The sequence below is a fragment of the Devosia submarina genome (assembly GCF_003056345.1).
In the GTDB taxonomy this organism is placed as follows: Bacteria; Pseudomonadota; Alphaproteobacteria; order Rhizobiales; family Devosiaceae; genus Devosia; species Devosia submarina.
The window spans coordinates 1-115343 of sequence record NZ_PYWB01000001.1 but is presented as its reverse complement, the minus strand read 5'-3'; the positions used below and the strand labels follow the sequence as shown (position 1 = coordinate 115343).

Genomic DNA, 115343 nt, shown 5'->3' with positions numbered 1-115343 from the left:
ATGCCGCCCCTGCCCACAGCGCTAAGGTTCTTGCCGGGATTGAAGCTGAAGCTGCCTGACAAGCCGATGCTGCCTGCTCGCTTGCCTTTGTAGAGCGCTCCATGCGCCTGACAGGCGTCCTCGATCACGGCAATGTTGGCCTGACGTGCGATAGACATGATGGGATCCATATCAGCCATAAGGCCGTAGAGATGCACAGGCATGATGGCCTTGGTTTTGGGGGTAATCGCGTCTGCTAACCCCGCCGGATCGAGATTAAAGGTAAGAGGATCGATATCCACAAAGACTGGTCGAGCGCCGGTCGCGCAGATCGCCGCTGTGGTTGCGACGAAGCCGAAGGGGCTTGTGATGACTTCATCGCCTGGCCCCACCTTGGCTCCGAGCAAGGACAAGTGCAGCGCGCTGCTGCCGCTGTTGACAGCTATGGCGTGGCCGACATTGCAGTATTCGGCAAAGCCTTGCTCGAATGCGCTGACATCAGGTCCTCCCAAATACTCGCCAGATGCGAGGACACGAAGGGCAGCAGCGTCAATAGCGGGCTGTATAGATTTGTACTGCGTTTGAAGATCAACCAGCGGGATCACGGCAGTTTACCCCCGAAAGAGCGTTCAACGACGTGATCACGCTTCATAGGCGATCGGCCCTCATCCGCGTGGAAAGTTGCCGCTCCTTGGCCCGACAATAAGCCCATTGCACTATCACCTCTACCCAAATGAAATTTCTCTACTAGCCGCTTTTTGAGTACCCATTGAAATAGTTATTTGGATATACAACACCTTGCCTAATAACACCAAAATTACGATACCTTTAGATTGATGCTTAGGGCAGTTAAACACTCGTCTTATGATGGCAAATTTATCCAATTACTGCGGGCACATTTGATTTAAACACGACGGCAGCGGCCCATAGCATCGACGATGATTAGTCTCGTGAGTTCGACGAGCTTTGTGATCCGAAAGATGCTTGGTCTTGAAGTAGTCGACACAGGCTAATGTACGACTGACAATCATGCTGCCCAATGGACAGCGGCCAGCTTGAAGCGCCAGGTAATCTTTGGCGGAACATGCTTGAGACGCAGGGTTAATCCGCGGCTTTCCAGGTCGCGCCGCAGGCGCATCATGGCCCCGATACCATGGAGATCGACCACCTCCAGCGCACCAAGGTCAAGAGTGACAGGCCCACGGGCATCTAGAGCTTCATTGAAGGCGGCACGCAGCACCTGCATGGTTCCGGCGCCTGCAGTACCACGCAGACAGATCGCCAGATCGCCGTTGGATTTTTGAAGATCGACCACAAGCCCGCTCAAATGCTTCCGCCGGAAGCATTGATCAAGCCGCAGCAATAAGGCGAGCGGCAGTACGTTGCAGAGGGTAAGGCGCACAAGATCGAGCCCGTCTCGGCAATAACGGCGCGCAAGGTGGGGCTCTTGCAGAATGCGCCACAACCATTCCATACCACACCGCTGAAAGCTCGAGGGAGCTCGCCTGACCGTGCCCGTCAGGAAGTTTAATGCGGCTCCAAAATGGGTGCGAACCGGAACCGTAAGGCGATCAGCGTTGTGCAGGAGCCAAGCCTGTCCCCGTTCAGCTCCAAGGGCCAGAATCAGGATGTCAGGATTTGCTTCGTTGATCTGGTCAATCCATTCGGATCGACTCATTGCCTCGACAGATCCAAAGCCAGGATCTATTGCCCCAACGCACAGCACAGATTGGGAGCCTAGATCGTTGATCTTGGCGCGAGCGCGTTCTGCCACCCCTGTGTCGCCTCCGAAGAAGAACACGCGCAGCGGCCGCCCAATATTAGTTGCAGACCGCGCGCACAGGTGATTCAGGATGTCAGCCCCCGAGGTTCGGGGCATCTTTCCCAGGCCAAGAAGCCGGCAAAGAATCACCACAGCCACTCCATCAACTGTGCACAAGTCACTGGCCAGCAACGACTTGCGAAAGGTGTGGCTATGTTGGCTGGCCACGAGGAAATTAGCATTGACCGTCGAAAGAAGTAGTCTCCGACGCGCACTAGCTGCCTCATCTATGTTGTGAAGAACCGATCGCAAGTCAATGGAGTCTAGCGGGATTCCCAAGACTCCGAAAGTTCTACTGCTATCGTGCCAATACATGGTATTCTCCTCGGCAGCTTTAGCCAGGAGAAGATCAAGAACCCGCCAGTTCTGCAGCTTACCAAATCGATCTAGCCAATAATTAACCCCTAGATCGGGGGAGCTATTTGCCCAAACGGCGGTGACTAATAGCAATGATTTAGAGCAGACAGATCATTTTGAGGGGAGAGATCTAGGATGCGAAACGTTAGCGTAGGCAAAATCAATACGACATTTTTTTCTAACCCGCGTCGGGATAGAAGTCGGACGTTGCTGTTCGTCCTTGAGGACGAGGGCGTTCCGGATCGGCTCCGTTTCGCAATCGAGCGCGACCTGCCCATGGTCACAATAGAAGAGTGCGATGGTTTGGGGACCATCGCTAATTCCTACAGGGACACCATAGCGCTGGTTGTGATTTCGCCATCACATGTTGCCGAAATGGAGGCGCGTGCATCCGAAATCCTGCGCTTTCACCCATTGGCCAGGGTCGCAGTCATGACAAACGACTCAACCATAGAATCTCACATGGCTCAGCAGCTCCAGACATCCACCGTGATCAATGGTGTGCTGCCGATGCAGATGAAGCTCGATGTTCTGACCCCTATCTTGGCGTTGCTAATGCGGGGCGGCGAATATTATCCACGCCTTCTCGTCCAGCCGGCGCCAACATCTATTCCGGAGGTTCGGCCCGCGCCGGAGCCGGCTAAGGCCGGACCAAATCATTTGAGCTTTTTGACCAAGCGCGAGCACCAAATTCTTGCTCTGGTCGCACGGGGATTGCAGAACAAGTCGATAGCGTCGGATCTCAGGCTGTCCGAGCACACGGTGAAGATTCATCTTCACAACATCATCACCAAGCTTGGTACGCACAACCGTACGGAAGCGGCAGCCGTGTTCCGCGACAGCGGAGGGGCGGCTCAGGCAAGAGTAACGCCGATGAGTGCCGCTAATTAGCCTATAGGGTGGCGTCAGCGCAGACGCCGGCCTGGTGCGCTTTTATGCTGCCCAGAAGCGTCGTGGATACTCACGCTCGTTTTAGCCTTTCCGATGTATGGCGCGTAGCCTCGCTGCCCCGATAAAACGGGTGCAGGGAGGCGACGTAATTATCGACATCTAAATGGCAGTGAAGGGCAGATCCCCATGCTAGAGATAGCCCATTGGTAGCAAGATGCCGTTCTATGTCGAACCGGCTCTTTGAGGGCGAGCGTCTACGACTGCGCTGACCGGTGAAACCTCCTTGATGACCGTATAAGGCGCCTGCAAGGGGCACCAGGGAGCAAGGATGCGCGTTCGGCTGGGCCGGCATCTTCTGGCGTGTATGCAAGAAGCCTTCTTTGCCGTACCGCGGCTGTGGCTCATCCTAGCTTGTGTCCTTGCTAGTTGGCTGACGATTGGTCTTGTTGTTTTCGCCATCTACAACTTGGCCGCGTAAACCGGCTGATTAGCGTTTTCGCAAGATTGGCCGGCAGGTGCCGGTTACCGCAAATAACCCTCAGGCACCCGGGCCCGGCTCCGCAAGAAGCCGGGCTTTGTCTTGGTGTTTGGCTTTGGTGCTTTCTAGATCAAACAGTCAGTTTGGCTATCACGAGCAAAGGCACATCCTGTCTCACCAGGGGAGGTCAAAAATGACAATCGTTCTGATCGGAGTCAGCGTACTTGCTTTGGCCTGCGCCATTTTCTGGGTAGCCCTTAACCGAGCCGACGGCGCGCATCATGGCGACACGTGCGACTCATGAGTGACCGGGCAATGTCGATGTCGGGCTCCCGAGGGGCTTTGTTTCCCCAACTGCTCAACAGCTTCGCTCGGGTGCGCGGCCAGCGTCCAGACTTCTGGAGCACAGCGGCAGAAACATGGGCGCTCACACCAAACGAGCAACGCACTTTCCCCCCTGCAACCTTTTTACCGGGCCAGCTCGATCGGATCGAAGAAACAGTTTTTGGGGACATGGAGGCGACTTTCCATGCGCTAGGTACGTGCACAAGCCATATTGTCGGATCGACGATTGCTGCTCGCTTCCGGGATGTACTGCTCTACGATGGAGTGCTCTACAAAGGATCAGCCGCATTCCACCTCGCGCGGCGAAAACGGCATTTTCCTGCGCTCAGACGCCCGCCCCGGATATCATCAGCAGCTTTGTATGACAGCTGGATTGGCCTGCGCTATTTCGGAAATTGGTTGATGGACGATTGTGAGACTTATCGGTTGGCGGAAACTATCGCCCCACCTGTCACCATCCGCCTCGAAACTTCGGGCCACAGAAAAGACTATGAAGATCGGCTGTCAATAGCTCCGTTGAGAACACAGTTCGCGCATTTCGATGAGCTTGTGCTGTTCCAGGACCTTGCCAACAATACGGGAAAGATAGCCCGTGCTGCAGATCGGCGGAAACGGCTCCTTGCTGGCATGGTTGCCCCTGAAGCTCATAGCGGCGTCTTTCTCATGCGTGGCCGAACAGGCGATCCACGTGTCCTGATGAACGAGGAGCGTCTCGCCGAACGATTGGCCGCGCGGCACGGGATCCGTATTCTTCATCCCGAAGAGCACTCGGTGGAGAGCCTGGTCAGCGCCTGCGCAGGCGCCCGTGTGCTGATCGGCGTCGAGGGTAGTCAGCTGACCCACGCATTGACTGTGATGCCGCCTGGCGGAACCATGCTGGCCTTGTTCCCGCCGGACAGAGTCACAGCCGCCATGAAGTTGATGACGGACAGGCTGGGGCTGAACTTCGCCTTGGTTATCGGCAAAGGCACGGCGGGTGGCTTCGAAATAGATCCGGCGGAAGTTGAATCTACGCTCGATCTGCTTCCATGACCTGCAATATTCGATCGGTATCGGCTCAAAAAAGCACGATCATCTAAATCAACGGTCTATTTGAAGGCCCCTGCTCCTCGCCTAATGTCACCATATCACCACCGCGCCGAGGCCGGAAACGATGTTGGAAGAATTGCGCAGGGACTATGTTCGCCACGGAAGTTCCGTAACAGATCCCGCCTTCATTTCCCTTTTAATTTTCCGATACGGAAAGTGGGCGAACAGCAGAAAGCACCACTTCATAAGGAAAGCCGCCAATTTACTTTATGGCCTTCTGAAGCTCCTCGTTCTCAACGTGACCAAGATCTGGATACCGCCCCAAACAACCATCGGAAGGGACTTCCATATCATCCATGCCGAGGGATCCCTTTCTATTCACCCCAGCACAATCATCGGCGACCGCGTCGGCGTGATGCACAACGTCACGATTGGAACGAATATGGGTTCAGGCGCTCCTGTTATTGGCAATGATGTTTTCATCGGGGTGAACTCAACCGTTCTGGGCAAGATCAGGATTGGGGACCGGGTGCGCATAGCTGCCAACACCGCCGTTACCACAGATGTGCCAGCAGATTCGGTGGCCGTCGGGTCGCCTGCAAAAATCTACCCTCGCCTGCCTGCAGGCAATTTTGCTGGGGACGCTCTTGTCAGATGAACGCTCAAGTTTCGATACCCGGCGCGGATGCGCCCATGTGGGAGCTGTTGTGGGCGAACCTGCCCCAACACGCCGACAAAACATGCCTTGTTGATCCCGACCAATCGGTAACCTATGGCGAGCTGGCGCGAGATGTAGATGTCCTCGCGGCGCGCCTCAGCCATTTAGGAGTTCGCGCCGGTGATCGGGTCCTTGTCCACTTCCGCAAGAGCATCGACGAAGTTACCGCCATGCTTGCGGTTTGGCGCCTCGGTGCGGTTGTCGTCAACGTCCATCATCAGTGGACAGCCGATCAACTCCTCTATGTTGCAGCCGATTGCCGGGCACGCGCAGCGATCATGCCCGCTTCGGTCGCTCGATCGTTGCCGGCGCTCGATCTTCCACCCACTTTAGAACATGTGGTTGTGCGCGGATCCGTTTCTGTCCAACAACCAGATGAACGGTTTTCCCAATGGGCGCCAGGCATGCAGGTTTCGGAGGCATTCTCGCCTTTCCGAGTCGAGTCAACCGCGCTGGCTGCGGTGATTTACACCTCCGGATCGACTGGAACACCCAAGGGTGTCATGCTCACCCATCGCAATATTCGTATTGGAGCACTCTCCGTTACCGAATATTTGGAGCTGAATGAGAGCGATAAGCTCCTTTCAATACTACCCTACAGCTTTGATGCTGGCCTCAATCAGCTCACAACCATGCTGCTAGTGGGCGGCACTGTTGTGCACCAGCCGGTAATTTTAGCTGCGGAGATCATAGCTTCTGCGAAACGCCACGCAGTCACCGGGATAGCGGGCGTGCCCCCGCTGTGGTCGATCATCGTGCGTTATCTGATGGACGCTCCGACTGAATTGCCCGCGTTGCGGCGCATTACAAACACGGGTGGCAAGATTTCACCGGACATACTGAGGGCTATGCCCAAGGTGTTTCCGGGCTCCAAGATATTCCTGATGTACGGGCTGACCGAGGCCTTCCGGTCCACTTACCTCGCGCCGGATAAGTTCGTGGCCAAGATGGGGTCCATCGGTCAGGCTGTGCCCTATGCAAAGGTCTTTGCCGTTCAGGCTGGGAAAGGACGAGCTAAGCCGGGGGAGCAAGGCGAGCTTGTGCATGTCGGTCCACTGATTTCCCTCGGCTATTGGGAACGCCCAGAAGAGACCGCCGCCCGCATTCGGCCCTGTCCGGAGTTGGCAGCAGAAATAGGCAATGAACCCGTCGTATGGTCAGGCGATCTCGTGGAGGTCGATGCCGATGGGGATCTTTGGTTCGTCGGCCGCATGGACACGATGATCAAGACCATGGGGTTCCGCGTTAGCCCCACTGAAGTTGAGGACGCCGCTGCTCGCACAGGCCTTATCCAGGAATGCATAGCCTTCGGCAGAGAGGATCCTGACCGGGGGCAAACCATCCACTTGGCCTGCACCATGAACAATGGCGGAGATCCCATGGCGTTGCAGGCAGCGTTTAGGCAAACAATGCCAAGCTACATGCTTCCTTCGCGCATTTTTCTTTGGCCAGGCAGCATGCCACGCATCTCCAGCGGCAAGCTCGATCGCCCGGGCGTCATCGCCGCCTGCGGCAGCGGCGACATTGCAACAGTGAACTGATCAAAGGCGCAAAAATGTACTCGACGGCATCTTTCACTACACATGACGTACTCGACTATTTGCAGAACGACCTTTCCATCGACGAGGCTTTGAAGGAAGATAGCGCCCTGTTTTCAACGGGCTTGCTGGACTCCGTCTCGATGATGAACTTGATCCTGTTCATCGAGCAACGCTCTGGCGCGGAAGTGCGGCCAGCCGATGTCACCCTCGACAATTTCGATACGCCCGCCCGGATAGTTGCCTATGCTGCAACCTTGGCCTGATCTCGATCCGCTACTTGGGCAAGCGGCAGAGCAATTTGGCACCCCCTCATATCTCTATGTCGTCGATCGCATTGGCTTGCGGCTGGCCGAGTTGGAACAGAACTTCGGTCAATGGTTCCGCTTGAGCTATGCCGTCAAAGCCAATCCCAATCCCGCCTTGCTTGCTTGGCTAAGAGGGCGGGTTCCCTATCTTGACGTTTCCTCAATAGGTGAGGTGCGCCGAGCCATAAGGGCCGGCTGGCCGGCAGCGGCGTTGAGCTTCACTGGTCCTGCCAAACGGGTCGCAGAGCTTGAGGAAGCCATAGCCGTCGGTATCGGGGAACTGGTGCTGGAAAGTGTTGCCGAGGCAGAGGCAGCAAACACAATCGCAGGTGTTGCCAGGGTTAGGCAGCGCGTTCTTGTACGGCTGGCACCAGACCACGTGCCTAAGGGCTTCGGCGACCACATGGCAGGACGACCCAGCCCTTTTGGCATTGACGTCGAGGAGGCCCTAGAGGCTCTTCCGCAAATTGCGTCGATGCAGCACCTGCACATCGTTGGCTTTCATATCTATTCAGGCACCCAGTCCCTGAAGTCTGCGGCAGTCGTCGAGAACTGGCGCATCTTCCTGGCGCAGTTTCGTCGCTTCTGTGACCTCATCGACCTTGAGCCTGAGCGTCTTGTCTTTGGCTCCGGCTTGGGCATCCCGCACCACGTGGGTGACGTTCCATTGAACACTGCGGAGGTCGCTGCTCAGATTGCTGAAGATCTCGAACAGTTTCGGCAGGAGAGCCGCTTTGCTGACACCGAATTTTTGCTTGAACTAGGCAGACACCTTGTCGGTGAAGCGGGTGTCTTTCTTGCTCGGGTCCTCAGGATCAAGCCCTCGCGAGGCGCTCAGATCGCACTTTGCGATGGAGGCATGAACGCACACCTCGCCGCAACAGGTCAGTTCGGAATGGTCCTGCGACGCAATTACATGCTTCACCGCGTGGATGGTGGCGAGCCTTGCGCGAAGTACGATTTGCACGGACCGCTTTGCACATCGATTGACAGGTTGGCAGCAGGCGCCGAATTACCAAGTCTCGCGCCCGGCGACATCATCGCAGTACATTCAAGCGGCGCCTATGGCCCCACAGCCAGTCCCATGAACTTCATTGGCCATCCCTATCCCCGGGAACTCATTGCGGAAGGGGACCGGATTTCCGACGCCACTCCCTGGACGACATAGACCGAGATAATCCTGAGGTCAGGATTGCTCCTTCTACTCCGCCGCCTCGCGCCTGTATTCGCGCGCGTCGCTGGCGGCAAGCAGCCGGCGAAGGTGGTTGCTCAGGACGCGAACGTTGGGGTCGAGCACCATGCTGTCGTGGTCGCCAGGCACGACGACCGTCTTGAGCCTGGCAACGAAGGGAGACCAGCCATTGTCTTCAAAGAACAAAGTACGCCCAGGCATGAGCCGGCGGCCATCGGACAGGCGGTACTGAATTTTCGGCTCCGGGCGGAACAGCGTTACCTCCCCGGCATAAGGGTGAACATTATAGCGCCCCAGAGCACGGCGGAATGCCGCTTCAACTGCTTCGTTGTTGAGGCGATCCGCACCCGTGGCGGCATTCATCCCTTCCTGTTTCTTGCGCTTTTCTTCGTTCCAGGCGGCGCGATTGGCAAGCCAGCGAGCAACGAAGTGGATGCCTTCACCACGCATATCCTGCAACTTCATGCTGAGGCGATCGAGCTTTGAAAGCTCCGGCTGGGTGGGCAAAGGCGTGTCCAGCAGGACGAGTTGATCGACCGCCTCACCCTGCCCTTGCAATTGCTGAGCCATTTCATAGGCAACCAGACCACCGCCAGAAAAGCCGGCAAGAAGGTACGGGCCCTCCGGTTGAATGGCGCGCATCTCCGAGATGCAGCTCGCGGCCGCTTCCTCGAAGGTTTCATGCGGCGGCGCGTCGCCATAAATGCCACGGGCCTGCAGGCCATAAACCGGCCGCTGCACGCCTATCTGCCGAGCCAATTGGCGAAGGTTGAGCACATTGCCGAACATACCCGCGCAAATGAAAAGTGGCGTAGCGCTGGTGTCCGCTGGAATATGCATCGCTACGCGGTGGACCAGCTCGCCCTGAGCTGCGCTATCGAACCGCTGTACGGCACCTTCGTCCTCTCCTCCTTCCGGCAATAGCTTGGCAAGGAGCGCGATCGTCGGCGCTTCGAAAAGGGTAGAAATAGGCAGATCTATGCCGAACTCCTTCCGGATAGAGCGGAAGAGCCTGACGGCGACCAAGGAATGACCGCCAAGATCGAAGAAATTGTCGTCGACACCAATGTGGTCGACGCCCAGCAATTCTCGCCAGAACTCGGCTATCCGCAGTTCTGTTGCGGACCTGGGAGCGACAAAAGCGCTGTCCATATCGGCCGACCGGCTGGAAACCTGCTCGGACTGCTTGGACCTAGCCGATCTTACGGAAGCGTCTCGCATGAGCTCTCGGAGATCCATCGAGCTGACAATCGGCTGAGTGGCGCCCGTGGCAAGCGCTCGCTCCAATACGGCAAGAGCTTCATGCGGCATGATGCCTTGGCGCACGCGCTTGGCCAATTGTTGAAGACCTGCCCCGCGGGACACCTTCATGTGCAGAGGTGACCAGCTAGGTGCGAGGCTATGCCCCGTTGTGAGACGTTTGAGCAGGAGGTTTTCGACGACCAGCAAAACCTTGCCATCTGGGGTTGCGATGGTGACGTCAAAGCTGGCAAAGCCGTCGCCAAAAGCAGCGCTGTCGGCTAGCCGTACCCAGCTGACAATGCTAGCTGGCAAGGCATGAAGCTGAGTGATCCGGCCGTAGGATGCCGGCGCCCAAAGGCTGTTTGAGTCGCGATAGCCGGGAATAATATCCATCGCAAATCCCGTGGCAATATCGAGAAGGCCAGGATGGGCTTTATAGCCTTGCTGAAGATCTCCAGCAAAGCTGTCGAGCAGTGCAAGGCGGGCGAAGGCCTCGTCAGTGCCATATTGCTGATTGCGCAAAACCTTCCATCGCGGGCCGAACTGCAGGTGATCTTCCTGAGCAGATTTCAGCGCCTCGCCAGCTTGGGCAACAGCGCTGCGCAAGCGGCAACGGCGTTCAATTTGGCCAATATCGATGTTTGCTGGGATTGGCCGCATCGACGCAAGCCTTGCCACGGCATGGACAGTGACAGCTTCGTTGATTTTGGCCGCTACCGTGACCTCATAGCCGTCCGCGGCGTAATCAATGCGCAGGCGCACCGAGACGCTGGTCCCTTCTGGGGCGAACATGGGGGTGCGGAATTGAAGATCCTCGATAGCAAAATTTGGAAGTTCGGCCTCGCGCATGGCTTGGCCGATTAGTTCGATATAGCCTGTGCCCGGCATCAAGGCCTCGCCAATTGCCAGCCGGTGTTCGTCGAACAGCCAATTGCCGGCGGCGCTTATGTCTGCCTCCAGCCAACGCGTTCCGTCGCCCTCGTCGATCCAGCGCTGGAAGAAGGGACCTTGCGCAGGCCGGATCAGCTTGGTTGCTTCGCTGACTTCTGCAATGCTGCGGGATGCCATGCCGATTTGGTTCCAGATACCCCAATGCACGGCAATTGTCTTGCGGTCGGCGCGCGCGGATTCGGCTTCAGCAAAGGCATTGAGAAAGGCGTTCGCAGCGACATAGTCGACCTGGCCAGCCGGAGCGATATCGCTACTGGTTGACGAGAACAGGACCAGAAGTTCAATAGGCTGATCGGCCAAGGCCTCGGCGAGCACCATTGTGCCCAACACTTTGGGAGCCAGGACGAGTTCGGCTGAATCGACCGTCTTGGCGAGAAGCGGTGCGTCATCGACCGTGCCGGCGGTGTGTAACACGCCGGTCAGACCACCCCATTTGCCCTTGATCTGGTCGATGGCGTTCTTGACCTCGAGCGGGTTGGTAACATCGCCACGGAGCACCAAAACTTCGGCGCCTTCCTGCTCCATGGCCTGGATGGCAGAGATGGCGGTGTAGCGCCGGTCGGAGGCTGGTAGAACGCGCAGGAGCGACGGCCAGAGCTCCCGCGCCGGGAGCGGAGTGCGTGCCAGAAGCGCGATCCTGGCCTTTTTCGAACAAGCAAGTTGGCGCGCGAAGGTGAGCGCAAGATCGCCCAGGCCACCGGTCAGCAGATAGATGCCGTTGTGGCGGAATAAACTATCCCGATCTTGAGGCGCAGCAAGCGGCAGGGGGACATGCGTGCGTGACCACCGGCTGGTGCCCCGCCAGGCGACGATCTCGGAACCTGGTTCGGCGGCCAGTTCCTCGCCCAAGATGTCCAGGATTGCCTGCGGGGTGCTGGTTAAGGTCTTCCCGGTTTTGCCGAAAATGGGTGGTCTGGACGTTGTTTCTGGCGCGTGGGTCTCAAGTTCCACGTCGATCAGACGCAGGGTGGTGCCTTCGAACTCGCGCGGGATAAGGAGCGACGGCCCTTCTACAGTGGCCTTCTGCGGAAAGGTCAGGCCTTCGCCGTCCACCTGCTGGGCCCCATTGGTGACCACGGTGATGTGCATCTCTGCTGGGAAACTCGCTTCGGAAAGGGCCTGCATCAGGTGGACGAGGCCGTGGAAGCCGTTTTCCTGCATGCGGTTGAAGAAGCTCGAGCCGGGGCGGAAGCCCGATTTGTGGGTTAGAAGCGTCAGGTAGACGATACGATCGGGGGTGAACTGATCTGCGGTGAGGCCGGCTGCCAGGGCGTCGTAGCCCGCGCGACCATGTTCTGGGCAGATCACATGGCTTTCAGTGTCGCGACGCGCGTATCCGTCGCCAGCAGCCACGGTCACCACGCGGTCTCCGCCCGCCCGCAATTGCGTGGCGAGGCGCTGGCCAGTGTCGCCATCGTCAAGGAAAATCAGCCAGTTGTGCTTGACTGGGCGGCCGCCTGCAACAAGGTCGGGCACCGAGCGCCTCCATACGGGGCGGTAGCCCCAGGCCTCCATGTCGTCGAGCCGCAGGAGCGGCGCCTCACCAGTAGCAACAACATGCTGGCGCTCGATAAAGAACTTCCTGTGCTGAAAGGGATAGGTCGGCAGTTGGACCTTCTGTCCTTCTGCGAGCAGGAGCTTGTCTGCTGGTACAGGGAGACCTACGGCCCAGGCTCGGGCAAGAGCGGTTAGGCAATAGAGCTGGTCATCGACCTTCTCATCGGGGTGCGGCAGGGAGTTTATGACGCGGTTGGGCTCGATATTGCCCTGTGCCTTGGCAAGGGACGAGAGCGCGCGGGAGGGGCCTACTTCGATATAAACCAGCTTCGGGTCCCCGCTCAGACCGCCGAGGCCTTGTGCGAAATGGACGGTCGAGCGGAGGTGGCGCACCCAATATTCGGGGCTCGTGGCGTCGGCAGGAGAGAGCGCGTCGCCGGTAACGTTTGAGATGATGCGCATGGACGGTGGGTTGAGGCGGAGTCCGGCTAAAAAGGCGCGGAACGGGGCCAGAATGGGCTCGAGCATGCGCGAATGGGCGGCGACGTTGATGGTGATGCGATTGGCTTCGATGCCCTTGGCTTTCAACAGTTCGCTGAAGCGGTCGAGGTGTTGGTCAGGGCCCGAGACAACGCAGAGATTGGGGGCGTTTACCGAGGCAATATCGAGCTCGGTCGGGAGCATCTGGCGCAGGGCAGCTTCGTCGACCGGGACGGAGAGCATGCCTCCTGGGGCAAGCGTTTCAAAGAGTTCGCCCCGCAGGCGGACTAGCTCTACGGCGTCACGGAAGCTGAAAACCCCAGCAATGCAGGCGGCTGCGTTCTCGCCCATGGAATGGCCGACCAGCGCCTTGGGTTTGATGCCGCGGGCGAGCCACCAGCGGGCGTTGGCGATTTCGGTGATGAGGATGGCTGGGAGCTGGATCGAGGGGCGGGAGAGGCGGGGGTCAGGGCTGGGGGCGTCTAGCCAGGCCGCGCGGAGTTCGGTGGCGGCGTTGGGGGGGAGATAGCTGATGCCTTCGTCGACGGTGCGGCGGAAATCGGGGTCGGAGCGGTAGAGATTGCGGGCCATCCCGTGGTGCTGGGCGCCCCCGCCGGGGAAGAGGAAGACGGCGCCGGTGGGGTTTTCCAGGGCCGTATGGGTGGGAATTTTCGCATCGCCTGCGAGGAGAGCCTTCACAGCATCTTTTTGATTTCTAACGGCAATCGCGGCGCGATGTTCGAAGGCTTTGCGGCCATGAAGGAGCGTGTGGGCGATGTCGGCGAGCGAGACATCGGGATTGTCGCGAATGAATTCGCCAAGGCGGGTTTGCGCAGCTTCGAGCGCCTTGCGGCTCTTGGCCGAGAGGAGGAGAAGATTGTTTTCTTCGCCCTTTTTGGCCGTTGATTGAGCAATAGGAGGCTGCTCGACGATGATGTGGGCGTTGGTGCCGCCGACGCCGAGCGAGTTGATTCCGGCACGTCGCGGGCCTAGCACATCGGGCCATTCGGTTAGCAGACTGTTAACTTCGAAGGGGCTTGAAGCGAAGTCGATGCTAGGGTTTGGCTTCTCGAACCCTAGGGTTGGCGGGATCTTGCCGTGCTTGACGGTGAGGGCTGCCTTGATGAGGCTGACGACGCCGGCCGCGGTGTCGAGATGACCGATATTGGATTTCACCGAACCGATGCGGCAGAAATTGCGCCGGTCGGTCCCCAGGCGAAAGGCTTCGGTCAGGGCCTGGATTTCGATGGGGTCACCGAGATAGGTGCCCGTGCCGTGGCATTCTACATAGCCTATGGTGTCGGGGGATATCCCGGCCAGACCCTGCGCTTCGATGGCCGCCTCGGCCTGTCCTGTGACGCTGGGTGCCAGATAGCCCGATTTGCTGCCGCCATCATTGTTGATGGCTGTGCTCTTGATGACGGCATGGATCAGATCGCCATCGGCCAAGGCGTCGGAAAGACGGCGCAGCACGACAACACCGACGCCGCTGCCGAAGACGGTTCCAGCGGCGCGGTGGTCAAAAGCGCGGCAATGGCCGTCGGGCGAAAGGATTTCGCCTTCTTGTGCGACATAGCCATGGCGATGAGGTTGCTCGATGGTGACGCCGCCAGCCAGAGCCATGTCGCACTCGCCGCTGAGCAGGCTCTGGACAGCGAGGTGAACGGCCGCCAGCGAGCTTGAACAGGCCGTTTGCACGTTGACGCTGGGGCCGCGCAGATCAAGGCTGAAGGACACGCGGGTGGACAGGAAATCCTTGTCGTTGCCGGTGTGGCGCAGGAGGAACATGCCGGTCTGGTCGACCAGTTCGCGGTCGCTGCAGACATTGAAATAGAAATAGCTGCCCATGCCGCTGGCGGCAAAGACGCCCACGGGTCCGTTTTGCCGCTCAGGCATGCGGCCGGCATCCTCAAGGGCCTCCCAGGCACATTCAAGGAAATGGCGATGCTGGGGGTCCATGATGGCAGCTTCCTTTGGGCTGAGGCCAAAGAAGTCGGGATCGAAATATTCCATGTCGCCGAGATCGGCAGTTCGCTTGACGTAATTGGACTCGCGCACGGGATCACCGGCCCGTTCAGCCGCCTGCAGCTCCTCGGCCGTGAGATCGCGGATGGATTCCACGCCCGCAACAAGATTGGACCAGAAGGCGTCGACATTGTTGGCGCCGGGCACGCGCAGCGCCATGCCGACGATTGCGATGTCGTTAGGAGAAATATGGGAGGCGTCCAGCATGTGAGAAAAACCCAATCCGGCTGATGACCTTGATCCTGGGCGTGCGGCCAGGATTTGGAGATCGGCACGCGTGATCAATTGCTTTGGCTGCCATGGTTAGCGGCTGGGTTGCCCGGCTGAAATCAATCAAACTACTGAGTGGGCGGGGCGCGGAGCTAGACCTGCGGTTGTGATTTGCCCGCCTGCGGGGATTGGTTGGCGGATCGCTGTTGGCGCGGTGCAAGGGGCGAGAGACCCCCGGATCAAGTCCGGGGGAAGGCGGCAGTGGGTGGGGTGCATCGAGGACGGGTTGTGCGACGGCGGAGGTTGAGCTGGGCAGGTCGGCCAACCTTTATTTGTACTCGATCAGTGCCGAGGGGCGGCGAGCGAGGCGGAGGAAGTGGTATTTCAGGATGCCCTGCGTCTCGGCAAATTTGGCAAGCATGAAGAAGGCTGGATCGCGCCAGTTGGGGCTCCGGGATGAACCAGACCGGATTGCCTGTCGAATAAAGGAGGCAGGATAGGCCAGTAGCAGGGCGCCGAACCAGGGGCTGACCAAGGCACCCAGAATTGCCGTTGGTGCGAGAGCGGCCCAGGCAAGGGCGCGTACGGTATTTCGCCGCCAGATGCGCCGGGGGGAGCGGCGGTGCAGAAGCGAGACTTCAGCGAAGGCATGGCCGGCGCGGACCGATCTTTGCCACCATTGGCGGAAATGGAGGATGTTGGCGTCATGGAGGGTCATTTCGCGGGGCAGCCGCCAGATCTGCCAGTTCTGTTCGCGCAGGCGCAGGCATAGTTCGGGCTCTTCGCCGGCGATCAGGCTGGAGCGGAAGCCGCCAACGGCGCGGAAGCGGTCCACCCGCACGAGGAAATCGCCGCCACATTCGAGGATGGGGCCGAGCGGGCCGTCCCATTCCCGGTCGCACATGGCGTTATAAGTTGAGTGGCTTGGGTGCTTTTCCCGCCTGCGGCCACAAACCAGGGCAATCTCGGGCTTTTCGAGCAGGATTGCCTTGGCAGCACCGATCCAGGCCGGATCGAGCGTGCAATCCCCATCGATGAACTGAACGAAATGGAGGTCGGGCCAGAGCTGCAACAGCGTTTCGACCCCCGCATTGCGGGCGCGCGCTGCTGTGAAGGGGATGGCTCGACTGAGATTGACGATTTGCGCTCCAGCCAGGGCGGCATTGGCCTGGCTGCCGTCGGTTGAACCGGAGTCGACATAAACGGTGCGGCGGACCAGGTCGCCTAATGAGGCAAGGCAATCCAGCAGGCGCGTGCCTTCGTTGCGGCCTATGACGACGATCCCGACATCAGATGCTTTCATTTGCCTGTCTCCGCGTGCGATGGGCTAGGAAGTCCCGAACCAAAAATGGCGGGTCCTGGTTGGGCTTTTGCGCAAGCCGCTGCCGAAGGAGCCAGATGGCCTGGCCGGCCATCCAAGCCAGGTCAACAGCTGCCCTGCCCCAAGGCGAATGGTGTTTTTGGAAGTATCGGTTGCGTGAGTTGAACCAATAGGCGGGGCGGCGGCCGAGTCTTGCTCCCCTGGCGCTGACGCCGGTGGCTTGCCCGCAGAGATGAACAATTCGGCTCGCTGGAACCGTCCAGCATTGCCAGCCCCTGCTTGACGCGCGGCGGCAGAAATCCAGCTCTTCGTAGTAAAGGAAATATTCTTCGTCCAAGCCGCCGATGTCCTGGAACACCTCCTGCCGAACCAGCATGGAGGCTCCCGAAATCCACTGGGCGCGGCTCGGTTCGGTGCCGAGCGGCAGGACCACGCACCAGGGCCCAAGCAGTCTCGTCAAGGGACCGAAGCGCGCTTCTCCCTCCAGCTCGCCGAGAGCTGTGGGGAAGCGGAACGAGCAGGCCTGTTTTGTGCCATCGAAATCTTCAAGCGAGCTGCCGACAATGCCCGCCTCGGGGTGCTCATCGAGGAAATTGGTCAGGGCGCCGATAGCGCCAGGGCGGACCACTGTGTCGGGATTGAGGAGCAGGACAGCCTTTGCCCTGCCCCATAGATCATTTGCCGCCTCGATGGCCCGATTGTTGCCGAAGGCGAAGCCACCATTTTCGGGCAGTTCCAAGAACGCGATGCGCTCACCCCAGCCATTCCCCGAAATAGCCGATGTAATTAGCTCGCTCGATTTATCGCCCGAGCCACCATCGACAACCATGATGCGGGCATCGGACGGCAAAGAAGGATCTGCCATGACCGATGCCAGACAATTCACGGTCAATGCGCCGGTTCGGTAGTTAACAACAACAATGGTCAAATCGTGCATATCAAACCAGTATGAGGATAGAGCCAGCACAATCAACTATTGCGCCCGATCAAGCCGCAATAGTTCTTTTGATCTCCTGGGAAGTTATTTGACCATTATTTTGGCTGTTTATGGTTTTGGGGAACAAGAGTGCAGCGAAGAATGGCCCTGTCTCTTCTGATTTCGGGACTATCGCTGCCGCTGCTTGGCTGCCAACAGGGGCCGCGGGCGGTGCTTTCCCGCGAGGAGGCTGAGGCCCTGTATCTGCAGCCGCCTGCCAGACCGGGGGGGAAGCAATCCGTCTTTCATCTGGGGCATAGTCTTGTGGGGCGGGACATGCCGGCCATGCTGGCGCAACTGGCCGGCACTGGGCATGTGTCGCAATCGCAGCTGGGCTGGGGTGCTTCGCTCAAAGCTCATTGGCACGACGAGGTCGCGGGTTTTGCCGAAGAGAACGCCCATCCGGCTGCCCGACCTGTTTTTGAAGCAATCGACAGTGGCGGCTATGACGCTGTGGTCTTTACCGAAATGGTCGAGATCAAGGACGCTATTCGCTACCAGCAAAGCGCGGATTATCTTCATCGCTGGGCGGGCCGCGCCAGGGAAGCCAATCCGAACGTTGCCCTTTATTTATATGAATCCTGGCACAACATAAACGATACTGAAGGCTGGCTTCTCCGTATCGAGCGGGACCTGGCGCGCTATTGGGAAAACGAGATCCTGCTTCCCGCAGTCCGCGCCGATGCCGGGCCCATCTACGTTATTCCGGGCGGGCAGGCGCTGGCCGCAACAATCAAGGCCGTGATGGCGCGCGGCGGGGTCGATGGCGTCTGGCGGATCGAGGATTTCTTCGCTTTAGCGGCGGATGGCTCGCAGGACACAATTCACCCCAATGATCTAGGTGCCTACGTCATCGCCCTCACCCATTATGCGGTTCTTTACCAAGCCGACCCACGCGGCCTGCCCCATGAACTCAGGCGTGCCGATGGCAGCAAGGCGATGGCTCCGGGTCCCGCGCTTGCGGAACTGATCCAGGAAGCGGTTTGGGCAAGTGTTACGGGCTACGACAAAACGGGGGTACGCGCATGAGTGCCGCAGCTAGGATAAGCAAATTGGGGCTGCTAAAAATGTGCGCCACCATGGTTGTTTCGTTGATTGTTGCTCTTCTTGAAGCGCCGTCAGCCCTTGCCCAATCAAGCTACAAACTTCAACCGGGCGACGCGATAGAAATATGGATGGCACAATATAGCGATTTGACGCGTCAGGTTACACTCGCACCTGACGGGTGGATATCGCTGCCTCTTGCCGGGGCAATGCAGGCCCAGGGCATGACGATAGAGAACCTGCAAATCGCCTTGGTGGAGCGGCTCCAACCTTTCTTCAATGACGATGTCGGGCTCAACGTATCGCTGGTTCCAAGCGAGCGAAACCAGCCCAGCATTTTTGTTGCAGGCGATGTTGAGACGCCCGGGCTCTATCAATATCGGCCCGGCATGACCGTGCTGCACGCCATAAGCGTTGCGGGTGGAATTTACCGGCCGACGATGACGCCTGCCGATCAGGATCGTTCAATGGAGATCGAGAACCTGCTTGCCAATGGCGAGAAGCGCCTGAGCGAATTGAACATCATCATCGCTCGGCTCAATGCACAAATCGCTGGGGAGACTGAATTCACGATCCCCTCCGGTGTAGAGGCTGCCGATGTTGCAAGCTTCGTAAGTCGGGAACGGGCACTTCTCGCTATGCAGAGCAATAGTGTGAGGTCACAGCAGGATGCTTTGCTGAGGATGACCGCCATCAATGAGGACTCCATCGCTGCAGTCAAGGATCAGATCAGCAGTGTCGAGCAGCGCATCGGCCTCGCCAAGGAACGAATGAGCGCAACGGCGACGCTGGTCGAGCGAGGCGTGGTGCAAGCCTCATCTGTTCGCGAAATCGAGGTGAATATCGTGGAAATGGAAGGTTCGCTCAGCCAGTTGCGAACAACCCTGGCGATGCAAAGGGCAGCCATATTGACTGAGCAAAACCGGGTCGACCTGCTGACCCAGGATTTCCAGCTCGGGCTGACGACCCAGCTGAGTGCTGTCGAGCGCGAGCGCGAAGAACTGCGTGAGGAGATGGCCAATTATCACGAAACTATGGAGCTCTACGAGCCTGCCGCGACGGCCGGACAAAGCAGACTTCGCTATGAGATCATCCGCCCAACAGAGGGCGCGAGCTTGGATGTGGATGCAACCGAGCAGACCATGATCCTGCCTGGAGACCTGATCCGGGTTTCCAGAAGCACGCTCATGCCGCAGCCCATTTTGCCTGTTCTTGAAGCGCCTTCGGCGCCCGAGGCGATATCCGGCACTTCGCCGGTGGCATCAAGCGAGCCATCCTGAAACTGGTGCCGGTCATGAAAAACGAACTCTTTCTGCTTCGCTATTATTGGAGCCTGCTGCTGCGCTATCCCTTGCGCTGGCTCGTGCCCATGCTGGCCGTGATCGCCATTGGTGGTTATGTGGTGATGCAGGAGCCGCGGAGCTATGTTTCGGTGGCGCGGGTGGCTACGCAGTCACCGCCCGTAACGGGATCGCTGGTGCAATCCACCGTGCCCAGTGAACAGCTGCAATCTCTTGAGCAACGGGTGTTCTCACGCGAGAATCTCGTGGCCTTGGCACAGAGGCTGGGCCAGTTCACGGATGGTGCCGGTCTCACCGATGCGCAGATTGCCGAGGCGATGCGGCGGCAGATCAATCTGCAGGTGACGCCGACCAACCCCAACAATCCCGCATCCAACTCTGCTCTCATGACGGTCCGCTTCGAGGCTGCGACAGCTGAAGGGGCTGCACGGGGTGCTAGCGAAGTCATCGGCATGCTGGTTGCGGGAAATCGCGACACGCGCATGCTTGAAGCGGGCGAAGTGCGGGCGTTTCTTGAGCAAGAAGTACTGAAGCGGCAACAGCAAGCCAACAACGCTAGAAGGGAGATGAACGTTTTCGTCGCGCAGAACGAAGCACTGCTGCCTAGCCGGCTCGTCATGTACACCTCGGAAGTGCAGGAATTGCAGCAGGAATTGCAGACGATTCAACTTGCCATGGCGACACTGGCCGCAGATGGACGCGTGATCGAAACGCAGCTGGCATTGGCGAGCAGATCCGCCTCCGGCGAAAATAGCCAATTGGCCGCGTTGCGGCTCGAGTTATCAAACAAGCAGACGATCTATTCCCCGAGTCACCCCGACATCATTTCACTGCGGTCACGCATCGGTACTTTGGAGGCGGCGATGGCAAGACCGGACGCTCACGAACCGGCGCCATCGCCAAGGGCCATGACGACAGACGGGATAAGTGCGGCGCTTCTGAGCGAGCGCGTTGTTGCCGTCCAGGAACAGCGGGCCGAGTATGAGGCACGCCGCGCCCGTATCAATGAGCGGCTGGTGGCACTGCGCGGCACGATTGCCGAGATGCCGGGCGTGGAATCGGAATTCTTGGCGCTGCAGCGTCGCTATACCCTAGCCGAAGAAAACCTGGCTGACATGCAGCGCCGCCTCGATACGGCCCTGGTGGGCGAGAGGCTGGAGGATGCCCAGGTCAACTCGCAGATCAGCGTGATCGACAAGCCCGATGTGCCTGTCTATCCCGCGGGAAGCGGGCGGGTGCGGTCGATGTTGATCGTGGCCGCGCTTGGTGTGGCGGCGGGGCTTGGCACTTTGCTGGGGCTCGATGTTCTTGGGGGCAAGATCAACAGCAAGCGTGCGCTCGAGCCTATTCTTGAAGGTGGCGCCTTGGTGCTTATTCCGGACTGGAAGCCGCGGCGAGCTTGGCTGGGAGGGGTGGGCCTGGTGGCGCTTGTGGCGCTGATGGAGCCCGGCGCGTCGGTGTTTTCGCTTGCTGGATTTGTGACGCTCACCGGGTGAGCGGGAGGTTTGTGATGGAAGGTTTCATGAGTGCGCTGGCTCGTGTGGAGGATCCGGTCTTGCCCGAGCCGGAAAGCCCGCCCGTTGCGAGCAGTCCTCCACACAAGGTGAGCGAGCGGGTGATTGCCCTTTCGCCGCGCAAACTGAAGGCGAAAAGAGTGGTGAGTTTTGATGGTGCAGACGAGATCACGCGCTCCTTTGATGTGTTGCGCAATACATGCATGAAGGATCTGGCGCCTCGCGTGGCGAACCGCCCCATGATCGGGGTTACCTCGCCCAGCGCGGAATCGGGGGTGTCGACGACCGCGATCAATCTGGCCTTTTCCCTGGCGCGGCTCAAAAAAGGGAACGTGCTGCTGGCCGATCTGGCGCCGGCTGACCAGGGGTGCTGGCGGCAGCTGGGGCTGGGGCGCAAGGATGTCGAGTTCTGCTCGGAGCATGACCGGATCGTGCCAATGCAGATTGCCGGCCTGACGGTGCATGGAACAAGCCTTTTGCCGGTGATCGAGGGCCGATCGGGCGCCGAGATCGAAACAGCGTTGCGCGATTGGGGCACGAGGATGCGGCGTGAGCTGGGGCCGGTCAGCATCGTGCTGGATGTGCCTCCCCTGTTGAGCGATGAGCGGGCCGCCCATTTCATGTCTGAGCTCGATTTGGTGGTTCTGGTGCTGGCGACCAGCAAATCAAGAATGGCCGATCTCGATACCTGCCGAAGCTATCTGCATGGGGCGACCAAGGTGCAATTGGTGCTCAACAAGGCCCGCAGCTATGACTTCTAGCCAAGGGGCGGTTCGGCCACATGTATGAGCGCCATTTTGGGCTGCAGACACTGCCCTTCTCGATTCTGCCCAATCCGCGCTTCCTGTATCTCGGGCGAAGCCATCAGATAGCCTATGCCATGCTCGAATATGGGTTGGTGTCACAGGCCGGCTTTACCGTGATCACAGGGGCGATCGGTTCGGGCAAGACAACCCTGGTGCAGAAGCTGGTCAATTCCGTTCCGGGCAAGCCCATTGCCCTAGGCCTTATCAGCACGACATCGATTGGGTCCGGCACGCTCATGGAATGGATCATGATGGCGTTTCGGCAACCCTTCGAGGGGCTGTCCTATCCCCGCCTGCATCGCGATTTCTCGGACTTTTTGCTGCGCATGGCCGAAAGTGGCAATCGCGTCGTGCTGGTGATTGACGAGGCGCAGAACCTGCATGCGGATCGGCTGGAAGAGTTGCGCATGTTGTCCAACCTTAATGTGGACCGCATGATGCTGCAGCTGGTGTTGGTGGGACAGCCCGAATTGCGGCAGATTCTGCGCGCGCCGCATATGCGGCAATTGTCGCAAAGGGTTTCGTCCGACTTCCACCTCGAGCCGCTCGCCCGGGCCGACGCCCTGCCCTATTTCACCCATCGCCTCGATGTGGCGGGCAGTCGGCGAAGCATTTTCACGCGCCCTGCCATGCTACAGATTTTCGATTATGCGCAGGGCACGCCGCGCTCGATCAATATCGTGGCAGACAAATGCCTGGTTTATGGATTTGGCGAGGGAGCCAACAAGGTCGGCCGAAGGATCGTGGGCCGGGTGATCAGCGATATCGAGCAATATGGCCTTTACAACCCGGCCGAAAATCCGCTGGGCGAAGCGCCGCCGGCTGCCGCCTGTATCGAGGCCTAGCGGCCGCGCACCCAATAGCCAGCCGAAAGGGGCGGCAGCTTGGTTAGAAGTGCCACCAAGGCATAAAAGGCAAAGCCCGTTGGATCGATCCGGGCGAGTTGCAACAGCCTGGCCCGGGATTTTCCTTCATTGCCCAACAATTGGGGGTAGAAGCGCATGATCTCCTGAACGCCCCTGTCCTGGCGGCGGCGCACGCGGACCAGATTACCTGCACCCTCCACCATGGGCCAGGTGAAGCCCGCCCGGACGGTTGTGCGCTCGGAAGGCGTGAAGTGGAGGCGCACAAAAGTGTCGTCGGAAATGATGGGCGGAAACTTGGCCCAGCGGGCGCGGCCGGATCGGTTCACCGCAAAGACGCCGCATCCGGCGCTACCATCGGTTACAAAGGGCAATCGGCTCCAGAAGCGCGCATAGGTGCGGGTAGCCCAACTTCGTGGCGGGGCGATCTTGAGGGTGCCGGTGGCATAGGCGGGCTCCAGGCCCGCCAGGGCGCGGGCGAGTTGATCGAGCAGTCCAGGCTCAACAATCACGTCCGCATCGATGTAAACGCGGATCTCGCCGATGGCATAGGTCTCGCCGACATTGATGGCGTTGAGCTTGTTGCCCTCCGCCAAATCGAGCACCAGAAGATCCACATTGGCCTGCTCGGCAGCATCGGCATAGCTGCGGGCGATGTCGGCTGTGCTGTCCAAACAGCCATTGGCGACGATGATCAATTGCCAAGGCGTTGGACGGGTGAAGGCGCTACTGAGTAATGCCTCGATGCAACGCCCGATGAGACCTGCCTCGTTGCTGGCCGGAACAATCACAGAAAGCATGAAGATTCCCCGCTTGCCGGTCCATTATCGGCCAGGCTCCCCGCCCAAAGAATTGCCTGAGAGCGCTGCTGGGGGAACTCAATCCAACGATTGAGCAGACTGCTTGCGGCCCAACGGTGCATCTTCAGGGGCATTTGTGGGCGAGGCCGGGAATAGTAGTTATGGGCAAATTGAAGTTCGTGCTTATCGGCGACGAATTCCTGACGCTGAAATGCGCAGAGATCCTGATCGATCGGGGTCATGAACTTTTGGCGCTGGTGTCGTCCGCGCCGAGAAGCCAGGCCTGGGCTGCACAAAACAATGTGGGGGTGATCAGCTCGCTGGCCGAACTGCCGACGCACTTTGCTCCGCACGCGATGGATTGGCTGCTCAGCATTGCCAATCTCAAGATCATCGATGCAGCGGTACTGGCCCTGCCCCGCTTTGGCAATATCAATTTCCATGATGGTTTGCTGCCGCGCTTTTCAGGGCTCAATACGCCGAGCTGGTCGTTGATCGAGGGCAGCGCTGAGCATGGGGTAACGTTTCACCTTGTGAGCGGCGGCATCGATGAAGGCGACATTCTGGGGCAGCGCAGCTTTACCCTGGCACCGGATGACACGGCGCTGACGCTCAATGCCAAGTGCATGGAAGCGGGCATCGCCTGCTTCGGGGAGCTGGTCGAGCGCCTTGAAGACGGGGTGCCGCAAGGTGTGGCCCAGGATTTGTCGCAGCGCCGGTACTACGCCAAGAAGCAGCGGCCAGATGCGCTGGGCACGCTGGATTTTTCGATAGGTGCGGAAGAGCTGTCCCGTCTGGTGCGGGCACTTTCCTTTGGGGATGGCTACAAAAACCCGTTGGTCACCCCCAAGATATGGGCTGGCGGGGAGGTCTTCTGTGTCACCGGGCTTGAAGTATCCCAGAACCGCAGCAGCGCGGCCCCTGGCACAATCCTGTTTGTTGCGAATGGGGCGGTATCCGTTGCGACGGCCGACTTGGACGTGCGGGTCACCACCAAGCGCGGTGCGGATGGGCGTCAGCTGGGCCAGATGGTTCAGGCAGGGCAGATCCTGGGGCTTGAGCCGGCTATGCGGGACGCCCTTACGGCGGTGGCACAGGGCGCGATTGCCGGAGAGGACCGGCATCGCGCAGCAATCGCGAGGGCAGTCGATATTGAACTGCCGTTTGTTGCAGAAGGGAAAGGCGGAGGGGCTGTTCAGTCGCTGCCGCTGAACCTAGCGGGCCAGAACACAGTGGAACTGGTGGCAGCGTTTTTTGCGCGGCTGACGGGGCAGGAAAGCCTGTCGCTGGCCTATGCGAATGGAAAATTCGCTGCGCTGAACCGGGAGTTCCCGGGCTATTTTCTCCCCAGTGTTCCGCTCAATCTCTCCCCGGTGGTCGATGCGCCAGTGAAAGCTGTCCTCGCCGGACTGGAGACGGCTCTGCAGAGGCTGCGCGAGAGTGCGCCGCCACTTGTGGACCTCCTTGAACGTGAGCCTGGGCTTTCCAAGCCTAAGCTCAGCATCGGCATTTGTGATGGCGGTGAGGCGCTCCCGGTAGAGGGATGTGCGGCGACGATTGCCATCAATGATGGCGGAGCGAGCCTGCTTTATGTCGATAATCGTCTTTCCACCGGGGATGCGCAGCGTCTGGCCGGTTGGCTGGAGGTGTTTGCGGAAGCAGTGGCAGCGGATGGGGATCGGGCCCTCAAGCTTGTGCCGATCCTTGCCAGCAAAGATCTGCATGAGCTGCTTTGCCAACGCAACGCAACGGGGCTGGATTACAATCGCGAAGCTTGCGTGCATCAGATGATGGAGCAACAGGTGGATCGCACGCCGGAGGCCGTTGCCCTTGCCTGTGGCGGTCGGGAGCTGAGCTATCAGCAGCTCGACAGCGCTGCCAACAAGCTGGCCTCCGTGCTGATCCAAAGGGGGGTGCAGGCAGGGACGCTGGTAGGGCTGCACCTGTCGCGCTCGATCGAGATGGTGGTGGCCGTCTTGGGCATTCACAAAGCCGGGGGCGCCTATGTGCCGCTGGACCCCGAATTTCCCGCTGACCGCATCCGCTACATGGTTGAGGACAGTGATGCCCTGCTTGTGGTCACCGACCGGCGACATGCCGGAGGGCTGTCCCTTGGCGCCGACAAGCTGGTGTTGATCGAGGATGTGCTGGCCGGGCCGGAAGCAGCGCGCCCGATAGCAAGCGTGACCGCACGCGATCTGGCTTATGTGATCTATACTTCGGGTTCGACCGGGCGCCCCAAGGGGGTGATGATCGAGCACGGCAATGTGGTCAATTTCTTTGCCGGCATGGACCAGCGCATTGCGGTTGATCCGGCGGGCGACAATGTGTGGCTGGCGGTGACCAGCTTGTCCTTCGACATTTCCGTGCTGGAGCTATGCTGGACGCTAACGCGGGGCTTCAAGGTTGTGCTCCATGTGCGTCAGGCGGCGGCTGTTCAGCGGCGCGCCTTACCGAGGCCGGTGGAGTTCGGTCTATTTTATTGGGGCAATGACGAGGGCGTCGGGCCTGCGAAATATCAGCTGCTGCTGGAAGGCGCCAAGATTGCCGACCAAAATGGCTTTAATGCCATCTGGACGCCTGAGCGGCATTTCGGTGCCTTTGGCGGGCCCTACCCTAACCCGGCCGTGACGGGGGCGGCCGTTGCCGCCGTTACCAAGAACCTTTCCATTCGCGCCGGCAGTTGCGTGCTGCCGCTGCACCATCCAGCGCGTGTCGCAGAGGAATGGGCGGTGCTGGATAATCTGAGCAATGGCCGCGTGGCGCTGTCCTTTGCATCTGGCTGGATGCCAGAAGATTTCGTTTTGCGGCCTGAGAATGCGCCGCCGAACAACAAGACGGCTCTGACGCGGGACATCGACATTGTGCGGCGGCTCTGGCGCGGTGAGAAGGTGAGCTTTCCTTCGGGCACAAGCGAAGTGGCCGTGGTGACGCAGCCGCGGCCGATCCAGAAGGAGTTGCCGATCTGGGTGACCTCGGCGGGCAATCCCGAGACGTTCCGGGAGTGCGCACGTCAGGGCGCGCACCTGTTGACCCATTTGCTGGGGCAATCGGTGGAGGAGCTGGCCGAGAAGATCGCCATCTATCGCCAGACGCTGGCCGAGCTTGGCCATGATCCCTCGCAGTTCAAGGTCACCTTGATGCTCCACACATTGCTGGGCGAGGACCGCGAAGCTGTGCGCGAGCGGGCGCGGCAGCCGATGAAGGATTATCTGCGCAGCGCAACGGCGCTGATCAAGCAATATGCCTGGGCGTTTCCGGCGTTCAAGCGACCGGAAGGCGCAACGCAAGCCATGGATGTTGATCTGCGTTCGCTGAGCGAAGAGGAGTTGGACGGCATTCTGGACTATGCCTTTTTACGCTATTTCGAGGATAGCGGCCTGTTCGGAACGGTAGAGGATGGGTGGGCGCGTATCGAGCAGCTGGCAGCTATTGGCGTTGATGAAGTTGCGTGCCTGATCGATTATGGCGTGCCGACGACCAAGGTGCTCGAAGGGCTGGAAACATTGTCTCAGCTGGTGCGGGAGGTGCGTGGCGCTGCCCCGGCAGGAACAGAGGCGGAAGGACTGGCGGCAGAGGTGCACCGGCATGGGGTTACCCATCTGCAATGCACGCCTTCGATGGCGATGATGTTTCTCTCCTCGGATGAGGATCGGGCGGCGCTGGGGCAGATCAAGCACCTGTTTATTGGCGGGGAGGCGCTGCAAGCCTCGCTGGTGCGGCAATTGCGGGCCGCGACGGGGGCCAGCATCGAGAACATGTATGGACCAACCGAGACGACGATCTGGTCATCGACGCTGCTCGTGCCGGACCAGGCGAGTGGCGTGGTGCCGATCGGCACGCCCATCGCCAATACGCAGCTTTATGTGCTGGACGGCCACGGGCAGCCCGTGCCCATGGGCATACCGGGCGAATTGTTTATCGGCGGCGATGGGGTGGCGCGGGGTTACCATAACCGGCCGGATCTCACCGAGGCGCGGTTCTTCCCCGATCCGGCGACCGGCGGGCGAATGTACCGGACAGGGGATCTGGTGAGCGTGGATCCGGATAGCGGGCAGATCAGGTTCATTGGCCGTACCGACTTCCAGGTCAAGGTGCGCGGCTATCGCATCGAGCTGGGCGAGATCGAGACGGCCATCGGGGCCTTCCCGGGGATCAAGGAAAACGTGGTGCTGGCGCGCCGGGACGATGAGGCGGATGTGCGGCTCGTGGCCTATCTGCGGCTCGTGGGGGGAACGCTGGATGAGGAGGCGTTGCGAGCGCATCTGGCCTCGGCGCTGCCGCCCTATATGGTGCCGAGCCATTTCGTGGTGATGGACGCTTTTCCCCTGACGCCCAACCTCAAAGTGGATCGCAACCAGCTGCCGGCGCCCATAGCGCAGGCTGTTTCGGCCGCGCCGGTGGAGAGTTCCGCAGAGGTGCCGGAAACGGATGCGCAGCGGGCTGTGTCCGACATCTTCAAGCGCACGCTTGGGCTGCAGCAGGTGGGCCCCAACGAGAATTTCTTTGCGCTGGGCGGGCACAGCCTTTTGGCCGTGCACATGCATCGCGAGCTCAAGGGCAGTGTTGCACCGGATTTGGCGATAACGGACATTTTCCGGTACCCGACGGTAGCGTCGCTCGCGCTGCGGATTTCGGAGGCGGGACAGCCCGATGTTCGCCTGACGGGTGCAGCGCAGCGGGCTGCGGGACGGCGCAATGCGATGGCGGCTCGATTCCAGGCCAATGGAGGCTAGCTTAGCCAAAGCGGTCGGTTTTGAACGGCTCCAGGCCATGGCGGAGGGAATGGTTCCCCGAGGCGTGGCCGTGGTTTGCCGAGATCCAGACGGGGATGTTGGGGCGCTCTTTGCCGAGGAGCGCCTTGCGATCGGCAGGGCGGTTCCGCGTCGGCAGGCGGAGTTTGCGGCTGGGCGGATGGCGGCACGCGAGGCCTTGGGGATGCTTGGGCAGCCTCCCCTTTGCATTCCCGCCGGGGCAGATCGGGCTCCGGTCTGGCCGCAGGGTTTTGCGGGCAGCATTTCGCATTGCCGGGGGGCTGTGGTGGCGGCAGCGGTGCGGGGTGGAAGCCATATCGGGATTGATGTGGAGGAGGCTGTTCCGCTCGAGGATGAGCTTTGGGATACTGTTTGCACGCCCAAGGAATTGGAATGGCTGAAGGCGCAGGGGGGGCTTTGGGCCAAGGTAATCTTCTCGGCCAAGGAGGCGGTCTACAAGGCGCAGTATTCGATCGCGGGCCGCGTGCTGGAGTTCAGCGAGGTGGAGCTTACGCTGGATCAGGCGGGGTGTTTTTCCGCGCGCGTGCTGGTCGACAGCGCTTTGGCCGTCGAGGGGCGGTTCGGGATCAGCGACGATTTCGTTCTTTCCTTCGCTAGGGCGCGAAGACTTTAGGTCAGCCCTCGCTGCACAGCCGGTTGTAGCCGCCTTGCCAGTAGACCAGGGGGCTCTGGGTGCTCTTGGCCAGGACGTTGACGACCCGGCCGATCAGGATGGCGTGGGAGTAACGCGGCAGGGCTTCTTCCAGATCGCATTCGATCACGGCCAGCGCGTCGAGCAGATAGGGGACGCGGCCTGCGCCCATTTGCCAATTGGGATCGATATAGCGGTCGATGCCCTTGACGCCGCGACGGCCAGCGAAGGTTTCGGCGATTTCCAAATGCGTTGCGGAAAGGATGTTGACCGCGAAGCGCCGGCTCGTCTGGATCAGCGGCCAGTTGGTGGATTCACGATTTAGGCTCACCAGCAGCGTGGGGGTGTCAACCGAGAGGGAGACGACGGAGGTGGCGGTGAAGCCGGATGCTTGGCTTCCCGTGCCCACTGTCACCACGCTTACGCCGGCGGCCAGATTGCGCATGGATTTCTTGAAGTCGCTGGCGACCGATGATTGCGCCTGCCTGAACTCGATTTCAGGCCAATGGCTGTCCGCACCGCCGGCTGTATCGACATCTCGTCGCATGAGTCACCCTTAATATTAGCACCAATCAGCGCGCCGAATGATGGTGGGCTGCTGTGGACAGCTTCGCAATACATCCATCGATGGTATGCGTGAGCGACTGATCTGCGATGTAGCGGCCGGGCAAATAGCTAATGGGGTTGATGGTGTCCTTGAGGACACGAAAATAGGCTGACCCTACGGCAACTACGAGCAGGTTCTCCTGTCATGATCACCCGCCCTCGGGTTCTCCCAATTGCAGTGACCTGCAATGCACGATGGGTCACCGGCCGGTCGGTCGGGGAGACCTGATTGATGCCGAATAGCTTTGCCTATGTTATGCTGTCGATCTGGCCACTCGTGGTAGTTGCATTGTTTCGGCGACTGCCGCTAGAGCGGGCATTCATCTGGACGATCCTGGGCGGCTATCTGTTCTTGCCACCCGTTGCCTATCTCGATGTGCCACTTTTTCCTCCTCTGACCAAGCACGCAATCCCCGCGCTATGCGCTTTGGTCGCTATCTGGATGCATCAGGGGCACATGCCGCGGCTGCTTCCCCATTCCATGCTTGCCAGGCTCGCCTTGACCGTCTTCATGTTCAGCGGTGTTGGAACTGTTCTGACCAACACAGACCCGCAGATCACAGGCGTGGTCTATCTGCAGCCCATGGCGATGATCGAGGTGATCATCGGCATCATCTCCCAATTTCTGGTCATCCTACCTATGCTCCTTGCGCAGGATATCCTCAGGCGCCCAGAGCATATCCGCGAAGTCATGCTTGCATTGGTGATCGCCGGGTTGCTGTATTCTGTTCCCATGTTGATAGAGGTCCGGCTCAGTCCACAAATCAACGTGTGGATCTACGGCTTTTTTCAGCATTCCTTCCAGCAGATGATCCGGTATGGCGGGTTCCGTCCGATCGTCTTTCTGGAGCACGGGCTTTGGGTGGCCTTGTTCGCCTTCATGGCCGTGGGTTCCGCTTTCACAATGCTTCGAAAAGAGGCAACGCGGCGGGCTGCGTATCTGGCTATGGCCTTATACCTCGCGCTGGTCCTGGCCCTGTGCAAGAGCGCGGGGTCGCTGCTCCTTGCGGCGTGCTTTGTGCCACTCGTGCTGTTCGTCGGCCAGCGCATGCAGATCCGGATTGCGGCCATTCTTGCTTTGATCGTGATCTCCTATCCCATGCTGCGTGGAGGAGGGTTTATTCCAACCGAAACGATCCTGAGCCAGACCACTGCAACGGACGTGGATCGTGCCCAATCCCTGGAATTTCGCCTGGTCAACGAAGACATGCTTCTGGATCGCGCAGCGGAACGACCCGTGTTCGGTTGGGGCGGTTGGGGGCGCAATCATTTGCACGATCCCGTAACGGGCAGAACCCTGACCACTGTAGACGGGCTGTGGATTGGCGCTATCGGGAGCAGCGGATGGGCGGGTTACCTGGGCTTGTTTGGTCTGTTGACCCTTCCGCTCTTCTTGCTCGCGAAACAGGCTGGATCCCTCGATCTTGGCAGGGCTGTTTACGTCGCACCGCTCGCGCTACTGCTTAGTTTCAACCTGGTCGACCTGATCCCCAATGCAACGCTGACGCCCGTCAGTTGGCTGATCGTGGGCGCCCTCTTAGGCTATGCCGGCAAGCAGGAATATACCGCCAAGACGGTGCTGGACATCGAGCGACCCGCCCAACCGGCGCCTTGGGCGAGGGAGCGACCCAGTGTCGCCTAAGCCTGATGCGACGTGTCTGTAGCGCATCGCTCCTGCGAAGGACCCTACCGATTTGGTTATATGCCGGCGCAGATACAGAACAGTAGATAGGTCGCGACGTTCGACCGAATAGGGAATGTTGTCGATAGGAGTTCCTGCCCTATTGGCCCAGTCTCTACGTGGCAATGGAGACACTACCATGATGAAGACTGGAAGCCTGTTCGCCATTTTCGTGGGCTTGATTTTGAGCTGCAATGTAGCGCTCTCGCAAGATATAGCTGGTTCCGCGGTGCTCCCTGAGGATAGTTGCGGATTTGAACCCCCTGCCGTGCGCAGTTTGCGGACAAACTCAGAGGACCCGGGTACGACACAGGCGTCTACAGAGCTCACCAATCCCAGCCTCGGCTTCGGGCTGGCTGGCATAAGTGATTACAGCCCCCAGCAGCCCTTCATCGACATCATGAAGTCCTCCCGCACCTGGGTCGGCCATACCAGCTCGGAATGGGGTGCTTGGCAGCACGAAGACTTTTTGGAGGCCGGCTATCTGGACGGCAATGGCTGGTTGAAATCCATGCCGCCCGACATTGTCGCCGTAGAGACGCTGTTCCTCACGATCATGCCGGCAGAGGGGACATGGGTGAAAGGACGATACCGGCTTAGCTATGAAGGAACCGGCCGGATTTACGTCAAGTCCATGCTCCGTGACTGGGAAGGCTCCGATGGGGAAATCTGGTTCGAAACGGAACCTGGGGGAGCACAGACAAGTGTCGCCATCACCCAAACCGATCCCGCCGGAACGGGCGACTACATCCGCAACATCTCCATTGTCAAAGAGGAGCACATTGCAGCATTCGACGCAGGAGAGGTGTTCAACCCATATTGGCTGGAGCACATACGCAATGCTCGCCTGGTGCGCTTCATGGACTGGATGGCGACAAACAATTCAACCCAGTCGGAATGGAGCGATCGTCCCAAACCGTCTGACTACACCTACAGCCTTCGTGGAGTACCGTTGGAGGTCATGGTAGCGCTCGCAAACAGGATTGGCGCTGACCCATGGTTCAACATGCCTCACCCTGCAACGGACGGGTACATGCGCTGCTTTGCTCAAGGCGTACACCAGTTGCTGCGCCCGGACCTGAAGGCCCATGTGGAATTCTCCAACGAGGTCTGGAACTGGGAATTTGAGCAAGCGCAGTGGGCAGAGGACCGCGGGATGGAGCGCTGGGGAGAGAGCGACACATATGCCCAGTTCTATGCCGTGCGTTCCCTTGAGATGGCCCGCATTTGGGATGACGTTTACGGCGCCGATGCGGACCAACGATTAGTCAAGGTCATAGCCACGCAAACGGGTTGGCTTGGCCGTGAAACCGACATTCTGGCGCCCCCGCTGTGGAACCAGGAAGATCCGGCTCAAAACAATGATCTCGCCGCCCATTTCGACGCCTATGGCGTGACCGGCTATTTTGGGTACGGTCTGGGCGACAGCAAGGAGGCGCAGGTACGGGAATGGATAGCCGAGAGCCTCAGGGACGCGCAGGGTCGGAGCGCTGCCATGGGACTGCCGGGTACGGCTCAGACCAGTTTTATGAAGGAGCACCGCTTCGATCGCGCAATTGAAATTGCCGTCCAGGACCTTAGGGACGGTAGTGTCACCGGTCAGAAGGATGGCACTCTTGCCGATTATCTGGAAAATGCCCTGCCTTACCAAATCAACATCGCGCGGACACACGATCTCGGCCTCATCATGTACGAAGGCGGCACGCATGTAGTGGGTATTGGCCATGTTGCGCATGATGAAGAGATCACCGCGTTCTTTGTCGCCCTCAACTATTCCGAACAGATGGGCGCACTCTACCGAGACCTGATGGAGGGCTGGAAGATAGCAGGCGGCACTGTTTTCAACATTTACCTTGATGTTGCTGGACCCGGAGCATGGGGAAGCTGGGGCGCACTGCGGCATCTGAACGACGCCAATCCTCGATGGGAGGCCATAACGGCGTTTAATGAAAAGCAACCTGGCTGGTGGGAAGAGCGCCCTGCAGGCACTTTCATTGGACAGCCTTAACGCCGAATGCCAGTGGCAGGGCGCTCAGGCGGGACTGCTGTTTTGCAAGTAAAAGCTTTGCAGGAGGTCCCAGCTGGCATAGGCCACCAATAGTCCGCAGGCGAGGGCAAGCAGCGTGAAGAGCAGGTCGTGCAACGGGTCCCATATCCGGTGCTTGCGGGCCAGCCAGATGAGGGAGAAATGCCCGATTGCGCCGCTGATGCCTAGCCCTACAAGAGCCCCAAAGAGTCCGGCCCATTCGCATCCCATAATCAGGGACATGGTTTGCACCGATCCCCGGAAAGCAACGACCAGGAAGAAATTACGTGAGTCACCGGCTGCAAGGGCGCCCCGGTCATAGGTCAGCCCCATCGCAAATGGCAGGCTGCCAAAGGCAACCATGACCACGATGGCTGCTGCACCCAAATAACGATCATCATAAAGAAATTTCACCATGGGCTGGCTCACCAGCATGATGAAAACCAGCAGGGCCATGACCATGCCTGTCAGGCCGAAACGCATCAGGCGCAGCTTGCGGGCACTTTGGGCGTTCGGGTCGTCCAGGTATTCCCGATAGAGCGGAACCAGAACCTTGCTGCCAATGGTGATGGACAGCACCAGCGGGGCCGCCGCGAGGAACTGGCCGACATTGTAGATGCCGAGCATTTCCAGCGAGAGATAAAAACCCAGTACCAACCGGTCGCCCTGCCCGAGCATATAGCCGAAGGCGGTGCTCAGGATGATCCACTTGCCGAAGTGGAGCATTTCGCGGGCTGCCGATGGATCTATTCGGAAGCGACTTCCCTGCCCCGGTAGCATCACGTTTGCAAGCACAAGCCGGATCACCGCTCCAAAGAGCAAGCCGATGACCAGCGCCCACACGGACGGATAAATCAAGACGCAGGCTATGGTGGAGAGGATTGTGCCGATCTGGGTGAGCAGGTCTAGCTGGACGACACGGCCGATCATCAGATGTCGTCCCGCTGTTTCAAGACGGATGGGATTGAACCCCGAAATCACCGTTGAAAGGCTGGCGACCGGAACAAGATAGAACAATGACGGCTCGGCGTAGAATACGCTCAGCGGCCAAGCCAGAGCCGTAACGACGACGAAGATAAATACCCCGCGCAGGATCTGCATGCTCCACGCGGTATCGAGGAACTCGGGGTCATCTCCCCGGCGACTTTGCGAGACCGATACGCCTATACCCACATCCGAGAGCATGGCGACGCCAATCATGAGCACCGTCACAAGGGACATCAGGCCGAAGGCTTCAGGAAACAGGAGCCTGGTGAGGACGAGATTGGAGGCGAGGCGGATGAATTGGGACAGGATGTGCCCCGCACCGGCCCATATGGAGCTGCGCAAAGCGCGCGCAAACAGGCCATGCCCCTGCAAAGCCATTCGCATTGTCTGCAATCTTGACGGCCGACCTGGTTGGATGGTGATGCGGCTGATCTGGTTCATCTGCAAACAACCATCCCGCGGTACGCCGTTATCGGGGCCGTTCGCGAGACGGACGCCTTCAGCCACAGGACGGTTGGAGCCTGACCTAGTTGCCGAGGATCGACCAAGCTGCTGAATCCGGGCTGGCGAGCATTGCCGCATTCGCGGATATTGAAAATGTTGGACACCGGTGACCTTGGAAAGGATTTATGTTGTTCCAGTCACTTAGCCATTGACCACAAGTGCGCGGAATAGGCCCTACGCTCTATTTCTGGGGGATCAGGACTAGTCCGGCGACAGCGATACGGGCGGCTTTGATCGTTAGGTAGCCATGTCCAGAGATGGGTCGGAACAAGGTGTTTGCTCTTTTCCGAAAGGCTGAGCGGGTGATGAGCGCTCTGTGAGTTTAGCTGCGATGCGATCGGCCACTCTAAGGGCATTGGCAGCGATAATCAGGCTGGGGTTGATGCCGGTGGATGTCGGCATGAAGGATGCGTCAGCCACATAAAGATTGTTGACACCATGGGCGCGGCAATCTGCGTTGAGAACGCTGGTTTGCGGGTCGTTACCGAACCGCAATGTTCCGCAGACGTGGGCGAAGTTCAGCTCAGGCTGGAAGCTTAGGAAGACGGTTTTAAGCCCTTTGAGCCCCTTTTTGATCAATCGCCGGTATTCGGCTTTGCGGGTCCGAAGCTCGCTTGACATTGTGTATTTGAACAGGATCCGCTCGGGATCGTCAGGGTCATAGAGGACTTGGTTTTCCTCATAGGGGAAGTCTTCCATGATCCCGGCGAAGATACTGGCCTGGCCAAAGATCAGGGTGCCGAGATAGGCAGGTATGCGAAGAAATGGCTTAAAAATGCGAAACCTTCGCAACAAAGAGCGATCAAAGACACTGGTTAAGTGGCCGACGATCTCACCGTAGCCGGCATTGAGGCCCATGGCCTGGAATACGCCGTAGCGTTGCGTCTTGCTAGAGTAGAAATCCCGAAGTGCCAACGCGCGAGACGGGCCCGCATCCTTGATGCTCCTCTTGGGCCAGACAGCGACCATTTCAGTGAGGTGAAACATCAAATTCCTGCCAACAAGGCCGTTGTGATTGGCAAGACCGTCTGGCCAATGATCGGATCGCGATGCTAGCAGGAGCTTGGGAGAACCGAACGCGCCTGCAGCCAGGACATAGATCCGGGCCTTGAGCCTGATCAATTGGCCGTTGCGCAGCGCCTCCACATGGGTGATCCGATTGGCGTCCGACCGTAGGGTCCTTACCGTGCACATATCGAGGATTTTCGCATTTCCGGTTCTCAAAGCCGGCTCGACGCCTGCAGAGCGGCCATCCATCTTGCATGCGCGGGGGCATTTATGGCCAAGGCAAAGCCCACAATCAGGCAGGTTTTTAACGGCGAGATGGAGATTGTAGGGGTGCAAACCCTGCCGCGTCAGGCTCTCCATCATTGCCTGATTGGCCGCATCCAGCTGGATGGATGGCAACAGCTTCGAATGGGGCTCGCAAGAGAGCGGATCGGCGCTGCCCCTCACTGAATAGATCTGTTCGGCCGCGGCGAAATAGGGAGCGAAAGCATCGTAGCTTACTGGCCAGCCACCTGTCGGATGGCGGTGTCCGCGAGTTTCGTCGATGTCATGCCGCTCGGGGCGTTCCAGGGTCGCGGCATAAAAGACGGATGACCCCCCTACTCCGGCGCCGATCGTAGCAAAGAAGGTGGATGTTTTTCCGTTGATGGTGCTTTTCAGCGGCGTTGGCCAGGAGCCATGCTGCAGGCGCGTTGCGGGATCTTCGATGTCATTTGATGGGAACTTGCCCGCGGAACTGGAACCAAGAGGCCCCTTTTCCAAAAATAGGACCGAAAAGCCTTTCTCGGCCAATTTGCGGCCCAGGGTGCCGCCGCCAATACCCGTGCCAACGACAATGACATCCCATAGCCCGCTTGTTAGGTCATCGAGCATAGCCAAACACTCATACGCGCCTCCAACTAACTAGTGCTTCCCAACCCGCTCTAGAGAGAATAGTGGCGTTCACAGCGCGACCACAGGCAGCGGTTGAAGTTTGCAGTGCATCGAATTTTGGAGACGCCGTAGGCGGCTACCCGAAAGCAACTGAGCCGATCTGCAGCTTCGATTTGCCCGAACCAAACCATGGGCAACATCAAGCGCGCCGAATGTGCCTCCATAGCCCACCACTTCCAAGTAGATCGATTTGGCTAGTGCAATTCCGTGAGCATGCACGCATCCCGAGCGCAAGCTTGAGGGGAACAATAATGTTGGAGCAGCAGCAGCTTACGGGTTAGTGCGTATCACCGACAGACAAGAAAAGGAATGTGGGCCCATAAATAGCTAAAAGCGGTGATTGCCGCGCAGTGGCTCGAACAGGCATTGGTTGGGAAGGTGTCGGGGCACCGATATTGGCAAGATCAGGGGAACGGACCATAGCTATTCCGCAACATCTAGCTCCTGTCGCCTATTTGACTGGAGAATATCCTAAGGTCTCCCATACATTCATCCAGCGAGAAGTGGAGGCACTGCGCAAGTTGGGCGTGCCTGTACAGACATTCTCGATACGACGAGCTTCTCCAAAAGATATCCCGTCGGACCAGAAGGCCGAAGAAAGCCAAACCTTTTATGTGCTTGAACATTGCAAAGAACCTAGACGATTTATTCGAGCTCATCTGACGAAGCTTGCAACCACACCGGCCGCCTATTTCAAGACACTCAAGCTTGCATGGAGTTTGCGGCAAGCTGGTATGCGATCCATGCTGTACCAGCTGTTCTACTTTGCAGAAGCAGTGGTGCTGGCCGATGAGTTGCAAAGGAGAGGGATTGCCCATCTCCACAACCACTTTGGCGATTCCAGCTGTTCGGTGGCCTTGCTCACCAGCACACTTTCGGGCATCTCATACAGCTTCACCGAACACGGACCCGCTATCTTCTTCGAAGGGAAGCACTGGCATCTCGACGAAAAGATTGCGCGCGCGCAGTTCGTTATCGCCATTAGTCACTTCTGCCGCTCGCAACTGATGCTGTTTTCCGCGGCCGAACATTGGAGCAAGATTGCAATCGTGCACTGCGGCGTGCATCCGGGCCGCTACAAGGTAGGGGCTACGTCCAAAACGACCAAGAAAGTTCTCTTTGTCGGGCGGCTAGAGCCGGTGAAAGGTGTGCTGGTGCTGCTTGAAGCAATTGCAAGGCTAAAGCAACGTCATCCGGACATGCAGCTTACTGTTGTCGGTGACGGAAGTTCGAGAGGCGCTATCGAAGCCGAGGCGCAGCGGCTGGGGCTCACCGGAATGGTTGAGTTCGTCGGCTATAAAACACAAGGCGAAGTTGCAGATCTTCTGGCAAGAACGGACATGCTGGTGCTTCCCAGCTTTGCCGAAGGCGTTCCGGTGGTGTTGATGGAGGCGATGGCGAGCGGCAAGCCGGTCATCGCGTCACGCGTGGCGGGCGTGCAGGAGCTTGTGGTGGACGGCGTTGCTGGGTTCACCGTTCCGCCGGGTGACAGAATCTCGCTTGCCGAGCGGATCGAGCGATTGTTTGCCGATACGGTCGCTCGAGAACGCATGGGACAAGCCGGCCGGCAGATGGTCGAGCAAAGCTTCAATGTCGATGTCGAGGCACGCTCACTAGCGCAATTGTTCGCTGGAGCGCAGCAGGGGGTCGGCGCCTCTGCCAAAGCGGGGCAGGCAGCGGGCCCCAACGGCAATCCCATGCGCAACAGTCAAAAGATTGCCCTCGCAGACCGGCTCGGGCAGGCACCGGGCCATACAGCGTAAACTAGGAGTGGTCAGAGAAAGCTTCGCTTTACGCGCCTGGCGAGTGCCGCGACATCACGGACTACTGCAATCCTGTCCAGCGGGCGAAGATCATGGACATCGGTGCGTGATGATCGTTGATGGCCAAGTTCTGGTGCGGCGATCCAGGTCGCTATTTGTGGATGTGCTTTGCGCAACCACGTGTAAGCGCCGTCGACGTGCATTGGTCCACCTTCAGGCGAACCTGCGGCACGTTCTGCCATGGCCTTCAAATAGGGCACAGCCAACTCAATGGCCGGTCTAGACAGCGCCAAGAAGTGCGTGCCGCTAAAGCCATCGTCTGGCCTCGCCTGCCAAAGCTGGTCAGGAATGGCGCCTCCTGGTGGCGGAAGGTGACTTAAGTGTCCGCCATAGAAAAAGCCCCACTGCTGCTTGGCTAACTTGCCCAGCGCCGCAGGAATGAGAACTTCGGCATCGCGGGAGAAATCGAGATCATCCTCCAGAATAAGAACGTCCGCGGCTCCGTCGTTCAGGGCGGATTCGAGCACTCCAAGATGGCTGAAGAAACAGCCCCGAGCTCCGATTGTTTCAAAGCCACCCGCATCATCAGGCCGGCTCGCTTGGTGGAAAGCGACTTTGCTGCCGTCTATAGGAATGCCTAAGCGGGCAAATTCGCTTGTGGCTTCCCTACGCCGGTCTGGGCGCGTCACTAGATTGATGATCCGTATGCGATCGAAGCTTTCAAGCAGCGATTGACCAGCTGGTGTGGCCATGAGCCCTCCGTCGCAGATAAAACAGAATGGGTCCGATCGACCACTCATTTTGCAATCACGTCGCGGACCGACCTCCACCTGACCTTAGTGGCACCGGACAATGAGACACTCCATCACAGGAGCTAGCCATTTTAATTAAAGGGGCTGATTATCGCAGCGATGGCGCGGGCTCCAACTCCAAAGGTTGAGGTTACAGCGGGCACAGCCCGGAGCATCATCCCGGAAATTATTTCTTCCAAGCTGCGGTGGAGGAGGCTGGGGCGATCTTCAAATCTTCGCAATCTCCGCTATCGTTGGGTCCCGAGGCTTGCTGTAGCGATTCGGACGTTCTTAGTACACGTGCGATCATTCGCAGCACTTCATGGTCACGTTGCGTGAGATCGGAAAGTGGATTGAAGTGCTTGTGTTCCATTTCAAACAGCCTACAAACAGGCACGCAGTGTGCACGTTTGCCGCAATGATCCTCCCACCCAATCATGTGGGCAAGTGACGTAGATCAATCGGCTACCTAATCTGTCCTGATGACATGCCAATGCATATCGAAGCCGGTCGCCTCAAAAACGCCCGGGTTCAAGTTGGATGATAAAGTTCGAGTAACCCCATAGCGAGACTGTTGCAAAGAAGTGCTTGGTCAGTTTTTCTATTCCAGTCGGCTCCTTGCTGATTGCATGCAGGTGGAGATGCAGTGGAAGGATCGCGGGGCGATCGGCGTGCTGCATGTTCCCGAATCGGTGTCCAACCTGACCAAGGGCACGGATTATGAGTTTATCAAATCCGGGGAAAGCCTGGCTCTGCCGATTGCCCTTGGATTGGGATTGATCCTGGCAGGCCTCAGCGATGCAGATCTTGTTTTGAGTGGGGACAAGACCGCCTGGAAAGAAAACTGGGGTGCTCTTCTGGATGCACCTAGCCGCATTCTCTGATTTGCAAAGGGCGTGGGATAGTCAGGGTGCGGGTTTGTCTCCGGTCCATCGTTGCTATCTGATTGGCAAAGGGATCAGCATGTAGGCTGAAAGCTCATCAGCTCGGCGCCTAGCGCACGATAGCGATCGTTGCTCCCTCAAACGCGCAGTAGGACCTTACCTCAGCCTCACGGCGGTCGTCTGGTGCCATCCACTCGATACCACAATCGCCAGGATCAATGAGGCGCGCCGACAACTCGTTGCTGTCCAGGCTGCGGGTGCGAACGTAGATCTGTGTATCGAAATCCTGCACGGAGCCGGCAAATGGCGCAGTTCCGCCTGGGCGGATGAGCTGGTGAGCGCCACTATCGTCGCGAAGAGTCTGAGTAAGGCGCCCCCCGGTCAGGTAATAGAGCGGGAAATAGACGTGACCCCAGTTTCCCGAGCTGTCATGGACGACAATGGTTGATTCTGCATCGGTGATCTCGCTGGCGAGCCAATCCCCTGGCCCATGCGTGTAGAAGCTGGAGTGGCGCATCAATTGGACGTCTGCACCAAGGTGAGCACCAGTCAGGCACATTGCACCAAATAGCGCGAGACCCCTCCCCCACTGCACCGTCAGCGCACTAAGGGCAAAAAGCGACAGGAAGGGCACCAGCCAGATATTGTAGGATGGCGATAGCACATTGAACCCGCCAATCACGAGATTGAGCACGTTCAGCAGCCCCATCGCAAGCACCAGCGGCAGGAAAAGGCCGGCTGTCAGCGGGCTGCCCCGGCGCAAACTCACCACGGCGATCACAAGCAAGATGGCCATGCCCAGCAGCGCCAACGCGGTCAGTAGCGGCGAGGACCAATGCACGCCATGCATCCACAGGCGCGCTGCCATTCGAGCACCTTCCCGGATTGCTTCGACCAGGGAGGGATCGGCTGAGCTGCCTCCCGCGGAAAGTCTAACCGACGCTAAGATGAAGGGGACTAGGCCGGAGCAAAGGGCAATGGCGATGCCGCATCCTACAATGACGGGGAAAACAGGCTCTTTTTGAGCAAAGCGAACCAGCAACAGGGACAGCCACAGCACCCCTGCCATCACCACGCCGAAGAAATGGGTGTATGCGGCCAGCACACAAAAGAGGCCCAACCCTATCAACCAGACAGGCTCATCCGAGCGGCTTATGGCGCGGATATAGGCTAGGCATGCCCAAGCCGAGAGGCTGAAAAAAAGGGGGTAGGCCCTGATCTCGCCGGCCTGAACGATGGTACCAGGCGCCAGATAGACGATAGCGAGAGCGAGAGCGGGCAGTAGCCGGCTTTTGGGGCTGATCTCCCTTGCTGCAAGGAAGATGGCCGGGGCGCCGCAAGCGATGGCAAAGATGCCAAAGATGCGCATGGATAGCTCCGACAGGCCGAAGCATTGCGCCCAGAGAGCGCCCAGCCAATAGGACAAGGGCGGCATTCGGTCTGGGGGGACGCCTGGAATGGGATTGCTGTTTCCAATCAGCCAGCCGAGCTGATCAGCGAAAGACAGCGTCAGGCCTGACAATTGTGTCGTTTCGTCCACCCAAATAGCTTGTGACAGGGCAAAGGCAAGCGCCAGACCTGCAAAGGCGACCATTATGAATGATGATGGAACCGCGCGGATCATTGTTCAATAAACCGACGACGGAAGACGAGATAGCGGTTCCCGAGATAATTGAAGACCATCCCCGCCGCGACTCCGCTTAGCGATGCGACATAGATCGACTGCGCCGTTTCAGGCAACGGCGCGTGGAGCATGGCCAGGGAGACCGTGTAGTTGACGGTAACGCCAATGGCAGAGGCCGTAAGGTATCCAATGAACTGCTTGAACGCATTGCCATGCCTTGCATAGCTGAAGGTGAAGCGACGATTGAGCAGGAAATTGGTGACGACGCTGACCGCGATACCACCCGCTATGGCCACTTGTTCGTTGAATCCGCTGGCGAGCAGCAACGTCAAGACGGAAAGGTTGATCAAGACCCCTGATGCCCCAACGGTCAGGAATTGCATCAGGTACATGGCATTGGCGAACTTATGCAGATACAAGCGCCGCAAGTGCTTGATGTATCGCAGCTGTTCTTTCAGCGTGAGTTTGCTTTCGCCATAAACCCGGTCCTTGAACTGGATCGGCACTTCACCGACGTTCTCGAAACCGCACTTGACGATCAGTTCAAGAGCAATCTTGTAACCGATCGCGTTCAGATTCTCAGCCTTGTCGAAATCTGCCCTGCGCATGCAGAAGAACCCGGACATTGGGTCGGCAACCTTGGTCAGCGGTCTTGCAAGTAAGGTTGCGACGCGGCTGTTGAGCCATCGGAAGAACCCCCAGTCATCATCAGTCGAGCCGCCTGGCACATAGCGTGAACCGAGCACAAATTGCTGTCCAGAGGACAGCGCCAAAATCATCTGCGGTATGACTTCTGGCGGATGGCTGAGATCGCAGTCCATGCAGATCAGCACCGGGTTGCGCGCTTGTGCAAAGCCTTCGATCACAGCCGGACTGAGCCCGCGCTTGCCTGATCTTTCCACCAGGCGTACCCACGAATAGCCGCAAGCCTCTACTGCCTCGATGCTGCCGTCACGGCTCTGGTCATCCATGAAGATGAGTTCGACATCGATCTTTTCGCGCGCCCTGAGGCGTGCAACACGCTCGATGACAAAGGGGATGTTCTCACACTCGCGGTAGGTGGGCACGATGATGCTGAGGGGCACATGGACTTCAATTCGAGCCAGTTCGCTTGTTGGCGCCTCTACTGCTATCCCGAGGGGAAGCTCTAGGTCTGCGCTGGTCATGCTGTCCACCTCAGAATGTCAGAGCCAACAAAATTGGCAGTTAGGTTGCGTAAATTGACACCAAAGTTTGGCTTACGATCTGGCTCATTCTATTTAGTGCCTGAGAGTGGGGCGATCGGGACCGACTTTAATGAGGTAGCCGGCCTATTCGGAGGTGGCGTTTAGGCGGTTGCTTTCAAACATCAGGTTGGTACCTGCAGAGCAGCAACACCGCAGAGGTATCGAGATGTCCTAGGCAGTCAACTCAACTCGCTTCCGCATTGGTAGCATGTGGGGCGCGTCGGAAGAGGCCTCCGGATCGATGTTAAATTAGGGATATGCAACAGCAATTCGGCCCCCCTGGGTCACGGCCACTGAATTTCGGGCCTTAGCCCCGCTGGTGATCGCCGACCGTCGCGAAACAATCGTCAACTGCATCGATCATCTCGATCGCAGGATCGAACACGCGGAAAACAAGGTCGGTCGCTGCAATCCGAACAGGGAGGTGACGGTCAGTTTTAGTGGCACAAGTGCGAAATGGTGAGAGGGGAAAGATCACCCTCACTGTCCAACGATCTTTCATGTTGAAGCCAGCTGTCCCACTCCGGTGGGGTCAGCGGCAAGGCGCGACCTTCCAGTGTTGCGGCGAGAATGGCGGCAATTCGTTCTGTGGCACGGGTGTGTGACAGCCATTTTTTGGCAAAAACGCGGCGGGCCTTTGACAGGCTCTCTGGTTCCGGTTCCAGAGCCATACGCATAGCCTCCGCCACCGCTGCCGCGTCCCTAATTGGTACGGGGATGCTGAACCGCTTGGAGGGCAGATACTCTCGCAAGACATCGGTGTTTGAGTGGACTTGTCGCGCTCCTAGATGCAGAGCGGTGACCACGGTGATGTGGCCTGCACCCCGTTCACCATCACGCAGCAAGGTGACATTGATCGCGGCATTGCGAATACAGTCGATGCAATCGTCCATAGGCAGATCACGGTAGATATCCAACTTTTGTTCGAGCTCGGGATCGACTTGCATATAGCCCGGGACCACGGCGATCCCTCTAATGCCAGCCAGACGCACCGCTTTAGCAAAAGTCTCCAGGTCGCGATTGTTGCGCCCGATCATGCAGGCATAGGGCTTTGCGACGGCCGCAAAGCGGGTGCTTTCTGAAACTGGCAGGTCATAGCCCCAATGGCTGAATACAAACCGATCAATCGGCAGCTTATGTAGCGCGGCGAAAAGCTCAGCCTCTCTTGTTGAGTGAACAACAATGGTTGACGAGCGCGCGAACACCCAATCGATTTTCTTTTGCAGCATCGAGTAACCTGAGGTGATTGGTCGAGCTGAAAGGTTCATCCCGATAACCACGTGCGGCGCGTTGCTGCCGGATAGAATCAGCGCGAGATTGACCAGAAAGCTGCGCCGGTATTCTGTCGAGACGACGATATCCGGCCTGCGCATCAATATGGTGCGAAATATATACCAGCCGATGGCCCCCCAGCCCTTGCCCCCGACAACATGCGTTTCCGCTCGGAATTGCCGTGGGGCAAGTTTACGGATGTAAGGGGGCAGCTCGCCGCTGACAGTTGTGCGCTCTCCAGCGTTGAATTCGATATACAGGGAGGGCTTCCGGTTGGCGTGCATGTCTAGATCATTCCCGGGATGGTCAAAGATCGATATCGGCACTGAGGCATGGGCGCTGGATCGATGCTGATCAGGTTGTTCACGAATGACAGGCAGTCGAAATAGCTCTGGCTGTATATCGGTCCTGAAAAGTGTCCGTGTGACTCCCGCGATTAACGCGAGCTTTGGAGTGCGACGGAGACAAAGCCTGAATGGCCTCTTGCATGGACGTGGCTTATCAGTTTTGTGGTGGATCACGGTGTTGGTGCCGACGATGAACAAGCAAGGAAGGTGTCCGTCTTCATGCTTGGAGATGTCGCCCAGCCTCGCCTTGCCGCCAGTGGAATGCCGTTGCAGTGTCGGCCCAAGTTGAAACAGCATCAGCTAGCGGGTTGTTCAGGCAATGGCTCTAGAATGAACCGGCAACTCGTCTCCTGAACCAGTGATCTGTGCGCATGCGCTGCAAACGAGGTTCGAGGATGGGATCGTATTCACCTTGGCGCTGCTCAATGAGGTTACGCCATGGATAAGCTAGGTTCTTGAGCTTTAGGTTTTCTATATATGCGTCAAGGGTGGCGACCATCTTGGCAGGACTGCCTACAGCCACCGAATTCTCTGGTATGTCCCTACTAACTACGGAGCCTGCCCCTACAACGGCGCGAGGTCCAATCGAGACCCCGGGTAGAACAATGGTGCCGTACCCGATAAATACGTCGTCAAAGATTCGAATGGGCCCCACGGCATCCAACTTTGTTTTGTATGCCCGATTGATCATGTTCACGCTGCCATCATGGCACGTGAAAAAGCCGCCTGTGATGTGAACGTTGTTGCCAATGATCATACTGCCAGGGTCGGCAAAGTAGGCGGATGGATTGATCCAATTGCCTTCACCAAAGCTATAAAAGCCGCCGTGACGCCTTAGGTATTCTCCCCATTCTTCAATCGAAGGATTTCCCAAGCGACGCCACAAAGCAGCGCCCTTACCAGTAGAAAGCGCACGATTGCGGATATAGCTTGTAAGATATTTTCGCAAACGCCGTTCCTTGACGCTCAGGGTGTCATAGACAACGACATCGTGAACCCGACGACAATAGACCGTAGAGTTGAGCAAATTCGGATCAGCCAGATGATGTAAGTTGAAGTGCTTTGCTTGCCGCTGTTGCGCGAGCCACACGAGTTAGCTGGCCGACCTACACTGCAAATTGCGTCGGTGCACATGTGAGGGACCTCGCCGCAAAAGCATGCCGCAATGTCGAGATGGGCTTACCTGAGCCCCTGTTGCCGCCGCTAATTTGCCAGCGCTCGCGAGCTGCCGTAGCTCAGTGGTAGAGCGCCCTTTCGGTATGGGAGAGACTGTGGTTCCCTCCCGCACGGTATCACCATCTCCCTCCCGCTATGATCTTTGTTAGCGAGTACCACTCATTGGCTTCCTCGCGCTCGCGAATGCTGTTCTTGCGAGTGCAGCTGGGTAACGGTGGCCGCTAAGTTGCAGCCATTCTGATCGCCATCTGATGCCGAGATCGCGCGAAAAGGCTGGCGACAAAGCTCACACCGAGGGCAATAAGCATGAGATTTTTGGCGAATACGAGCAATGAGCCGGCCAGTTGAGCTGATGTAACCGCATCATAGTTGCTGTAGACGAGTTTGAGTATCGCCAGGGCAGCACAGTAGAGAGTGATGTCCCGACGGGTGCCAGACAGGAAAACGAACGGCATGAGCCATATCAAGTACTCGCCGGAGAAAACCTTGGATGTCAACAAGGCCAGAACAACAATTGCACCGGCGAGGCAGGCAAGAATTTCAATCAAACCCAGTGTTTCGGCGCTGGCCGTATCGCGTTTCACAAGACTGGGCGTAAGCAACAAGATGGCAGCATAACCAAAGAACATTACAAGTTGGGCACCCGCAAGTACCCATTCCGGCGCGGTGACATTGTGGGATCCGAACGAAAAAAGTGTTTCCGGGATGCTCCCCGAGAGAACGGTTATTAGTGCGCTCAAATTGCCGACGGCGCTCTCTATTTGCGCGGGCCGCTCTGCCATATAGTTAAGGTAGCCGAAGCTGTCAGCGGGACTGGTACCGAACGAAACGATCATAATGAGGTGCGGGATTGCAAAGGCGAGCGCCGAACAGACGCATAGCCATAGCCCAGGCATAGGTCTCCTGGAGGTGAAGCAGGCAGCTCTCCATCGCCAATCTGGTCCGAGCGCGTAAATTGCGAATGGGAGTACGAGCAAAGCCGGCCAAAGCTTGATGGCTGCACCAAAGCCCAAGAATGCGCCCGCTAGCCCGAAGTGCTTGCGCTGCATCGACGTTATCGCGCCTAGAACCAGTGGCACGGTGAAGATGTCGAAGCGGGTCACGATGAAGCTGCCCGCCAGGTAAATCCATGCGACGATGGCTCCAACGGTGAACCATAGCTTGCGCGTCGTCAGCCTAGCTTTCACGACCATCGAGAATATGTAGGTGATGGACAACGCCGCTATTGCGGCAGCAAATGTCGCATAGGCTACACTGAAGGCGCCAATGCTTGGAAAGATGAAGCGCAAGGCCGCGAATATCAGCAGGATCCCAGGGGGGTATTCGCAGGTGAAATCTGAATAGGGAGAAAGTGGATCTCGAAAAACGCCATCGATCGGGCGCAGCTCACCTACACGCTGTTGTACCCAATCGGAAAAGCCCGGTGTGTAAACCCCTCCAGTAAGCATGCCTCCATATTCCCAATAGAGGCGCAAATCGCTTGCCCGCATCACCAAAGCCATTAGCAGCAAGCCAGTTAACCCTGCTAGCACGGCAGGAGCGAGATCTAATCTGATTTTCCGATCTTCAAGCATGCGGCGTTTCCGAAGATGAGGATCGGCAAAAGAGAAAGCTATCGAGAGCTAACACGGGAACCGCTGCTGTCCTGGGCTGAGGAACCGTTTGACGTGCGCCAGCCTGGTTTAGTTCTGCTAGGGGCGACCTGCGCAAGAGCCTTCTTCGTAAGCGCTTCCTCATAGACCTCTATGATCCGGTCGACCTTGCTCTCCCAGTTGTAGCTCGTGCGCACCTTTTGTGCTCCCGCCGCTCCCATGCGCTGGCAAAGATCAGGATTGCTAGCCAGACACATGATTGCAGCACCTAGGCGACTGGAAAAATCAGCGCGCGGAACGGGAGACACCAGGATACCGCAAGAGGGGTCGAGGTAGTCGGCAGGCCCGCCCCAATCGGATCCAATCACAGGCAGGCCGAGGCTCATGGCCTCAAGGATAACTGCGCCGCCACATTCTCGCACTGAATTGAGGATTAGCGCATCGGCGGTTGCTAGGTGCGCCGCACATTCTGCCTGCGCTAGAAAGCCATGGAAGTGAACTGCTCCGGCAAGGCCAGGCTGCCCAGCAAGTGCTTCGAGCCGCTCCCGTTCCGGCCCATCGCCGAGGATGTCGAGCGTGACAGGAGTGCCCGCTGCTCGCACAGCAGCCAGGGCCTGGAGCGTTGTATCGACAGCCTTCCACGCGATAAGGCGGCCCATGAAGATCAGCCGAAATGGGGCATTGGGCGGACGCGGCTTGCGCTCCGCGGACGACCAAGTAGCGAGGTCGACGCCATTTTCGACAAGATCAATTACGTTTGGGTGGTCAGAAAAGGGCAGGCTTGCCCGGGTGCGCTCATTGGCAACCAGAAGCGCTGTTGCCTTCCGCTTTCCTGGAACAATCCAGTTCGTGAACCGTGCTATAGTGCGCCCGAACGACACGATGCGCCGGGCAGCATGGCTCTCCAGATCGTCAAACCCGGGAGGATAGTTCATTCCCCCGTTCATTGGTCCGATCACTACGGGCACGCCGAAGCCATGAATGGCTGAAGGGGCGAGCGGCGACACAGGAGCTGGCTGGTGAATAAGATCAACTTGGCCGGCCGCGATGAGGTCGCGGATGATACCGGCTTGAAATCGTTCGTTGACGAAGTTCAGAAGCGTTCCTGCGATCAGATCGCCGAGTTGGGACGGCACGCGGCGTCCGACTTCCCAGGCTGCCCGATGCCATAAACTGTCGGGAACATAGAAGATATCTTCGCGCCAAGGCGCCAATATTCTCCCGAGATCATCTTGGTTGCGGATATGCGCGATGAGCTTGGCAGGATAACCACGACGGCGGAGCATCTGAAAATACTTGAGAGGCAGAAACGCTTCTCCGCCAAACTGCGAAGAAGCATTTGGAGCAACGATGAGTATCTTTAGATTGGGCGTTTGCAACATGCCCCAAACTTAACAAATATATTTGCACTTGCCGTAGGCACTATGGGCTAACCGTAAAAGTCATCCTTAAGTACCTTCACCTTTTGAAGACGCCGGTGCCTGCTATTGCTCGCGGAAGGCGCGGGACATGCTGTCTTCGATGGGCTTGACCAGATATTCGAGGAAGGTGCGCTCGTGGGTCTGGATCAGGATCTCGGCGGGCATGCCCGGCGTGGGTGTGAAGCTCCTGACGCGCTCGATCTGCTCGGGCGGCACGGAGACGCGGGCAACGTAGACCTCGCCTGCGGCAGAGTCGGCGCCGTTGACCACGGAGTCGGCCGAGACATAATCAACCGTTCCGGTCAGGATGGGCGTTGTTCGCTGGTTGAGGGAGGTGAGGCGGATGGAGGCGGTCTCCCCTTCGCGGACCTCGTCGATCTGCATGCGCGAAACCTGCGCCTCGATGATCAGGGGCACGTTCGATGGCAGGATTTCCATGATCGCCTTGCCGGTTTCGATGACGCCACCGGGCGTATGATAATAGAGCCGCACGACGGTACCGGCTACAGGGGCCTTTATCACTGTGCGGCCCAGGATATCCCGTGCCTGTCGGGTTTGCTCGCGAATTGCGTCCAATTCGGCTTCCACCGCTTGCATCTCGTCAAAGGCTGACTGGCGGGCGGCATCGCGCAACTGAATGATCTGGCGCTCGAAGCGGGCGATCTGCGCATCGTCGGCTTCCATTTCTGCTCGCAATTCGGCAATAGCGCCGTCTGCTTCGGCAAGGGCGCGCTGCACGGCGCTTACCGCCGAGCGGGTCGCCAATTGGCGTTCCAGCAGCGTGCTCAGGGATTCCAATTGTTCTTCGAGCAGAGTCTGCTGGCGTTCCAGGGAGCGAATCTGGTCGGCATTGCCGTCGCGTTCGAACTCGAGGGCGGAAATGTTCTGTTGAAGAACATCGATGTCGTTGTCCAGCTTGGAGGCTGCCGACTCGAAGTTCTTGCGCTGGCTTTCATCGATCGCCTGCACTTCGGGATCAGCGATGGCCTCGAGTACGGAGGCGGGCGAAGTATAGCTGGTAAGGTTCGTGGCGCGGGCGCTCAGGCGAGCAAGGGTTGCTTCCAGCCGCAGCCCGCGTAGGGTGAGTTGGCGGGCATTGGCGCGTGCGGCAGTCTCGTCAAGCTTGACCAGATCCTGCCCCTCCTCCACCCGCGCGCCTTCGCGCACCAGGATGGCACCGATGATCCCGCCCTCAAGGTGCTGGATGATCTTGTTTTCGCCCGACGCCACGAAGCTTCCCGATGCGATGACCGCTGCGGCCAAGGGCGCAGTGGCAGCCCAGACGGAGAAACCGCCAAAGACTGTCGCCACAAGAACGCCCCCGATGATGGCATGCACCCTGATGGAGCGTGGGACGGCCGAATACCACTCGATTGTCTTGCCTTCGGTGATTGCGGTCACGATGCCCTGCCCTTTGAAAGTTCGCCGCCCGTATTTGGCTGTTGGCGAGGTTTGGACAGCGCGGACATGACTTCGTCGCGCTCGCCGAACATGGTGACGGTGCCATTGTCGAGAACCAGGATCTTGTCCACGGCGCGCAGCAGGGCCGGCCTTTGGGTTATTGTGACAACGGTGATCTTTTGCTCGCGGGCATGCATGATGGCCTTGGCTAGGGCCGTTTCGCCCTGGGTATCGAGGTTGGAATTGGGCTCGTCGAGCACCACTAGCTTAGGCGAGCCGAAAAAGGCGCGAGCCAGGGCGATGCGCTGCTTCTGACCGCCAGATAGCGGGGCGCCATCGCCCGCGACCACCGTTTCGTAGCCCTGAGGGAATGTGGCGATGAGCTGGTGCACATCGGCCAGAATGGCTGCATCGAAAATGGCCTTGTCGTCGGCATCTTCGCGCATGCGGGCAATGTTGGCCTTGATGGTGCCGGGAAAGAGCTGCACGTCCTGGGGGAGATAGCCGATGTTTTCGCCCAATTGACGCTGGTCCCAGTTTCGCAGGTCCATGAGGTCCAGGCGTACACTGCCCGAGGTGGGCAGGATCGATCCGACCAACATCTTGCCCAGTGTTGTCTTGCCGGCGCCGGAATTGCCGATGATGGCGAGGGAGTCTCCGGGCTTGAGGGAGAAGGAAATGCCGTTGAGGATCACCTTCTTGGTAGGCGGCGGCACGAAGAGAAGCCGCTCGACATCAAGCTGTCCACGTGGTTCGGGCAGCAGGAGGCGCTCGAAATTGAAGGGCGATGTCTGGAGCAGCAGGCGGATGCGCTTGAAGGCGTTCTTGAACTGGGTGAAGCTGTTCCAGCCTTCAATGGCCCCTTCGATTGGGGTCAGCGCACGGGCCGCGATAATCGAGGCGGCGATCACCATGCCGCCGGTCAATTCTCCATGGATGGCGAGATAGGATCCCCAGCCGAGCATGGCGACCTGGGTCAGCATGCGGCATGCCTTGGAGCACGACGCCATGATGATGTTGCGGTCTTGCGCCATGACCTGGGAGCGCAGGGAAAAGGCGGTGTCGCGCCCCCAGATGCGGACGGCTTCTGGGATCATGGCCAGGGCGTTGATGATCTGCGCATTGCGCGACATGGAGTCGAGATGCGCTGTTGCCCGGCCCAGGAAGCCCGATGAGTCGGCGAAATGTCCGGCCGTCAGCTTCTGGTTGATGAAGGCGATGATGACGAGGACGATCGAGGCCGCGACAACAATTGAGCCCAGATGGGGGTGCACAAGGAAAACGGCGAACACGAAGAGCGGCGCGATGGGGGCATCAAGAAAGGACAGCAGCGTTCCGGAGGTGATAAAGGAGCGCACCTGCTGCAGATCACCCAGAACCTGGTATTCACGGCCTGTGCCATGGAGCGAAGCACGCGCTGCGGCCGACAAGATGGGCGCACCGAGTTGGGCTTCAACTTCAACGGCCGTGCGCATCAGGATAAAGCGCCGGATCGCGTCGATCATGGCTTGCAGCACCACGGCACCGATCACAACAGCGGTCAGCATGACGAGCGTGTCGATGGACCGGCTGGTGAGCACGCGATCGGAGATCTGGAAAAGGTAGACGGGTATGGCGAGGACCAGCACGTTGATGACGATCGTGAAGGCCATAACCACAGCCAGATTGCGCCGGACTGCGTTGATGCCGTTGCGGAAGCTTTCGGCGAAATCCGGCGTTGGTGTGCGCCGGTGAAACCCGCCGCCCGGTGGCTTTGGTGGGACCTGCGCGCCTTTGGAGGGGCTCCGGTCACCAGGGCGCAGGAGGCCGCGTTCCACGTCAATTACTGGCGGGATTGGTTTGGGTCCGGTGCCGGGAAAAGGCTTGTTCAGCGGCGCTTCTGCGCTGGGCTCGGGCGGCACCGACGGGGCGTGCAAAGGTTGCTTCGCCTCGGCGGCAGGCTGCTCCTGCCGTGCGGCTTGCCTTGGTCTTTCAGCAGGACTTGGCTGTTCTGTTGCAAGACGGTCGAGCTTGCTGACAGCGGCGTCTATATCATCCAGGACGTCCTGGATCGTGCTGCCGCTTCTTTCGAGGTCTGGATCGGCAACAGGCGTTTTCGAAAAGGCTTGGTGAAGCATAGGCCCGGTGCTCCGGTTTAGGCGAGAACGGATTGCATGACGTCTGCCGGTGCAGAGTCGGCATGGGAAATCGGCGCGTGGTAGAAATCGGGCGTGACCTGCAGGGCGGGTTCCTGTTCGAGGAAGGCCACAAGTTCATTGGGCAGGCCCGTTGCGCTGGAAGAGGTGGCGTCCATCAAATCAGCCTGGATCAGGACGGCGTCTGAATAGCTGCCGCCGCCCACGTAAAAAGTGTCACTGGCGGAGGCGTAGTCCACGATGCTCGCGATATTGGTCAGGGCATTCTGGCCCGTGCTGACCGTCCACTCGCTTCCGGCAAGCGCCTCTGCCCCTTGAGCGTAGACGGCAAGAGTGTCTGCGTCAGTCAATACATTGGTCTGCTCGACATAGCGCAGGTCGTAGACATTGCCGGTGACATAGAGCACCCGCAGATGCCCCAGACCTGCGAGCGCGGGATCGCCGGAGAAGCCGTCCGGCATGCCCAAGTCGCCGCGGCCCAGCGCTTCGGCAGCGCCGGAATAATGATCTGGCAAGGCGCCCGTTGATCCTTGCGGGCCATATTTTAGGATGCTTGCCTGGTTCCAGAGCAGATTGCCCGATGTTTCGGAGGACCCTGATAGCTGCGCATCGGCCAGCATCTGCAGCGTATCATTGTCGTAAAGGATATTGGTCTGGCAGATCAGATTGGCATCGTAGAGATTTCCGCCGATGATGACGATGTCGTAGTAAAGGCCGAGATTGGCGAACGACAGATCGTTGTGGATGCCATTGTTGCCCGTGTCGATATTGGTGGTCGAACCGGTTGCCGTCATGACCACAAGATCATTGTCGGACGCAAAGGTGTATTGCGCGACCCATTGGAGGAAAACCAGATCTCCCTCAAGGATGCTGACCGTCCAGTTTGTTGGCATGGCCTCGGGGTTGGCGGCGATAGCCGCGCCCTGCGCATCAAGCGTGTTGTTTGTGAAACTCGCGATGTTGAAGGCAGCCGTTGCTCCGCCGGTGGAAGCGCCGGGGAAGCCGGCGTCTACGTGGTCGATATCGATAAAGGCATTGGCCTGGGCGATGAGATCGAGCTGGAAATGATCGCCCAAAACCGCAACGATGGCAGGGGCAAGGCCCGCGTCGATGATCGTTGCCTGATTGGCGAGAACATTGTTCCCTGTCGCAACGGTGATGCTGTCGTCGCCGGTCTGCAGCGACACAGATCCTGTGGTCACCGGCGCTTCCTCGCTAGGTTCAGGAGGAAGCCAATCCTCGAGCACCGGCAGCTCGGTGACCTGCTCACCATTGACATGCGTGCCTTGGGTTTCCGAGCCTACGGCTGAGGACACCGACATGCCGGGCGCCTGGTACTGCGCCATCTCCATCGCAGCGTCGGCAGCTGCAGCCATGAACTCAGGGATGGTGTGGAAAATGTCGTTGGAAGACAGATCGGTTAAGGGCGCCGAGAAGGCGTCGAGATCGCCAATCATGCCGTTGAGGGCTGCATTATCGTGCTGGTGATTTGGAAGCGGTCCTGAATAGCCGCCAATCACGACGACATCATTGTCGGAGAGCTCGACATATTGCGCCACGATCATCCCGACCGAGCCTGGCACGGGACCGATCAGCGGCGTGGGTTCGACCGGCACACCAGGGGACGCGCCTTGCATGAGCGAGGGAAGCTTGGGACTCCAGTCCGGCTCGGGCATGCGCATCGGCATCAATTTGATGGCGAGCGGCGGCGTTGATGCGATCACATGGGCCTGCGTGGCCTCGGGCGTATATTCGATGAGGGGATTGTTGGGCGTCAGTTCCAGAACCTGACGCGGAAGAGGAGAATGGGCATCGGGCAGCGGCTCGGGGTTCGGGTTCTTCACCACATGGGAGAACTCATCATATCCGTGTCGGAGCCGCGCTATTTCTGCCTGGGTTTCGAACAGGCCAATGAAGTGGGCAATCGTCTCGCTTATGCTGTCTTGATGCATCTGCTCTTCCCCTCCTCCCAGCGGAGAAAGGCACGCGGGTTAAGCCGCGTGCCTCCATCTTACGGGTTGGAAGATCAGCCGTTGTCGACGCTGTCGCCAACCGAGCTGTCGGAGTCGCCGCCAATAACAGTAATGTCCACCGCGTTCTGCTGCAGGTTGGCGCCCATGGCGATATCGAGGTTGAAGGCACTTGCCGAAACGGTCGCATCGCTGTCCGCTGCCGCGGTAACACCGCCGCTGCTGCTGGAGAACGGGTTTCCGCCAACGCCGTCCCAGTCCGATCCCAGCGTGCTTTCCGCTGCGTTGGCCCAGACCTGGAAATTGCCCTGGTTGTTCTGGCTGACATTGTTCAGGCTGTCGTTGTCGACGATGTCGGCCACCTGGTTCATGGCAAAGCCCATGCCGCCATCAAAGGAGGCACCGCTGAACACATTCTCGAAGTTGACGCTGATCTCGCCGAAACTTTGGCTCGAGTCATTGTAGGCGTCGGTGATCGTGTTGAAGGCGTCGGCTATGTCGACATCGAGGTCGAAGGCCGTAGAGTTGTCATTATATGAGTCGTTGGTGGAGTTGTCCGAGTTATCGGAATTGTCGGAGTTGTCCGAATTATCGTTGAACGAGTCGTTGATGGAGTTATCCGACTTGTCGTTGAAGGCGTCGGCATAGCTCACCGAATTGTCGGAATTATCGGAATTATCCGAGTTGTCGTTGTTGGAGTCGTTGGTGGAATTGTTCGATGAGTCATTGCCGACATTGTCGAGTGCGACGTCGATCGAATTGTCCGAATTGTCCGAATTATCCGAGTTATCGGAGTTGTCATTGTTCGAGTCGGCCATGTCGATGGACTGATCTTTGAACGCATCCGTGATGTTTCCGCTGTCGCTGACGTCATCATCGGAGTTGCCGCTATTGGTCATAGAGGCATCGAGTTGGAATGTCTCCTGATTGGACCAGTTGCGGCTGTTGTTGTTGTTGCTGTCGTTAGTGGAGTTGTTGGAATTGTCCGAGTAATCGTTAGCGACATTGTCCAGAGCGACGTCGATCGAATTATCCGAATTGTCTGAATTATCGGAATTGTCCGAGTTATCGGAATTATCAGAATTGTCGGAGTAGTCGTTCGCGACGTTGTCCAGGGCTACGTCGAGCGAGTTATCCGAGTTGTCCGAATTGTCGGAATTATCGGAATTGTCCGAGTAATCATTTGCGACGTTGTCGAGATCGACATCGAGCGAATTGTCGCTGTTGTCGTTGCCTGAGTCCGAAACGGAATTGTCAGAATAATTATTGGCAACATTATCGAGAGCGACGTCTATCGAGTTATCTGAACTGTCGTTCCCTGAATCATTGGTTGAGTTATCCGAGTTGTCGTTTCCGCTGTCGGTGAGGGAATTGTCGGACGAGTCGTTCGCGATATTTTCGAGTGCTACGTCGAGCGAGTTATCGCTGTTGTCATTGAAGCTATCAGCAACAGAATTATCGGAACTGTTGTTGCCGGAATCGTTCGTGGAACTGTCGGAGTTGTCGTTGAGGCTGTCGGCAACTCCGATCCCGATCGAGTTGTCATTGTTGACGTCATTCTGCTGATTAACAAAGCCGTCGTCCTGGAGGACGCCTTGGTTTTCGACTGGCATGATGGTTGCTCCCAAGAAGGGAAATCAGGCGCGGCCCTCAATCTTCTATGAAAGGGTCCTGCGCCGTCAGTCCCTGGTTTTGCCCCCGAATCTGCGAACCAGTTCGGCGAGCACCGAAACCTTGAGCGCGCCGATGCCCATTTTATAGACAGGCATTTTAGCTAGACTTTTCGGCTTATTTGACTGCTGCCCTTGCGAAAATATGTTGGCCGCACCTGGCACATAGAACTCTGCCTCAAGCAGGAGCAGTGCCCGCAGCTATGCCGAAGGCTGGTGTTAGAACGAGGGGGCGCCAGCCATCCAGTCGCAAGGACCAGCCAGATCCTTTCGCGCTCAGCCCCCATGGAGAACGGGATGCACGGGTTAGGAAAACCGGCCGAATTGCGCGCCGGACAGGGAAAGCCCAAGATTGTTTTCCTCGCAACCGCTGAAGCCGGGCTCGATGTCCTGGTGGATTTATCAAGCCAAAGAATGCCCAATTTTGCCGTAGAGCTGCACGATCCTTTCGCGCGCTTTGAGACGGACCAGATGGTCGACCTCGTGCTGATGCGCCCCATGGTTGAAAGTGACGTGACCCGCTACCTTGTTGCGGGTCGGCGGCTCTATCCCAATGCCGCCATGGGCCTTCTGGTGGGTGGCAGGCTGCTGTCGGGCAGCGTTGAGCTGCTGCAATCCGGGCTGGTCAGGGGGCTGGTGCCGTTGAACATGGATATTGGCGTACTGGCAGCGGTGCTGGGCATCCTTGTGGCGGGAGGCGAGTATTGCCCACCGGACCTTGCCATGCGGTTCCCCAAGCCCGGCGTGGTCCAGACCGGGGAACGGGAGGATGGGCGGAACTATGCCGCACACCGGCTGACCCCGCGCGAAACGCAGATCATGGGTCTGCTTTCCAAGGGCCTCCAGAACAAGATCATCGCAGCGCAGATGGGCCTTTCCGAACACACGGTGAAGGCGCATGTCCGCAATCTTTTCGCCAAGCTCCGGGTCAGCAATCGCACCCAGGCCGTTGCCAAATGCCGCGACTGGATTGGGGACAGCAGGTATGACGCAGCTGGTGACCCCATGCGGGGGAACGGCGCTCAGCTGCACCTTTCTCCCAGATGAGCAAGACCGAGCGCCTGTTTGCTCTGGTCGGCAAGCTCAACTATGTCTGGTCCAATACGGAAAGCCTTCTGATCTACCTGATCTCGCATTTGATCGGGACCGACAAGGAAAGCGCCATTGTCATTTTCCTGACGCTCAACACAACACGCGCGCGTCTTGACCTGATCGAGCGCCTGGCCAAGATGGCCCGCACTGACCCGAAATCGCGCGCCGATGCGCTGGGCATAGTTGCCGCCATGCGGCGGGAAGCCAAGGTGCGCAACAAGTACACCCATTGCGTTTATTCCTTTGACAGCAATGGCGAGATCGAGAGTACCCAGCTCATGCGCATCGCCGATTTTGGCGACGACCTGCGCTACGGCAAGATGGAGGATCTCGACGAGGCGGAACTCAACAGTCTCGAAACCACCATTGCCCATGTCGTCGAGATCAATCGCTCATTGATGAACTATCTGGCGGGCCGAGGGATCGTCATCTAGGAGGCGCTCCCTCAGTAGCTGGCGCGGCCTTAAGTGCGGCCAGCAGCAACATGCTTGTTGACCTACGTACATTTACTGCTTCAAGGAAGTGGGGGGTGTTGAGCTCGTCCAGGGCCAGCCAGCAAGTACAAGCAAGGTAGCTCGTGAGTTCGGGTAAGGTCGCGCTGATTACCGGCATAACGGGCCAGGATGGCTCGTATTTGGCAGAACTGCTCCTTGAGAAGGGCTATTTCGTACACGGCATCAAGCGCCGCGCGTCCTCGTTCAACACCCAACGCATCGATCACCTTTACCAAGATCAACATGTGGATGGCGCCCGAATGGTCCTCCACTATGGCGACCTGTCTGACACATCCAATCTGACGCGGCTGATGCGGGACATTGATCCTGACGAGATCTACAATCTTGGCGCGCAATCGCATGTGAAAGTGTCGTTTGAAGCGCCCGAATATACCGCCGATGTGGATGGCGTTGGCACGCTGAGGATGCTTGAGGCTATTCGCTTTTTGCGCCTTGAGGGAAAGACGCGCTTTTATCAGGCTTCCACATCCGAGCTTTACGGGCTGGTGCAGGAAACGCCGCAGCGCGAGACAACGCCGTTTCATCCGCGCTCGCCCTATGCTGTTGCCAAGCTCTATGCCTATTGGATCACGGTGAATTATCGGGAAGCATATGGAATCTATGCCTGCAACGGCATCCTGTTCAATCACGAGAGTCCTCGCCGTGGCGAAACCTTCGTCACGCGCAAGATTACACGCGGACTGGCAAACATCGCATTAGGTTTCGAGCGCTGCCTCTACATGGGCAATATCGACGCGCTGCGTGATTGGGGACACGCGAAGGACTATGTCCGGATGCAATGGATGATGTTGCAGCAGGATCATGCAGAAGATTTCGTGATTGCGACTGGAAAGCAATATTCCGTTCGCCAGTTCATTATCTGGGCTGCTTCGGATCTGGGCATTACTCTCCAGTTCCAAGGCTCGGGCGATGAGGAAGTGGGTGTTGTCGCTGATGTGGAAGGCGATCTGGCGCCGGGCGTCGCCATTGGCGATGTGATCGTAAGGATCGATCCCAAGTATTTCAGGCCTGCCGAAGTGAACTCGCTGCTCGGCGATCCAACCAAGGCAAGGGAGAAGCTAGGTTGGGTCCCGGAGATCACAGCGCGCGAAATGTGCAGGGAGATGGTTGAGGCAGACCATAAGGCTGCCCGCCGCTATGCGCTGCTGAAGTCGCATGGACTGGATCTTCCGGTTACGCTGGAATGATTGTGACCGGTTCAGGAGGCTGAGTTATGAGCTTTGATCTCGGGGGCAAGCGCGTCTGGGTTGCCGGTCATCGCGGGATGGTAGGCTCGGCACTGGTGCGGCGTCTCGCAAGCGAAGGCTGCGAGATTGTTTCGGCCAGTCGGGAGCTGGTAGACCTCAAGCGGCAAAACGAGGTCGAGGCATTCCTCGAGGACGCCCGCCCGGATGCCATCATCATCGCGGCGGCAAAGGTGGGCGGCATTTTGGCCAATGACACCGAGCCAGCAGAATTTTTGTACGACAACATCATGATCGAGGCGAACATCATCGCCGCCGCCCATGAGCTTGAGGTGGAAAAACTCCTCTTCTTGGGCACTTCCTGCATCTATCCCAAGCTTGCCCAGCAGCCGATCACGGAAGATGCCCTCCTGACCGGGCCGCTCGAGCCCACCAATGAGTGGTATGCGATCGCCAAGATCGCCGGCATCAAGCTGGCCCAGGCATTCCGCAGGCAATATGGGTGCAATTATATCTCCGCCATGCCGACCAATCTTTACGGGCCGGGAGACAATTTCGAGCTACAGTCGAGCCATGTTCTGCCTGCCCTGATCCGCAAGGCGCATGAGGCCAAGCTCAGCAATGCGCCATCGATCACCCTATGGGGCACGGGCACGCCGCGGCGCGAGTTTCTGCACGTGGACGATTGTGCGGACGCCTTGGTCTTTCTCCTCAAGCATTATTCGGGCGAGGAGCACGTCAATGTGGGCTCCGGTGAGGATGTGACGATCCTTGAACTGGCTGAAATAGTGTGCGAGCTCGTCGGGTTCAAAGGCGAGCTGGTCCACGATCTGTCCAAGCCTGACGGCACGCCGCGCAAACTCATGAGCGCGGACAAACTGCGTTCCATGGGGTGGAAGCCGCGTATCGCTCTCAAGGACGGTATTGCTGCGACCTATGATTGGTTTCTCCACAACCATGCGGCGCCAGGCTCATAGCTGATCTTGGGCCGCACATCTGAACGGCAGGAAAGTGCTTGCAGCACCAGCGTTCATGAGCGCTATGGTGAGGGCGTTAGCGATCTCTAGCTCCTGGGCAGAGCGCGGACAGACATTGGCCTGTTCGGTGCAGCCGCCCGCGATGAAGTTCTCGTTTCCAGCCATGAAGTTGTAGTTCATGTCGTCGGAGCCGAAGAAGTCGAGCGCCTTTTCCCAGGCTTCCCCATAGATCCGGCACTTCTCCTGTTGCCATTGTGATCTCTCTGCTTCCTCCCCAATAGCGAATGTCGTTAAGAAGGGTAGGACGGCCGTGATGAGGAGCAAAATTATGCTGGCGCGTTTCATGCACAATGCTTTCAGGACGGAGGATAAGATCGTTGGCGCGTTGTCGAGCGCTTAGTCGATCACTGATGCGGCAAGAGCCGCTCCAATTTCCGCTATTGCTGTGTTGCGTTCCTCCATTGAGGCCGCAGTTTCCGTGATGTATATCGCGGCGACCAGCGGCGCGCGGTTGGGTGGCCACATCACCGCGATGATGCCGCGGGTGCCGTGGCCTCCGGCGCCGGTCCGATCGGCAATGCGCCAATCGGGGGGAATGCCAGCCCGCAGAAGCGGATCGCCAACCTTGTTGGACAGTAGCCAGGCGGTGAATTGTTTGCGGGCAACCCCGTCCAGCTTGTTGCCAAGTACCAGATCGTGCAAGGAACGGGCGATTGCCTTGGGCGTCGTGGTGTCGCGCAGATCCCCAGGGGTTCCCTGGTTCAAGTCCGGTTCCCACCGGTCGAGGCGCGTCGTCACATCGCCAATTGTTTGCAGGAATTGCGTTACTGCCTCGGGACCACCCAGAACCTGGAGCACCTTGTTGGCGGCGGTATTGTCGCTGGTCCGCATGGTGGCGTCGCAGAGTTCTGATGCAGGCACGGATTGGCCGACCAAAGCTTCGGTCACGGGTGAGTAGGTAACCAGGTCCGAGGCGGCGATCTCGACCGCAGTGTTCATCACGGTCTCCCCCCTGCTCAGCAGAGCCGCACAGGCCATCGCCTTGAAGGTGCTGGCCATGGGAAACCGCTCATCAGCGCGATAATCCCACGTGTTCTGGTTATCCAGATCGTAGACCGTCAGCCCTATCCGCGCGTCGAGCTTTTCCTCGAGCGCAGCTGCCACTTCAACCAGGGAATGCGATCCTTCTTGCGAAAGGCCGGGGCTAGATACAAAAAGGCCCAGGCTCATCGCCAGGAAAAGCGCAGTCGTTCTGGGCATGAAAGCGTCCTCTTGGATTGCACCGGTGCCATCGCCGGGCATGGTGGCACCTGAAGCCGAAATGGCGCAAAAGAGAGGCAGCTTGCCGGTTCCTCGACCCTCCCTTGGCAGTTCTGCACTGTTCACCACGCGCCGTACTTCTTTCTTGGCGGCACTTGCCGTGCGCACGGGTTTGGAAGTAAGTCGCGCTTGGGCATATATCGCCTTTGAGGGTTATTCATGAATAAGACTGTGGCAAGCCTTGCGCTTGTCTTTTTGGCTGCTGGCGTTGTGAACGCTTCGGCCCTGGACCGCCGCGTTCAGATCAACAATGTGTCGTCCTATGACATCGTGGAATTCTACGCTTCCAACACCGGCACCCAGGACTGGCAAGAAGACATTCTTGGCGAGAACATCCTGCCCTCCGGTTCAAGCGCGATGGTCAACATCGATGACGGCACCGGCTACTGCAAATTCGACTTCCTCGCTGTGTTCGATGACGGTGATCAAGCGATCTCCGCCGACAACAATGTTTGTGAACTGTCCGAATTCGATTTCACGGACTAGCGTTCGGTAAATCTTGGCGGCTTGGTTGTGCCGAGCCGCCTGCGGGGCTGCCTAAGCGACAGCTTTTCTTCCAAGCTCTGTCAGCCCGTAAATGCCCCGCGCCTCGCGCACGAACCAGCCATAAACATTGCGGCTCAAAATCGCTGGAGCACGCCCTACAAGGGTCTTGAGCTGCTTGGGGGTAGACGGCCCATCTAGCAGGGCTTTCGCGCAGGCAATACAATCTTGCCTATAGGCGGTCATGATGGGTTGGCGGCTGCCTCCACCCTTGTTCGGATCACCCATACGGCGTCTGTGTTCGTCGAGCAGCCGCGAGCGGCGCTTGGGGTCCCGACGGGGCATCGGCGCAGATGGCGCAACGATGACCTCGACCTGCCCATTAGGGGCAACGCCGAGCAGGCCGAAGCCCAGGCGCCGGCACAAATTGCGATATCTGCTGTCATGCTCCCGGCCCTTTCCCGTTTTGGAAAGGCGCGCTGAAAGCCAAACCTCATCGCATGCTGCAGCCCTGTCCACACCCTGGAGAAGCAGCTCCAAATTGAAGCTGAGCTTCATTTCGCAAACCACCAGAACAGGCGCATCACCATCCTTTACCCCCAGCAGGTCACAGCCATTGACCTCGCCTTTGACGGAAAAACCAAGGCTCTCCATGAACGCTTTGATCGGGAGATAGAGGTCGCTCTCGGCCATCAGGACTGCTCAGGTAAAGGGAAAAACATCGCGAATCTTGGGCTCGCGGAGCCAAAGACCGGCCCAGGCGAACACGCCAAGATAGACACTGAACAGGGTATGGCTGAACAGGGGATTGTCTACCCTCAGATTTGCCGCCAATGCTGCGCCGAGCAGGCCGGTCAGCAACACAGCGCCAAGCAGCGAAGTCTTGGGGATGATATAGAGGACCGCGCAGAAAAGCTCGATGATCCCGATCAGGACCATGTACTTTGCTGGCCAGCCCACAACCGCGAGCGGATCGGCCGCCAATTGGGAGCCTATCAGCTTGGGGGCGGCCGATGCCCCTAGCAGAAATAACACCACCAGCGCCGACATAATCCAACCTGCAATCGCCATTCTCTTTTCCTTCACAAATCGCTTGAGTGATGTGAGAGTGACGAACGGCGAATGGTGATTTCTACAGGCTGCCGGACATTATTCGCTTGCATGGCCTGCCCGAGCAGGTGTTTGGCACGCGGTGCTAGGGCGATGTTGTGCACGGCATCTGGAAGCTGAAGCAGGTTTCGCACTCATCAGAGCGGGCGGACAATGTTCCGCCATGGGCCAGAGCAATCTGGGACGCGATAAATAGCCCCAGCCCCAAGCCTTGCGATTGCGAGGCGCCACGACGGAACGGCAGGAAGAGCTTGTCGATCTGGTCAGCGGCCATGGGCTTTCCAGCATTGCTGACCTGGATTTGGAGTTGATCACCTTCCAGCCGAGCCTCGACGCGAACGGGCGCGTCCATTGATCCATGCGTCAAGGCATTGGAGAGGAGGTTGGAAAAGAGCTGCGCCAGCCTGTTGTGATCGGCGAGAATGGGAGCTTGGGGCGGCAGCTGCGCGACGATTGTTCGATCCGGATGTGAAAGGCGCAGCTCGTCCATGACATGGACGAGGGTTTGGACCGCATCTGCCTTTTGCATGTCGAGGACCAAGCCGTCCCCCAGACGGGTTCTTGCGAGGTCCAGCACATTGCTCACCAGCGTGGACATTCGCCCGATGCTGGTCTTCATGAGCTGCAGAACAAGTGGGCTGCGTGATGTCCAGCCTTCCTTGATCAGCCTGGATGTTCCTGCATCAAGTGCAGCAATCGGATTGCGCAGGTCATGACCGAGCACGGCGATGAACTGCTCGCGCAGTTCGGAGAGCTCTTGCTCGTGTACCAAGTCGGCTTGGGTGGCGCGCAGCCTGTCGCCAGTGTCGAGGTGCTGGCCGATGAGTTCGGCAAAAAGCTTGAACGTGCCCATCACAACAGGCGTGCGCACCTTGGCAGGCCTGGTGTCGATCGCGCATAGCGTGCCAAAGAAGCGCCCGTCGGCAAGGATGATGGGATAGGAGATATAGCTCTTGAGGCCATAAATCTGCGGGGTGTGATGATTACGATAAGCCGGATCATCGTCGACATCATCGATGACCACTGGCGTGCGGTGTCCACGAATTTCGTTGCAGATCGTGCTTGCGATGGGCAACTCGTCCCCCGGCTTCAAGCCGAAGGCAACATGGTCCAGGGCTTGGCAAGTGATCCAACGGTCTTCAGTCACCCGGGCAATTGCGGCGAAGCCCATGCCGGTCATCTGCAAGGCTATATCGAGAATGAGCGGGACGGCGGCAATGCTCGCCACATCTTCAATGTCCCGGGAGAAACCTTGGGATCCTTTATCAACAGCCTCCGCCGGCACGGCGGGCGGGGAAGCAAGATCCTGCATTCCGTTGGCCGCAGCGTCGGCAAGGGTTTCCAGAATCTCGATCTGCTCCGGTGTCGGTTGATGACGCTCCGCCCAGTAAACGCCCACCGCGCCCAAGGGATTTGAGCGGCGAATGGGTGCCACGGCCAGCGACGTTACCAAACTTTGCTGGTAGAGCCCGGAAGGAATACGCTCATCGTCAGTGACGTCCGGGATGACCACTGTTTGGTGGTTCAGCATCGACCAGCCGCTGACGGAAGTGGTCATCGGAAATTTGTGCCCCTTCCATAGGGCACCCGCGCCGTCCTCTTCTTCACAGCGACAAAGATCACCTTCGCGACGGATCAGGGCGATGCCATGACCGCCAAGCAATGATCGGGCCGCGGAACGGAGCGCTTGGGCAACAGCATCGACGGAATCTGCTTGGGCAATGCGGAGTGCGGCTTGTGCGACCCCGCCTGCATTTGCATTCAGGACTTCGTCAATCACCATATCTGCCCTCGCAACTTCTTGGCGCAGCCGCTCCCGGAGGCGGCTTGGATCGGCACAGGAGCATCCGATGGGCAGGGTGCACATGAAACGCGGCGGCGCATGACCGGCGTATTCGGGTGATGGTAGATCGATCAAGTGTTAATAGAAAGGGCCTTTGGGATAGTATTGACGGGAATGGAGGTCGCAGGGTTAGCTGGTCAGGTAGCGTGGCCTCAGCAAATCGTCCCATTCAATGTTGGAAATGGGTAGCGAGATGCCATGATGTTTGGCGGATTCCGCAATGGCCTTCCGGGGATTGTTGGCGGCCATCGTTATGGCTTGGGGGAAGGACGCGATGTTCCACTTGACGATGTTGCGCACCGCCTGATCGAGGCGCAAGGCCGAGCCGGCCAGATTGCTTTGCCCGGGAACCCGGACGACGCCGTGCTCGTCCAGGGAAATTTGGAGCCCTGCAAAGCGATAGGCGCCGGCGGGTGCGGCTGCTGCGAGGACGGCATCGGTTACGAGGATGGAGTTGTCGATACCTTTCAGCCGGATCAACGCGCCAAGCGCATCGGGGGAAATGTGGTGGCCATCGGCGATAAAGCAGCCGGCAAGCCCAGGCGCCGCCAATTGCGCCAGGAGCGTATTTTCGAGCTTCGGCATGTTTTGCGGCAGCCCGTTGCCCAAATGGGTCGAGCAGCTGGCTCCAGCTTGTACCGCATCTGCGACATCTCTGAACAGGGCCGCGCTGTGACCGATGCAGATGGTAATGCCGTACTCGCGTAGTTTTCGAATAGCTGCAAGGGCGCCGGGGAGCTCGGGCGCCAGTGTTACCATAAGGATAGGGCGCGAGAGGGTTTTGGAGAGCTCAAGCACCGAGCGGGCATCCGGGTCACGCATGGCCGCTATTGGATGGCATCCGGCATAGCCGGGCTCGGCACGTAGAAACGGCCCCTCGAGATGATAGCCGGGAACCATTATGGGCCCGAGCCGGCTCCTTGTCACGGCATCGTCGAGAGCAGCGAAGCGCTCTTCGAGTTCCCATGGGTGGGCTGTGATGATGGTGGGAAGGCAGCCCGTTACACCGTCCCGGAGCATGGCAGAAAGGGCATGGTCCAGGGCATCGGCAGAGATGGCAGGATCGTTGAAATCGACCCCGGCATAACCATTCACCTGCAGGTCAAACAGACCCAGGGTCGTGGTCATCAGGCCGTTGTCCGATCCAGCAAGGAAGCGGAAGCGGGGTCGAGGTATAGCGTCGCATCAGGGTGCTGCTGCACGATCGAGGCCGGTGCAAGATTGGTGACAGGCCCATCGACGGCGGCCTGGACCGCCCTCGCCTTGCGTTCATCGGGCACCGACAGGATCAAGGTGCGACTGGCCATGATACGCTTGATGCTCATCGAGATCGCCTTGGTCGGCACGGCATCGATGGTCTCAAACCAGCCTTCGCCAAATTGCTGCTGCCGGCACTGGGCGTCCAGATCCACAAGGAGGTAGGGCTTGTCGTAGTCGAAATCGGCCGGCGGATCGTTGAAAGCCAGATGACAATTCTCCCCAATGCCGGCAAAGCAAACGTCGATGCGCAAATCCCCAAGCCCAGTGTTGAGGCGCTCCAGCTCCGCCTGGAGATCCGCGGCATCGCCATTCACCGGCAGGAAAGAGCGGTAAGACGGCAGAAGATCGAGAAACCGCTCATGCAGATAGCGGCGGAAACTTGCACCGTGCGATGATGGCAGGCCGACATATTCGTCGAGGTGGAAAAATGCCACCTTGGACCAGTCCACCGGGGCGCGGCGCAAATGCTCCAGCATTTCAAACTGGCTGGCACCAGTAGCGATGATGACATTGGCTTGCCCGAACTGGGCAATCGCCTGGTTGATCAACGCCACGCCTTGTGCAGCCGCAGCTGCGCCAAGAGCTTGCTTATCCGGATGAACGGAAATCTTCATGATGGGCTCCCGTAGCTAGGGCAAGGCGATAATGCGCAAGGCTGAAAGAATGGTGGGGTCGTCGAACCGTGGGGAGGGATCACCATTGGTGATCAACACGTCCACATCGGCCAGTTGCGTAACGAGATGAGGAGCGCGCCGGCCGAACTTTTCGTCATGGGCCACAAGGATCACCTGGCGCGAATTGGAGAGGACCGAACGCACCAGTTCCACTTCCATTGGGTCGAACTCCTGCACAGTCCCTTCGCGGTCGATGGCACTGGCACCGATTATTGCGAGGTCGAACTTGAAGCGCTGCCGTAGATCGCCGCTGACTGTGAGGACCGAGGAGTCCTTGTTCCGCACATAGCCGCCATAAACATAAACGGTTGCGTTGGTCTTGAGCGCGCAGGAATGAGCGACTTCAAGATTGGGCGTAGCGACAAGCACTTCAGGATGGCGGACCAGAACTTCGTGCAGCGAGTCAAAGGTCGTGCCCAGACCCACGAAAATGGTTGCGCCGGGGGTGAGGAACTCCTCCAAGGCCGCCACCAATTGCCGCTTCACCGCGACCTGGCTGGCGTGCCGTTCGCCATAGGTGTGGTGCGCTACGCCGGGAGAAGCAAAGGCGCCTCCGAAACCCTTTTGCAGCAGACCCCGGTTTTCCAGTGCCTTTAGATCGCGCCTGATAGTCTGGTAGGTGACATCGAAGCGCGCCGCGAGCTCCGCCACGGAAGCGGCACCATTGGCCCGTACGGCAGCGAGGATAGCCTGGCGGCGTTCGCCTGCGCGTCCGCCCTCCGCTGGCGGGTCCTCAGCAGAACCGAGCAGCCCGGGAGCGGCCTGGCCACTCATTTAAGGCGCACACCGAGATAACTGCGATCGTCCGTTAATTGAGTGTCCGTCGTGCCCTTGGTGCTCATGTAGCGGCCGATCTTGTGCAGATCCTCAGCTTCCACTTCCGCGAATGCAGCTTCCCAGGCGGCGATGCCAAACTCCGCGCCGGGCCTGAAATAGCCGTCGGAGAATAGCTCGATAGTGTCGATGTCGGCCAATGGATAGCTGCGCGTCTCAATGAAACGTGAGGGAACGGCGAAGCCGTCAATGCCGCCATAGCCAAGCACAGGCTCGGTGACATTCTGGAAATGGCCCTGACCATGGGCAATGCCGTGGTGGATCAGCAGCAGAAGTTCCTGCTCGGGCACCGAAGGCAGGTGCTGGCGGCAAGCTGCCAGCGCTCGGAATTCTATGGCGTCAACAATTTCCGGATCGCTGGTAATGGTGCCCGGCTGCTGATTTCTGGTTCCTTGCCAGGTGAAGGCGGCCGAGAAGGCGTCGCAATCGGCAAGCGAATGGCCAAGGTTTGCGTAATAGGTCCACGCTTCGCGGCGCAGGATAGCCGTAACGTCGTCGAGCGGCTTGAGAACCTGAAGGGTTTCCGTGCCGTTGAGGCGCAGGCCGCTATCGCCGACGGCGACGATTTCAAGCCGGTCACCGATGATCAATGCGGCCATGATGGTGCAGCCGCCGCGCAGTTTCCAATCGGCTTCCACGGCTTTCGCGGCGTTGTTGGCGACATAGCCGGCATAGATCGCCTTGCCGAGATATTCCACGAAGTGCTCGCCCCCCTGGAACTGCAGGTCGGGCTTGCCGCGATCGCCTTGTGCCAAAAGGAACTGCTCAACTGCCCGCTGCACGGTGCGCGAGGCAAACTGACCGGAAAGCATGCCGCCGTAGCGGGTGCCATTGCGGTCGGTTACGCCGTCAATAACGGCGTAACCTCGGTTCGGCATGACCACGAGGCTGTCTTCATTGGCTTCTGGGTGGGCAAACTTCTTGCCCAACGTGAATGCTTCAAGCTGCCTCATTTAGTCCTGCTTATCTGTTTTGCACGAGATGCCAGGCTTATTCGCCGATGGCAGTTCGCCACTGGGCGAGCACAGCCTCGGCGCCGCCGAACTCGCTCAGCGGCTTTACGTCCACGAGCTGCAGATCGGCGAGGTTCGGCGTGCCTGCAGGACCCTCCACATCTAGCCGCACAGAACGGCGGCCGATATCGCGGGCGAGCTTTTCCTGTGTCGACTTGGACATCGCCCAATCGATGAAGGCCTTGCCGCCCTCGGGATTGGGGCTACCCTTCACGAGGCCAACGCCATCGGGCGTTGCCGCCGTACCGTCCGACAGGTGCACGATCGAGATCGGTGCGCCGCCCTGGACATATTCAAGGGCGTTGTCTTCCAGGGTCAGCCCCATGGACGTTTCCCCGTCAGCCACGAAGCGCGGTACGGCACCCGAGGAATCGGCAAAAACGAAGTTCTTGGCGATCTCGGCGTATTTGTCCCAGCCTTCGTCGCCAAAAACGGTCAGAACCGTTTGCAGCTGCTGCAGGGCTGAGCCTGAACCGTCTGCACGTGCACTGGCGATCTGGCCTGACCATTGCGGATCGGCGAGCTCGGCCCAGGTCTTGGGCGCGCTATCGAGAGGCTGCAGATCGGTGTTGACCGCCAGCACATAGACCACTGCGGTGTAAGGGGTCCAGCTCGGATCCTTTACGAACTGGGGATCGATCTGGTCGGCTTCGGGCGGTGTATAGGGCTCCAGCAGATCCTTGAGCTCGGTTAGCTGGCTACCGGAAATAGACCAGATCACATCGGCCGCCGGAGCACCGGCTTCGGCCTGTACGCGCTTGGCAATATCGCCTGAACCCAGCTTGACCACTTCGGCCTTGAGGCCCGTTTCCTGCTCAAAGATCGGCAACAGCGTGTCAACGATGGATGATTTGTGGGCGGTGTAGACCACCACCGAGCCATCCTGCGCCAAGGGGCCGACGGTGAGGCTGGTCGTTGCAATCAGTGCGGCAGCCGATGCTGCGATAAATGTACGTCTGCGAATGTTCATTCGAATCCTCCGGTTCGTTTTTGATCATCCTGCGATCAAACCAATCCTGAACCGCCGGAAAAAATGTTGCAATACGAAACTTTGTCAGTGTCATATGGGATCAACACTAGGGACAGGGGGAGTTGCCACACATGAGCTATCTGGTGGTCACCGATGCGGCCAAGCAGTTTGGCCCGAGCTTCATGGCATTGAACGGGGTGTCCCTGTCGGTGGAGCGCGGAGAGTTCTTCACGCTGTTGGGCCCGAGCGGCTGCGGCAAGACCACGCTGTTGCGCGCGATTGCGGGTTTCAATGACCTGACCTCAGGCGAAATTACGCTGGATGGCTCCAATCTTCGCGTCGTTCCGCCGCATCAGCGCGACATCGGCATGGTGTTCCAGGACTATGCCGTGTTTCCCCATCTTAGCGTTTTCGACAATGTTGCCTTTGGCTTGAAGCCGCGCAAAGTGCCTGCGGCTCAGATCAAGACGCGGGTGACGCAGGCTCTGGAAGCCGTTCGCCTAGGCGCCATGGCCGAGCGCCTGCCGGCCGCCATGTCGGGCGGGCAGCAGCAGCGCATCGGGCTTGCCCGCGCCATGGTCATCAATCCGCGGCTGCTGCTCATGGATGAGCCGCTTTCCAACCTCGACGCAAAGCTTCGCATTGAGCTGCGCGAGGAAATCCGCGACATCCAGAAGCAGGTCGATATCGCCACAATTTATGTGACACACGACCAGGAAGAAGCGCTCGCCATTTCCGACCGCATTTGCGTGATGAATTCGGGGAAGATCGAACAGATCGGCACGCCGCAGGAAATCTACGGCAATCCACAGACCCGGTTCGTGGCCGAGTTTGTTGGCACGCTCAACATTTTTCAGCCAGGCGCGGCGCTAGACGCCATGCTAGGCAAGCTGGGCCTTGCCCACGCGGGCGCAGCGACCTGGGCGGTGCGTCCCGAGCACCTCGACCTTGCAGGACCGGACAGCGACGGCAACGGGTCGGCGACACTGCCAGGTACTGTGTCCAAATACACCTATCTCGGACGCGAAGCGCATGTGCAGGTCGAAACGCCGGCGGGGAGGCTCGTCGTGCAATTGCCCAATCCCGGCATGGCGGCGACGCGTGAAGCTGGTGAAGCCGTCTCAGTTCTGGTGCCGCGCACCGCGCCCATGTCGTTCAGCGCCAATGGCGCTCGAATGGGAGGATGAGGATGGCCATGCCGCGCTTCAATTTCTGGACTGTGGTGATGATTCTCACCTGGGTCCTGCTGTTCGTGCTGCTGTTTATCCCCGTCGGCTCGGTACTTATCTCGAGCCTTTACGATCAGAGCGGCAATTTCACCTTTGCCAATTACCTAAAATTCCTTGGCGAGCCTCGCTTCCGCCAAGCCTTTCTCAACACGCTGGTGGTCGGCTTTGGCGGCCTGTTTGGAGCGCTGCTGCTTGGCTCCATCATGGCATTCTGCGTTTCGCGCTTTGCAATTCGAGGCGGCAGATTCGTGTCCCTGCTGGCCATCCTCGCCCTGGTGTCGCCGCCGTTTATCGGCGCCTATTCCTGGATCGTGTTGTTTGGTGCCGGTGGGGTGGTGCGGGGCTTCCTGCGCGATCTGGGTATTAGCATGCCTCCAATCTATGGCGTGGGCGGCATCCTCATCGTCTTCTCCCTCAAATTCTACCCCTATGTTTACCTGATGGTTTCGGGGGCGCTGAGCAACGTCAACCGGTCCCTGGAAGAAGCAGCCGAAGGGCTTGGGCTTACGCCCTTGCAGCGCACTTTCCGGATTTCGTTTCCGATGGTGTTTCCGGCTTTGACCGCCAGCGGCCTGCTCGCCCTGATCCACGCCATTGCCGATTTCGGCACGCCGCGCCTGCTTGGCCGTGGCTACAATGTTTTGGCCACGGAGGCATTCACGCTCTACTCGGCCGAAGTAGGGTCAAACATGTCCATGGCCACCACGATCAGCGTTGTGCTGATCGTGGTCTCGATGGTGTTTGTGCTGCTGCAGCGCTACATGTCGCGCCGCAACGTTTACCACGGCAACATGATCAACAAGCCGGCCCGCATCCAGCTCAAGGGCTGGCGCAATGTGCTGGCCCATTTCGCTGTCTACTTCATCGGGCTTTGCGGGGCGTTGCCAGTCATCATTTCGGTTATCTACTCGTTCCGCAAAACCAGCGGTCCGGTGTTCCAGCAAGGCTTTGCGCTGCAAAGCTATGAGCGCATCCTGTTCAACCTCGGCGATGTGGTCCGCAACTCGCTGACGTTCTCCTTTGTGGCGGTAGCGCTGATTGTCATGATCGGTACCGTCGTGGGCGTTCTTGTGGCCCGCCGCACCAACCTTAACACGGCCCTTCTGGATGGTGCCTTCATGGTGCCTTACGTGATGCCGGGCATCGTCATCGGCATCGCGTTTATTGCCGCCTTCAACACCGGCCCGATCGTGCTGACCGGCACTGCGGCCATCATCATCCTGTCGATCTTTATCCGCCGCCTTCCCTACACGGTGCGTACCACCGCATCCTCGTTGCGGCAGATTTCACCGAGCATGGAAGAAGCCGCAATCTCGCTTGGCTACAGCCCGTTCCAGGCTTTCCTGCGCATCACGGTACCGCTGATCGTGCCCGGCATCATTGCCGGGGGCATGCTGAGCTTCGTTACCGCCATCAATGAGCTCTCGTCGTCGCTGGTGCTCTATGTCGGCAGCACCATGACCATGCCCGTGCGCATCTATCTGCTGATCCTTGATGGCGACTTCGGCGTGGCGGCAGCCCTTTCAACCATATTGCTGCTCTTAAGTGGCTGCGCCGTTTATATCGCCTTTCGCTTCATGGGCAGAAACGAGCAAGCTTTGCTCTGACCTGGGCATTGGGGCGAGTTTGTCGATAAGACGCCTCGCCCCCCTGCTGCTCAGCGATGCCGCTCGGCCCGGTCACTACCCCGGACAGCCACTTTCCCCTTACGACCAGGTTCGCCACTTGCTCGAGCGGCCTCGGCTATCTGCTCGATCGAGTAGGTCGCTTCTATCGGCAGCACCAGCTTGCCTGCCTCCGCATCGCGGATCAATTCTCCCAGCAATTCCCCGATCCGCTGAGGCTTGACGGGAGGCTTTGACCCCCAAAAACCTTTAACGGTGATCTGGCGGAACAGCAGATCTGCCGCGGAGATCACCAGGGGCTGCTCGGTCATGGCACCGAAGCTGATGAGCTCAGCGCCATCGCTGGCTATCTTGAGCAACTGCTCGGGTCCGTTTCCGCCCAGGGAGTCGATAGCCCGTATAACGGGAGCTCCGCCCGTCAGCCTCTTTGCCTCTTCGACCCAGTCGGGGTTGTCGGTGGCAACCACATTGCTTATTCCCAGCGCCTTGAGCGAATCCACCGCATCGCGTCGGCGAACAAGGCCCAGAACCTTGATGCCGCGTTCGGCGCCGTATTGGGCCACCAGCTTACCAACTGCGCCATTGGCGGCGTTCTGCACGATCCAGTCACCCGCTTGGACATCAAGGCTTTCCAGCAGCATCTTGGCGCTTAATGGCATGGAGACCAGCTGGCAGGCTGTTTCATCCCCGACAGCGTCTGGAACCGGAACAAGATGAGCCGCATCGGCCAGGTAATACTCGGCCCATGTACCCATGGCGCCGCCGGCAACACGCTGCCCCACTTCAAGATTGCTGACGCCCTCCCCCAGCGCCTCGACAACACCCACGGCTTCGGTGCCTGGCACGGAGGGCAAGGCGGGCTTGTGCGCGTACTGGCCGGCGATGGTCATCAGATCGTGGTTGTGTATCGGCGAGAGCACCATCTTGATCAGCACCTGTCCAGCACCAAGCTGCGGCTTAGGTCGGTCCTCGCTGAAAAGGACTTCCGCGGGGGAACCGATCTGCGAATAGACGGCGCTTTTCATTGGCAAGGCTCCAGTTGAATTTGGATTGATCTTGAAAGTCGTTGAAGGAGGATGGGGTCAGCTAGCAGCAATGAGGTAGGGAGCCGCGCGAAGCTTTACCACCCGCAGCAGGGTGCAAAGCTGATGCGCCTCTCGTGACGCTTGGGAATGGTACTTTACATATAATAGTACTTGTTCTAGCCTCCCCATACGTCGGAAGCGAATACGCCCGGCGGGTATTGGGAGGATTACATCGTGAACATCATTGCAAAGCTTGCCCTTGCGGCAGGCCTTACTACTGCTTTGTCCGCCGGCGCCCTCGCTCAGGACCTTTCCGGCAAGGTAATTGGTTTTTCTCAGATCGGTTCTGAATCTGGCTGGCGCGCTGCCGAAACGGCCGTGACCCGCCAGGAGGCCGAAGAGCGCGGCGTCGACCTGAAGTTCGCCGACGCACAGCAGAAGCAGGAAAACCAGATCAAGGCCATTCGTGGCTTCATCGCGCAGGGCGTGGATGCCATTCTGGTGGCACCCGTTGTTGCCACCGGCTGGGATGACGTATTGGCCGAAGCCAAGGAAGCCGAAATTCCCGTCGTGCTGCTAGACCGTGGTGTCGATGCGCCAGAAGATCTGTACCTGACCTCTGTTGCCTCCGATCAGGTCGAGGAAGGCCGCGTCGCTGGCCAGTGGCTGGTTGATGAAGTGGGTAGCGAAGACTGCAACGTGGTGGAACTGCAGGGCACTGTTGGCTCCACGCCTGCCATCAACCGCAAGCAGGGCTTCGAAGAAGCGATTGCCAGCGCCTCCAACATCACCATTTCCCAGAGCCAGACTGGTGACTTCACCCGTGCCAAGGGCAAGGAAGTGATGGAAGCCTTCCTTAAGTCGTCCAACAATGGCGCCGATATCTGCGCTGTTTATGCTCATAACGACGACATGGCTGTTGGCGCCATCCAGGCGATCAAGGATGCGGGCCTCAAGCCCGGCAGCGACATCAAGGTTGTCTCCATCGATGCCGTTCCGGACATCTTCAGCGCCATCGCGGCCGGCGAAGCCAATGCAACGGTGGAACTGACCCCGAACATGGCTGGCCCGGCATTCGACGCCCTGGCTGCTTATTGGGCTGACGGTACCGAACCCGAAAAGTTCATCATCACCGAGTCCAAGCTCTATACGGCTGAAGACGATCCGCAGGGCGAATACGAGCGCCGCAAGGATCTCGGCTACTAAGTCCAGAGCCATCGCCTGCCACGTCATTCCGGCGTAGCCGGGATTCGCCACGAATATTGAGGCGGGTCCCGGCTGTTGCCGGGGTGACATTCTGCGGCTGGATCACGCCATCGAAGAGAACCGGGGATCGCGCACATGGCTGATGAACAATTTGCGCTCGAGGCGCGGGGTATCACCAAGGTCTTCGGCAATCACATTGCGCTCGACGGGGTGAATTTTGGCCTACGAGCCGGCGAAGTTCACGCCCTGCTGGGCGAAAATGGCGCGGGCAAATCTACCCTGATCAAGATTCTAACCGGTGTCTATCAGGCCACCGAAGGCCAGGTGGTCGCCGAAGGAACGCCGATCACGCTCGACAATCCCCAGCATGCCCAGAGGTACGGCATCGGCACGGTCTATCAGGAGGTCAATCTCCTGCCCAACCGGTCGGTCGCTGAAAATCTTTTCCTTGGGCACCAGCCCACCCGTTTCGGCCTTGTTGACCGCCGCAAAATGGAGCGGGAATCCCGGGCGGTGTTGCAGCGCTACGGTCTCGACCTCGATCCATCAAGCGAACTGGGCGCCCATTCCGTGGCCGTCCAGCAGATCGTCGCCATCGCTCGCGCGGTCGAGCTTTCAGGCAAGGTCCTTATTCTCGACGAACCCACGGCCAGCCTCGACCGCAACGAGGTCGAGCGGCTGTTCGAGATCATCCGCGACCTCAAGGCGCGCGGACTGGCCGTCGTTTTCATCACCCATTTCCTTGACCAGGTATTTGCCGTTTCCGACCGGGTCACCATCCTGCGCAACGGCAAGCTGATCGAGACGCGCCCGCTCGAAGGAACCACCCGAACGGACGTGGTACGGCTCATGCTGGGTAAGGATGTCGCCTTTTCCGGCGCAACCGGGGTTGAGGATGAACGTGCCGTGGGCGAAGTTCTGCTCGATTTCCGCGATTACGGCAAGAAGCGCAGCATACACCCGTTCAACCTCACCATTCACAAGGGCGAGGTGGTGGGCGTTGCGGGGCTCCTGGGCTCCGGCCGCACGGAAATGGCCCGCATCATGTTCGGTGCCGATGCGGCAGATGAAGGCAGCGTCGTTTTCCGGGGCAAGCCGATCAAGATCAATCGCCCAACCGACGCCATTGCGCATGGCTTCGGCTTCCTGCCCGAAGATCGCAAGGTGGAGGGCATATTTGGCGATCTCTCGGTGCGCGAGAACATCGTCATCGCGCTTCAGGGCAAGCTTGGCTGGTTCAGCGCGCTCAACCGCGACGAGCAGCTCGAGATTGCCGGGCGGTTCGGCGAATCCATGGATATCCGCGCGGCGTCGCTGGATATGCCAATCAAGCTCCTTTCCGGCGGCAACCAGCAAAAGGTCATCCTTTCGCGCTGGCTCGCCACCGACCCCACTTTTCTTATTCTGGATGAGCCCACCCGCGGCATCGATGTCGGCGCCCATGCCGAGATCGTCCGCACCATCAATCGGCTGCGGGACGAAGGCCTGGCGCTGGTCGTCATCTCTTCCGAACTTGATGAAGTGGTTGCTTATTCCACCCGTATCGTGGTGATGCGCGATCGCGAAATGGTCGCTGAACTCACCGGCGAAAACATCAACCCTGGCGTCATCGTGCAGGCGATCGCCAATCACCGCGAAGGGCCACCTGCATGATGCGGCGCGCACTTTCCCGCCTGGCCAATCCACAGCTTCTGGCTCTCGCCGGCGTACTTCTGATCAACTGGATTTTGTTTCCCAATTTCTTCCGCATCACCTGGCAGGATGGGCGGCTGTTTGGATCCCTCATCGACGTACTTAACCGCGGCGCGCCAGTGGCAATCCTAGCCATCGGCATGGCCGGAGTCATCGCCACCAAGGGTGTCGATCTCTCCGTGGGCGCCATCATGGCGGTGGCAGGCGCTGTCGCGGCCACATTGGTGGTTGCCGGCTATCCCGCGCCAGTGGCAGTGCTTGCCGCGCTTGCGGTGGGCCTGCTTTGCGGCTTGTGGAACGGCTTTCTTGTTGCCGTGCTCGATATCCAGCCCATTATTGCAACGCTTGTGTTGATGGTTGCCGGCCGCGGCATCGCCCAGCTCATCACCGAAGGCTTCATCATCACCTTCAACGACCCAGTGCTGGTTTTCATCGGCACTGGCTCCTTTCTCGGTTTCCCCATGGCTGCAGTCATTGCACTGGTGCTGATGGTGCTTGTGACGCTGCTTGTTCGGCGCACCGCGATCGGGCTCTTCATCGAAGCCGTGGGCGTCAATCGCGCCGCTGCCAGCCTTGCCGGCATTCGCAGCCGCATGCTGCTGTTCCTCGTTTATGGCCTTTCGGGGCTATGCGCCGCCGTGGCCGGCATTATCGTTGCTGGTGATATCCGCGGCGCCGATGCCAATAATGCGGGCCTGTGGCTCGAACTCGATGCCATACTTGCCGTGGTGATCGGCGGCACTTCCCTTCTGGGCGGCAGGTTCTCGGTGCCGCTGGCAGTTGTTGGTGCGCTGATCATCCAGGCGATGAACACCGGCATCCTCGTTTCCGGCTTTCCTCCGGAATTCAATCTCATCGTCAAGGCGGCGCTGATCCTGCTGGTCTTGATCATCCAGTCGCCGCTTGCGACCCGCATCGTGCCGGTGCGCGTGGCTGCTCCGGAGGCACGCAAATGAGCCGCTCGCTTCGTCCGCTCGTTGCTACAGCCGTTATTTTTGCCATCGCCTATGGCTTGGCCGTAATGCAGTTCCCCACCATGTTCTCGACGCGAGTCTTGGGCAATTTCCTCACGGACAATGCTTTCCTTGGCATTACCGCCGTGGGCATGACCTTTGTTATCCTGTCGGGTGGAATTGATCTTTCGGTTGGAGCCGTGATCGGCTTCACGGGAATCCTCATCGCCGTGCTGATCGCATGGGCTGGCTGGCATCCGCTTGCAGCCTTCGCCATGGCGCTCGCCATCGCTGCAGCTTTTGGCGGCACGATGGGGCTGGCGATCCATTTTCTCCAGGTGCCCGCCTTTATCGTCACCCTGGCTGGCATGTTCCTGGCGCGGGGTGGCGCTTCGGTGATCACCCGCGATTCCATTCCGGTTAACCACGAATTCTATAGCTGGATCTCCAGCCTCCTGATCCGCCTTCCCGGCGGTGGTCGCCTCAGCGTCATCGGAATTCTGATGATCGCCGTTTTCATTATTGGCGCCCTGGTGGCGCATCGCACCAAGTTCGGCTCCTATGTCTATGCGCTTGGCGGCAACGAAACTTCGGCCTCGCTGATGGGCGTGCCCGTGGCGCGCACCACAGTAGGCGTCTACATGCTTTCCTCGGTCCTTGCTGCCCTAGCCGGCATTGTTTTTTCGCTCTACACCTCGGCCGGCTATCCGCTGGCAGCTGTTGGCGTGGAGCTCGATGCGATCAGTGCGGTGGTCATCGGCGGCACGCTTCTGACCGGAGGCTATGGGTTCGTCCTTGGCACCTTTATTGGCGTGATGCTGCTTGGCCTGGTCCAGACCTATATCATCTTCGATGGTTCGCTCTCGAGCTGGTGGACCAAGATCGTAATCGGCGGGCTGCTGTTCCTGTTTATCGTGTTGCAGCGGTTGATTTTTGCCGCATCGACACCGGGAGAGAAGTCGTCATAAGTGTGGAAGCACTAGCAGCGCTTGAGCGTCGCACAGGCTCGAGAAGGGCATAAATGATCGAGACCGGCAGCCTTATCCGTTCCCTTTCCGGGCGGCACGCTGCACGCAACTTCCATACTTTCGTTATCAACGAAATCGGCCGGGGCATTGTCACCGGCCAGTTTCCCATCGGCTCGGTGCTGGCCAGCGATGCGGTAATGATGGAGCAATATGGCGTATCGCGCACCGTATTGCGCGAGGCCCTCAAGACCCTGGAGTCAAAAGGGCTCGTCGAGGCCCGGCCCAAGGTCGGCACCCGCGTTTCGCCTCGCAGCCGCTGGAACTTTTTTGATCCGCAGCTACTCGCATGGCACTTCGATGCCCCGCCCGATCCAGCCTTCAACGAAAGCCTGTTTCGGGTGCGTGAGCTGATGGAAATCCCCATGGTAAAGCTTGCTGCGCAGCACCGCACGGCCGAGCAGGTGCGCCTTTTGAAATACTGGGCCCACAAGATGGAAACCGCGGACGACAGCGTCGAGCAGTTTGGGCTGGCGTGCCTCGAAGTTCATTCGGTGATCGCCGAAGCTGCCCAGGACTTTTTACTGCGCTCGGTCACCGGCGTGGTGGAACTGATCCTGGCCTTGGCGCTGACCCGCAATGCCGAAGCAAACGGCAGCCAATATCGCACGCAATCAGCCTTGCTCTTTACGCGGCTTGTCTCGGCCATCGAGCTGCGCATGCCTGGGGACGCTGCCGGCATCCTTGCGGAATGCTGCGCCCTGGACCGCAAGCAATTGGCTTAGTTACGCCGCGTGCATCAATGGATGCGGCGATAATCTATCGAGAACCGCTCGGGCGCGCTTACAAGTCGCACCATCGTTCCCCGCTTGGGTACGTGCGGGCCTTCGTGCAGATTGTTCCAGCCTTGAAGAGGCGCCTTGTGGCATCCAGCAATGATGACGGGGTCAATAGTCTGCGTCAGAGCATTCTGAGCCATTTATATCCATAGCCCCTCAGACCAAGGGCGACGGTGCCGTCGGCCCGAACATCCATGTCGCCATCGCCGAAACGATCCACGATCGACTGCTTTTCAGACCGGGATCCCAGTTGAAATTCGATGTTCTTCGCACCCGAGCCAAGATTATGAATGACGATCGACTTGCGCTCACCCCATTGGTAGCTCAGAGCCAGTACTGCCGGGTCAGCAATGGGCAAGAGGCTCCATTTGCCGAAGGCGATCTCAGGCATTTCGCGCCTGTGGCGGATAAGGTTCTCCATCCATCTCAGCAGCGAATCCCCATCCCCCTCCTGATCCCAGACGTTGATACCCGAAGGCCCCCACTTCCTGGACTTCATGAGCGGACGACAGAGCGCATCGGAAGGCGCCTCCGAAAAGCCGCCATTCTCCCGGTCGGACCACTGCATGAGTGCGCGTACGCTCATGCGGCCTTCGATCTCAAGATTTTCCGCCATGCCGATCTCTTCTCCATAGAAAAGGACCGGCGCGCCCGGTAGGGCGAACATCAGGCTGTAGGCCATTCGCAGTCGCGCCTGGTCGCCATCCAGCATGGTGGGCAGGCGCCGGCGGAGCCCACGTCCAAACAGCTGCATTTCGGGCTTGGGCCCAAAGGCCTTGAAAACCTCCTGCCGCTCGGCCTCGGTGAGCTTGTCCAGAGACCATTCATCATGGTTGCGAATAAAGTTCGCCCAGGCCGCACTCTCCGGCAGCGTCGGCATGGCCCGAAGGCTGTGCACCAGCGCCCCTGCATCTTCCCGGACGAGTGCAAGGGCGAATGCCTGGTTGAGATTGAAGTTGAGGCACATGTGGAGTTCGTCGCCGCCGTCATCCCCGAAGAATTCGCGGACCGCTTCGTACTCGAGATTGACCTCGCCCATCAGCAGGGCGTCACCCCTTCTGCGGCCAAGAAAGCTGCGCACTTTACGCAGCCAATCATGGGGAGCGAGTTCCATCGCCTTGGAGATGCCCTCTGTTTCGAGCAGAAACGGAACGGCATCAACGCGGAAGCCGGAAAGACCCAGCTCTAGCCAAAAACCGATGATCTTGCGGATTTCATCGCGCACGTCTGGATTGGCGATGTTGAGATCGGGCTGGTGCTTGTAGAAACGGTGCAGGTAATATTCACCGGTCTTTTTATCCAACTCCCAATTGCTGGTCTCCTTGTCAGGGAAAACCAGGCTCTCGGACGCCCCTTCGGGTATCTCCTCCTGCCAGACATACCAGTCGCGGAACGGCGATGACTTGCTAGACCGCGATGCCTTGAACCAGGGGTGCTCGGCCGAGGTATGATTGACGACGAGGTCGGCAATGACCCGGATGCCCCTGTCGCTTGCGGTCCTGAGGAATTCGACGAAATCTCCCAATGAGCCGTAGCGTGGGTCGACTGCGTAGTAGTCGATGATGTCATATCCATCGTCCCGGTTGGCCGTGGGATAGAACGGCATCAGCCAGATGCAGGTGACGCCGAGCCCGGCCAGATAGTCGATACGGTCCGTCAGGCCCTGGAAGTCGCCGGTTCCATCGCCATTGCCGTCGCGGAAGGTCTCCACGTCGAGGCAATAAAAGACAGCATTCTTCCACCAGAGATCACTGGTCTGGGAAATATCCATTGCTAGATCCTTTTAAGATGCGGCAGCACCCGCTCGCCAAAGACGTCGATGAAGGGCTGCTGCTCCTGACCGACATGGTGCAAGTAAAGGCCGTCGAACCCCAGGCCCGCGAAGGCGCCGAGGAGGTCCACAAAACGAGATGGTTCATGGGAAATCAGCACGGAGTCATGCATGTCCTCCCGGCGCACGAACTTGGAGGCTTCGTCGAAATGCTCGGGAAGCTCCAGATCCCAGCAGACCGGTGGCGAAAAGACGTTTGACCGCCATTGCTCGAAAGCGGTCTCGAGCGCAGCCTCCGCGTCCGCTGCGTAGGAAAGGTGAATTTGAAGGTAAATGGGCTTGCCTTCCCCGCCGCCTGCCCGGAAGGCGTCGATGATTTGCTTAAGGGCATCGTGGGGCTGGTTGATGGTGATGAGGCCGTCGGCCCAGCCTCCAACCCATTGGGCCGTTTTGGGGCTTACTGCAGCGCCGATCAGTTTGGGCGGCTCTTCCGGCCTTGTCCACAGCTTGGCCCGATCAACGGTGACAAGGCCGTGGTGCGTCACTGTTTCGCCGGCAAACAGCTGGCGCATGACGTCGACGCATTCGCCCAGACGGGCATTGCGGACAGCCTTTTCAGGCCAGCGATCCCCGGTGATGTGTTCGTTGGCGGCCTCACCCGAGCCCAGCGCCATCCAGAATCGCCCCGGAAACATCTGCGCCAGCGTGGCGCCGGCCTGGGCGATGATGGCGGGATGGTATCGCTGCCCCGGCGCATTCACCACGCCAAAGGGGAGTGACGTCGCCTGCAGAGCCGCCCCCAGCCAGGACCATGCAAAGCCGGACTGACCTTGCCGTTCACTCCAGGGCGCAAAATGATCCGAGCACATGGCGGCGTCAAACCCGGCCTGCTCTGCCCAGACAACGGCCTTGAGGAGCGAAGCGGGATCTACCTGCTCGTGGGAAGCGTGATATCCGATGATCGGCATTCTATTGAGGCCTCCAAGCTAACCCCTACAGAACGACAGCCCCCCTCCTCTGTTCCGACAAAGGTGGCCTGCATGCCAATAAGCCGTACAAGTGAAGTTTAAGGACTGCGCCGATCAACAAACAAGCATGGCCTGAACTAGGCGGCAGACGCTGCCTTGTTTTCAAGCCATTCGCCTGGGCGCCCAAGGAAATAGCCCTGAGCTTCATCGCACCCTTCAGCAGACAAGAGCTCAAGCTGGGCGCTTGTTTCAACACCTTCAGCAAGCACCGGAACTTCAAGGCTCCGTCCCAGGGCCAAAATGGCGCGGACAATTGCCTTTGACTGCCGGTTGCTCTCCACATCGACCATGAAGGAGCGGTCCAGCTTGATCCTGTCGAAGGGGAATGAGCGCAGCGTTTCGAGCGAGGAATAGCCAGTGCCGAAATCGTCTATGGCAATGGTGACGCCAAGGGATCGTATCTGCCGCAGAATATGGAGGGCACGTTGCTTGTCGCCGATGATCGCGCTTTCGGTGACTTCAAGTTCGAGCCTGCTTGGGTTGAGGCCGGTTTCCACCAGGATCGCCGCGACGAGTTGCGCCAGATCGGCATTGGCGAGCTGGACGGCCGATAAATTAACGGCAATCTTGTGCGGCTCGGGCCAACTTGCAGCGGCGCGGCAGGCCGTGCGCAGGACCCATTCACCGATCGGCAGGATGGCGCCACAGGTTTCAGCGATCGGGATGAACTCTGCAGGCGAAATCGGGCCGCGCTCAGGATGGTTCCAGCGCAGCAAAACCTCGTAGCCCATGATCTGGTTCGTCGAGACTGATTTCTGCACCTGGTAATGGAGGAACATCTGCCCGTTTTCGGTAGCGTTCCAAAGATCGCGCGCAATGGAGCGGCGTTCACGCGCGATCTCATCCATGGACGCCTGGTAAAAGCAGACGCTCTCCAGGACGCTTTCCTTGGCGCGATACATGGCAAGATCGGCATTGCTGTTGAGCTTTTCGAGCGTGCCGCCATCCTGGGGATAAATGGCAAGCCCGATGCTGGCGCCCACGGAAATATTGAGCTCACCAAACGCAAGACTGGTGCGAATGCAATCTTCAAGCCGGCTGATAAAGCTATAAAGATCGGCTTCGTCCTTAAACAGCTTGAACGCGGCGAATTCATCTCCGCCCACCCGCGCAAAAAACTCGCCGTCCTGCAAGCCCGCGGCGACGCGATCTGCCACCATGCGCAGCACTGTGTCGCCAATAGCGTGGCCGTGGTTGTCGTTGACTTCCTTGAAGCGATCCAGATCGATCCCCAGTACGGCGAGGCGGAGCTGTTCGGCATCGGCTGTTTCGATCGCGGCGGCGGCAGCGTCGCTGAAATGAACGCGGTTGGGCAAGCCGGTCAGGTCATCGTGCTTCGCCATGTGGGCGATGCGCGCTTCGGATTTGCGCCGCTCGCTGATGTCTTCAACGGTCGACACCCATCCTTTGGGGTAAGCCGGACGATGGATGATGCGGACCGTGTGCTTTGAGGCAAGATCTTGGACAATCTCGCCCCCTGCCTCGCTGGCCATGAGGTGCTTGTGCGTTTGGTAAACCGCATCAATCTGCTCAGTGGTCGGCGCATCGCCGCGGGATTGGAGGATCAAACCGCAGAGTTCACGCAGTTGCATGCCTTCCATCGCGTGATGGTCCGGAATGCCGAAAATGGCTTTGAGCTGCGCATTCACCAGGACCACGCGCTCCTCTCCGTCGAACAGGACCAGACCCTGGCTCATATGTGTAAGCGCCAGCTCGAGCTTGGTTGAAATAGCCGAAATCCGCGCAGCATCGGCGTGGGGGCGCATAGCGTCTCGCGCATCCAGATAAAGCCCACCCAGCACCGCAAGCAGAATAAGGACGCTCGCCAGGCCGACATTGATCGAGAGCTGGCTAGCAGACAGTTCACCAACGGTCGTGACAGCAAAGCAATTGCTGAGGTCCACCGCCGCCATGGCGGTGAAATGCATGGAACAGATCGCCAGGGTGAGAAGGCCCACCGCAGTGAGCCGATGCCCCGCATGGCTGCTGGTGGCGCCGACCATAAGCGCCAGCGCTGCCAAGCAGGCGCCCAGCAGCACTGAAGCGATCACCAGCGCGCTGTCCCACCCGATCTCGCCGCCGACAACCAAGGCTGCCATGCCGATATAGTGCATTCCAGTAATACTTAGCCCGACAACAGTGCCGGCGAGCAGGTGATCGGAGCGGCCATTGCCATGGGTTGCCAGGAAGAAACCAAGGCCACATCCCAGAATGGCTACGGCCAAGGACAAGGCCGTGATCGCTGGATCATAGCCAAGCGGAACTTCCGCATGGAAGGCCAGCATGCCGATGAAATGGGTAGACCAGATCCCAAAACCAACGGCGATGGCAGCAACGCCCAGCCAGATCAGCCGGTGCCTGCCTTGCGCGGTACGGGCGCGGACCAGGAGGCCAAACCCGGCAAAGGCCGATAGGGTGCAAACCAGTGCCGCCAGCAGCACAAGCCGCAAGTCATGGGCAAACAGAAGTTTCTCAAGAACCGTTAACATACCGACCTGCCAGTAGATTGCGGTTCAACTTACCTTCTCATTGTTAAAGCTTGGTGCCCGAGCAGCTCGGTTTAGCGCCGGCATCCCGAACGAAGTGGATGGCCCGCATCGAGATGCTGACGTGCGCTGTCAGCATCGATGTTTATGGGCAGACATCATCAATCGAACGGGGACAACAATGATAGACCATAGCGGCATTAGCGTGAGCGATTTTGATAAGGCCAAAGCCTTTTATGAACAGGCTCTGGCGCCCTTGGGTGCTTCATTTCTGGTGCAAATTCCGCTCGAGCACACAGGCGGGGTCAAAGTGGGTGGCTTTGGCCGCGACAGCGCCGCGTTCTGGCTGACCGAAGCCGGCGCGCAAAAGCCGCCGGCCCATTTTGCGTTTTCAGCGAAGAACCGGGCCGAAGTCGACCAGTTCTATGCCGCAGCCATGGCAGCGGGCGGCGAGGACAATGGCGCCCCCGGCCTGCGGCCACACTACCATGCCACCTATTATGGCGCCTTCGTTCGGGATCCAGACGGCAACAACATCGAAGCGGTCTGCCATTCGCCAGAATAGGTGGCTGAACCAAGCTACGCCGGAGGAACGCCCGCTCATGGTGAGCGTGCCTCCGGCGGTGCCTGCAATCCATGCCCTTCCCAGGCGTCTAGCGACAGGCCGATCACATGGGTAAGGCCCACCTCATCCAGTCGCGGCCCCAGCGCAACAAAGAGCGCCACGAGAACGACAAGGATCTCACCGAGTTTCCGCAGGTGTTGGCGCAAGTTTCTGCTCATGCATAAACATTGATAGCCGCCTATAAAACGGCCGAGACCCGCCCGAACCACTCGTTTGAGTGGGATCGCTGCAGACCAAGGCGAAAGCGAAGACTCCGAACCGTTCCCGCTGACGCCACAGGGCAGAGAAAGCGTCACCTATGTCGGTTATGCGGACGCGGGCCGAACGCGGATGGCGAGGTGAGGTCTGCCCGGCAACTCAACTGCAAATGCTGCATCAGGCTTGCGCTGCATCACCACCGCTCCATGGCGGGTAGGATGGTTTGCCGGTGCCGGTACGACCTTCGCCGGCTCCACCGTCATGTTCCAAGTGTCGATCAGATCAACTTGGTAGTCACCCGGCTCCTGCGGCAAACCCGCAGCCCAGATTAGCGGCTGGTGTTCACCCAAATAGATGATGGTCGTGTCGCCATCCCGCGCGCCCGAGACCCGGTTCCAGGGATAGCGCGTCTGGGGATCGATCGGCTCGAAACCGTTACTCACATCCTGTTCCAGCAAATCGCGCAGAAAGCCGATGCGCTTCCAGGCTTCTCCACGCAATTCTCCCCCCTTGGCCCACCAGATGAGGTCGTCGGGATGGGAGAAGGTTTCGCCATGGCCGGCATAGCCTCCACGCATCGTCGTTATCCAGAACCGGTGCACCAATTCCTGTGCTGAGATATTGCCCCAGACCTGGATGATACTACCCTCATATTCAGGCTCGTCATTGACCACCGGCTTGCCATAGGCCAGCCGCCATTCGCCCGTCCGTTTCACATCCCAGTTCTGGATGCAGACATGGGTCACCCAGGCTTTGCGGTGATCGTAGTTCGCCTCGGGATCGCCATTGTGGATCGAGCGCAGATGCCCATAGGGGTCGTTCTCTTCCAGAATGTGGAAATAGCGGTTCCATTGGTGCATCGGCTTGGTGTTCAGAAGAAAATCGTATTCGTTGGCCAGCGACCACCAGACATTGCGATAAGCTGAGAGCCGAGCAGCGAGATATTGGACATAGGCATAATCCTGCCTTTCACTCATGTCCGAATAGCCCCAGCGGTCATAAGGGTGGAAGATGATGATATCAGCTTCGATCCCCATCTCCCCCAGTGCTTTCACCTGATTTTCGAAGTGGCGGAAGCTTTCGGGATTGGGCCGGTCAAAGTCATATTGCCCATCGCTGTCCTTCTGGTAAACGTCGTGTAGCGCCTCGTTGACATTATAGGGATAGTCCTTGGGAAAAACGCCCATGCGCAGCTTGTTGAAGCGGGCCTTCTTGAGGCTTTCCAGCGTCTTGCCCTGCTCCTCCAGCGGCTGATGCGTCCAGGCGTAGCAGGTGGTTCCAAACGGCAGGAATGGCGTCCCATCAGCATGGGCGAAGTGAAACTTGTTGGCGACCCGCACCGGTCCATGCACCCCCGGGCGCGCCGGAGTCACCATAAAGCTACCGGTCTTCCCATCGAGCTCAGCTGCATTCGATCGCGTTGAAAAAAGCCACTCCCCTTCGGTGTCCGGCATGAAGCGGATGCGGAAAATGCCCTCTCCATCATAAAAGCCAGGCACGCGCATTTGGCGGCTCTTGTGTTGAACAAAAGCTTCCAGTCGAACATCCAGGAACGAATTGCCGCCCGACGGCCCCTCAAAGCTGGCTTCAAACACATCCCACTGCGCGACTTCGGTCATGTCATTCTCCATCCACGCGCCGGAACAGGAGCGCCTGATAGGGCTTGGGCGCAAAGTGCAGCACATCACCGCGCTCGACGCTTTCGGCGAGCGTCTTTTCCGTCATTTCCCAGGTGTCGATCAGCGTGGCGGAATAGTGCTCGCCCGGCGGCGTCGCCACAGTAAATTCGCTGGGCTGGTTCTCGCCGAGATAGGTGAGGTAATAGCGATGCGGCTGGCCTGCGGTAGCGAACCAGGCCTGTGCGCGTGGCCAATCCTCTTCGCCTGGCGTCGGCTGAAACAGCTGCGCCATGACGACCTTGTCGAGTCCACCCGCCATGCTTGTGCGATAGGCGACCGTAGACTTAACCGGATCAAGCCCCTCGTCCGGTCCCTTTTCGAGAATGCGCCGGAGAAAGGCAATACGCGCGACGCTCTCGCCCGTCAGCCTGCCGCCTTTGGCCCACCAAAGCGTTTCCTCTTCATTGTAGTAGGCTTCGCCATGGGTGACATAGCCGCCATTTACTGTGCCATCCCAGAACCGCCGCACCATTTTTTTGGCTGAGATGTTGCCCCAGAGCTCGGCAATGTCGCCCTCATAGCAGCACTCATCGATCGAGACCGGTTTGCCATATTGCTCGCGCCACACCGCGGCGAGATTTGCCGTGGAGCGCTGGATACTGGCGTGAGTAATGCAGGGATGGTTGTGATCGTAGAAGCCGAAGCAATTATGAATACTGAGGAGATGCCCGAAGGGATCATTGTCCGAGGTGATGTGAATGAACCGTTCCCAATCCGCCATGCTTTTTGAGGGCATGAGGTCATATTCATTGGCCATGGACCACCAGACATTGGGAAGTGCCGCTAGGCGCGCGACGAGGTACTTCAGATAGTGGTCATCTTCGGCCGGGCTCATGCGCGAAAAGCCCCAACGATCATAAGGATGGAAGATGATGAGGTCGGCCTCGACACCGATTTCGGCGAGCTGGTTGATGCGCTGCTCCAAATGTTGAAAATAGCCCGGCTCAAACCGTGTGAAGTCGAATTCCCAGCCAAAATCCCCACGGAAGCTGCCGGTCCATTCGCTGGTTCCTTTCTTTACCAGGCGGAAAGGGTAGCGCTCGGGTTCGTTCTGATTATAGCGATAGTGCTTGGGGAACACGCACATGCGGATCTTGGTAAAGGGCGCGTCCTTGAGGGTGCGGAGCGTTTCCTCCTCCAACTCATCGCCCTGCAAATTCCACACATAGGCCGTGGTGCCGATATTGATGAAGCGCGTGCCGTCGGCATAGCGGAAATGGTGCCGGTTGGAGACGCGCACCGGCCCATGATGCCCCGGCTGCGCCGGGCCCACTTCAAAGCTGCCAGCCACACCATCGAGCGCTGGGACATTGCTAGAGGTCTCGTATGACCAGGCGCCGGTCGTTTCGGGCAGGAAGCGCAGCTTGTATTGACCGTCTCCATCATAAAAGCCGTTTACCCGCACCTGCCGCTCACCCTGGCTGAAAACAGCACGCAGTTTCACATCGGCGAATGGATTGCCTTGGCTCGGCCCCTCAAGCGTGAGTTCATAGGTGGCCCACAGCGACGGGTCGCCGTTGGCTTTGGCCTGATTGGTCATCGTGTTGTTCCGTAATCTGAAACGAATTGCGAGAAAGGATGGCTTGTGGAGCCTAGCCGTTGGCGACGCGGCGCGGGCGTTCGCGCCAGCGGCTCGTTGTGGTCGGGATGGAAGACAGCAGCAGGCGGGTATAGTCATGCTGTGGATCGGACATCACCTGCCGCGCGGGCCCGAACTCCACCACCCTCCCCTTGTTCATCACGGCTACGAAGTCGGAGATGTAATAGGCTGTGGCAAGGTCGTGGGTGATGTAGACAAAGCTCCGCCCTGCCTCGTCGCGCAGCCGCTTGAAAAGATTGATGATGATCATGCGGCGCGAAGCGTCGATCATGCTGACCGGCTCGTCAGCAACGATCAGCTTGGGGTTCGGGATCAAAGCCCGAGCCACGGAGATGCGCTGCAATTCGCCGCCCGAGAACTGCGCGGTATATTTGCCGCGCACCTGATCGTAATCCAAGCCCACGCTTTTGAGCGCGTCAGCCACTGCGACCTCCGCCGCCTCCCCGTCCATGCCGGCCACGCGCCTAGCAGTCTCTTCGAGATAGATGTCCACCGGCCGATAGCGGCTGAACGCTTCGAAGGGGTTCTGGAAAATGGGCTGCACCAGCCCTAAAAAACTCTTCCTGGATGGAATGGCTCCGGGCCCGGCAACGACATCATCATAAACGATCACCCGTCCGCTTGTGGGTGCTTCGAGCCGCAGCAGCGTCTTTGCCAGGGTCGTCTTGCCACTGCCCGACTCGCCGACAACGGCGATCACCACTGGCTTGTCGCTTTCGACAGTGATGTTGACCTCGTTCAGAGCCTGGATGGGCTTGGCCCGCATGAAGCCGCCGAGGCGATAAACCTTGTTGAGGTTTTCGGTCTTGAGGATGAGCGTCATGCCAGAACCTCTTCCTTTTGCCGCGCTGGCTGGGCAACGAAATGGCCCGGCTTCACCTCGATGAGATTGGGCTCGACCCTGTAAGCTCGGTCGCCCCCCGCCCCGGCTTGGCTCGCCATCACGCCACGCATGGAATCGTCGCCAATGGTGGGCAGGGAGTCGATCAGCATCTTGGTATAAGGGTGCTGCGGGTCCGCGAAGACACTGTCCGTGTCCCCATATTCGACCACCCTTCCCGCATACATGATCAGCATCTTGTGGGTGACCTGATAATGGACGCCCATGTCGTGCGAGACCACGAGGATGGTGTTGCCCATTTTCTCCTGCAGCTCCATGAGCAGCATGAGAATGTCTTTTTGCACCACCACATCGAGCGCCGTAGTCGGCTCGTCGGCGATGATCAGTTCGGGCTGAAAGAACGTTGCGAGCGCAATCATCATGCGCTGCCGCATGCCGCCCGAAAGCTGATGCGGGTAGGAATCCATGGCTTCGGCCGGCAGGCCTAGCTTGCCGATATAGTCGCGCGCCCGCTCCAGCACCCGCTTCTTGTTGCTGTCCGTGCCGGGGAAATCGATGAACTGCTCGCGGATGCGGATCACCGGGTTAAGCGAGTTCATGGAAGATTGCGGAATATAGGAAATGGTCTTGAACCATTCCTTGCGTACGTTTTCAGCAGTGACCGGGCTGCCGTCCGCCCCCTTGAGCCCATAATCGATCGAGCCGCGGGACAGGTACATGGGCGATTGAATATCCCCATAGATCGCCTTCATCAGCGTCGACTTGCCTGACCCGGATTCCCCCGCAATGCCTACGACGCAATTGTCGGGAATGGTCAGAGTCACGCCATCCACGGCATCGATCGTCCGTGTGCCCAGCCTGTAGCTGATCTTGAGGTCGTTGAGGCGGATCATGAGACACCCCGTCTGCTGGCAAAGGCCTGGTTAAAGCCGGTCGAGGTGAGGAAAAGCCCAAGAAACAGGGTCACGGTCGCAATGATCGGCGCCACGATCCACGCATATTGCCCGGTAAAGAGCGCATTATAGCTCAGCGCCCAGAAGATAATGGAGCCCAGCGTCGGCACTTCCACCTTGGAAAGGCCGATCACCGCCAGCGTCGCCTCGGTGTTTATGGCGAAGAGCACCGTGTTGATGAATCCCACAAGGATATAGGCCGACACATAGGGGAAGATTTCCTTGGCCAGGATGTCGATCGTGTTGGCCCCCGAGAAGCGCGCCATGTTGATGAATTCGCGCTCGCGCAGCGACAGCGCCATGGCGCGAACCGTGCGCGCATCCCAAGCCCAGCCAAAGATGATGATGATCAATCCAACGGTGAAGAACGACGTGTTCCCGCGGATCAGCGCGCCGAGGATGATCAGGATCGGCAGCAAGGGAATGGTGATAAACGTGTCCACAAACAGCATCACCACGCGCTCGAAAGCGCCACCGATATAGCCGGCGCTAAGGCCGACGATGGTCGCAACGATGGTCACGCCGACAGCCACCAGCACTCCGAGCATAAGCGAGTTCTTGATGGCAAAGACCAGGAACCAGAAAATGTCCTGCCCCAGCGAGTTGGTCCCTAGCCAATGAACGTTCGACATGGGCAAATTGCGCATATAGGTCGCCTGGAGGGACGGGTCCGCCGGCGCAAAGAGCGGCAGGATGAAGCTTCCCAGCCCCATGACGAGGAGGATGACCAGACCCACGGCCAGCCGGGCGTTCAGCAGCCAGAGCAGCCCGCCCTTGCGGCGCCCCTTCTTGCCGGCCACGGGCGGCGCAACGACCAGCGCCACCGGATCGGCATTGTTGATATCCGTGCTCATTTGGTGCGGATCCGTGGGTCAAGAAGAGGATAGATGAGGTCGATCACGAGACCCGCTGTGGCCACGGCCAGGATCGACAGCGTGATCGCGCCATAAAGCACGTTGTAGTCGCCGCCCGTGGAGGCCGTGCGCATGATCAGCCCGATGCCGGGATAGGAGAAAATGATCTCGGTCAGCAGCGCGCCATTGAAGATCATGCCCAGCGAGAGCGCCAGCGCCGTCACCTGCGGCAAGAGCGCATTGCGGAACACATAGCGCGTCATCCGCGTCCAGTTCGAAGCGCCCTTAAGCCGGGCATAGGTGACATAAGGCTCTTCGGTGGTGGCAACCGCCAGGGCCTTCATCGACAGGATGTTCCAGCCAAAGCCCGCCAGAACCAGGGTGATCGCCGGCAAAAGCGAATTGTAGATGATCATGCCCACCTTGGGCCAGGTCATCTCGCCCACCGGAAAGGTCGGGGAGAGCGGGAAGATCGGGAAGATATAGGCCAGGATCAGCAGCACCGATACGGCCAGGATATAATAGGGGATGGGGTAAAGCAGGATGCCGATGAATTCGAGGATCGAAGCGGCTTTTTGCTTATGGAAATAGCCGGCCACCAGCCCCACCATATTGCCCAGCAGCCACGCGATCACCGTCGAGGTCAGCAGCAGCCCCAGCGTCCAGGGCAGAGCCGTCACGATCATGGTCGAGACTTCAGTGGGGTAATAGGTAAAGGACGGCCCGAAATCGAAGTCGATGATGACGCGCTTGAGATAGGACAAGTATTGGGTGAAAATATCGCCCTGCAGCCCATAGAGCACCTCAAGGTTCGCGCGCATCTCTGCGATCGCCTCGGGCGTCAGCGTGCCATTAGCGCGTGACTGGATCTGTCCAATATAGCCATCCACCGGATTGATCGGCATGAGGCGCGGCAGCATGAACGTGATCGTCAGCCCGATAAACAGGACTGCAAGATAAAGTCCGAAACGCTTGGCGACGTAGGCGAGAACACCCATTGGTCAGTCCTTGGATAGTGTGTTGCCGGTCCGGCTGGCGCTTGCCTCGTCACCACGCCCAGCATGGACGGGGCCGATGGGAGCGCCGTGCTTGAGCGCAGCATGGAAGCGGGGCGGCCAGGAGGACATTGGCCGCCCCGCAGATTCCAGCCTATTGCTGGCCGGTTGGCTCGATCGACACGACAGTCTTCTTGAAAGAACTCCACCAGGTGTAGGGCGCAGCGTAGAAATTGTCCTGCTTGGGGAAGTTAGTCCAATAAGTCTTGTTGGTCGGGATCGTGGTCGGAATGTTCATCAGATTGATCATCTGCATGTCTTCCGTCAGGTATTTCGCGATCTGCCGGCCGTTCTCGAGGAACTGCTCGTCCTCGATCGGCAGTTGAGCGCTGTCAGCTACCAGGTCGAAAATGCGCTGGTCGGTAACGCGCATGATGTTGCCGTTGAGCGGATCGGTAGAGTCCGGCGGCAGCACATAGCTTGCATCGAACTGACGCCAGGAATTCTGCCAGTTCGCGTTATAGGTGCAGGATTGACCCCAGTTGATCATCAGCTCGTTGCGGGCATTGGTGTTCTGGACGGTCGTCCATTCGCCATTGTCCACCTGGCGGGTATTGATGTTGAAACCCGCCTGGCGCCAACTATCGGCGATCGAGAAGCCGATGCGCTGGATAACCTTGTTCCAGTCGCCGGGAATGACGAACTCGATCACCCAGGGCGAACCGTCTTCGAGGGTGAAGAAGCCGTCGGCCCCCTTCTTCATGCCCACGGATTCAAGCAGCTTTGCGGCTTGCGCGGGGTCATGCTTCCACCAGCCCATGCCGAAGCCCTGCTCGATCCCCTCGCCCGTCGGCAGCTGCGATGCATCAACACCTTGCGAAGCAAGTGTTTCGTTGAGCTCGGCCGCGAAATTGGTGTTGTAGGGCTTGTAGCCGTCCTCGAGCGTGAGGTCTTCGAGCCAGGTCTGGAGCGGCGCATAGTAAAGCGGATTGGTGATCGGCGTGTCCGCCAACGGCAGGGCACCGGCCTTAAACTGCCCGCTCATCGAGGAAATGCCGACCTGCTGCATGTTGAGCGCCAGGGCCAGGGCCCAACGGACCTCTTCCTTGTCATAGGGGGGCTTTTGCAGATTGATGTAGATGCCATAGGAGCAGGCATCGTTCATGTCATGATAAGGAAAAACCGGCGAGAAGCTCTCCACATTGGGATTGCGCCCCTTGGCAGCCTGGATCGAGTCCGGGCTCATGAAGGTGTCGACGTCGTACTGATTCTGAACGAACGCCAGCGCACGCGTCTCTTCAGCGCCGAAATCCTTGTAAAGGACGTATTTAGGCTTGGGCTGGCCGAGATTGCCCCAGCCGGAGCGCTCCCAATCCTCGCGCAGCTCCCACAATTGCCAGGCGCCGTTGGGATCGAATTCCTTGATCTTGTAGGGCCCAAGCGTCACCGCATTGGTGTTCTGGAAGGTGACGACATTGTCGCCCTGCGGTTCGAAGATGTGCTTGGGCACGATCACGAACTGCGAACCCCAGGTGTAAACACCCATCACCGTTTGGAAGTCATAGGACGGACGGGTGGTCTCGACCTCGAAGGTGTAGTTGTCGATCTTCTTCCAGCTTTTGGCAAAATTGGCGATCACCGCCACACGGCCGAGCTGGCTGCGATATTTGTTGTAGGTATCAAGCGAGTAGATGACGTCATCGGCGGTGAATTCGACACCATCGCTCCAAAAAACGCCCTCACGCAGCTTCACCCGGAACTGGGTATGCTCGTCATTGAGCACTTCCACCGGCCCGGCAGCGAGTTCGGGATAGGACTGACCCGTTGCGGTGTCCATCTCCCACAACCAGCTCCAGCCCAGTTCGCGGAAACCGCGCCAGATGGCGTAGGAATTCATCGGATTTTGCGCCGAAGCATTGGCGGCGCGACCATCGAAGGTTTGCACGATCAGCGTTTCCGCGCGGGGCGTGCCCACATCGGTCATCGATTGTGCCAATGCGGTGGTCGTCAGCATGGCGCCCAGGACGGACGCAACGAAAGTACGGCGAAGCCGAACCATATTCTCCTCCTTTGCCGGCTGTCGGCCCCTCTGGCCGATCAACCCACGAACGCGAGGCGCTCCAGAGAATAGGGGCGAGTTTGCAGCCTCGCGCCCAAGCTTTTTGCCTGGGCACGACCAGTCCGGCCGCTCGACGTCCATCACTCCCGTGTGCTCCCGCAACGGCCGCAAGCTTGTTATGTTTTTTCGATTTCTTGCGGTTACTAACGATTATGGAGGGATAAGCGCCTTGTCAATGACCTTCCGCATCAATCATGAAAGCTCGAAAAGGCAGGCCCGCCTTAGCGGGCAATCAGCACTTCAACGCCACGTCTTTCGAATTCGGCCCGATCAGCGTCGGAGATACCTTCATCCGTGATCAGCGTGTTGACCATCTCGACGCCGCCAAGGGCAGAGAAGGACACTCGGCCGATCTTGGTCGAATCGGCCAGAAGATAGACATGCGAGGCCGCCTTGATCATGGCGCGCTTCACATAGATGTCCCCAATGGCCGGATAGGTGAGGCCCACTCCGAAGGACACGCCGGCGGTGGCCAAGAAGAGCTTTTGCGCATAGATGCCGACAAAGAATTCAACGGACTTTTCCCCGCTCAGGCTCAGGGTGGGCGCCTTGAACTGACCGGCAGGCATATGCACCGTATTGGAGGGAATGGCACCCAGGATCAATGCGATATTGAGCGCATTGGTGATGATGTTGAGGTTGTGCCGCGCCTTCAAATTCTCGGCAAACTGGGTGGTTGTCGTACCTGAATCGATGATCAGTGTATCATTGTCCGAAACCAGCGCCGCGGCCGCAGCGCCAATGGCGCGCTTCATCTCCATGTTCTGCACATGCTGCAGCGTCATGGACTGCACCTGCTGCGGGATGGATTTGAGATAGGCCCCGCCATGTTCGCGCGTGATAAAGCCGTCACCGTCCAGGCGCTCGAGGTCCTGGCGGATAGTCGCCTCCGAAACGCCGAATGCTGCGGAAAGATCGCGCACCCGTGCACTGCCCTCTTCCTGCAGCCATTCCAGGATGCGCATGCGGCGCGGTTCGGCCAGCAATTGCGGCTGCCCGCCAGCTTGGCTTTCGCTCTTTGCCCTGCCCTTCGCCCGTGGTTTTTGCACCTTGTTTCCCCCAAACCGATCTCGCCATCATAGCGCGGGATCACAGCCATTTCGCAAGCTCTCTAAGGCCATTGAGGTGAAACCGCTAGCAGCGATTGCGCTGTGTTCCGAGACCATTCGGAACATGAAACGAAAATAATCAAAGATTTTCCTTATTGCACGTTAGCGGATCGCCCTGTACCAATCATCGGCAAACAGGGCTGCTTGATGCGGCCACCGAGCTCTGGGAGGCCGCCTTGCCATCGCCCGCCACACCCCTCAAGAACGATCTGGTCAGCGACATCGCTGCACAGGCGCTGTGGATCCGCCGCCGTAGCTTCCAGATGGTCTATGAAGCGCAACAGGGCCATCCAGGCGGCGATTTCAGCGCAGCCGACATCCTGGCGACCCTTTATTTCGGCGTGATGCAATTCGACCCGAAGAATGCGCGCGATCCCAAGCGCGACCGCTTCGTGATGAGCAAGGGCCATTGCACCGGCGCCTTTTATTCGGTCCTGGCGCGGGCGGGCTTTTTCCCCGAAACGGATCTCTCGACCTATATGGAGCCGCTCTCCGCCCTTAACGGCCATCCCAACCGCAACTATTTGCCAGGCGTTGAAACCAATACCGGGCCACTCGGCCATGGCCTGCCGGTTGCGACGGGCATCGCCATTGCCGGCCAGATGGACAAGGCCGATTTCCGCACCTTTGTGCTCACCGGCGACGGCGAACTGCAGGAAGGCAGCAATTGGGAAGCAGCGTTGACGGCGGCGCATCGCAAGCTGGAAAACCTCACCCTGATCATTGACCGCAACCGCCTGCAGCAGGGCGCCGGGACCGAGGACACGGCCTCACTCGATCCGCTCGATGAGAAATGGCGCGCCTTCGGCTGGCATGTCGAAATGGTCGATGGGCATAATCACGGCCAGCTTCTGGACATCCTCTCCGCCTCCCCGAGGGGCCGTGGCAAACCGCTCTGCGTCATTGCAAACACCTTCAAGGGCAAGGGCGTCAGCTTCATGCACGACAACGTCTTCTGGCATCATGGCGTGCCCAACAAAGAGCAATTCGAACAAGCCATGCGGGAACTCGTCTGATGAGCGCTGCTGCCCCTTCCAAGAGCGGTTTTTTCGACTGCCGCGACAGTTTCGCCACCACCATCGAGGCCCTCGCCGAGAGCGACCCTCGCATCGTCACCGTGGTCAGCGACAGCGTCGGCTCGTCCAAGCTGGCCGGCTTCCGCAAGAAATTCCCCGAACGCATGGTCAATGTCGGCATCGCCGAACAAACGCTTGTTGCAGTGGGTGCAGGCTTGGCCAATGGCGGCAAGGTGCCGTTTGTGTCGGCTGCCTCCTGCTTCATCACGGGCCGTGCCCTGGAACAGGTCAAGGCCGATATCGCCTACAGCAATGTCAATGTGAAGCTGATCGGCCAGTCGAGCGGCGTCGCCTATGGCGAGCTCGGCCCTACCCATCACTCCATTGAAGATCTCGCCTGGCTCAGGCTCTTCAACAACATGAAGCTGATCGTGCCGGCCGATCCCTGGCAGACGGCCGAAGCAATCAAGGCCGCCGCGGCCCATGATGGCCCGGTCTTCGTCCGGGTCAGCCGCATGGCGGTCCCGGCGCTCGAGCGCCCAGAAGACGCGGTCTTCGAGATCGGCAAAAGCGAAACGTTGGTCCAAGGCAACGACGCCACCATCATCGCCAATGGCACAATGGTGCATCGCGCCGTCGCTGCTGCCAAGGCGCTCGCCTCCGATGGCATTTCTGTTCGCGTCGTCAACATGGCCACGGTCAATCCGCTCGATGAAGCCGCCATCGCAGCCGCTGCCGACACCGGCGCCATCGTCACCGTCGAAGAACATTCCGTCAGGGGCGGCCTCGGCGGCGCCATTGCCGAAGTGGTGTCCACAACCAGTCCGGTGCCGATGCGCATTCTGGGCTTCCCCGGCTTCGTACCCACGGGCTCGGCCGAATGGCTGTTTGACCATTTCGGGCTCAACGAAGCCGGCATTGTCGACGCCGTTCGCCTGACCATCGCGCGAAAGAAATGAGCCGCGAGCTGATCCTGGCCATCGACCAGGGCACCACCAACACCAAGGCCCTGCTGGTGGATGCCTCCGGCCGCGTGCTGCACCAGGCCTCTGTGCCAAACATCGTCACCTATCCCCAAGCCGGCTGGGCCGAGCAGTCGGCCACGGCGTTGGTTCAGGGCGTCAAGCAGGTGATCGCTGAGGTCGTGTCCAAAGCTGGTGCTGCGGAAATCACCGGCATCGGCATCTCCAACCAGCGCGAATCCATCCTTGTCTGGGATACGGCCACCGGCGAGCCCATCGGTCCCGTCATCATCTGGCAGTGCCGCCGCTCCGCTCCCCAGTGCGACGCCCTGCATGCCGCCGGCCGTGCCGACGCAATCGAAGCCAGGACGGGCCTTGCGCTCGACCCGCTCTTTCCCGCCGCCAAGGTCGCTTGGCTCCTCGACAACACGCCTGGCGCCCGTGCCCGCGCCGAAGCCGGCGAGCTTCGCGCCGGCACGGTTGATTCCTGGCTCCTTTGGAACTTAACTGGCGGGCAGGTGCATGCCACCGATCATTCCAATGCTTCGCGCACGCAGTTGTTCAACACCCAAACACTGCAATGGGATACCGATCTCTGCGCGCTCTTTACCGTGCCCCAAACCCTGCTAGGCGAGGTCCGATCCTCCGATGCTTGCTTTGGCATCACTGCGGAGGGCACCACAGCCCTTCCCGCTGGCACCCCGATCCTTGCCATGATCGGCGATTCCCACGCTGCCCTGTTCGGCCACGGCGTGCGCACACCCGGCACGGTGAAAGCCACCTATGGCACCGGCACCTCGCTTATGGCGCTGACACCCGGTCGCGTTCGCTCAACCCACGGCTTGTCAAGCACCATCGCCTGGAGCCAGGGCGGCCAGGTACAGCACGCGCTTGAAGGCAATATCTCCGTCTCGGGGCAAACCGCCGCTTTCACTGCCGAACTCCTGGGCCTTGCCGACGCCGCCGCGCTTTCGGCGCTCGCCGAAACCGTTGATGACAGCAATGGCGTCGCTTTCGTTCCAGCCCTCGTAGGCCTTGGCGCTCCCTATTGGCGTGCCGACGCGCGCGGCACCATCACGGGCATGACGCTCGGCACCAAGCCGGCACACCTCGCGCGTGCCGCTCTGGAAGCCATCGCGTTTCAGGTCGCCGACGTTTACGCGGCGATGGAAGCCGACATGGGCTCGGCCTTGAGCGAGCTACGCGCCGATGGCGGCGCCTCGCGCAACGGGACCATCATGCAGTTCGAAGCCGATATTCTCGATCGCCCTGTCGCAGTTGCTGCCGCCCCGGAAGTGAGCGCCCTTGGCGCCGCAGCCCTGGCCTTTTCGGCTCTCGGCATCAGCATGCCGGCCGTTCCCGCCGCCCAGCATTTCACGCCGCAGATAAACGATGCGAGCCGCACCAGACATCGTCAGCGCTGGCGGTCCGCCATAACGCAAGCTCTGGCGACACAAAACAATCAGAACAGAGGAGGAACCCCATGACCACCCCACGCTTCGGCGCTGGCATCTGGCATTTTGCCACCTATCTCGACCGCTATGCGACCGATGGCTACGGCATTCCGCGCAACATCATCGAAGCGATCGACCTTGCCGGTCAGGTCAAGGATCTCAGCGTTGTGGACCTTAACTGGCCCTACTTCGGCGGCGAATATTCCGACGCGCAGATCAAGGAAGCGCTCGAGCGCAACAATCTGGGCGTCATCGGCATCACGCCCGAAATCTACACCCGCGACTTCGTCAAGGGCGCCTTCACCAATCCTGACGCTGGTATTCGCCGCAAGGCGCATGAACTCATCACGGCCGCCTGCGACGTCGTGCGCTTCCACAAGGCTGACTACGTAAAACTCTGGCCCGGGCAGGATGGCTGGGACTATCCCTTCCAGGTCGACTACTCCACCCAGTGGCAGCGCTCGCTGGATGGCGTCGGCCAGCTCGCCTCGGAAAACCCCGACCTTAAATTCGTCATCGAATACAAGCCGCGCGAACCACGCGTGCGCATGAGCTTCGGTTCGGTCGCCCGTACCATTCTCGGCATCGAAAAGATTGGCCTGCCCAACATCGGCATTCTCCTCGATTTCGGCCACGCCATCATGGGCGGCGAGTCCGCGGCGGACTCGGCCCAGCTCGCCATCGACCACGGCCGGCTCTTCGGCATGGACGTCAATGACAATTACCGCTCCTGGGACGATGACCTCGTCGCCGGCAGCCTTCACCCGATTGAACTTTTCGAGTTTTTCTATGTCCTTAAGAAAAACAAATGGGAAGGCGTCTGGCAGCTCGACCAGTTTCCGTTCCGCGAGGACAGCGTCGCGACGGCCACCCACGCCATCGACTTCCTCAAGGCTGCTGCCAAAGGTCTCGACCGCCTCGACATAGCGGCGCTTGAGGAAGCTCAAGGCCGGCATGACGCCATTGGCGCCCTTAAAATTGCACAGAAAGCCCTCTTCGGCGCCATGGGAGACCAGCCATGACCAATTTGCCTCGTGAGAAGCGCGCGCGTCTTATTCTCAATACTGACGCCAAGAACGAAGCGGACGATCAGTTCACAATCGTTCATGCCCTCCTGACACCCACCTTCGATTTCCATGGCATCATCGCGGCCCATTTTGGCGCTCACCGCTCGATGACGTCCATGGAAGACAGTCGCGCGGAGATCGATCACCTCCTCGATCTCATGAACCTTTCGGGCAAAATCCCCGTCGCCAACGGCGCGGCTAAGGCGTTGCCTGACGAGGACACGCCAGTCCCTTCACCCGGCGCCCAGCTCATTATCGACCAGGCCATGAGCGATGATGATCGCCCGCTCTATGTCGCCTTCCTAGGTCCTCTGACCGACATGGCTTCGGCCCTCCTTCTGGAGCCGCGCCTTAACGAGCGCGATGTGATCTGCGTCTGGATCGGCGGCGGTGTTTGGCCATCAGGTGGCCGCGAATTCAACCTCATGAACGACATTGCCGCGGCCAATGTGGTGATGCGCTCCAAGATCCAAGTCTGGCAGATTCCTTCAACCGTTTATCGCATGATGGCGGTGAGCTATGCCGAGCTGCAGGAGCGCTGCGAAGACAAGGGCCCGATTGGCAAATACCTTGTTGACCAGCTGATCGAGTGGAATCTGCGCGTCCACCAGGGCCCCATCGAGCATCGCTCATTGGGTGATACGCCAGCCCTTTCGGTTATCCTCAACCCAATGGGTGGCGTTTCGGAATGGCGTCCGGCGCCCGAGTTCTCGCCACAGATGCACTACATCCACAATGGGCAAAATCGCCCGATCAAGGTCTATGACACGATCGATGTGCGCTATATTCTTGAGGACTTCTATGCCAAGCTCGCCCGCTTCAATCGCGGTGTGCAGGAACTCGCCAATTTCGGCTGAGCCAATGCGGGACGCCGGCTCTTGCTGGCGTCCCGATTGCACCAAGAGCTAGCGAGCAAGACCCGCGCCATCAAACAGCAGGGCATCTGCGGGATTGAAACCCAAAACGATGCTGCCGCTCGGGCGCAGTGCACGATCCCCATCCAATACAGCCATAAAGGACGTGCCACTCGGCAGCGTTATGCTCACATTGGTTTCGTTGCCCAAGCGCTCCACCAGTGCCACCTGACCGACCACGCTGCCGCTTTCGGTCGGAGTCAGCGCATGGGGGCGAACGCCCAGCGTTACGCTGTCGCCAGGTTTGAGCCCCTCACCGCTCGCCCTGATGGCAGTTGCTGCGAGGTCCTTGCTGGACACACGCACCACATCGCCTTCCACCGCGTCAACAATTGCTGGAAGCAAATTCATCTTGGGCGAGCCGATAAAGCCGGCAACAAAGAGATTGGCCGGACGCTGGTAGAGCTCGATGGGCGAGCCCACCTGCTGCACTACGCCGCCATCAAGCACGACGATCTTGTCGGCCAGAGTCATCGCCTCGACCTGATCATGGGTGACATAGATCATGGTTGCGCCGAGATCCTGGTGCAGCCGCGCCAGTTCCATGCGCATGTCGACCCGCAAGGCAGCGTCCAGATTGGAAAGCGGCTCGTCAAACAGGAACACCTCCGGCTGCCGTACAATGGCCCGACCGATGGCCACGCGCTGCCGCTGCCCGCCCGAAAGCTGGCTGGGCTTGCGATTCAGCAAATGCTCCATCTGCAGGATGCGCGCGGCCTCGCGGATCTTCTTGTCCCGCACCTCCCGAGGCGTCTTGGCGAGCATCAGCCCAAAGCCCACATTGTCGTAAACCGTCATGTGGGGATAAAGCGCATAGCTCTGGAACACCATGGCGATGCCCCGGTCACGCGGCTCCACCTCATTGACCACCCGGTCGCCGATCACCAGCTCGCCAGCCGAGATCTCTTCCAACCCTGCGATCATGCGCAGCAGCGTGGACTTCCCGCAGCCAGAAGGGCCGACAAACACCACGAACTCGCCATGCTCGATGTGAAGGTCCACGCCCTTGATCACCTCGAGGTCACCATAGCTCTTGCGCAGTGCTTTGAGTTCCAGTCCGGCCATGTCCCTATCCCTTGACGGCACCTGCAGTCATGCCCGCCACGATCTGCCGGTTGAAGAACAGGAAGACGATCAGCGGCGGGATGGTAATCAGCAGGATATTGGTGAAAAGCAGATTGTAGGCCGTGCTGAACTGCGACTGGAAGTTGAACAGCGTCAGCTGCACCGTCGCATTGGCATTGCCCGGCAGATAATAGAGGGGGTTGGTGAAATCGTTGAAGATGCCAACTGACTGCACCACGATGTTGGTCACCGTCACCGGCCAGAGCATGGGGAGGATAATCCTGAAGAACACATCGAGCGGGCGCGCGCCATCAATGATCGCGGCCTCATCCATGTCCTTGGGAATAGTGGCGATGAAAGCCCGATAAAGGATGATCGAGAACGGCAGATTATACGCAACTTCGATCAGGATCATGCCGTGCAGCGTGCCAAATAGCTTGAGTCCCTGCAGCACCCAAATCGTGGGCACCACCGCTGGCGGCACCATGAGCCCAGCCAGGATCAGGAACTCGATAAGCGGATTCCAGCGCGTCTTGCGCCGCGCCAGGATGAAGCCGACCATGGCCGCGAAAACCACAAGTAGGCTAACACTCGCCACGGTGATGATGCTGGAATTGATGAAGGCCGTGATCATCATCCAGTTGCGAGTTTTCACCACCTCAAAGACATTGTCCCAGAGGTGAAAGCCCGTCGGCCAGGAGAAATCCCGCAGCGCCGATTGCTGCCGGTCCTTGAACGCCATCAGGATGATGAACAGGAACGGTATTACGAAGACCACAAAGGTCGCGACAATGGCGGCCACGCCGCCAAGAAGGGATGCCCGCTGTTTCATTCGTGGCCCTGCTTGCGGTTGAGAAGCATGGTGAGCGGCACAACCAACACGGCGATCAGCACGAACAGCACCACGTTGCCGGCCGTCGATAGGCCATAAAAGCCCGCCTGGTACTGCTTGTAGATCACCGAAGCGATTGTATCGGAAGCAAAGCCCGGCCCGCCCTTAGTCATAGCCCAGATCAAATCAAAGGTCCTCAGGCCCCCAATAAAGGAGAGAGTGATCACCGTCGCGGTCGCCGGCCGCATCAACGGGAGCGTCACGTAGCGGAAGTTCTGCCATTTGGTCGCGCCATCGATCCGCGCGGCCTCGTAGTAGTCCTTGGGAATTGCCACAACACCAGCGATATAGATGACAGTCGCCAGCCCCACGCCCTTCCACACATCGACCAGCGCAACCGAAAACAGCGCGAGCCTTGGATCCACTAGCCAGCCCGGCCCGGCAATGCCGAACAGCGCCAGCGTTTCGTTGATCATGCCTTGCGTCGGGTGCATCAGCACCGTGAAGGTGATGCCCACGCCGACGGTCGACACCAGGACGGGGAAAAAGATGACCGAGCGCAGATAACCGCGAGCGACGATCTGGCTGGTGAGCATGATGGCCAGCGCCATGCCGATCACGACCTTCAGCCCCGATGTCACCACCGCATAAATCAGCGTGTTGACGAGACCCTTGACGAGGAAGGGCTCGCGGAAGAACTGCGCGAAATTGTCGAAGCCGATAAAGACGCTGTCGAACAGCGTCCAGCGTGTCAGGCTGAAATAAAGGGAGGCAAAGGTTGGTGCCAGAAACAGCACCGCATAGATGATGGCCGCAGGCAGGTAGAACCAGCCCGGATAGGGCGACCGTTTTTGCGCTTGAGCGCGCTGGCTTGGCGCGCCTGCAACATTTCCCATGCTGGAAACAGCCATCGGTTCGACCCCTCGACCAAAGTGTGGCGGCTCGGGATGGATGATCCAGCCCGAGCCGCCACTCACATCAGCTTACCAGCCTTCAAGCCCGAGCTGCTGGGCCTGCTTGCGCACGTCCTCATCATAGAGCGCAGCGCCTTCGGCAGCCGGGCGAATGCCAGAGCCGACTTCAACCGTGATTTGCTCGAGAGCGGGGCCCTTGACCGGAGACAAGAACTCGAGCGCCGGGGCGTTCTGGCCGCCTTCCTGAAAATAGGGCAGCATGTCGGCGACAGCCGGCGGCACGTCTTCGGGCAGTTCGCAACCTTCGATCATGTAGGGACCCGTGGCGCCTACGGCTTCATTGCGGATGTCGCAACCTTCGGGCGAGCCGATAAAGCCCACGAAATCTTTAGCGAGTTCGGGGTTCTGCGTGGTCTTGGCGATGTAGATGGAGTCCGGCATCCAGGTGGTCAGGCCATTGCTGTCCGCGCTGTCGCCCGGCTGGGCGAAGAACCCCACATCCTGCAAATTGTCCGGCACGGTTTCGGCAATAGCGCCGACGCCGAAGGTCAGCATCGGATAGTGTGCGCCCTCACCGGTCGCCACCATGCGCAAACCATCGGGATAGGTCGCGGCGCCGAAATCGGCATTGAGATAGCCGCCTTCATAAACTTCCTGCAGCTTTTCAAAGCCGCGCAGAGCTGCCGGGGAAGTCGCGAACTTGGCCTGGTTGGCGGTGAAGCGTTCGGCAAAGTCCGGCTCGGCGGCAAGGACGTTGAAGAAGTCTGCCAGAACGAACAGCTGCGAGGTCCAGGTTTCGCCATAGGTCTGGATCACGGCGACCTTGCCGGCGGCCTTGATCTTTTCATTGTTGGCCATGAACTCGTCCCAGCTCTTGGGAACTTGGAGGCCAAGCTCTTCATAGATGGGCTTGTTGTAGAAAATGCCGCCGCCCATGGCGGGGGCGAAGGGCGTGCCATAGACTTCCCCGCCTGCGCTCACCACCGATTTGAAGCTTTCCTGGATACCGGCCTGCCAGGGCTCGTTGGTAACAGGAAGGAGGTTCTGCACGGGGTTGATCGCCTGGAACAGCGAACCGGAATTGTAGAAAAACACATCGGCCATGGCGCCGGTGGCAAGGCGCGTCTTGACGATGTTGTCGCCCTCGCCGCCACCCGGACGCACCTCGATGTCGATGGTCACATCGGGGTTTTGCTCGGTGTAAGCCGCAACCCACGCCTCGGCCACGGCAACCGATTGTGGGCCGTTGTCGATCAGGAACTGCAGATTGCCCGATTGCTGTGCCTGAACGGCATTGGCCGTTAGCAGCATGCCGAGCACGCTGGCCCCCAAGAGGGCCGAAATCCTTGTTTTGGTCATTGTCTACCTCCCTTGCGGCCCGCCTTGCGGACCATTGTTGAAACTGACTTCCTCGCGGCCTTATGGCGTATTGGCATTGACGTGCGGCTTGATCCGAACTTGGCGCCTGGTTGGCTCATAGGTGAAGCTGATGCTGTGCTTGCCCGGCGTGAGCGATGCCCCATCGGCAACAGCAGAGCCGCCCAGCTTGGCATTGCGATAGACCGGCGCGAGCCGAAGCGTGCCGCGTGTGCCTTCAGGCACCTCGATTTCGTAGCGCACCTGATCCCCCTCCACGCTCCAACTTGCGCGGATCACGCCCTTTGGGCTTTCGTGGTGCGCCTGCACAGGCGACAGGCCATCCAGCACAGTGGGCTCGAAAATGATGTGCTCGAACCCCGGCGCTTCCGGATCAGGCCTAAATCCTGCAACCCCTTCCAGCAGCCACTGGCACACTGCGCCATAGGCATAGTGATTGTAGGAGTTCATTTGCGGATTATAGATGGAGCCATCCGCCTGGATCGCGTCCCAGCGCTCCCAGATCGTGGTGGCGCCCATTTTCACCTGATAGAGCCACCCGGGTACCTCCTCCTGGAGGAATACATCGGCCACCAGCGCCCATTCGCCGATCTTGACAAGCGCGGGCAACAGCGCCGGGGTACCGATGAAACCAGTGCCAATGCGCCCGTCGCTGCGCGCAATGGCATTCTTGAAATATCTTTTGGCCGCATCCTGCTGGTCAGCAGGGATCAGATCGTGAAGGAAGGCAAGCGCATAGGAAGTCTGGTCATCGCTGCCGACGCGACCCGATGGCGTGATGAACTCACGCTGGAACGCCTCGCGCACCTGGCCTGCCATCGCCTCGAGGCGCTCAGCCTCTTCAGCCTGACCCACAAGACGAGCAATCCGCGCCACATGGCTTGCCGCTATATAAAGATAGATCGTCGCTGATGCCTCGTCGCTAATAGTCGGCAACGGCTTGGCGCTAGGCCCGCTGGGCTGCAGCCAGTCGCCAAAGGAAAAGCCGCGGGCGCCCCATTCGCGCGGCGGCTGCACCACCGGGCCATCGCTGATCGACCACACGAAATCCACCCAGCGCACCATGTTTGGCAGCGCTTCGCGGAGGAATTCGGCATCGCCATAATGGAGATACATCTGCCAGGGCACGACCCATACGGCATCGCCCCAGCCGGTGGAGCCATAAAAGCCCGGATAATACTCGGGCTGCAAACGCGTGGGGTCCGGCACCACATGAGGCACGGCGCCATCCTCACGCTGGTCCGCCATCAAATCGCGCATCCACTTGCGGAAGAAATCCTGCGCTTCGGCCAGATACATGGCCGTGCCAGCAAAAACCTGCGCGTCACCGGTCCAACCCAAACGCTCGTCGCGCTGCGGACAATCGGTCGGCACATCAATGAAATTGCCACGCTGCGACCAAACAGTGTTGAGGAACAACCGGTCCACCAGCTTGTTGCCAGATGTGAACCCGGCCTTGAGTTCGGTCACGGAGCTGATCGGCACCGAAACAATGCTGGTGATTTCCGCTTGGCCTTCGATGGTCACGCGCGCATAGCGGAAGCCGTGGAACGTGAAGTGGGGGCGATAGCCCTCCTCGCCCTGCCCCGAAAGCGTATATTCAACCCGCGCTTCTGCAGTGCGATAATTGACGTTGTAGAAATTGCCCGCTTTGTCGAGAATTTCGGCATGCTCGACAATCACCCGAGCGCCGGCCTCGCCCCGGACCGTAAACGCAACATAGCCCCCCACATTCTGTGCGAAATCATAAACGGTCCGGCCCTCGGCATCTGTCCACTGCTTGAGCGGCTGCAAAGCATCGAGCTCGCGCACCGCCGCTGCTTCGGCAGCAACGAGCCGCCCGAGATCAAACTCCATCACGGCGCTGCCGCTCGTTGCCTCCGCCGCCACGCGCGCATCAAAGATCTCGCCGAAATAAATACCGGACTTGCGCACCGGCAGCTCGCCGCTTTCCCAGCTCGCATCCGTCGCAACGATCACCGCGCCTTGGCCGCGCAGTTCGGCAATGGCCGCGATCTGGTCGCCATAAGTATTGACGATGGGGAACTTGCCCCACATCAGTTGCGATCGATACCAGCCATCCGCCAGCCAAATCTCGATAACGTTCTCGCCGGCCACCAGCAGGTCCGCGACCCTATAGGTCTGGAAACTCAGTCGCTTGTCATAGCTGGTCCAGCCCGGCGTCAGAAGGTCATTGCCGACGCGTTTGCCATTGATGAAGCAAAGATAAAGGCCCAGCGCGGAAACGCGCAGCGCCTCCTCACCGCCCACATCATCAAGGGAGAACCGCTTGCGCAAGAAGCTCGCCGGCGTGCCGACCCCTTGATCCGCCAGCGGGCGAACCATCTGAGCTTCCCAGCCTGAAATGGCCGATGCCGAGCCATGCGCAAGTGCTGCGTCGTACACGCGGAAACCTCCCTCTGGACACCGCTTTACGCGGATGTAAACTGTTCTACGTGTAGCGTTCTACATTCTTGTGCGAATTGCAATAGCTTTTCGTGCCGGATAATCGGGAGCGCACTGGAGAATGGTTGATATGAGCGAGATCAAAGCACCAAAGCGAGCGGGCCGCGTCACCATCCGGGACGTTGCGCAAGACGCCGGGGTATCTGTGGCTGCCGTATCCAAGGTGCTGCGCAATGCCTATGGGGTCAGCGACAGCTTGCGCGAAAAAGTCCTGCTCTCCATGGGCAAGCTCAATTACCGGCCCCTTGCCTCCGCGCGCGGGCTGCGGGGCCGCACCTATACCTTGGGGCTTCTCCTGCCCGATCTGCGCAACCCCTTCTTTGCCGACATCTTCGATGGAGTGAATTCAGCCCTTGCCCGCACCCAGTACCAGGCCATGCAGGGCATTTCCGTCCATGCCAACGAGCTTGTTGATGCCATGATCGACCGACAGATGGACGGCTTGATCCTGATCGGCCCCAATGAGGTTGCCTCTCGGCTGTCCGACATTGCGAACCGTGTGCCCCTGGTGCTGATTGGCCACCATGAGCCAGTCGACAACCTTTTCGACACTGTCAACAATGATGACCAACTCGGGGCTCGTCTCGTCGTGCGTCATCTTCATGCCCAGGGCCATCGTCGCATCGCCATGATGAGCCTGGCAAAGGCCTCCACTGTGATCACACAGCGCGAGCTCGGCTACCGGCTCGAAATGATGGAACAGGGGCTGGGCACGGCTATCAACATTATCCGCTGCTCCCAAGTGCTGCGCGATGTCCAGGTGGCCGTCCGCAAGCTGCTGGAAAGCCCGCACCGCCCGGACGCCCTTTTCTGCTGGACGGATCTCATTGCCATAGAGGCGATCAGCGTCGCAACCGAGCTGGGCCTTTCCATCCCGCAGGACATCGCCGTGGTTGGTTATGACAACACCATGTATTGTGATCTCGCGCAGAACCGGCTGACCAGCGTCGATCAGTCCGGTGAACTCCTGGGCTTGCAGGCTGCGCGCCTCCTGATCGAGCGCATCGAAGGGCGCACCGAGGCCGAGCATTTCGTTGTTACCCCCCGAATTGTTGCCCGGGCCAGCTCGCGCCGCCCGTGAGGGGCGCCCATTGCACAAACGCGAAGGCCGAGCCCGAAGGCCCAGCCTCCACGTCTAGCGCAAGAACTTATTCCGCCAGTGCGAAGGTTTCGAGATCGCTTGCATTGGTCTCATCGATCAGCACGCAATCCATCGAGATCTTCTCGTCCATGCCGGTCGAGCCTTCCTTGAGGTATTTGTCGGCCAGTTCCACCGCCCATTGGGCCTGCCGGTACGCTGGCTGCAGAACCGTTGCATAAATCTTGCCCGCGACAATGGCATCGCGCACATCGTTGGAGCCATCAAATCCGACCACGATCACATCGTCCCGGCCAGCCGCTTCCAGCGCTGCGAGCGCGCCCATGGCCATGGTGTCGTTGCCGGCAATCACGCCCTTGATATCGGGATTGGCCTGAAGGATCGATTCCATCTTGGTGAAGGCTTCGGTCTGGCTCCAGTTGGCCGATTGCTGCGCCACCATCACCAGGTCAGGATATTGGTCGATCACGTCGTGGTAACCCGAGGAGCGGATACCGGCATTGGTGTCGGATTCCTTACCCGTCAGTTCAACATAATTGCCTTCTTCACCCATGGCCTCGACAAAGGCCTCGGCGCCAAGCGTTGCGCCTTGGTAATTGTTAGACACGATCTGCGCCACGGCAACGCCGGTGGCATTGATTTCGCGGTCGATCAGGAAGCTCGGTATCCCCGCATCCTTGGCCTTCTGCACGGCAGCCACCGACGCGTCGGCACCGGCATTGTCCAGGATGATCGCCTTGGCGCCTGCAGCGATGGCAGAGTCGATCAGCTCGTTCTGCTTGTTGGCATCATCGTCATGCGAATAGACCTGTGTAGTATAGCCCAGCTCTTCAGCCTTGGCCTGCGCGCCCTCGGCTTCCGCCTTGAAAAACGGATTGTCATGGCTTGGGGTGATGATCACCATGAGCCCACCATCCTGCGCCAGGACGGGCGCGGAGAGAGCAACGCCGGCCATCGCGCCCAATGCAAGGGCTGCGAGAGTTTTCACTAGCTTCATCTTTATCCTCCTGGGCCCCTTCCGGGCCGATTATCCCTGCAACGCTTTTTCGTCTATTGCGCTTTTTTTTTGTTTATTGATGTATGCAAACAAAATCGTGGGAGTCAACGAGCCTGACGCAAAAGCCCCTTTATCAGCGACTATGCGACGCTCAACGATAGCAGTCTGCTAACCTATTCGACCCAGATGCTGACACGCGGCAAGGATGCGACCGACACCTCGGCTCCCCGTTCGGCTCAGCCTTGACGGCTGTTTGCAGCGAGCCGACGCTGCAACTGGTCGAGCACCACGGCAGCAATGATCACCAGTCCCTTAATGACCATCTGCCAGAATTCCGACACCCCCATCATCACAAGGCCGTCCGAGAGAACCCCGATAACAAAGGCGCCGATAATGGTGCCCCCGATCAGACCCCGCCCACCAGAGAGCGATGTGCCGCCGAGCACTGCGGCGGCAATGGCATTGAGCTCAAAGGTTTCCCCACTCGCCGGATGGCTCGCAACGAGCTGGGAAGAAACAATCAGCCCCACCACAGCCGCGCAAAAGCCCGAGATCATGTAGACGGCAATCTTGACGCGGTCGACCTGAACTCCGCTCAACGCCGCGGCGCGTTCATTGCCGCCTACCGCATAAACCTTGCGCCCAAAAGGCGTCCTTTGCGCCACATAGGCAGCGATCAGCGCCAGCACGACAAGGATGATGACAGACACGGGAATGCCCAAGACATTGCCCGAGCCGATGATTGGATAGCCTTGATTGCCCAACTCTTCCTTGCCGACGAGGTTGGAAAAAGTCGAGCCACCCGACAGCAGCAATGCAGCGCCCCGGGCGACGTAGAGCGTGCCCAAGGTGGCGATAAAGGGCGCAACACCAAGCTTGGTGACGAGTAAACCGTTGATCGCTCCGATCGCCGTGCCGACCAGCAAGGCAATCCCGATGACTTCGGGCACATTGGGATAGATAATGACGCCCAGCATAGGCAGCTGCAGGCCATGGGCGAGAAGACCACCTGCCACCATGCCTGTCAGGCCCACGATCGAGCCGACGGACAAGTCGATGCCCCCTGTCAGGATCACATAGGTCATGCCGATGGCCAGGATCGCGTTGATCGCCACATGCTTGGAAATAATGATCGCGTTGGCAACCGACACGAAGTTCGGCGCCATGAAGGCAAAGAACAGCGTCACCACGATCAATGCAATGAATGTGCGCAGCTTGAGCAGGATCAGCAGCGCTGAAGTATTGCCCTGGGAGCTCTGTTTTGCGGTCGCGACAGCAGATGACATAATGGCTCCTTAGGCGAAAGCGGGTTCGTCGAGCTTGAGGGTTGAAGCGCGCACCAGCGCCTCGTCAGTGGCGTCTTCTGCCCGTAGATCTGCAGTAATCCGGCCATAGGCCATAACCAGAATACGGTCAGCCACGGCATGGGTCTCCTTGAGGTCGGAGGTGGTGTAGACAATGGCGAGACCCTGGTCAGCCAAGTCCCGCATTGTCGAAAACACCTCCGCCTTGGCGCCAATATCGATGCCACGGCTGGGCTCATCGAGCAGCAGCACACGCGGTTCCGTCAGGAGTGATTTGCCGATCACAACTTTCTGCTGATTGCCGCCCGAAAGCGAGGTGATCGGCGCATCTGGTCCGGCCGTCTTGATGTGCAGTTGCCTGATCACCTGCTGCAGGAGCGGGGTTTCATCGGCCTTAGATATGGAAAAGAACCTGGTAAAACGGCGAAGGCTCGCAAGGCCCAGATTGCCGCCAACAGACAGGTTCTGCACCAAGCCATCACGCTGACGATCCTCTGGCACCAGCAGCAGTCCCGCCTTCATGCGACGGCTGACTGAACGGCCGGACAGTTCCGTACCTGCAAGCTTCACCGAGCCTGTTGCGCCAGGACGCAGACCATAAAGGCTTTCGAAAAGCTCCGTCCTGCCAGCCCCCAGAAGCCCGTAAATGGCTGTGATTTCACCGGTGCGAAAGGACACGGAAACGTCATCCACCGCCAGGAGCGTGCCGCGGCGGGGCAGCGTCAAATTGCTGACTTCGAGGATAGCAGGACCTGCAGGAATAGCGGGCGCACGCCTGGAAACCACCTCCCCTGATCCCAGCATTTTTTCAATGATCCAGGGAATGCTGACTTGGTCGCGTGTCGCCGCGGCCGCCAGGCGTCCATCGCGCAGAACGGTGAAGTGATCGCCGATGCGGATCAGCTCTTCAAGGCGATGAGAGATGTAGATGATGGCAACGCCCGCACGCTTGAGCTCGCCTATCACCTTGAATAACACCTCCACTTCCGAGGCCGACAACGCCGAAGTGGGCTCGTCCATGATCAGGATGCGGGCGTCCTCTGCCAAAGCCTTGGCGATCTCGACGATCTGCTGCTGCCCAATCATCAGATCACCAACTAGCGCATCGGCGTCGATCTCGTGCTCCAGGAGCCGCATGAGCTCCACGGTACGCGCCCGCTGCGCGGCCCGGTCGATGTGGAACCCCGCCCTGGTGAGATCACGACCAAGGAAGATGTTCTCGGTGACGCTCAGGTTTGGGCAGAGATTGAGCTCCTGGAACACGATGCCGATCCCCTGCCGCGCAGCGTCCCGGACTGAGGCAAAGCTCACAGGCTTGTCCGCCATGGTGATCGTGCCCCGCGTTGGCCGCTCCACCCCGGCAAGAATCTTCATCAGCGTCGACTTGCCCGCGCCGTTTTCGCCGATCAGCACATTAACCGAGCCGGCATGGACATCGAAATCCACGTCCTGCAGGGCAATCGTCCCAGGAAAGGTCTTGGTGATGGCCCGGGCGCCGAGGACGACGTCACTCACGGCGCCACCTCGAGGCTCACCGGCGTCACCATGACGGGATCCCCAGCACGGCTGATTGCAATGGCGCCGGTGAAGGTCACCACATCGCCAACCGCAACTGCCTCGGCACTTTGCGTGATCGCCGCATAGGCAAGTGCAGTCAAAGCCTTGCCGGCATTGGCGTACTCGATCTGATTGACGAAATCCTTGAACGACACAAAGGGCAGCGCGTCGCGCACGGCATTGCCGCGGATCACGGGCCCGATCTGCACCAGCACCGGCTCGGCAAGGCCCTCCACCGCCACTTTCAGGGTCCCCGCCCGCGACTCGGTGTTCTTGGCGATCACCTCGCCCGTGCCGTTGACCACAAAGCTCCAGGGCGATCCCTCGCCCGCCCGATACCCGAACTGTGTTCCCGCCGCTTGCAGGTCAGCTATAACAGCCGGAAGAACTTCCGCCACAGGCCGAGCCGTTTCGGAGAAAAAGGGAAGCGCCTGCGTTGTCCAGATACCATCCGCATAGCTTGCCGCATCGAAACCAGCAGGTGCCGCAGCCTGCTCTTCCGCGATCGGCACTATTTTGCACCCGGCAAGGGGGAGAAGCGGGAAAACCAGAGCTAGCAGGACAAAGCGCCGGTCGAACATGCCGCAAAACTCCCCTCCCGCTATCGCCTTCTCTTCCGGTTCGTTGCGATTTTTTGCGATTGCCTTCTTTTTGCAGCAAGGACGAAGCCAGTGTCAACAACACATGTGCGGGAAAGCTTGGACATGCGGACGCAATCGAAGCGCAACAAACCGCAAATCCGTCGTGGCATTGTCTGTCAGCTCGTTCCAGCGGATCGTTTGATCCAACGACTGCGTGGCGGTGCACCTAAAAAGAGCAACCATCAATGCCCTGAAGTGAGACTTACCACCCAAAGCCAAGCCGCTGGAAAGGCAGGACGCTAAGACGCCCACCAACACCGCAGATCGCCATCTCTGATCAAGAAAATGGTGCCCGGGACCGAAGTACAATAAGCCTTTTCCTTCAGTAGTTTATGCTAATGTTAGATTCACAAATGTTCTACTAAGCATTGAGGTTTTGTAAGTCGGCGTCTAACGGTGCAAAGAGCTATGTTCGGTGCAGTCAAGGAGGATGCGGCTTATTGCGGTCATAGGGTTTCACAGTGTCAGTCAACGGTTGACGTCTGCATCCGGTGGGTGGCTCACAGAATTGATCGTCGTGGACAACATAGCCGCGGTGTACTCCGCTGTCCGTGAATGCAAGTCTACCGAGTTTACTTTAGAGCAACGGGTACACTTCCATGGAATGCCAGTTAGCGAACAAGCTGTGGGCGCACTGCACATACCGGTCCGGTCCCTAGCCGTCTGCAATGTTCAAGGGCTCGCATCGCCCTTTGCTGACCGCAGGTCGAACGCAGCAGCTAGCTCCCAGAACGTCCTAAGTAGTTCGAAGGCTGGCGAGCCAAGGCCCTGCATTCGGCCATCACTTACCATTTCGTCGAACAAGCTTGGGCTAACACCTATGTAGGGCGCAACAGCCGTTCGCGGGACACCCCCTAGCATCAACACATCTGGTAGAGCGCATTCTGCTTCTTCTTTATTCAAGCAGTCGCTGGGGTCTACGACACTCATCTAAGAGCTACTTAGCTATTTTGTCGTGCTGCACTGTAAGGTGCTTCTTTGACACTATTCGAGCAGCATGTTTAGCTTCGTAGTCTGCGACCAATCGCTAGCCTCGCCTACAGTGAAGAGCGACGTTACGGGTAGAGGAAATAGCCGATAACGCTTAACCCCCATCCAATCTGGGGACCTCGGATGAAAAGGCCCGCCAAAGCGAGCCTGGCCCTTTTCTAATTGCTAGGTTCTAGCCTATTTAGTCTGGACCACTACACGGCGGTTATCTGCCTGAGCAGATCCGAACTGGTCTGTCTCGCCGCCACTAATTGCCTCTCGCGTACTGAAATCGCCACCTTGAGCGATTAGATAATCCAAAACTTTCTGCGCTCGATCGAGTGCTACCTGATCATTGATATATGAGGGTCCAGACGTGCTACTGTATCCCGTTACTGTGACGTTGCAGTTTTCTTTTTCCAGAACAGGAACCAGAAGGGTCTGCTGATCAGCCGAAAGGTTCACAATGCCACTGGAGAAGTTTGTTACCTCAACAGTAAGATCACACGCTGACTGCTGAGCCACCTCAGGTGCTGCAATCTGCAGAGTGGCTGTAGTGTTGTTGAAAAGAACTAGCCTCTGATCGCGAGCAGAGGTGCTTTCGCCGACGAATTCGATGCCAGACCATTCCTGACCGCTGATGCCGGCCGAAATGATCACCAGGTTCCGATCTGTGCCGGGCGCTCGGTTTCCAGCCTGGTCCTTGGGCCCTGCCGCGTCGTTGGTGAAGCGAATCCCAATGGATGTTGCTTCATCCGGAAATTCGAAAGAAAATGTCTCTCCGTCAGGGTTTTGTGCAGTGCCTTTTCCAATCTGTTGGCCATCTGCCAATACCACGAAATTCGCTCCTCCTTCGTAGAGTTCGGCAGCTATATTGAGGTCCAAAGTGGCAGCCGAAGCCAAGCCCGTGCTTATGACCAAAATCGATAAGCTAGATGCTATACGCATGATATTTACCTTCGTTCGGCGCCAATCTAGCCGCGAGTACTTACACAAACAATATAAGCTAAGTGGAGCGCACCCTATTTTGACCGGACATGTGGCATAGCTGATAAGGCATAGGCATACGCCTATGAGTACGACTATGTCCAAGAGTGCCGATGAGCCGTTTCGACGGGTCGAAGTGATTACTTCCGTGCAGCGCCGCCGACGCTGGTCAGTGGCCGAGAAGGTGCGGCTGGTAGAGGAAGCCATGCAGCCGGGCATGAGTGTTTCCTATGTGGCACGCCAAGCCGGCATTTCCCCCTCTCAACTCTTTGCCTGGAAGCGCCGCATGCTTGAAGGTGGCCATGCGGCCGTTCAGGCTGATGAAGATGTTGTGGGCGCATCCCAGGTTCGCGAGCTGGAGAAGCGCGTGCGTGATCTCGAGCGCATGTTGGGCAAAAAGACCATGGAAGCCGAGATCCTCAAGGAAGCCCTTGATCTCGCGCGCCCAAAAAAACGGACCTCGCCGTTGCTGTCGTGGAGCAATCCCGAGGACGATACCCAATGAGTGCCGTAGCAAGAACATTAGGCGTCTCCAGATCCAACCT

89 protein-coding genes, 1 tRNA gene and 2 pseudogenes (1 of these 92 running past the window's edge) are annotated in these 115343 nt (G+C 59.0%); 38 read left to right on the top strand and 54 right to left on the bottom strand.

From position 1 onward, the window contains the following. Positions 1-584, bottom strand: the 5' portion of a protein-coding gene (locus DDE77_RS00455) for a DegT/DnrJ/EryC1/StrS family aminotransferase (protein WP_108395468.1). Its footprint begins 601 nt before the window's first position; the window shows 584 of its 1185 coding nt (coding positions 1-584); it begins with the start codon at positions 582-584; its stop codon lies off the left edge, out of view. A gap of 422 nt (positions 585-1006) precedes the next feature. After that, on the bottom strand, positions 1007-2116 hold the full coding sequence (locus DDE77_RS00450) for a WecB/TagA/CpsF family glycosyltransferase (RefSeq protein WP_157959577.1): 1110 nt from the start codon (positions 2114-2116) through the stop codon (positions 1007-1009). A gap of 177 nt (positions 2117-2293) precedes the next feature. On the opposite strand from DDE77_RS00450, the gene DDE77_RS00445 reads away from it, so the two are divergent. From DDE77_RS00445 to DDE77_RS00420, 6 genes are all read left to right on the top strand, one after another. Further along, complete coding sequence (locus tag DDE77_RS00445) at positions 2294-3049, top strand: helix-turn-helix transcriptional regulator (RefSeq protein ID WP_108395466.1); 756 nt, start codon at positions 2294-2296, stop codon at positions 3047-3049. A 793-nt stretch (positions 3050-3842) separates the two neighbouring features. Then, complete coding sequence (locus DDE77_RS19705; protein WP_157959576.1) at positions 3843-4904, top strand: glycosyltransferase 61 family protein; 1062 nt, start codon at positions 3843-3845, stop codon at positions 4902-4904. A 124-nt stretch (positions 4905-5028) separates the two neighbouring features. Beyond that, on the top strand, positions 5029-5559 hold the full coding sequence (locus tag DDE77_RS00435) for a serine acetyltransferase (RefSeq protein ID WP_245895030.1): 531 nt from the start codon (positions 5029-5031) through the stop codon (positions 5557-5559). Continuing rightward, a complete protein-coding gene (locus DDE77_RS00430) occupies positions 5556-7160 on the top strand; it encodes an AMP-binding protein (RefSeq protein WP_210204312.1) in 1605 nt (534 codons plus the stop codon). The genes DDE77_RS00435 and DDE77_RS00430 overlap by 4 nt, the downstream gene beginning before the upstream one ends. A 14-nt stretch (positions 7161-7174) precedes the next feature. Beyond that, on the top strand, positions 7175-7423 hold the full coding sequence (locus DDE77_RS00425; protein ID WP_108395463.1) for a phosphopantetheine-binding protein: 249 nt from the start codon (positions 7175-7177) through the stop codon (positions 7421-7423). Then, the gene (locus DDE77_RS00420) at positions 7404-8633 is read left to right on the top strand and encodes a type III PLP-dependent enzyme domain-containing protein (RefSeq protein ID WP_108395462.1); all 1230 of its coding nucleotides are present in this window, start codon (positions 7404-7406) and stop codon (positions 8631-8633) included. Before DDE77_RS00425 ends, DDE77_RS00420 begins: the two co-directional genes overlap by 20 nt. Positions 8634-8666: 33 nt before the next feature. Here the strand turns inward: DDE77_RS00420 and DDE77_RS00415 are convergent, their stop codons facing one another. The 3 genes from DDE77_RS00415 to DDE77_RS00405 all read right to left on the bottom strand — a co-directional run bounded on the left by DDE77_RS00415 (position 8667) and on the right by DDE77_RS00405 (position 17320). After that, positions 8667-15059 (bottom strand): type I polyketide synthase, encoded by a 6393-nt coding sequence (locus tag DDE77_RS00415; protein WP_108395461.1) that lies wholly within the window; start codon positions 15057-15059, stop codon positions 8667-8669. A gap of 331 nt (positions 15060-15390) precedes the next feature. Next, positions 15391-16365 carry a glycosyltransferase family 2 protein gene (locus DDE77_RS00410; RefSeq protein WP_108395460.1) on the bottom strand — a complete coding sequence of 325 codons (975 nt, stop codon included), beginning with the start codon at positions 16363-16365 and terminating at the stop codon, positions 15391-15393. Next, the gene (locus DDE77_RS00405; RefSeq protein ID WP_108395459.1) at positions 16352-17320 is read right to left on the bottom strand and encodes a glycosyltransferase family 2 protein; all 969 of its coding nucleotides are present in this window, start codon (positions 17318-17320) and stop codon (positions 16352-16354) included. Before DDE77_RS00405 ends, DDE77_RS00410 begins: the two co-directional genes overlap by 14 nt. Before the next feature lie 141 nt (positions 17321-17461). Between DDE77_RS00405 and DDE77_RS00400 the strand changes: the two genes are divergently transcribed. The 5 genes from DDE77_RS00400 to DDE77_RS00380 are packed head-to-tail and all read left to right on the top strand — an operon-like array spanning position 17462 to position 22869. After that, positions 17462-18388: a hypothetical protein gene (locus DDE77_RS00400; protein WP_108395458.1), complete on the top strand. Its 927-nt coding sequence runs from the start codon at positions 17462-17464 to the stop codon at positions 18386-18388. Next, entirely contained in the window at positions 18385-19683 is a 1299-nt protein-coding gene (locus tag DDE77_RS00395) for a polysaccharide biosynthesis/export family protein (RefSeq protein WP_108395457.1), read from the top strand. Before DDE77_RS00400 ends, DDE77_RS00395 begins: the two co-directional genes overlap by 4 nt. Before the next feature lie 14 nt (positions 19684-19697). After that, entirely contained in the window at positions 19698-21200 is a 1503-nt protein-coding gene (locus tag DDE77_RS00390) for a GumC family protein (protein ID WP_108395456.1), read from the top strand. Positions 21201-21226: 26 nt separating this feature from the next. Then, entirely contained in the window at positions 21227-21979 is a 753-nt protein-coding gene (locus DDE77_RS00385) for a P-loop NTPase family protein (RefSeq protein WP_157959575.1), read from the top strand. Between the two features lie 20 nt (positions 21980-21999). Further along, positions 22000-22869 carry an ExeA family protein gene (locus DDE77_RS00380; RefSeq protein WP_108395454.1) on the top strand — a complete coding sequence of 290 codons (870 nt, stop codon included), beginning with the start codon at positions 22000-22002 and terminating at the stop codon, positions 22867-22869. Here the strand turns inward: DDE77_RS00380 and DDE77_RS00375 are convergent. After that, a complete protein-coding gene (locus DDE77_RS00375; protein ID WP_108395453.1) occupies positions 22866-23687 on the bottom strand; it encodes a glycosyltransferase in 822 nt (273 codons plus the stop codon). The two genes, DDE77_RS00380 and DDE77_RS00375, sit on opposite strands and share 4 nt — an antisense overlap. A gap of 161 nt (positions 23688-23848) precedes the next feature. On the opposite strand from DDE77_RS00375, the gene DDE77_RS00370 reads away from it, so the two are divergent. Together DDE77_RS00370 and DDE77_RS00365 are read left to right on the top strand one after the other, a co-directional pair. Continuing rightward, the gene (locus tag DDE77_RS00370; RefSeq protein ID WP_108395452.1) at positions 23849-28423 is read left to right on the top strand and encodes a MupA/Atu3671 family FMN-dependent luciferase-like monooxygenase; all 4575 of its coding nucleotides are present in this window, start codon (positions 23849-23851) and stop codon (positions 28421-28423) included. 37 nt (positions 28424-28460) lie between these two features. Next, positions 28461-29075: a 4'-phosphopantetheinyl transferase family protein gene (locus DDE77_RS00365; protein ID WP_170116449.1), complete on the top strand. Its 615-nt coding sequence runs from the start codon at positions 28461-28463 to the stop codon at positions 29073-29075. Position 29076: 1 nt separating this feature from the next. On the opposite strand, the gene DDE77_RS00360 is transcribed toward DDE77_RS00365, so the two are convergent. Beyond that, on the bottom strand, positions 29077-29640 hold the full coding sequence (locus DDE77_RS00360; RefSeq protein WP_108395450.1) for a flavin reductase family protein: 564 nt from the start codon (positions 29638-29640) through the stop codon (positions 29077-29079). A gap of 291 nt (positions 29641-29931) precedes the next feature. Between DDE77_RS00360 and DDE77_RS00355 the strand changes: the two genes are divergently transcribed. Together DDE77_RS00355 and DDE77_RS00350 are read left to right on the top strand one after the other, a co-directional pair. Then, a complete protein-coding gene (locus DDE77_RS00355; RefSeq protein ID WP_108395449.1) occupies positions 29932-31341 on the top strand; it encodes a hypothetical protein in 1410 nt (469 codons plus the stop codon). 178 nt (positions 31342-31519) lie between these two features. Further along, the gene (locus tag DDE77_RS00350; RefSeq protein WP_108395448.1) at positions 31520-33388 is read left to right on the top strand and encodes a hypothetical protein; all 1869 of its coding nucleotides are present in this window, start codon (positions 31520-31522) and stop codon (positions 33386-33388) included. A gap of 24 nt (positions 33389-33412) precedes the next feature. On the opposite strand, the gene DDE77_RS00345 is transcribed toward DDE77_RS00350, so the two are convergent. The 3 genes and pseudogenes from DDE77_RS00345 to DDE77_RS20170 all read right to left on the bottom strand — a co-directional run. Continuing rightward, a complete protein-coding gene (locus tag DDE77_RS00345; RefSeq protein WP_108395447.1) occupies positions 33413-34771 on the bottom strand; it encodes an oligosaccharide flippase family protein in 1359 nt (452 codons plus the stop codon). Between the two features lie 363 nt (positions 34772-35134). After that, positions 35135-35518, bottom strand: coding sequence for a GMC oxidoreductase (locus DDE77_RS20175; protein ID WP_425430720.1), 384 nt, complete (start codon positions 35516-35518; stop codon positions 35135-35137). Positions 35519-35884: 366 nt separating this feature from the next. Next, positions 35885-36778, bottom strand: a pseudogene (locus DDE77_RS20170) (GMC family oxidoreductase N-terminal domain-containing protein); the annotation flags it as partial. 587 nt (positions 36779-37365) lie between these two features. Between DDE77_RS20170 and DDE77_RS00335 the strand changes: the two are divergent. Then, entirely contained in the window at positions 37366-38601 is a 1236-nt protein-coding gene (locus tag DDE77_RS00335) for a glycosyltransferase family 4 protein (RefSeq protein WP_245895056.1), read from the top strand. Between the two features lie 11 nt (positions 38602-38612). Here the strand turns inward: DDE77_RS00335 and DDE77_RS00330 are convergent, their stop codons facing one another. Then, complete coding sequence (locus tag DDE77_RS00330) at positions 38613-39353, bottom strand: glycosyltransferase family 25 protein (RefSeq protein ID WP_108395445.1); 741 nt, start codon at positions 39351-39353, stop codon at positions 38613-38615. A gap of 680 nt (positions 39354-40033) precedes the next feature. On the opposite strand from DDE77_RS00330, the gene DDE77_RS00325 reads away from it, so the two are divergent. Next, positions 40034-40276 (top strand): hypothetical protein, encoded by a 243-nt coding sequence (locus tag DDE77_RS00325; RefSeq protein ID WP_157959573.1) that lies wholly within the window; start codon positions 40034-40036, stop codon positions 40274-40276. Between the two features lie 109 nt (positions 40277-40385). Here DDE77_RS00325 and DDE77_RS00320 read toward each other — a convergent pair whose 3' ends face one another. From DDE77_RS00320 to DDE77_RS19805, 4 genes are all read right to left on the bottom strand, one after another. After that, a complete protein-coding gene (locus DDE77_RS00320) occupies positions 40386-41870 on the bottom strand; it encodes a glycosyltransferase family 39 protein (RefSeq protein ID WP_157959572.1) in 1485 nt (494 codons plus the stop codon). 26 nt (positions 41871-41896) lie between these two features. Further along, complete coding sequence (locus tag DDE77_RS00315; RefSeq protein WP_108395442.1) at positions 41897-43066, bottom strand: glycosyltransferase; 1170 nt, start codon at positions 43064-43066, stop codon at positions 41897-41899. A 497-nt stretch (positions 43067-43563) separates the two neighbouring features. Then, entirely contained in the window at positions 43564-44682 is a 1119-nt protein-coding gene (locus tag DDE77_RS00310; RefSeq protein WP_108395441.1) for a glycosyltransferase, read from the bottom strand. Between the two features lie 388 nt (positions 44683-45070). Continuing rightward, positions 45071-45835 carry an acyltransferase gene (locus DDE77_RS19805; RefSeq protein ID WP_157959571.1) on the bottom strand — a complete coding sequence of 255 codons (765 nt, stop codon included), beginning with the start codon at positions 45833-45835 and terminating at the stop codon, positions 45071-45073. Between the two features lie 134 nt (positions 45836-45969). Here DDE77_RS19805 and DDE77_RS00300 point away from each other — a divergent pair. Further along, positions 45970-46043 (top strand) — tRNA-Pro (locus tag DDE77_RS00300). A gap of 99 nt (positions 46044-46142) precedes the next feature. Here the strand turns inward: DDE77_RS00300 and DDE77_RS00295 are convergent. The 6 genes from DDE77_RS00295 to DDE77_RS00270 form a co-directional block, all read right to left on the bottom strand. Further along, a complete protein-coding gene (locus DDE77_RS00295) occupies positions 46143-47495 on the bottom strand; it encodes a glycosyltransferase family 87 protein (RefSeq protein WP_108395439.1) in 1353 nt (450 codons plus the stop codon). A gap of 38 nt (positions 47496-47533) precedes the next feature. Next, a complete protein-coding gene (locus DDE77_RS00290; RefSeq protein WP_157959570.1) occupies positions 47534-48799 on the bottom strand; it encodes a glycosyltransferase family 4 protein in 1266 nt (421 codons plus the stop codon). 198 nt (positions 48800-48997) lie between these two features. Further along, positions 48998-50335, bottom strand: coding sequence for an HlyD family type I secretion periplasmic adaptor subunit (locus tag DDE77_RS00285; protein WP_108395437.1), 1338 nt, complete (start codon positions 50333-50335; stop codon positions 48998-49000). Beyond that, positions 50332-52452: a type I secretion system permease/ATPase gene (locus tag DDE77_RS00280; RefSeq protein ID WP_108395436.1), complete on the bottom strand. Its 2121-nt coding sequence runs from the start codon at positions 52450-52452 to the stop codon at positions 50332-50334. Before DDE77_RS00280 ends, DDE77_RS00285 begins: the two co-directional genes overlap by 4 nt. Positions 52453-52469: 17 nt before the next feature. Continuing rightward, positions 52470-54422, bottom strand: a complete 1953-nt coding sequence (locus DDE77_RS00275) for a hypothetical protein (RefSeq protein ID WP_108395435.1) — start codon at positions 54420-54422, stop codon at positions 52470-52472. A 74-nt stretch (positions 54423-54496) separates the two neighbouring features. Beyond that, positions 54497-56053, bottom strand: a complete 1557-nt coding sequence (locus tag DDE77_RS00270; protein WP_108395434.1) for a hypothetical protein — start codon at positions 56051-56053, stop codon at positions 54497-54499. Positions 56054-56407: 354 nt separating this feature from the next. Here DDE77_RS00270 and DDE77_RS00265 point away from each other — a divergent pair, with 354 nt between their 5' ends. The 4 genes from DDE77_RS00265 to fcl all read left to right on the top strand — a co-directional run bounded on the left by DDE77_RS00265 (position 56408) and on the right by fcl (position 59878). Continuing rightward, positions 56408-57157 carry a response regulator transcription factor gene (locus tag DDE77_RS00265; protein WP_157959569.1) on the top strand — a complete coding sequence of 250 codons (750 nt, stop codon included), beginning with the start codon at positions 56408-56410 and terminating at the stop codon, positions 57155-57157. Continuing rightward, complete coding sequence (locus DDE77_RS00260) at positions 57154-57636, top strand: hypothetical protein (RefSeq protein ID WP_108395432.1); 483 nt, start codon at positions 57154-57156, stop codon at positions 57634-57636. Before DDE77_RS00265 ends, DDE77_RS00260 begins: the two co-directional genes overlap by 4 nt. A 143-nt stretch (positions 57637-57779) precedes the next feature. Beyond that, positions 57780-58904: a GDP-mannose 4,6-dehydratase gene (gene gmd, locus DDE77_RS00255; protein ID WP_108395431.1), complete on the top strand. Its 1125-nt coding sequence runs from the start codon at positions 57780-57782 to the stop codon at positions 58902-58904. A gap of 26 nt (positions 58905-58930) precedes the next feature. Continuing rightward, positions 58931-59878 (top strand): GDP-L-fucose synthase, encoded by a 948-nt coding sequence (gene fcl, locus DDE77_RS00250; RefSeq protein ID WP_108395430.1) that lies wholly within the window; start codon positions 58931-58933, stop codon positions 59876-59878. Here fcl and DDE77_RS00245 read toward each other — a convergent pair. Then, complete coding sequence (locus DDE77_RS00245) at positions 59873-60223, bottom strand: hypothetical protein (protein WP_108395429.1); 351 nt, start codon at positions 60221-60223, stop codon at positions 59873-59875. The two genes, fcl and DDE77_RS00245, sit on opposite strands and share 6 nt — an antisense overlap. Positions 60224-60274: 51 nt before the next feature. Further along, positions 60275-61138, bottom strand: coding sequence for a class A beta-lactamase (bla, locus tag DDE77_RS00240; protein WP_108395851.1), 864 nt, complete (start codon positions 61136-61138; stop codon positions 60275-60277). Between the two features lie 219 nt (positions 61139-61357). Here bla and DDE77_RS00235 point away from each other — a divergent pair, with 219 nt between their 5' ends. Next, complete coding sequence (locus DDE77_RS00235) at positions 61358-61684, top strand: hypothetical protein (RefSeq protein WP_108395428.1); 327 nt, start codon at positions 61358-61360, stop codon at positions 61682-61684. 51 nt (positions 61685-61735) lie between these two features. Here the strand turns inward: DDE77_RS00235 and DDE77_RS00230 are convergent, their stop codons facing one another. The 8 genes from DDE77_RS00230 to DDE77_RS00195 form a co-directional block, all read right to left on the bottom strand. Further along, a complete protein-coding gene (locus DDE77_RS00230) occupies positions 61736-62374 on the bottom strand; it encodes a DUF2161 domain-containing phosphodiesterase (RefSeq protein WP_108395427.1) in 639 nt (212 codons plus the stop codon). Positions 62375-62383: 9 nt separating this feature from the next. After that, entirely contained in the window at positions 62384-62752 is a 369-nt protein-coding gene (locus DDE77_RS00225) for a DoxX family protein (protein WP_108395426.1), read from the bottom strand. A gap of 124 nt (positions 62753-62876) precedes the next feature. Then, on the bottom strand, positions 62877-64574 hold the full coding sequence (locus tag DDE77_RS19800) for a GAF domain-containing protein (RefSeq protein WP_170116448.1): 1698 nt from the start codon (positions 64572-64574) through the stop codon (positions 62877-62879). Positions 64575-64763: 189 nt separating this feature from the next. Further along, positions 64764-65762: an N-acetylglucosamine-6-phosphate deacetylase gene (locus DDE77_RS00215; protein ID WP_108395424.1), complete on the bottom strand. Its 999-nt coding sequence runs from the start codon at positions 65760-65762 to the stop codon at positions 64764-64766. Continuing rightward, positions 65762-66508, bottom strand: a complete 747-nt coding sequence (locus tag DDE77_RS00210; RefSeq protein WP_108395423.1) for a glucosamine-6-phosphate deaminase — start codon at positions 66506-66508, stop codon at positions 65762-65764. Before DDE77_RS00210 ends, DDE77_RS00215 begins: the two co-directional genes overlap by 1 nt. Positions 66509-66523: 15 nt before the next feature. After that, complete coding sequence (locus tag DDE77_RS00205) at positions 66524-67342, bottom strand: DeoR/GlpR family DNA-binding transcription regulator (protein WP_108395422.1); 819 nt, start codon at positions 67340-67342, stop codon at positions 66524-66526. Beyond that, entirely contained in the window at positions 67339-68355 is a 1017-nt protein-coding gene (locus DDE77_RS00200; RefSeq protein WP_108395421.1) for a protein phosphatase 2C domain-containing protein, read from the bottom strand. Before DDE77_RS00200 ends, DDE77_RS00205 begins: the two co-directional genes overlap by 4 nt. Positions 68356-68392: 37 nt before the next feature. After that, positions 68393-69385 carry an extracellular solute-binding protein gene (locus tag DDE77_RS00195; protein WP_108395420.1) on the bottom strand — a complete coding sequence of 331 codons (993 nt, stop codon included), beginning with the start codon at positions 69383-69385 and terminating at the stop codon, positions 68393-68395. A gap of 131 nt (positions 69386-69516) precedes the next feature. Here DDE77_RS00195 and DDE77_RS00190 point away from each other — a divergent pair, with 131 nt between their 5' ends. Then, complete coding sequence (locus DDE77_RS00190) at positions 69517-70572, top strand: ABC transporter ATP-binding protein (RefSeq protein WP_108395419.1); 1056 nt, start codon at positions 69517-69519, stop codon at positions 70570-70572. A 2-nt stretch (positions 70573-70574) separates the two neighbouring features. Further along, entirely contained in the window at positions 70575-72221 is a 1647-nt protein-coding gene (locus DDE77_RS00185; RefSeq protein WP_170116447.1) for an ABC transporter permease, read from the top strand. A 50-nt stretch (positions 72222-72271) separates the two neighbouring features. On the opposite strand, the gene DDE77_RS00180 is transcribed toward DDE77_RS00185, so the two are convergent. Beyond that, complete coding sequence (locus DDE77_RS00180; RefSeq protein ID WP_108395417.1) at positions 72272-73264, bottom strand: zinc-binding dehydrogenase; 993 nt, start codon at positions 73262-73264, stop codon at positions 72272-72274. A gap of 234 nt (positions 73265-73498) precedes the next feature. Here DDE77_RS00180 and ytfQ point away from each other — a divergent pair, with 234 nt between their 5' ends. The 5 genes from ytfQ to DDE77_RS00155 all read left to right on the top strand — a co-directional run bounded on the left by ytfQ (position 73499) and on the right by DDE77_RS00155 (position 78865). Further along, a complete protein-coding gene (gene ytfQ, locus DDE77_RS00175) occupies positions 73499-74470 on the top strand; it encodes a galactofuranose ABC transporter, galactofuranose-binding protein YtfQ (RefSeq protein WP_108395416.1) in 972 nt (323 codons plus the stop codon). 135 nt (positions 74471-74605) lie between these two features. Continuing rightward, complete coding sequence (locus DDE77_RS00170) at positions 74606-76123, top strand: sugar ABC transporter ATP-binding protein (RefSeq protein WP_108395415.1); 1518 nt, start codon at positions 74606-74608, stop codon at positions 76121-76123. Continuing rightward, positions 76120-77118, top strand: coding sequence for an ABC transporter permease (locus DDE77_RS00165; RefSeq protein WP_108395414.1), 999 nt, complete (start codon positions 76120-76122; stop codon positions 77116-77118). The genes DDE77_RS00170 and DDE77_RS00165 overlap by 4 nt, the downstream gene beginning before the upstream one ends. Continuing rightward, entirely contained in the window at positions 77115-78083 is a 969-nt protein-coding gene (yjfF, locus tag DDE77_RS00160) for a galactofuranose ABC transporter, permease protein YjfF (protein ID WP_108395413.1), read from the top strand. Before DDE77_RS00165 ends, yjfF begins: the two co-directional genes overlap by 4 nt. A 53-nt stretch (positions 78084-78136) precedes the next feature. Continuing rightward, complete coding sequence (locus DDE77_RS00155) at positions 78137-78865, top strand: FadR/GntR family transcriptional regulator (protein WP_108395412.1); 729 nt, start codon at positions 78137-78139, stop codon at positions 78863-78865. A gap of 175 nt (positions 78866-79040) precedes the next feature. On the opposite strand, the gene DDE77_RS00150 is transcribed toward DDE77_RS00155, so the two are convergent. From DDE77_RS00150 to DDE77_RS00140, 3 genes are all read right to left on the bottom strand, one after another. After that, a complete protein-coding gene (locus tag DDE77_RS00150) occupies positions 79041-80690 on the bottom strand; it encodes an alpha-amylase family protein (RefSeq protein ID WP_108395411.1) in 1650 nt (549 codons plus the stop codon). Between the two features lie 2 nt (positions 80691-80692). After that, positions 80693-81658: a TIGR03885 family FMN-dependent LLM class oxidoreductase gene (locus tag DDE77_RS00145; RefSeq protein ID WP_108395410.1), complete on the bottom strand. Its 966-nt coding sequence runs from the start codon at positions 81656-81658 to the stop codon at positions 80693-80695. Between the two features lie 137 nt (positions 81659-81795). Next, positions 81796-84207 (bottom strand): bifunctional diguanylate cyclase/phosphodiesterase, encoded by a 2412-nt coding sequence (locus DDE77_RS00140; RefSeq protein ID WP_108395409.1) that lies wholly within the window; start codon positions 84205-84207, stop codon positions 81796-81798. A 178-nt stretch (positions 84208-84385) separates the two neighbouring features. Here DDE77_RS00140 and DDE77_RS00135 point away from each other — a divergent pair, with 178 nt between their 5' ends. After that, positions 84386-84769, top strand: a complete 384-nt coding sequence (locus tag DDE77_RS00135) for a VOC family protein (protein WP_108395408.1) — start codon at positions 84386-84388, stop codon at positions 84767-84769. Positions 84770-84804: 35 nt separating this feature from the next. Here DDE77_RS00135 and DDE77_RS19310 read toward each other — a convergent pair whose 3' ends face one another. The 9 genes from DDE77_RS19310 to DDE77_RS00095 all read right to left on the bottom strand — a co-directional run bounded on the left by DDE77_RS19310 (position 84805) and on the right by DDE77_RS00095 (position 95117). After that, positions 84805-84975: a hypothetical protein gene (locus tag DDE77_RS19310; protein WP_157959567.1), complete on the bottom strand. Its 171-nt coding sequence runs from the start codon at positions 84973-84975 to the stop codon at positions 84805-84807. A 159-nt stretch (positions 84976-85134) separates the two neighbouring features. After that, on the bottom strand, positions 85135-86646 hold the full coding sequence (locus DDE77_RS00130) for a DUF5060 domain-containing protein (protein ID WP_245895028.1): 1512 nt from the start codon (positions 86644-86646) through the stop codon (positions 85135-85137). A gap of 1 nt (position 86647) precedes the next feature. After that, positions 86648-88246, bottom strand: a complete 1599-nt coding sequence (locus tag DDE77_RS00125) for a DUF5060 domain-containing protein (protein ID WP_210204310.1) — start codon at positions 88244-88246, stop codon at positions 86648-86650. A gap of 52 nt (positions 88247-88298) precedes the next feature. Further along, positions 88299-89129: an ABC transporter ATP-binding protein gene (locus DDE77_RS00120; protein ID WP_108395405.1), complete on the bottom strand. Its 831-nt coding sequence runs from the start codon at positions 89127-89129 to the stop codon at positions 88299-88301. Continuing rightward, positions 89126-90040 (bottom strand): ABC transporter ATP-binding protein, encoded by a 915-nt coding sequence (locus tag DDE77_RS00115; RefSeq protein WP_108395404.1) that lies wholly within the window; start codon positions 90038-90040, stop codon positions 89126-89128. The genes DDE77_RS00120 and DDE77_RS00115 overlap by 4 nt, the downstream gene beginning before the upstream one ends. Further along, positions 90037-90954: an ABC transporter permease gene (locus tag DDE77_RS00110; protein ID WP_108395403.1), complete on the bottom strand. Its 918-nt coding sequence runs from the start codon at positions 90952-90954 to the stop codon at positions 90037-90039. The genes DDE77_RS00115 and DDE77_RS00110 overlap by 4 nt, the downstream gene beginning before the upstream one ends. Further along, positions 90951-91952 (bottom strand): ABC transporter permease, encoded by a 1002-nt coding sequence (locus DDE77_RS00105; RefSeq protein ID WP_108395402.1) that lies wholly within the window; start codon positions 91950-91952, stop codon positions 90951-90953. The genes DDE77_RS00110 and DDE77_RS00105 overlap by 4 nt, the downstream gene beginning before the upstream one ends. 151 nt (positions 91953-92103) lie before the next feature. Beyond that, positions 92104-94008: an ABC transporter substrate-binding protein gene (locus tag DDE77_RS00100; protein WP_157959566.1), complete on the bottom strand. Its 1905-nt coding sequence runs from the start codon at positions 94006-94008 to the stop codon at positions 92104-92106. A 281-nt stretch (positions 94009-94289) separates the two neighbouring features. Further along, entirely contained in the window at positions 94290-95117 is an 828-nt protein-coding gene (locus DDE77_RS00095; protein WP_245895027.1) for a DeoR/GlpR family DNA-binding transcription regulator, read from the bottom strand. Positions 95118-95440: 323 nt separating this feature from the next. Between DDE77_RS00095 and DDE77_RS00090 the strand changes: the two genes are divergently transcribed. Genes DDE77_RS00090 through DDE77_RS00070 form a run of 5 tightly spaced genes read left to right on the top strand, consistent with a single transcriptional unit; the run spans position 95441 to position 100533 of the window. After that, on the top strand, positions 95441-96193 hold the full coding sequence (locus tag DDE77_RS00090; protein ID WP_108395849.1) for a transketolase: 753 nt from the start codon (positions 95441-95443) through the stop codon (positions 96191-96193). Beyond that, positions 96193-97152: a transketolase family protein gene (locus DDE77_RS00085; protein ID WP_108395400.1), complete on the top strand. Its 960-nt coding sequence runs from the start codon at positions 96193-96195 to the stop codon at positions 97150-97152. Before DDE77_RS00090 ends, DDE77_RS00085 begins: the two co-directional genes overlap by 1 nt. Beyond that, positions 97149-98642, top strand: coding sequence for an FGGY family carbohydrate kinase (locus DDE77_RS00080; RefSeq protein WP_108395399.1), 1494 nt, complete (start codon positions 97149-97151; stop codon positions 98640-98642). The genes DDE77_RS00085 and DDE77_RS00080 overlap by 4 nt, the downstream gene beginning before the upstream one ends. After that, positions 98639-99631, top strand: coding sequence for a sugar phosphate isomerase/epimerase family protein (locus tag DDE77_RS00075; protein WP_108395398.1), 993 nt, complete (start codon positions 98639-98641; stop codon positions 99629-99631). The genes DDE77_RS00080 and DDE77_RS00075 overlap by 4 nt, the downstream gene beginning before the upstream one ends. After that, entirely contained in the window at positions 99628-100533 is a 906-nt protein-coding gene (locus DDE77_RS00070; RefSeq protein WP_108395397.1) for a nucleoside hydrolase, read from the top strand. Before DDE77_RS00075 ends, DDE77_RS00070 begins: the two co-directional genes overlap by 4 nt. A 48-nt stretch (positions 100534-100581) precedes the next feature. Here the strand turns inward: DDE77_RS00070 and DDE77_RS00065 are convergent, their stop codons facing one another. From DDE77_RS00065 to DDE77_RS00045, 5 genes are all read right to left on the bottom strand, one after another. Then, entirely contained in the window at positions 100582-101655 is a 1074-nt protein-coding gene (locus tag DDE77_RS00065) for an ABC transporter ATP-binding protein (RefSeq protein WP_108395396.1), read from the bottom strand. 4 nt (positions 101656-101659) lie between these two features. Beyond that, positions 101660-102487 carry a carbohydrate ABC transporter permease gene (locus tag DDE77_RS00060; RefSeq protein ID WP_108395395.1) on the bottom strand — a complete coding sequence of 276 codons (828 nt, stop codon included), beginning with the start codon at positions 102485-102487 and terminating at the stop codon, positions 101660-101662. Next, the gene (locus DDE77_RS00055; RefSeq protein ID WP_210204323.1) at positions 102484-103383 is read right to left on the bottom strand and encodes a carbohydrate ABC transporter permease; all 900 of its coding nucleotides are present in this window, start codon (positions 103381-103383) and stop codon (positions 102484-102486) included. Before DDE77_RS00055 ends, DDE77_RS00060 begins: the two co-directional genes overlap by 4 nt. Positions 103384-103470: 87 nt before the next feature. Further along, positions 103471-104760 carry an ABC transporter substrate-binding protein gene (locus DDE77_RS00050; RefSeq protein WP_108395393.1) on the bottom strand — a complete coding sequence of 430 codons (1290 nt, stop codon included), beginning with the start codon at positions 104758-104760 and terminating at the stop codon, positions 103471-103473. A 60-nt stretch (positions 104761-104820) separates the two neighbouring features. Beyond that, positions 104821-107124, bottom strand: a complete 2304-nt coding sequence (locus DDE77_RS00045) for an alpha-L-rhamnosidase (RefSeq protein ID WP_108395848.1) — start codon at positions 107122-107124, stop codon at positions 104821-104823. A gap of 190 nt (positions 107125-107314) precedes the next feature. On the opposite strand from DDE77_RS00045, the gene DDE77_RS00040 reads away from it, so the two are divergent. After that, positions 107315-108325, top strand: a complete 1011-nt coding sequence (locus DDE77_RS00040) for a LacI family DNA-binding transcriptional regulator (protein ID WP_108395847.1) — start codon at positions 107315-107317, stop codon at positions 108323-108325. Between the two features lie 67 nt (positions 108326-108392). Here DDE77_RS00040 and DDE77_RS00035 read toward each other — a convergent pair whose 3' ends face one another. The 5 genes from DDE77_RS00035 to DDE77_RS00010 all read right to left on the bottom strand — a co-directional run bounded on the left by DDE77_RS00035 (position 108393) and on the right by DDE77_RS00010 (position 114759). Continuing rightward, positions 108393-109340, bottom strand: coding sequence for a D-ribose ABC transporter substrate-binding protein (locus tag DDE77_RS00035; RefSeq protein WP_108395392.1), 948 nt, complete (start codon positions 109338-109340; stop codon positions 108393-108395). Between the two features lie 236 nt (positions 109341-109576). Then, positions 109577-110626 (bottom strand): ABC transporter permease, encoded by a 1050-nt coding sequence (locus DDE77_RS00030; RefSeq protein ID WP_108395391.1) that lies wholly within the window; start codon positions 110624-110626, stop codon positions 109577-109579. Between the two features lie 9 nt (positions 110627-110635). Continuing rightward, a complete protein-coding gene (locus tag DDE77_RS00025) occupies positions 110636-112159 on the bottom strand; it encodes a sugar ABC transporter ATP-binding protein (RefSeq protein WP_108395390.1) in 1524 nt (507 codons plus the stop codon). Continuing rightward, positions 112156-112782 (bottom strand): DUF2291 family protein, encoded by a 627-nt coding sequence (locus DDE77_RS00020; protein WP_108395389.1) that lies wholly within the window; start codon positions 112780-112782, stop codon positions 112156-112158. Before DDE77_RS00020 ends, DDE77_RS00025 begins: the two co-directional genes overlap by 4 nt. A gap of 1227 nt (positions 112783-114009) precedes the next feature. Beyond that, positions 114010-114759: a carbohydrate-binding domain-containing protein gene (locus DDE77_RS00010; RefSeq protein ID WP_170116446.1), complete on the bottom strand. Its 750-nt coding sequence runs from the start codon at positions 114757-114759 to the stop codon at positions 114010-114012. Between the two features lie 124 nt (positions 114760-114883). Between DDE77_RS00010 and DDE77_RS00005 the strand changes: the two are divergent. Continuing rightward, a pseudogene (locus tag DDE77_RS00005) lies at positions 114884-115343 on the top strand (transposase); the annotation flags it as partial.

Bases quoted from the DNA above. Each gene is read 5' to 3' on its own strand.
- DDE77_RS00210 (WP_108395423.1), bottom strand. From the start codon at position 66,508: ATGAAGATTTCCGTTCATCCGGATAAGCAAGCTCTTGGCGCAGCTGCG.
- DDE77_RS00080 (WP_108395399.1), top strand. From the start codon at position 97,149: ATGAGCCGCGAGCTGATCCTGGCCATCGACCAGGGCACCACCAACACC.
- DDE77_RS00385 (WP_157959575.1), top strand. From the start codon at position 21,227: ATGAGTGCGCTGGCTCGTGTGGAGGATCCGGTCTTGCCCGAGCCGGAA.
- DDE77_RS00145 (WP_108395410.1), bottom strand. From the start codon at position 81,658: ATGCCGATCATCGGATATCACGCTTCCCACGAGCAGGTAGATCCCGCT.
- DDE77_RS00190 (WP_108395419.1), top strand. From the start codon at position 69,517: ATGAGCTATCTGGTGGTCACCGATGCGGCCAAGCAGTTTGGCCCGAGC.
- DDE77_RS00400 (WP_108395458.1), top strand. From the start codon at position 17,462: ATGGCCCTGTCTCTTCTGATTTCGGGACTATCGCTGCCGCTGCTTGGC.
- DDE77_RS00245 (WP_108395429.1), bottom strand. From the start codon at position 60,223: ATGAAACGCGCCAGCATAATTTTGCTCCTCATCACGGCCGTCCTACCC.
- DDE77_RS00155 (WP_108395412.1), top strand. From the start codon at position 78,137: ATGATCGAGACCGGCAGCCTTATCCGTTCCCTTTCCGGGCGGCACGCT.
- DDE77_RS19800 (WP_170116448.1), bottom strand. From the start codon at position 64,574: ATGGTGATTGACGAAGTCCTGAATGCAAATGCAGGCGGGGTCGCACAA.
- DDE77_RS00295 (WP_108395439.1), bottom strand. From the start codon at position 47,495: ATGCTTGAAGATCGGAAAATCAGATTAGATCTCGCTCCTGCCGTGCTA.
- DDE77_RS00125 (WP_210204310.1), bottom strand. From the start codon at position 88,246: ATGACCAATCAGGCCAAAGCCAACGGCGACCCGTCGCTGTGGGCCACC.
- DDE77_RS00425 (WP_108395463.1), top strand. From the start codon at position 7,175: ATGTACTCGACGGCATCTTTCACTACACATGACGTACTCGACTATTTG.
- DDE77_RS00390 (WP_108395456.1), top strand. From the start codon at position 19,698: ATGAAAAACGAACTCTTTCTGCTTCGCTATTATTGGAGCCTGCTGCTG.
- DDE77_RS00275 (WP_108395435.1), bottom strand. From the start codon at position 54,422: ATGCATCAAGACAGCATAAGCGAGACGATTGCCCACTTCATTGGCCTG.
- DDE77_RS00040 (WP_108395847.1), top strand. From the start codon at position 107,315: ATGAGCGAGATCAAAGCACCAAAGCGAGCGGGCCGCGTCACCATCCGG.
- DDE77_RS00290 (WP_157959570.1), bottom strand. From the start codon at position 48,799: ATGCTCCGCCGTCGTGGTTATCCTGCCAAGCTCATCGCGCATATCCGC.
- fcl (WP_108395430.1), top strand. From the start codon at position 58,931: ATGAGCTTTGATCTCGGGGGCAAGCGCGTCTGGGTTGCCGGTCATCGC.
- DDE77_RS00065 (WP_108395396.1), bottom strand. From the start codon at position 101,655: ATGGCCGGACTGGAACTCAAAGCACTGCGCAAGAGCTATGGTGACCTC.
- DDE77_RS00200 (WP_108395421.1), bottom strand. From the start codon at position 68,355: ATGAGGCAGCTTGAAGCATTCACGTTGGGCAAGAAGTTTGCCCACCCA.
- DDE77_RS00405 (WP_108395459.1), bottom strand. From the start codon at position 17,320: ATGCACGATTTGACCATTGTTGTTGTTAACTACCGAACCGGCGCATTG.
- DDE77_RS00320 (WP_157959572.1), bottom strand. From the start codon at position 41,870: ATGGTCGCCTTTGCAGGTCTGGCGCTTGCCTTTGCCCTGTCACAAGCT.
- DDE77_RS00395 (WP_108395457.1), top strand. From the start codon at position 18,385: ATGAGTGCCGCAGCTAGGATAAGCAAATTGGGGCTGCTAAAAATGTGC.
- DDE77_RS00135 (WP_108395408.1), top strand. From the start codon at position 84,386: ATGATAGACCATAGCGGCATTAGCGTGAGCGATTTTGATAAGGCCAAA.
- DDE77_RS00260 (WP_108395432.1), top strand. From the start codon at position 57,154: ATGAGCAAGACCGAGCGCCTGTTTGCTCTGGTCGGCAAGCTCAACTAT.
- DDE77_RS00310 (WP_108395441.1), bottom strand. From the start codon at position 44,682: ATGCACGCCAACCGGAAGCCCTCCCTGTATATCGAATTCAACGCTGGA.
- yjfF (WP_108395413.1), top strand. From the start codon at position 77,115: ATGAGCCGCTCGCTTCGTCCGCTCGTTGCTACAGCCGTTATTTTTGCC.
- DDE77_RS00445 (WP_108395466.1), top strand. From the start codon at position 2,294: ATGCGAAACGTTAGCGTAGGCAAAATCAATACGACATTTTTTTCTAAC.
- DDE77_RS00280 (WP_108395436.1), bottom strand. From the start codon at position 52,452: ATGCTTCACCAAGCCTTTTCGAAAACGCCTGTTGCCGATCCAGACCTC.
- DDE77_RS00345 (WP_108395447.1), bottom strand. From the start codon at position 34,771: ATGGCTTTGCAGGGGCATGGCCTGTTTGCGCGCGCTTTGCGCAGCTCC.
- DDE77_RS00020 (WP_108395389.1), bottom strand. From the start codon at position 112,782: ATGTTCGACCGGCGCTTTGTCCTGCTAGCTCTGGTTTTCCCGCTTCTC.
- DDE77_RS00050 (WP_108395393.1), bottom strand. From the start codon at position 104,760: ATGACCAAAACAAGGATTTCGGCCCTCTTGGGGGCCAGCGTGCTCGGC.
- DDE77_RS00230 (WP_108395427.1), bottom strand. From the start codon at position 62,374: ATGGCCGAGAGCGACCTCTATCTCCCGATCAAAGCGTTCATGGAGAGC.
- DDE77_RS00170 (WP_108395415.1), top strand. From the start codon at position 74,606: ATGGCTGATGAACAATTTGCGCTCGAGGCGCGGGGTATCACCAAGGTC.
- DDE77_RS00110 (WP_108395403.1), bottom strand. From the start codon at position 90,954: ATGAGCACGGATATCAACAATGCCGATCCGGTGGCGCTGGTCGTTGCG.
- DDE77_RS00235 (WP_108395428.1), top strand. From the start codon at position 61,358: ATGAATAAGACTGTGGCAAGCCTTGCGCTTGTCTTTTTGGCTGCTGGC.
- DDE77_RS00265 (WP_157959569.1), top strand. From the start codon at position 56,408: ATGCACGGGTTAGGAAAACCGGCCGAATTGCGCGCCGGACAGGGAAAG.
- DDE77_RS00030 (WP_108395391.1), bottom strand. From the start codon at position 110,626: ATGTCATCTGCTGTCGCGACCGCAAAACAGAGCTCCCAGGGCAATACT.
- DDE77_RS00215 (WP_108395424.1), bottom strand. From the start codon at position 65,762: ATGACCACGACCCTGGGTCTGTTTGACCTGCAGGTGAATGGTTATGCC.
- DDE77_RS00085 (WP_108395400.1), top strand. From the start codon at position 96,193: ATGAGCGCTGCTGCCCCTTCCAAGAGCGGTTTTTTCGACTGCCGCGAC.
- DDE77_RS00315 (WP_108395442.1), bottom strand. From the start codon at position 43,066: ATGACCAGCGCAGACCTAGAGCTTCCCCTCGGGATAGCAGTAGAGGCG.
- bla (WP_108395851.1), bottom strand. From the start codon at position 61,138: ATGCCCAGAACGACTGCGCTTTTCCTGGCGATGAGCCTGGGCCTTTTT.
- DDE77_RS00375 (WP_108395453.1), bottom strand. From the start codon at position 23,687: ATGCTTTCTGTGATTGTTCCGGCCAGCAACGAGGCAGGTCTCATCGGG.
- DDE77_RS00410 (WP_108395460.1), bottom strand. From the start codon at position 16,365: ATGAAAGCATCTGATGTCGGGATCGTCGTCATAGGCCGCAACGAAGGC.
- DDE77_RS00045 (WP_108395848.1), bottom strand. From the start codon at position 107,124: ATGGTTCGCCCGCTGGCGGATCAAGGGGTCGGCACGCCGGCGAGCTTC.
- DDE77_RS00225 (WP_108395426.1), bottom strand. From the start codon at position 62,752: ATGGCGATTGCAGGTTGGATTATGTCGGCGCTGGTGGTGTTATTTCTG.
- DDE77_RS00120 (WP_108395405.1), bottom strand. From the start codon at position 89,129: ATGACGCTCATCCTCAAGACCGAAAACCTCAACAAGGTTTATCGCCTC.
- DDE77_RS00165 (WP_108395414.1), top strand. From the start codon at position 76,120: ATGATGCGGCGCGCACTTTCCCGCCTGGCCAATCCACAGCTTCTGGCT.
- DDE77_RS00070 (WP_108395397.1), top strand. From the start codon at position 99,628: ATGACCAATTTGCCTCGTGAGAAGCGCGCGCGTCTTATTCTCAATACT.
- DDE77_RS00130 (WP_245895028.1), bottom strand. From the start codon at position 86,646: ATGACCGAAGTCGCGCAGTGGGATGTGTTTGAAGCCAGCTTTGAGGGG.
- DDE77_RS00415 (WP_108395461.1), bottom strand. From the start codon at position 15,059: ATGCTGGACGCCTCCCATATTTCTCCTAACGACATCGCAATCGTCGGC.
- DDE77_RS00270 (WP_108395434.1), bottom strand. From the start codon at position 56,053: ATGCCAGTCGAAAACCAAGGCGTCCTCCAGGACGACGGCTTTGTTAAT.
- DDE77_RS00365 (WP_170116449.1), top strand. From the start codon at position 28,461: ATGGCGGAGGGAATGGTTCCCCGAGGCGTGGCCGTGGTTTGCCGAGAT.
- DDE77_RS00420 (WP_108395462.1), top strand. From the start codon at position 7,404: ATGCTGCAACCTTGGCCTGATCTCGATCCGCTACTTGGGCAAGCGGCA.
- DDE77_RS00325 (WP_157959573.1), top strand. From the start codon at position 40,034: ATGCAGTGGAAGGATCGCGGGGCGATCGGCGTGCTGCATGTTCCCGAA.
- DDE77_RS00105 (WP_108395402.1), bottom strand. From the start codon at position 91,952: ATGGGTGTTCTCGCCTACGTCGCCAAGCGTTTCGGACTTTATCTTGCA.
- DDE77_RS00140 (WP_108395409.1), bottom strand. From the start codon at position 84,207: ATGTTAACGGTTCTTGAGAAACTTCTGTTTGCCCATGACTTGCGGCTT.
- DDE77_RS19705 (WP_157959576.1), top strand. From the start codon at position 3,843: ATGTCGATGTCGGGCTCCCGAGGGGCTTTGTTTCCCCAACTGCTCAAC.
- DDE77_RS00180 (WP_108395417.1), bottom strand. From the start codon at position 73,264: ATGAAAAGCGCCGTCTATTCGCAGATCGGTTCCCCCGCGGAAGTCCTT.
- DDE77_RS00150 (WP_108395411.1), bottom strand. From the start codon at position 80,690: ATGGATATTTCCCAGACCAGTGATCTCTGGTGGAAGAATGCTGTCTTT.
- DDE77_RS00430 (WP_210204312.1), top strand. From the start codon at position 5,556: ATGAACGCTCAAGTTTCGATACCCGGCGCGGATGCGCCCATGTGGGAG.
- DDE77_RS00330 (WP_108395445.1), bottom strand. From the start codon at position 39,353: ATGGCCACACCAGCTGGTCAATCGCTGCTTGAAAGCTTCGATCGCATA.
- DDE77_RS00100 (WP_157959566.1), bottom strand. From the start codon at position 94,008: ATGGTTCGGCTTCGCCGTACTTTCGTTGCGTCCGTCCTGGGCGCCATG.
- DDE77_RS00360 (WP_108395450.1), bottom strand. From the start codon at position 29,640: ATGCGACGAGATGTCGATACAGCCGGCGGTGCGGACAGCCATTGGCCT.
- DDE77_RS00060 (WP_108395395.1), bottom strand. From the start codon at position 102,487: ATGAAACAGCGGGCATCCCTTCTTGGCGGCGTGGCCGCCATTGTCGCG.
- DDE77_RS20175 (WP_425430720.1), bottom strand. From the start codon at position 35,518: ATGTCAAGCGAGCTTCGGACCCGCAAAGCCGAATACCGGCGATTGATC.
- DDE77_RS00185 (WP_170116447.1), top strand. From the start codon at position 70,575: ATGGCCATGCCGCGCTTCAATTTCTGGACTGTGGTGATGATTCTCACC.
- DDE77_RS00090 (WP_108395849.1), top strand. From the start codon at position 95,441: ATGGTCTATGAAGCGCAACAGGGCCATCCAGGCGGCGATTTCAGCGCA.
- DDE77_RS00355 (WP_108395449.1), top strand. From the start codon at position 29,932: ATGCCGAATAGCTTTGCCTATGTTATGCTGTCGATCTGGCCACTCGTG.
- DDE77_RS00195 (WP_108395420.1), bottom strand. From the start codon at position 69,385: ATGAACATTCGCAGACGTACATTTATCGCAGCATCGGCTGCCGCACTG.
- DDE77_RS00055 (WP_210204323.1), bottom strand. From the start codon at position 103,383: ATGGGAAATGTTGCAGGCGCGCCAAGCCAGCGCGCTCAAGCGCAAAAA.
- DDE77_RS00010 (WP_170116446.1), bottom strand. From the start codon at position 114,759: ATGCGTATAGCATCTAGCTTATCGATTTTGGTCATAAGCACGGGCTTG.
- DDE77_RS00075 (WP_108395398.1), top strand. From the start codon at position 98,639: ATGACCACCCCACGCTTCGGCGCTGGCATCTGGCATTTTGCCACCTAT.
- DDE77_RS00450 (WP_157959577.1), bottom strand. From the start codon at position 2,116: ATGTATTGGCACGATAGCAGTAGAACTTTCGGAGTCTTGGGAATCCCG.
- DDE77_RS00370 (WP_108395452.1), top strand. From the start codon at position 23,849: ATGGGCAAATTGAAGTTCGTGCTTATCGGCGACGAATTCCTGACGCTG.
- DDE77_RS00380 (WP_108395454.1), top strand. From the start codon at position 22,000: ATGTATGAGCGCCATTTTGGGCTGCAGACACTGCCCTTCTCGATTCTG.
- DDE77_RS00205 (WP_108395422.1), bottom strand. From the start codon at position 67,342: ATGAGTGGCCAGGCCGCTCCCGGGCTGCTCGGTTCTGCTGAGGACCCG.
- DDE77_RS00350 (WP_108395448.1), top strand. From the start codon at position 31,520: ATGATGAAGACTGGAAGCCTGTTCGCCATTTTCGTGGGCTTGATTTTG.
- DDE77_RS00115 (WP_108395404.1), bottom strand. From the start codon at position 90,040: ATGATCCGCCTCAACGACCTCAAGATCAGCTACAGGCTGGGCACACGG.
- DDE77_RS00035 (WP_108395392.1), bottom strand. From the start codon at position 109,340: ATGAAGCTAGTGAAAACTCTCGCAGCCCTTGCATTGGGCGCGATGGCC.